90 protein-coding genes and 1 pseudogene are annotated in these 115,343 nt (G+C 48.8%); 14 read left to right on the top strand and 77 right to left on the bottom strand.

The window, feature by feature from the left end; genetic code table 11:
* Positions 1 to 42: 42 nt before the first annotated feature.
* Both DRJ53_RS15900 and DRJ53_RS15895 read right to left on the bottom strand, forming a co-directional pair.
* Positions 43 to 744, bottom strand: coding sequence for a VIT1/CCC1 transporter family protein (locus DRJ53_RS15900; RefSeq protein ID WP_114236681.1), 702 nt, complete (start codon positions 742 to 744; stop codon positions 43 to 45).
* A gap of 76 nt (positions 745 to 820) precedes the next feature.
* Positions 821 to 1,372 (bottom strand): DUF2231 domain-containing protein, encoded by a 552-nt coding sequence (locus tag DRJ53_RS15895; protein WP_241558582.1) that lies wholly within the window; start codon positions 1,370 to 1,372, stop codon positions 821 to 823.
* Positions 1,373 to 1,589: 217 nt separating this feature from the next.
* Here DRJ53_RS15895 and DRJ53_RS15890 point away from each other — a divergent pair, with 217 nt between their 5' ends.
* Positions 1,590 to 2,288: a GNAT family N-acetyltransferase gene (locus tag DRJ53_RS15890; protein ID WP_114236642.1), complete on the top strand. Its 699-nt coding sequence runs from the start codon at positions 1,590 to 1,592 to the stop codon at positions 2,286 to 2,288.
* Between the two features lie 490 nt (positions 2,289 to 2,778).
* The gene (locus DRJ53_RS15880) at positions 2,779 to 3,021 is read left to right on the top strand and encodes a hypothetical protein (RefSeq protein ID WP_114236640.1); all 243 of its coding nucleotides are present in this window, start codon (positions 2,779 to 2,781) and stop codon (positions 3,019 to 3,021) included.
* A 118-nt stretch (positions 3,022 to 3,139) separates the two neighbouring features.
* Here DRJ53_RS15880 and DRJ53_RS15875 read toward each other — a convergent pair whose 3' ends face one another.
* From DRJ53_RS15875 to DRJ53_RS15865, 3 genes are all read right to left on the bottom strand, one after another.
* Positions 3,140 to 4,024 carry an N-acetylmuramoyl-L-alanine amidase gene (locus tag DRJ53_RS15875; protein WP_114236639.1) on the bottom strand — a complete coding sequence of 295 codons (885 nt, stop codon included), beginning with the start codon at positions 4,022 to 4,024 and terminating at the stop codon, positions 3,140 to 3,142.
* Positions 4,025 to 4,111: 87 nt separating this feature from the next.
* Positions 4,112 to 4,324, bottom strand: a complete 213-nt coding sequence (locus DRJ53_RS15870) for a helix-turn-helix domain-containing protein (RefSeq protein WP_114236638.1) — start codon at positions 4,322 to 4,324, stop codon at positions 4,112 to 4,114.
* 3 nt (positions 4,325 to 4,327) lie between these two features.
* Complete coding sequence (locus tag DRJ53_RS15865; protein ID WP_162303899.1) at positions 4,328 to 4,852, bottom strand: DUF2975 domain-containing protein; 525 nt, start codon at positions 4,850 to 4,852, stop codon at positions 4,328 to 4,330.
* A gap of 792 nt (positions 4,853 to 5,644) precedes the next feature.
* Here DRJ53_RS15865 and DRJ53_RS15860 point away from each other — a divergent pair.
* On the top strand, positions 5,645 to 6,082 hold the full coding sequence (locus tag DRJ53_RS15860; RefSeq protein WP_123893622.1) for a hypothetical protein: 438 nt from the start codon (positions 5,645 to 5,647) through the stop codon (positions 6,080 to 6,082).
* A 122-nt stretch (positions 6,083 to 6,204) separates the two neighbouring features.
* Here the strand turns inward: DRJ53_RS15860 and DRJ53_RS15855 are convergent, their stop codons facing one another.
* The 6 genes from DRJ53_RS15855 to DRJ53_RS15830 form a co-directional block, all read right to left on the bottom strand.
* Positions 6,205 to 6,654: a hypothetical protein gene (locus DRJ53_RS15855; RefSeq protein WP_114236635.1), complete on the bottom strand. Its 450-nt coding sequence runs from the start codon at positions 6,652 to 6,654 to the stop codon at positions 6,205 to 6,207.
* Positions 6,655 to 6,982: 328 nt separating this feature from the next.
* Positions 6,983 to 8,518: an alpha-L-fucosidase gene (locus DRJ53_RS15850; protein WP_114236634.1), complete on the bottom strand. Its 1,536-nt coding sequence runs from the start codon at positions 8,516 to 8,518 to the stop codon at positions 6,983 to 6,985.
* Between the two features lie 54 nt (positions 8,519 to 8,572).
* A complete protein-coding gene (locus DRJ53_RS15845; RefSeq protein ID WP_162303898.1) occupies positions 8,573 to 10,870 on the bottom strand; it encodes a glycoside hydrolase family 20 protein in 2,298 nt (765 codons plus the stop codon).
* 77 nt (positions 10,871 to 10,947) lie between these two features.
* Complete coding sequence (locus tag DRJ53_RS15840; RefSeq protein WP_114236632.1) at positions 10,948 to 12,294, bottom strand: alpha-L-fucosidase; 1,347 nt, start codon at positions 12,292 to 12,294, stop codon at positions 10,948 to 10,950.
* A 25-nt stretch (positions 12,295 to 12,319) separates the two neighbouring features.
* Entirely contained in the window at positions 12,320 to 14,245 is a 1,926-nt protein-coding gene (locus DRJ53_RS15835; RefSeq protein WP_114236631.1) for a peptide-N-glycosidase F-related protein, read from the bottom strand.
* A 313-nt stretch (positions 14,246 to 14,558) separates the two neighbouring features.
* A complete protein-coding gene (locus DRJ53_RS15830; RefSeq protein WP_114236630.1) occupies positions 14,559 to 15,986 on the bottom strand; it encodes a Gfo/Idh/MocA family protein in 1,428 nt (475 codons plus the stop codon).
* Between the two features lie 458 nt (positions 15,987 to 16,444).
* Here DRJ53_RS15830 and nagB point away from each other — a divergent pair, with 458 nt between their 5' ends.
* The 4 genes from nagB (at position 16,445) to DRJ53_RS15805 (ending at position 21,514) form a co-directional block, all read left to right on the top strand.
* Positions 16,445 to 18,367 carry a glucosamine-6-phosphate deaminase gene (gene nagB, locus DRJ53_RS15820; protein WP_114236680.1) on the top strand — a complete coding sequence of 641 codons (1,923 nt, stop codon included), beginning with the start codon at positions 16,445 to 16,447 and terminating at the stop codon, positions 18,365 to 18,367.
* 66 nt (positions 18,368 to 18,433) lie between these two features.
* Positions 18,434 to 19,075: a carbohydrate-binding family 9-like protein gene (locus DRJ53_RS15815; RefSeq protein ID WP_114236628.1), complete on the top strand. Its 642-nt coding sequence runs from the start codon at positions 18,434 to 18,436 to the stop codon at positions 19,073 to 19,075.
* A 29-nt stretch (positions 19,076 to 19,104) separates the two neighbouring features.
* Entirely contained in the window at positions 19,105 to 20,142 is a 1,038-nt protein-coding gene (locus DRJ53_RS15810; RefSeq protein WP_114236627.1) for a LacI family DNA-binding transcriptional regulator, read from the top strand.
* Positions 20,143 to 20,458: 316 nt separating this feature from the next.
* Positions 20,459 to 21,514 carry a phosphotransferase enzyme family protein gene (locus DRJ53_RS15805; protein ID WP_114236626.1) on the top strand — a complete coding sequence of 352 codons (1,056 nt, stop codon included), beginning with the start codon at positions 20,459 to 20,461 and terminating at the stop codon, positions 21,512 to 21,514.
* 169 nt (positions 21,515 to 21,683) lie between these two features.
* Here DRJ53_RS15805 and DRJ53_RS15800 read toward each other — a convergent pair whose 3' ends face one another.
* The 11 genes from DRJ53_RS15800 to DRJ53_RS15750 all read right to left on the bottom strand — a co-directional run bounded on the left by DRJ53_RS15800 (position 21,684) and on the right by DRJ53_RS15750 (position 40,495).
* Entirely contained in the window at positions 21,684 to 23,105 is a 1,422-nt protein-coding gene (locus tag DRJ53_RS15800; protein ID WP_206609804.1) for an arylsulfatase, read from the bottom strand.
* A gap of 276 nt (positions 23,106 to 23,381) precedes the next feature.
* Positions 23,382 to 25,955 (bottom strand): family 20 glycosylhydrolase, encoded by a 2,574-nt coding sequence (locus DRJ53_RS15795; RefSeq protein ID WP_114236625.1) that lies wholly within the window; start codon positions 25,953 to 25,955, stop codon positions 23,382 to 23,384.
* 51 nt (positions 25,956 to 26,006) lie between these two features.
* On the bottom strand, positions 26,007 to 26,921 hold the full coding sequence (locus tag DRJ53_RS15790) for a DMT family transporter (protein ID WP_114236624.1): 915 nt from the start codon (positions 26,919 to 26,921) through the stop codon (positions 26,007 to 26,009).
* Between the two features lie 177 nt (positions 26,922 to 27,098).
* Positions 27,099 to 28,286, bottom strand: a complete 1,188-nt coding sequence (locus DRJ53_RS15785) for an AGE family epimerase/isomerase (RefSeq protein ID WP_114236623.1) — start codon at positions 28,284 to 28,286, stop codon at positions 27,099 to 27,101.
* Between the two features lie 4 nt (positions 28,287 to 28,290).
* Positions 28,291 to 30,336, bottom strand: coding sequence for a GDSL-type esterase/lipase family protein (locus DRJ53_RS15780; RefSeq protein WP_241558581.1), 2,046 nt, complete (start codon positions 30,334 to 30,336; stop codon positions 28,291 to 28,293).
* Positions 30,337 to 30,392: 56 nt separating this feature from the next.
* The gene (locus DRJ53_RS15775; RefSeq protein WP_114236621.1) at positions 30,393 to 31,961 is read right to left on the bottom strand and encodes a sialidase family protein; all 1,569 of its coding nucleotides are present in this window, start codon (positions 31,959 to 31,961) and stop codon (positions 30,393 to 30,395) included.
* 23 nt (positions 31,962 to 31,984) lie between these two features.
* Positions 31,985 to 33,226 (bottom strand): MFS transporter, encoded by a 1,242-nt coding sequence (locus DRJ53_RS15770; protein ID WP_114236620.1) that lies wholly within the window; start codon positions 33,224 to 33,226, stop codon positions 31,985 to 31,987.
* Positions 33,227 to 33,343: 117 nt separating this feature from the next.
* On the bottom strand, positions 33,344 to 34,489 hold the full coding sequence (locus DRJ53_RS15765) for a hypothetical protein (protein WP_123893620.1): 1,146 nt from the start codon (positions 34,487 to 34,489) through the stop codon (positions 33,344 to 33,346).
* Positions 34,490 to 34,621: 132 nt separating this feature from the next.
* On the bottom strand, positions 34,622 to 35,563 hold the full coding sequence (locus DRJ53_RS15760; protein WP_114236618.1) for a dihydrodipicolinate synthase family protein: 942 nt from the start codon (positions 35,561 to 35,563) through the stop codon (positions 34,622 to 34,624).
* Positions 35,564 to 35,649: 86 nt separating this feature from the next.
* Complete coding sequence (gene nanU, locus DRJ53_RS15755; RefSeq protein ID WP_114236617.1) at positions 35,650 to 37,182, bottom strand: SusD family outer membrane lipoprotein NanU; 1,533 nt, start codon at positions 37,180 to 37,182, stop codon at positions 35,650 to 35,652.
* 19 nt (positions 37,183 to 37,201) lie between these two features.
* Positions 37,202 to 40,495: a SusC/RagA family TonB-linked outer membrane protein gene (locus tag DRJ53_RS15750; RefSeq protein ID WP_114236616.1), complete on the bottom strand. Its 3,294-nt coding sequence runs from the start codon at positions 40,493 to 40,495 to the stop codon at positions 37,202 to 37,204.
* A 289-nt stretch (positions 40,496 to 40,784) separates the two neighbouring features.
* On the opposite strand from DRJ53_RS15750, the gene DRJ53_RS15745 reads away from it, so the two are divergent.
* Positions 40,785 to 41,492: a FadR/GntR family transcriptional regulator gene (locus DRJ53_RS15745; protein WP_114236615.1), complete on the top strand. Its 708-nt coding sequence runs from the start codon at positions 40,785 to 40,787 to the stop codon at positions 41,490 to 41,492.
* Between the two features lie 202 nt (positions 41,493 to 41,694).
* On the opposite strand, the gene DRJ53_RS15740 is transcribed toward DRJ53_RS15745, so the two are convergent.
* The 23 genes from DRJ53_RS15740 to DRJ53_RS15625 form a co-directional block, all read right to left on the bottom strand.
* Entirely contained in the window at positions 41,695 to 42,768 is a 1,074-nt protein-coding gene (locus DRJ53_RS15740; RefSeq protein WP_114236678.1) for a formylglycine-generating enzyme family protein, read from the bottom strand.
* Positions 42,769 to 42,848: 80 nt separating this feature from the next.
* Positions 42,849 to 44,396, bottom strand: coding sequence for a sulfatase family protein (locus tag DRJ53_RS15735; RefSeq protein ID WP_114236677.1), 1,548 nt, complete (start codon positions 44,394 to 44,396; stop codon positions 42,849 to 42,851).
* A gap of 461 nt (positions 44,397 to 44,857) precedes the next feature.
* Positions 44,858 to 47,167, bottom strand: a complete 2,310-nt coding sequence (locus DRJ53_RS15730; protein WP_114236614.1) for a GH92 family glycosyl hydrolase — start codon at positions 47,165 to 47,167, stop codon at positions 44,858 to 44,860.
* A gap of 33 nt (positions 47,168 to 47,200) precedes the next feature.
* The gene (locus tag DRJ53_RS15725) at positions 47,201 to 48,328 is read right to left on the bottom strand and encodes a family 20 glycosylhydrolase (RefSeq protein ID WP_114236676.1); all 1,128 of its coding nucleotides are present in this window, start codon (positions 48,326 to 48,328) and stop codon (positions 47,201 to 47,203) included.
* Between the two features lie 13 nt (positions 48,329 to 48,341).
* Positions 48,342 to 49,763: a glycoside hydrolase family 125 protein gene (locus DRJ53_RS15720; RefSeq protein WP_114236613.1), complete on the bottom strand. Its 1,422-nt coding sequence runs from the start codon at positions 49,761 to 49,763 to the stop codon at positions 48,342 to 48,344.
* Between the two features lie 39 nt (positions 49,764 to 49,802).
* Positions 49,803 to 50,546, bottom strand: a complete 744-nt coding sequence (locus DRJ53_RS15715; protein ID WP_114236612.1) for a copper homeostasis protein CutC — start codon at positions 50,544 to 50,546, stop codon at positions 49,803 to 49,805.
* A 17-nt stretch (positions 50,547 to 50,563) separates the two neighbouring features.
* A complete protein-coding gene (locus tag DRJ53_RS15710; protein ID WP_114236611.1) occupies positions 50,564 to 51,577 on the bottom strand; it encodes an isoaspartyl peptidase/L-asparaginase family protein in 1,014 nt (337 codons plus the stop codon).
* Positions 51,578 to 51,610: 33 nt separating this feature from the next.
* On the bottom strand, positions 51,611 to 53,890 hold the full coding sequence (locus DRJ53_RS15705) for a GH92 family glycosyl hydrolase (RefSeq protein WP_114236610.1): 2,280 nt from the start codon (positions 53,888 to 53,890) through the stop codon (positions 51,611 to 51,613).
* 227 nt (positions 53,891 to 54,117) lie between these two features.
* Positions 54,118 to 55,215: a family 10 glycosylhydrolase gene (locus DRJ53_RS15700; RefSeq protein WP_114236609.1), complete on the bottom strand. Its 1,098-nt coding sequence runs from the start codon at positions 55,213 to 55,215 to the stop codon at positions 54,118 to 54,120.
* Positions 55,212 to 56,342: a carbohydrate-binding family 9-like protein gene (locus tag DRJ53_RS15695; RefSeq protein WP_162303897.1), complete on the bottom strand. Its 1,131-nt coding sequence runs from the start codon at positions 56,340 to 56,342 to the stop codon at positions 55,212 to 55,214. The genes DRJ53_RS15700 and DRJ53_RS15695 overlap by 4 nt, the downstream gene beginning before the upstream one ends.
* 16 nt (positions 56,343 to 56,358) lie before the next feature.
* A complete protein-coding gene (locus DRJ53_RS15690) occupies positions 56,359 to 57,828 on the bottom strand; it encodes an alpha-L-fucosidase (protein WP_114236674.1) in 1,470 nt (489 codons plus the stop codon).
* Between the two features lie 23 nt (positions 57,829 to 57,851).
* A complete protein-coding gene (locus DRJ53_RS15685; RefSeq protein WP_114236608.1) occupies positions 57,852 to 59,318 on the bottom strand; it encodes an alpha-L-fucosidase in 1,467 nt (488 codons plus the stop codon).
* 97 nt (positions 59,319 to 59,415) lie between these two features.
* Positions 59,416 to 60,741, bottom strand: a complete 1,326-nt coding sequence (locus tag DRJ53_RS15680; protein WP_114236607.1) for a vanadium-dependent haloperoxidase — start codon at positions 60,739 to 60,741, stop codon at positions 59,416 to 59,418.
* Complete coding sequence (locus tag DRJ53_RS15675) at positions 60,738 to 64,103, bottom strand: VCBS repeat-containing protein (RefSeq protein WP_206609802.1); 3,366 nt, start codon at positions 64,101 to 64,103, stop codon at positions 60,738 to 60,740. Before DRJ53_RS15675 ends, DRJ53_RS15680 begins: the two co-directional genes overlap by 4 nt.
* An 8-nt stretch (positions 64,104 to 64,111) precedes the next feature.
* Complete coding sequence (locus DRJ53_RS15670; RefSeq protein ID WP_241558579.1) at positions 64,112 to 65,395, bottom strand: cytochrome c; 1,284 nt, start codon at positions 65,393 to 65,395, stop codon at positions 64,112 to 64,114.
* A 43-nt stretch (positions 65,396 to 65,438) separates the two neighbouring features.
* Entirely contained in the window at positions 65,439 to 66,038 is a 600-nt protein-coding gene (locus DRJ53_RS15665) for a redoxin domain-containing protein (protein ID WP_114236605.1), read from the bottom strand.
* Between the two features lie 97 nt (positions 66,039 to 66,135).
* On the bottom strand, positions 66,136 to 67,797 hold the full coding sequence (locus DRJ53_RS15660) for a SusD/RagB family nutrient-binding outer membrane lipoprotein (protein ID WP_114236604.1): 1,662 nt from the start codon (positions 67,795 to 67,797) through the stop codon (positions 66,136 to 66,138).
* Positions 67,798 to 67,821: 24 nt separating this feature from the next.
* Positions 67,822 to 71,154, bottom strand: a complete 3,333-nt coding sequence (locus tag DRJ53_RS15655) for a SusC/RagA family TonB-linked outer membrane protein (protein WP_114236603.1) — start codon at positions 71,152 to 71,154, stop codon at positions 67,822 to 67,824.
* A 136-nt stretch (positions 71,155 to 71,290) separates the two neighbouring features.
* The gene (locus tag DRJ53_RS15650) at positions 71,291 to 72,514 is read right to left on the bottom strand and encodes an ROK family transcriptional regulator (RefSeq protein ID WP_114236602.1); all 1,224 of its coding nucleotides are present in this window, start codon (positions 72,512 to 72,514) and stop codon (positions 71,291 to 71,293) included.
* A gap of 292 nt (positions 72,515 to 72,806) precedes the next feature.
* On the bottom strand, positions 72,807 to 73,892 hold the full coding sequence (locus DRJ53_RS15645) for a BON domain-containing protein (protein ID WP_114236601.1): 1,086 nt from the start codon (positions 73,890 to 73,892) through the stop codon (positions 72,807 to 72,809).
* A 514-nt stretch (positions 73,893 to 74,406) separates the two neighbouring features.
* Positions 74,407 to 74,673: a short-chain dehydrogenase gene (locus tag DRJ53_RS15635; RefSeq protein ID WP_240040755.1), complete on the bottom strand. Its 267-nt coding sequence runs from the start codon at positions 74,671 to 74,673 to the stop codon at positions 74,407 to 74,409.
* Positions 74,674 to 74,705: 32 nt separating this feature from the next.
* Positions 74,706 to 74,957, bottom strand: coding sequence for a hypothetical protein (locus DRJ53_RS15630; RefSeq protein ID WP_114236599.1), 252 nt, complete (start codon positions 74,955 to 74,957; stop codon positions 74,706 to 74,708).
* 24 nt (positions 74,958 to 74,981) lie between these two features.
* A complete protein-coding gene (locus tag DRJ53_RS15625; protein ID WP_114236598.1) occupies positions 74,982 to 76,262 on the bottom strand; it encodes a DEAD/DEAH box helicase in 1,281 nt (426 codons plus the stop codon).
* An 897-nt stretch (positions 76,263 to 77,159) separates the two neighbouring features.
* Here DRJ53_RS15625 and DRJ53_RS15620 point away from each other — a divergent pair.
* The gene (locus DRJ53_RS15620) at positions 77,160 to 78,146 is read left to right on the top strand and encodes an ATP-binding protein (RefSeq protein ID WP_114236597.1); all 987 of its coding nucleotides are present in this window, start codon (positions 77,160 to 77,162) and stop codon (positions 78,144 to 78,146) included.
* Positions 78,147 to 78,318: 172 nt separating this feature from the next.
* Here DRJ53_RS15620 and DRJ53_RS15615 read toward each other — a convergent pair whose 3' ends face one another.
* Complete coding sequence (locus tag DRJ53_RS15615; protein ID WP_114236596.1) at positions 78,319 to 79,407, bottom strand: AI-2E family transporter; 1,089 nt, start codon at positions 79,405 to 79,407, stop codon at positions 78,319 to 78,321.
* Positions 79,408 to 79,593: 186 nt separating this feature from the next.
* Between DRJ53_RS15615 and trxA the strand changes: the two genes are divergently transcribed.
* On the top strand, positions 79,594 to 79,890 hold the full coding sequence (gene trxA / locus DRJ53_RS15610; RefSeq protein ID WP_114236595.1) for a thioredoxin: 297 nt from the start codon (positions 79,594 to 79,596) through the stop codon (positions 79,888 to 79,890).
* An 82-nt stretch (positions 79,891 to 79,972) separates the two neighbouring features.
* Here the strand turns inward: trxA and DRJ53_RS15605 are convergent, their stop codons facing one another.
* The 10 genes from DRJ53_RS15605 to DRJ53_RS15560 all read right to left on the bottom strand — a co-directional run bounded on the left by DRJ53_RS15605 (position 79,973) and on the right by DRJ53_RS15560 (position 89,298).
* The gene (locus DRJ53_RS15605) at positions 79,973 to 81,109 is read right to left on the bottom strand and encodes a lycopene cyclase family protein (RefSeq protein WP_277749278.1); all 1,137 of its coding nucleotides are present in this window, start codon (positions 81,107 to 81,109) and stop codon (positions 79,973 to 79,975) included.
* Positions 81,110 to 81,296: 187 nt separating this feature from the next.
* The gene (locus DRJ53_RS15600; RefSeq protein WP_114236593.1) at positions 81,297 to 81,803 is read right to left on the bottom strand and encodes a sterol desaturase family protein; all 507 of its coding nucleotides are present in this window, start codon (positions 81,801 to 81,803) and stop codon (positions 81,297 to 81,299) included.
* Positions 81,804 to 81,887: 84 nt separating this feature from the next.
* Positions 81,888 to 82,469, bottom strand: a complete 582-nt coding sequence (gene idi / locus DRJ53_RS15595) for an isopentenyl-diphosphate Delta-isomerase (RefSeq protein WP_241558577.1) — start codon at positions 82,467 to 82,469, stop codon at positions 81,888 to 81,890.
* A 120-nt stretch (positions 82,470 to 82,589) separates the two neighbouring features.
* Entirely contained in the window at positions 82,590 to 83,429 is an 840-nt protein-coding gene (locus tag DRJ53_RS15590) for a phytoene/squalene synthase family protein (protein WP_114236670.1), read from the bottom strand.
* A 138-nt stretch (positions 83,430 to 83,567) separates the two neighbouring features.
* The gene (locus tag DRJ53_RS15585) at positions 83,568 to 85,040 is read right to left on the bottom strand and encodes a phytoene desaturase family protein (protein ID WP_114236592.1); all 1,473 of its coding nucleotides are present in this window, start codon (positions 85,038 to 85,040) and stop codon (positions 83,568 to 83,570) included.
* Complete coding sequence (locus DRJ53_RS15580; RefSeq protein ID WP_114236591.1) at positions 85,037 to 85,516, bottom strand: RNA polymerase sigma factor; 480 nt, start codon at positions 85,514 to 85,516, stop codon at positions 85,037 to 85,039. Before DRJ53_RS15580 ends, DRJ53_RS15585 begins: the two co-directional genes overlap by 4 nt.
* Before the next feature lie 405 nt (positions 85,517 to 85,921).
* On the bottom strand, positions 85,922 to 86,788 hold the full coding sequence (locus tag DRJ53_RS15575) for a MerR family transcriptional regulator (protein WP_114236590.1): 867 nt from the start codon (positions 86,786 to 86,788) through the stop codon (positions 85,922 to 85,924).
* 127 nt (positions 86,789 to 86,915) lie between these two features.
* Positions 86,916 to 87,269, bottom strand: coding sequence for a four helix bundle protein (locus DRJ53_RS15570; protein WP_114236589.1), 354 nt, complete (start codon positions 87,267 to 87,269; stop codon positions 86,916 to 86,918).
* A gap of 98 nt (positions 87,270 to 87,367) precedes the next feature.
* Positions 87,368 to 88,102, bottom strand: a complete 735-nt coding sequence (locus DRJ53_RS15565; protein WP_114236588.1) for a tyrosine-protein phosphatase — start codon at positions 88,100 to 88,102, stop codon at positions 87,368 to 87,370.
* Entirely contained in the window at positions 88,060 to 89,298 is a 1,239-nt protein-coding gene (locus tag DRJ53_RS15560; RefSeq protein WP_114236587.1) for a glycosyltransferase, read from the bottom strand. Before DRJ53_RS15560 ends, DRJ53_RS15565 begins: the two co-directional genes overlap by 43 nt.
* A 453-nt stretch (positions 89,299 to 89,751) precedes the next feature.
* On the opposite strand from DRJ53_RS15560, the gene DRJ53_RS15555 reads away from it, so the two are divergent.
* Positions 89,752 to 90,507 (top strand): hypothetical protein, encoded by a 756-nt coding sequence (locus tag DRJ53_RS15555; RefSeq protein ID WP_114236669.1) that lies wholly within the window; start codon positions 89,752 to 89,754, stop codon positions 90,505 to 90,507.
* A gap of 153 nt (positions 90,508 to 90,660) precedes the next feature.
* A complete protein-coding gene (locus tag DRJ53_RS15550; protein ID WP_123893618.1) occupies positions 90,661 to 90,864 on the top strand; it encodes a hypothetical protein in 204 nt (67 codons plus the stop codon).
* Between the two features lie 181 nt (positions 90,865 to 91,045).
* On the opposite strand, the gene DRJ53_RS15545 is transcribed toward DRJ53_RS15550, so the two are convergent.
* Complete coding sequence (locus tag DRJ53_RS15545; protein ID WP_114236585.1) at positions 91,046 to 91,249, bottom strand: hypothetical protein; 204 nt, start codon at positions 91,247 to 91,249, stop codon at positions 91,046 to 91,048.
* A gap of 247 nt (positions 91,250 to 91,496) precedes the next feature.
* Between DRJ53_RS15545 and DRJ53_RS15540 the strand changes: the two genes are divergently transcribed.
* Both DRJ53_RS15540 and DRJ53_RS15535 read left to right on the top strand, forming a co-directional pair.
* Positions 91,497 to 92,156 carry a response regulator transcription factor gene (locus tag DRJ53_RS15540; RefSeq protein ID WP_114236584.1) on the top strand — a complete coding sequence of 220 codons (660 nt, stop codon included), beginning with the start codon at positions 91,497 to 91,499 and terminating at the stop codon, positions 92,154 to 92,156.
* A gap of 172 nt (positions 92,157 to 92,328) precedes the next feature.
* Positions 92,329 to 93,699 (top strand): hypothetical protein, encoded by a 1,371-nt coding sequence (locus DRJ53_RS15535; protein ID WP_114236583.1) that lies wholly within the window; start codon positions 92,329 to 92,331, stop codon positions 93,697 to 93,699.
* Here DRJ53_RS15535 and DRJ53_RS15530 read toward each other — a convergent pair.
* The 20 genes and pseudogenes from DRJ53_RS15530 to DRJ53_RS15435 form a co-directional block, all read right to left on the bottom strand.
* Positions 93,653 to 94,747, bottom strand: coding sequence for a glycosyltransferase (locus tag DRJ53_RS15530; RefSeq protein WP_162303896.1), 1,095 nt, complete (start codon positions 94,745 to 94,747; stop codon positions 93,653 to 93,655). The two genes, DRJ53_RS15535 and DRJ53_RS15530, sit on opposite strands and share 47 nt — an antisense overlap.
* On the bottom strand, positions 94,740 to 95,981 hold the full coding sequence (locus DRJ53_RS15525; RefSeq protein WP_114236581.1) for a glycosyltransferase: 1,242 nt from the start codon (positions 95,979 to 95,981) through the stop codon (positions 94,740 to 94,742). Before DRJ53_RS15525 ends, DRJ53_RS15530 begins: the two co-directional genes overlap by 8 nt.
* Positions 95,971 to 98,349: a DUF4838 domain-containing protein gene (locus DRJ53_RS15520; RefSeq protein ID WP_162303895.1), complete on the bottom strand. Its 2,379-nt coding sequence runs from the start codon at positions 98,347 to 98,349 to the stop codon at positions 95,971 to 95,973. The genes DRJ53_RS15525 and DRJ53_RS15520 overlap by 11 nt, the downstream gene beginning before the upstream one ends.
* On the bottom strand, positions 98,327 to 99,490 hold the full coding sequence (locus DRJ53_RS15515) for a glycosyltransferase family 4 protein (protein WP_162303894.1): 1,164 nt from the start codon (positions 99,488 to 99,490) through the stop codon (positions 98,327 to 98,329). The genes DRJ53_RS15520 and DRJ53_RS15515 overlap by 23 nt, the downstream gene beginning before the upstream one ends.
* Before the next feature lie 87 nt (positions 99,491 to 99,577).
* On the bottom strand, positions 99,578 to 100,507 hold the full coding sequence (locus tag DRJ53_RS15510) for a hypothetical protein (protein WP_114236578.1): 930 nt from the start codon (positions 100,505 to 100,507) through the stop codon (positions 99,578 to 99,580).
* Complete coding sequence (locus tag DRJ53_RS15505) at positions 100,507 to 101,412, bottom strand: GNAT family N-acetyltransferase (protein WP_123893616.1); 906 nt, start codon at positions 101,410 to 101,412, stop codon at positions 100,507 to 100,509. Before DRJ53_RS15505 ends, DRJ53_RS15510 begins: the two co-directional genes overlap by 1 nt.
* 362 nt (positions 101,413 to 101,774) lie before the next feature.
* On the bottom strand, positions 101,775 to 102,701 hold the full coding sequence (locus DRJ53_RS15500; protein WP_114236576.1) for a glycosyltransferase family 2 protein: 927 nt from the start codon (positions 102,699 to 102,701) through the stop codon (positions 101,775 to 101,777).
* Between the two features lie 50 nt (positions 102,702 to 102,751).
* Positions 102,752 to 103,762, bottom strand: coding sequence for a hypothetical protein (locus tag DRJ53_RS15495; RefSeq protein WP_114236575.1), 1,011 nt, complete (start codon positions 103,760 to 103,762; stop codon positions 102,752 to 102,754).
* Positions 103,763 to 103,842: 80 nt separating this feature from the next.
* The gene (locus DRJ53_RS15490; RefSeq protein ID WP_123893614.1) at positions 103,843 to 104,886 is read right to left on the bottom strand and encodes a polysialyltransferase family glycosyltransferase; all 1,044 of its coding nucleotides are present in this window, start codon (positions 104,884 to 104,886) and stop codon (positions 103,843 to 103,845) included.
* Between the two features lie 51 nt (positions 104,887 to 104,937).
* The gene (locus DRJ53_RS15485) at positions 104,938 to 106,377 is read right to left on the bottom strand and encodes a lipopolysaccharide biosynthesis protein (RefSeq protein WP_114236573.1); all 1,440 of its coding nucleotides are present in this window, start codon (positions 106,375 to 106,377) and stop codon (positions 104,938 to 104,940) included.
* Between the two features lie 38 nt (positions 106,378 to 106,415).
* Positions 106,416 to 107,102, bottom strand: a complete 687-nt coding sequence (locus DRJ53_RS15480) for an acylneuraminate cytidylyltransferase family protein (RefSeq protein WP_114236572.1) — start codon at positions 107,100 to 107,102, stop codon at positions 106,416 to 106,418.
* Between the two features lies 1 nt (position 107,103).
* Positions 107,104 to 108,156: a nucleotidyltransferase family protein gene (locus tag DRJ53_RS15475; RefSeq protein WP_114236571.1), complete on the bottom strand. Its 1,053-nt coding sequence runs from the start codon at positions 108,154 to 108,156 to the stop codon at positions 107,104 to 107,106.
* Complete coding sequence (gene neuC, locus DRJ53_RS15470) at positions 108,153 to 109,319, bottom strand: UDP-N-acetylglucosamine 2-epimerase (protein ID WP_114236570.1); 1,167 nt, start codon at positions 109,317 to 109,319, stop codon at positions 108,153 to 108,155. The genes DRJ53_RS15475 and neuC overlap by 4 nt, the downstream gene beginning before the upstream one ends.
* Positions 109,316 to 110,326 carry an N-acetylneuraminate synthase gene (gene neuB / locus DRJ53_RS15465; RefSeq protein WP_114236569.1) on the bottom strand — a complete coding sequence of 337 codons (1,011 nt, stop codon included), beginning with the start codon at positions 110,324 to 110,326 and terminating at the stop codon, positions 109,316 to 109,318. Before neuB ends, neuC begins: the two co-directional genes overlap by 4 nt.
* Positions 110,327 to 110,962 (bottom strand): acetyltransferase, encoded by a 636-nt coding sequence (locus DRJ53_RS15460; protein WP_114236568.1) that lies wholly within the window; start codon positions 110,960 to 110,962, stop codon positions 110,327 to 110,329.
* Positions 110,959 to 112,122 carry a LegC family aminotransferase gene (locus DRJ53_RS15455; protein WP_114236567.1) on the bottom strand — a complete coding sequence of 388 codons (1,164 nt, stop codon included), beginning with the start codon at positions 112,120 to 112,122 and terminating at the stop codon, positions 110,959 to 110,961. Before DRJ53_RS15455 ends, DRJ53_RS15460 begins: the two co-directional genes overlap by 4 nt.
* Positions 112,122 to 113,120, bottom strand: a complete 999-nt coding sequence (locus tag DRJ53_RS15450) for an NAD-dependent 4,6-dehydratase LegB (RefSeq protein WP_114236566.1) — start codon at positions 113,118 to 113,120, stop codon at positions 112,122 to 112,124. Before DRJ53_RS15450 ends, DRJ53_RS15455 begins: the two co-directional genes overlap by 1 nt.
* 59 nt (positions 113,121 to 113,179) lie before the next feature.
* On the bottom strand, positions 113,180 to 114,127 hold the full coding sequence (gene fcl / locus DRJ53_RS15445; protein ID WP_114236565.1) for a GDP-L-fucose synthase: 948 nt from the start codon (positions 114,125 to 114,127) through the stop codon (positions 113,180 to 113,182).
* 77 nt (positions 114,128 to 114,204) lie between these two features.
* Complete coding sequence (locus DRJ53_RS15440) at positions 114,205 to 114,576, bottom strand: GxxExxY protein (protein WP_114236564.1); 372 nt, start codon at positions 114,574 to 114,576, stop codon at positions 114,205 to 114,207.
* A gap of 90 nt (positions 114,577 to 114,666) precedes the next feature.
* Positions 114,667 to 115,191 (bottom strand): annotated as a pseudogene (locus tag DRJ53_RS15435) (GDP-mannose 4,6-dehydratase); the annotation flags it as partial.
* Positions 115,192 to 115,343: the final 152 nt, after the last annotated feature.

Genomic DNA, 115,343 nt, shown 5'->3' with positions numbered 1-115,343 from the left:
TTATCCATTATTGCAATTGTCCGTAAGTACGCCTAAGCAAGACTATACATTAACCCCAAAGATATACCCCACCAATGCCGAAAGGCCCATGGCCAGTGTACCCCAAACGGTAATGCGTACAACGGCTTTTCCAATATTAGCGCCGCCTGTCTTTGCTGAAATTGCCCCTAAAACAATCAGAAAAATTATGGTAAAACCATACAGGCTCAACTCCATATACTTTACCGGCGCAAAAAGCACCACCAACAGCGGCAACACACCGCCAGCAATAAAAGATGCGCCTGATGCAACGGCTGCTTGTATTGGGTTGGCCTGGCTGATTTCATTGATTCCCAATTCATCCCTGATATGTGCAGCCAAAGCATCCTTCTCCGTTAGTTCTATTGCCACTTGCAGCGCAGTTTCCTTTTTTAGTCCCCGCCTTTCATAAATCTGGGCCAGTATATTTAATTCTTCTTCCGGCATTTCTGCGAGCTCCTGTTTTTCTCTTTCGATGTCGGCTTTCTCCGTGTCGGTTTGAGAACTTACGGAAACATATTCGCCGGCGGCCATCGACAAAGCACCTGCAACCAAACCAGCAACCGTTGCCAGTGCAATCGGATCTCTTGAAGCACTGGCTGCGGCCACGCCAATGGCAAGACTGGATATGGAAATGATGCCATCATTGGCACCTAAAACGGCTGCCCTCAACCAGTTACTTCGGTGAATGTAATGGCTGTCCAGATAATTATCGATGGTTACCACGCTCAATTTTTTACTTTATAAAAACGCTCCATTTTGCTCGATGCCTGCCATTCATGCATCACACATCAATCGAATATCAGTGATGCTCCTCGTTTTCGCCACCCTGCAGCGATGCGGCTGAATTTGCATGAACTTCTGTATGCCGTATTTGCCCGCCTAAATACCCGGTTCTTGCAACCAAGCCGAAACTAATAATTGAAATAAACAAAACGGCCACTGCTGTGGCGCCGGTCCATTTTGATTTTCGAACAGTCAGCAAAAGACCAACAAGCGCCGCAACACCAAGCACGATCAATGATATTAAAGCAAATACTGCAAATTCTTCGTGTTGTTCTATTAAATGATCAGAAACGCCGGCAATCCGCTCCACTGTTTCCTCGGCAGCTTCGCCTGTTGCATAGGCAATGCCAGCACCCACCGAAGCAATGATAAATAGAATGTATGCAGCCAGCTTTGTTTGATCACTTTTTGCCCATAGTCCGTAAGCCAACACAATGCCACCCAAAATTGAACCGAAAATGGGAAGATGGGTGATGAGTAAATGGAGGTGTGTCTGGTTCATAAAGCATGCTTTCTTAAATGTCTTCTTTTTTTGGTCAAAAAAGCAATGACTGCGGTCAAATACCAACGAGGGCTGGGGCTACGTAAGGCAGGATTAGAACTACAGATAAATGCACAGCCAATGTACCGGCGTTAGCATGTTAATGGACCGTGATGCAAGAATGTTTTGCGTTTAAAGTCAAAAGGCTGCTGCTTTTTGATTGAATACCGGCTTGTGAGAAAACCCGGTAAGTAAAGACAACCCTTTCTTACGCCAACACTACCTTTGCATCCCAAATTTCTTTATGTCCCACGCAAAGCCACATATACTGGACAATCCCATCTGGAATGCTTTACAAACCGGCAACCGCCCGTTTGCTTTTGGCAATAAAAACGCAGCATTTATCCGCCGCGATATGGGCGCTTTTGCAGGTATGCCCCGCTATGAGCCGGAAACATGGAGCGCACTGTATGCGGGCATTGAAATGGGTGAAATTGTCGTACTGTTTACGCCTGCCACCCTGCCCGTTCCCGCCGGCTGGCAGGTGCAGTTGGAAAAGAACCTGCTGCAAATGGTGCACACCAATACCGGCGCTGCCGCAAGCCGCAGCAACAGCATTGTGCCACTTACCGAAGCCGATATTCCGCACATGCTGGCGCTAACCCAACTGACTAAGCCCGGCCCGTTCTTGCCACGCACCATCGACTTTGGCAACTATGAAGGCGTCTTCGAAAACGGGCAGCTCGTTTCCATGGCTGGCCAACGGCTGCAACCCGATCCCTACACCGAGTTGAGTGCCGTTTGCACCCACCCCGATGCTTTGGGCAAAGGCTATGCGGGTATGCTCATTCAAAGCCAGGTAGAACAAATCTGCGCTGCGGGTCGCATCCCGTTTTTGCATGTGTACCCCGAAAATGAACGGGCAGTGTCCCTATACCGCAAACTGGGGTTTGTTGTACGCCGGCAACTGGTGGTGTATGTATTGGAAAAAACAGAGCTATAAGTGGTGCTAAAAGGCCGGCAGTGGCTGCTTTTGGCCGCTTAGGTTAATAAATGTTAACAATACACTTAATTTGCCCGCCGTGCCATCGTTTACTGAAAGCATAGCCATACCTTCGGCTTTAGCATAACAATCATTTAGTTGACACCGAGGCTGGATTTCTATTCGGCCTCTTTTTTTGCCCTTGCGCAAACGCATCCGCATCAAATAGCTTCCTTTAAATCTACGGAATATCGTGCATCAAAAAATTTGTGCAATCGCCGCTTTTGCTCCAACTTCTTTAGCGGTGATTTTTCTACTGAAACAAAAAAGCCGTACGGCACCTTTGCAGAGGCCATCAACCCAGTCACTTATTCCGGCACATTTTTACAGGCAAGGTAATAGCCCGCTTGTGCAAAACGGGCAAGCAGCATAGCTGAAAACTTCTTTGTCTACCAGTTGTGCTGCGTTTGAAATAGATACTTTATATCACCAACAATATTGCCGTTAAGATATGATGCTGTATGCTACTACCTTAATGATCGACGACTTTGCTGTGCCTTACCAGGTTTATAAAGAAGGAAACCGCCTGTTTTTTAAACCCATGGCCCTTGTACAAAACGGCGCCGCACCGCTGTTTTGGGTAGCCGAAATCGGTGGTCTTTGGGAACCCATGAACATACAGGACGAACAATTTAAAGCACAGATCAAAGACAATATTGCACAGCACCAGGCCGAGGTGCGTGCCGGCCGGTAAAAGCCTGTTTGATTTTTAGTAGTAAAAAGAAACGCCGGAATCGTACAGCGGCTACAGCGCCAACAACCAAATACGATTGAGTGATTGTCCCTTTCTACTGCCTCAATAAATTGAACCTTTATTTTAAATCGAGCAGCGATGAGTGAATCCACCCAATACTTTTAATACAGCGGCCGTCCTGCAACAGTTCTTTTTTATCGTTAGCCAGGTACACTTTACTCCAGGCGCCAAAGGTTTCAATCAGGCCTACCTGATAGCCTTTGGACAGGCTTTTAATAACCGGCGAATTGGTTGAATGATCGACCCGGAAATTGGTGCCTGCCGTATTCACCAGAAACAAATCACCCACATGATCGGGGCGGCCCAGCACATTGGTCTTGAATTCTCGCCAGGGGAAACAAGGTCCAGGATCGGGTTTGCGCAGCGGCGAAATATCGTCGTGGCCCAGCACCGTAACCATCTGGTAATGGTTCACCAGGGTTTTGCTCAATTCGTACAGGGCGGTGAGTTGCGCCTTTGGAAATTTAAACCAATGCTTGTTGTCGTTGGCCGTCCAAAATTTATGCTTGTGCCTTGTTTCCAAAATATCTTTTGCCCTGCCTGCAGGGTAGCTTTGGTGCTTGGTTGCAGTAACCTTGCGTTTGTAGCTGCCATCGGTCAGCTTTTCGCAAAAACCGGGATTGACCAGTTCAATGCCCACCGAGTGAAAATTAAAGTTTTCAGCGCCATCCCATACGCTGCTGCCTGCATGGTTGGCCCTCCGGTTGAAGGGTACCAATTGGGTAATGGTGCCATCAAGATCGAGCACAATATGCGCGGCAATTTTATCGGGATTGTTGGCCGTGTTCATAAACCAGTCGATGGCCGCACGGACCGTGTCCCCGGCCGTGTAGTGTATGATCAGGTAATCTGGGTCAATAATGCCCCGTGCATTGGGCGATGGCGATTGTACAATCTTTTCGTGTGCATGTTCGGCTTTCAGCAAATGATTTTCAATGAACATAAACAGGGCTTTGGTGAATAAAACTGTTATTGCACCAGTTAAGATAATACCCTGTTGTAAAGTTTAAAAGCACCCTTTAGAAAAACCCTACGCTTTGTCTGGCACATACTCCAATATGTCGCCCGGCTGGCATTGCAGCACGTTGCAAATAGCTTCCAGCGTGCTGAAGCGAACGGCTTTAGCCTTGCCTGTTTTTAATATGGAAAGATTGGCCAGCGTAAGGCCCACTTTTTCGGACAGCTCGTTGAGCGACATTTTACGCCGGGCCATCATTACATCGAGGTTCACAATAATGGGCATGAGTTATACAGTTAGTTCCTGTTCGGTTTGGAGATCGACACCCTTTTTAAATACCTGCGAAAGAATAAACACCACACCCGCCAGGAAAATAAATTCAACCGACACCAGTTCCCCTTCAAAGCCATCCACTCGTTTCCACAGCCACTTGGTATGTGCATTCGACAACACTGCCACCACCCATGTTGCCAGCGTTATATTACCAATGCGCTCCAGCAGCAACGATACTTCCATTTTAAACGGATGTTCCAGCTTTATTTTACCCAACACTTTAATGACCAAAAACGCAATAAAGGCCTGCAACAGCACCATGGCTACGATAAAAGAAACGCTGCCGGAATAGTGCCAGAAACTATACTGCCGCAACGCCAAAAGGTTGAGCCCCTGGTACAGATCCTGCGATGCCTGCGGATTGAACAGGCTTACGCCGTATGCCACGAGTATGGCGCCGCCCTTGATGAGTAAACCAATAAATGCCACCCAGCACAGCACGTGCATGACGGCCAGGATTTGATTGTTTCTATTTTTCATATGCTTTTTTAAAATCGAAATATTGCCCAATGCTAATAAATATTTATCGAAAAACAATAATTTTTTATCAAATAATTTTAAACATATGATAGCTACTATGAGCGCTAATGAACTAGCATAAAACGGAAAGAGAAAGAAAGTGTCGCCAAAGATTCGCCGCATCTTCGACGAATTGTATTGATTGAATAAGTCATTTTAATTCAACCATACCTTGCTTTCAATCAAAGCCGATTGTACAAACAAAGCAATCATTAATATACATTAACCTGTACTTTTATAACAGTGCACCATAAACGAAAAATTTCGAGCTGTTCTTATATCTATAAAATGTGTGTGCAGGAAAAATATGCTCTACACTGCCCTAATGATGAATAGTGATCTACAGCACTTCACCACAGTAGTACCACAGCTTCATCAAGGCGTTATCCCGGAATCAGGCTGTCATTTGATTCCGGGCCTGCTTTTTTGTTACTTTTTTGCAGGAGCAAAAAAGTAAATGCATTGCTAGCAATGCTGTACCATGTGGAACTTTTTGATACAACAACCCATTGCCCCTATAATAAAACAACGCAAAAACGGATAGAACTTCCTAACGAATGCACCAAACAACGCTTTCCACTCCCTCAATTAAAACTCACAAAGAAATCCCCCACCACTCGTCCCGCTGTTAATCCTTTTAACAGCGCCTGCCACCCTTCACAATTTGCTTGCTGCCGGCTGTAACCCCCGGTAGTTTTGTTCCGTCATACATGCACAACAAACAACAATCAAAAACATCAATACCAAACGATCATGAAACCTTTATTCATCCTCCTGACTGTACTTTCTTCATTTTTTGCAGGCGCCACCGGTACTCCTGAAAAGGTTGCCCCTGCTGCAATCCGTGCATTTGAAACCACTTTTTCGCAGGCACAATCTGTTAGCTGGGCCATTGCCGACGACCTGTATAAAGTAAGCTTCCAGGTAGCTGGCCGCTATGCCTATGCCTACTACGATGAAGCAGGCAATATGATTGCCGTTACCCGCCACCTCAGCCCAACCGAACTGCCAATGGTGCTGCTGGCAAAAGTAAAACAAACCTATAGCCAGTACTGGGTTTCCGAACTGGTGGAAGTGTCCAACGAAGCCGGAACCCACTACTATATCACCCTGGAAGATGCCGCAACCAAAATGATTTTGAAATCGAACGGCGCCACTGCCTGGTCGCGTTACCAAAAAAGCGACAAGTAATGCCTTTCGATGGATCGCAACCATTGAGCTAACCTGGCCAAACACCCAACAAAAAGCTCCGGATACGCATGCATCCGGAGCTTTTATTTTTGATTAGGATCTACTTGTTTTAAAGCAGCTTTTTATACCAGCACTTCCGCACCGGTTTCGTACAACAACCGGTCGGGCAGCATTTCAAAATGCAGTTCTTCGCCGGTTAGTAATTGATATAGGTTTTGCAACTGGTGCACGTACTTTATGGGATGCGCAGCATTGTTGTAGAAAAAGTAACCGCAGCGCTCCGACCATTCCAGCACCATCAGGTGATCGCGGGTAAAAGCATTGTAACCCTGCACATATTGCTGCAACGGCCCCAAGTTTTTGTGCGCAAAACCGGCCTGCTCCAATATTTCACCGGTTATGGGAATAGGCAGGCAATCACGCAGGTATTCCCCTTCATCGTGTTCTTTAAAAAACAACACAAAGCCGGCATCATCAAAATATTCCATAGTGCGGATGGTGAGCACCCTGCCTTCGTGGAGGCCGGTACCCGAAACTTTATTTCCAATCCTTAAGTCTTTAATGTGTAACATACATCCAGCGGTGTTTTTACTTCCGTTTCCGTACAGCAATGTTATCGAAGGATGGCGGCTTTTAGCGTATGCAGGGCGTTGATTTACATCAGCAGTAGTACTGATAAATGGCCGGTTAATGGTTACCCATTAATCAGTTTCGTTATTTTAAAAAATTGGCAACGGCAAGGCACAAACCCGTTATAGAATTTTGAAAGTATGTTCCTATGCAACGACACATTTGTCAACATAAACACATGTGTGATCCAAATAAATTACCCCGTTAACCAACAAACATAACAAAGCCAACAAGCATGGCTTGTTGGCTTAACCTCAATACCAAAATATTTTACTGCGCCGCCTGCTTGTACAATCCAAACGCCGCCAGTGTGGGCTGCAGCCGCGATGCGGTAATGCGCAGCCGCACTTTGTTGGCAGTAACGGCATCAAAACGCAGTAGCCTCTTATAGCCCACTGTACTACCTTCTGTTGCCTTCATCCACTGCCCACCTGATTGGTATTCCAGCACAAATGATTCGATGCGCTGCCCCACGGAAATTTGCTCCTGCAACATCAGCACATCAAAGGTCTTGGTCCCTTTCAGGTCCAGCTCAATCACTGCAGTAGTGTCGCTGCCTTTGGTAGTCCAATAAGTTGCATAATTGTCATCAAGCAGCGCTGCCGGCCGCACACCATTGACCGATGTAATGGCTGCACCTTTTGCCAGGTTGTTGTTAAAAGTAGCATCCCGCAATGCTTTCCATCCCTGCATTGCCGCTACATCCGCTTCGTGTACCAGGCCGCGGCCATCGGGCGGAATATTCAGTAGCAACACACCATTGCGGCCCACGGAACTGTAATAAATATCGAGCAGCTTTTGCGGGGTTTTTACCAGGCTGTCTTCTTTTGTATGATAAAACCAACCCGGCCTGATCGACACGTCGGTTTCGGCTGGGTACCACACCAAACCCTTTGCATTGTTGATCTTTTGCCGGCTGCCTAAATCATCGCCGCGCATATCGCCTTGCGGCTTAAACGCCACGCCTTGCTGCGACGAGGCCGCCACTGCATCCTGGTCCAGGTTATCGGCGGGCACCACGCTCCATTCTGTTTCCCGGCCATATCCTGTTTCGGTGCCCACCCAGCGCACATCCGGGCCCATAATGGCAATCACAGCTTCGGGTTGCAGCTTGCGGATATGCGCATACCAGCGGCCAAAATCATACACCTGTTTTTTACCATTGGGGCCTTCACCATTGGCGCCGTCAAACCACACTTCATCCACACGGCCGTATTGGGTAAGCAGCTCCGTTAGTTGTTCCATAAAAAAATCATTGTATGCATCCGTGCCATATACCGGTGCATTCATATCCCACGGCGATAGGTAAATGCCAAAACCAATATTGTACTTTTTGCAGGCTGCGGCCACCTCTTTTACCACGTCGCCTTTGCCCTCTTTCCATGGGCTGCTGGCCACCGAATGTTTGGTGGTGGCAGTGGGCCACAGGCAAAAACCATCGTGGTGCTTTGCAGTCAAAATCACCTGCCTGATTCCTGCTTCTTTAGCTACGCGTACCCACTGATCTGCATCCAGTGCAGTGGGGTTAAAAGTTTGCGGGTCTTCTTTGCCCGTGCCCCATTCCTTTCCCGTAAATGTGTTCACGCCAAAATGAAAGAATGCTGTAAGCTCCAGTTGCTGCCAGCGCAATTGCCGCGGCGTGGGCACAATATTGGCCGCCTTGCGTAAAATTTCTGCGCTGCTTTCGCCTGCTTTAATGTGCACAAAATTTGCTTTTTCCTGCGCCCCCTTTTGCGCCTGCAACACCAGTGTGCTGGCACAAATGGCAGCCAGTAAAAAGGTTTTTTTTACAACAAGCTGTTTCATCGAACTAAATATTTTGATGGTTGAAAAGTGAATGACTAAAAATGATGCATTGCGTTATTCAATGATCATTTCATCGGCAAACAACCAGGCATCCCTGCCGGCACCCGAATGCCCTTCGGGTATGATGCCATACGGTGTTGCCACAATGCGCACAAACTTTGCAGCCACCGGCGGCCAGGTAAGTTGCACCGCCACCGAGCCTTCGGTTGCCGGCGGCGTTACCTCTTTTTGGGCAACGGTGGTAAAGTTGACGCCATCATCGGATACCTGCACCGTTAATTTGTTTGCCACCCAGATCCATGAGGAAGGCTTATGAAAAAAGCGGGTATTGAGCGACGTAATTTTTTGCGCAGCGCCTAATTGCACGGTGCCCTCAAATGCTTTTCCATTAAAGCCCAGCCACTCGTCGTCGTTAAAACGTTCATCGCTGCCGCGGATGCCGTTGTGCCATGCACCTGCACCGCCTTTGCTGTATTGCCTGCTTGGCGCATGAGTCAACGTTGCCTTTTTACCGGCGCCTTTATGCACGATGAACTGGCGTTGCAACTGTGCCACCGTAATGCCTTCCAATATTACTGCAGCACGCAGCAGCGAATGTGTTTTGATTGCCAATGGTTGTGTAAATACCGCCGATTGCAATGTAGGTGCAGTGCCATCCAACGTGTAGTAAATAGGCGCTCCATTTTCGGCACCGCTTACCGTTACCGAAATGTTGCCCGCTTCATCAGTTGTATTTTGCAGCTTCAGATCAAACAGGTGCCGCGAGTAAGCCACACCTTGTGCATCGAGGCGTTTGAGGTAAGGCACCAGCCTGCGGCTAAAATCGCTGTAGCCCATTTGTTGTGGCGCCGCCCAGCCCACTTCTGCTAGTGCAATGGCGCGGGGAAACATCATGTATTCGGCCTTTGCAGCAGTGGGTATAAATTCAGTCCACAAGTTTCCCTGCACGCCTTTGATCAAACTGGCAGCAGTGCTGTTCAATGTAATGGGCACCGGATCGTAGCTGTATACTTTTGCCAGCGTGGTAAGCCCGCCCCATGCAATGGGTTCGCCATGTGCGTCCGACTGGTAATGGTCGAAATAACAGTACTCGCCGGGTGTCATGATCACTTCATGCCCCATCTGCGCTGCTTTGATACCAGGTTCGGTGCCGGTCCAACTCATTACAGTGGCCCCGGGTGCCAGCCCGCCCTGCATGATCTCGTCCCATCCAATTGCTTTGCGGCCCCTGCCCTGCACAAAAGCGGTGATGCGTTTTACAAAATAGCTTTGCAATTCCTCTACACTATTCAGCCCTTCCTCTTTCATGCGTTGCTGGTCGTGCCGGCAGGTTTTCCATGCGGTTTTTGCGGCTTCGTCGCCGGCAATATGCAGGTACTGCGATGGGAAAATATCCATTACCTCGGACAGTATGCTTTTTAAAAAAGTAAAGGTTGCTTCCTTGGTGCAATACTCGTCCTGTATTTGCTGCGGGTAAGGAAAAGGCTTGCCGTTGCTATTGAGACAGGCCAGCTCGGGATAAGCCGCCAGTGCTGCACGGGAGTGTGCCGGCATTTCAATTTCGGGCACCACGGTTACAAAACGTTCGGCAGCATATTGCACCACTTCGCGCATTTGTTGTTGGGTGTAAAAGCCGCCGTACAGCGTATCATTCGGACGACTGTTGTAATCATACGTCGTATTGAGCGGCGTGCCTTTGCGAAATGCACTGATAGTAGTGAGCTTCGGGTATTTTTTACTTTGAAAACGCCATCCCTGGCTGTCGGTGAGGTGCCAGTGAAAACGGTTCATCTTTTGCCGCGCCAACAGGTCAATAAATCTTTTTACCGAATCAACACTCATATAGTGCCGCGCCACATCCAGCATCAGGCCGCGGTGTTCGAGGCGGGGCGCATCTTCAATAGTTACTGCTGGCACCTGCCACACGGTGTTGGCTACCCGAACTTTTGATTCAACAGCAACCGGCAGCAATTGCAGCAGGCTATGCACTGCGTAAAAAATGCCAGCCGGTTGTTGTGCACGGATCACAACCGAATCCTGCTGCACCGATAAATGATATCCTTCGCTGCCTCTAATTGTTGCATCCAACCGCACTACCACCAGCCGCGGCTTAGCACAACCGGGCCGCAGCAAATCCACGCCAGCAGCCTGCTGCAGCTTTTTTACCAACGGCGCCACGGCCCATTGCAGTTCTTTGTTCTTTCTATCAAACTGCAAGCCGGTGCAGGCGCTAATTGTAAAGCTGCCCTTACCCCACCCAACGCTTTGTGGCTGTGGAATAATCGGGCTTTGCTGTGCCGCCAGCCGCATCCCACAAAACACCAGTAACAAAAAAACAAAAACACGATTCATGCTTCGAAAACTCATTTAAATTATTCACCCACTATCAACTACTAACTACCAATTCCCCACCATCATCCATCATCTCCCTACTGCAATCCGCCCATGCCCTGGTACAAACTCACCGGCCCATCCAGCTTTAGCTCCAGCACCGACATATAATCATCCTGCACCGTAGGGGGCACTTGTATGTATACCAAACCCGGCACCGGGCTCCACGAAATTTTACCCACCACTTTATGCGATAGGCTTTGGCCGGTGCCCACTACTTTAATGCTGGCTATCTTATTCTTCAATCCCTTCAGCACCACATCGCCTGTAACTTTTCCCGGCAAAAACAGGTATACAGTAGCAGAGTCTTTCGACAATGTAGAAGGGCCGTAAAAATGACCTTGCGGCAAACCGCCCAGCGTTCCGAAAATGGCCGCTTCGTGTTTTTTATTCCACTTGCCCAACTCCTTCAACACATGTACCTGCTGCGGCGGAATAGTGCCATCCTGCATGGGCCCGATGTCGAGCAAGAGGTTGCCGCCGTTGCTTACCGCATCTGCAAAAATGGTGATGACTTCGTATGGTGTTTTCCATGCCGTATCCTGCGGTTGGTATCCCCAGTTGTTGTTGATGGTCATGCACAGCTCCCACCAGTTAAACCTCGGCCGCGTTACCGGAAAATTTTGTTCCGGAGTTACATAATCGCCATAGCCCTGCAGCCTGCCGTTGATGATGGCAGCCGGCTTTGCATCGAGTATATTTTTGCGGATGCGTTCCGAATTCCATTCTTCGGCACTGTGCTCCCAATCGCCGTCAAACCACCACAGGTCGGGTTTGAACAACGTGGCCACTTCCTGCATTTGCGCTTCATTAAATTGTTGAAACCGCTGCCAGCGTTTTGGGTCGTCCTTTATGGCGTACCGGTTGCTGTCTTTGGTAAATGCGGGATAGTCTTTATGGCTCCAATCGAGCAGCGAATAATAAGCGCCGCGTTTGATGTTGCGCTTGTCAAGCGCCGCAAAAAACGGCGTCAGCAAATCTCTTTTTGCAGGTGTGTTTTTTACCACGCTGTAATGCGCCTGCTTGGTGGGCCACAGTGCCACACCATCGTGGTGCTTGGTGGTGATCACTGCATACCGGGCACCGCTTTCCGCAATGAGGTCGGCCCATGCTTCGGGGTTGTAGCCCGAAGCAGTAAAACCGCTCATCTGCTTCATGTAATCAGCATGGCTGATCTTTTTGTTGTAAAAACTCCAGCTTTCGTCCACGCCGTTTACGGCGTAAATACCCCAGTGAACAAAGATGCCCAGTTTGGCATCGGCAAACCATTGCATTTTCTCACGGATATCATCAGCCGCAATTTTTGTTTGGGCCTGTGCAGGCAACGTTGCCGAAAAGAGCAAAGCCGCACCGGCCAATGTTTTCGTCAGTTGTTGTGGTAACATGTTGTTACTATTTTATGGAAAAAAATTATTCTTTGTGCCGGATGCGCTTCCTGAATTGCTCTTTGCCACCGATGGTTACTACAAGGTAAAACCGACCCTTTGGATAGCGGCTCAAGTCGTAGGTAAACAGGCCTTCTTTTAGCTGCGTATAGTGGTGTGATTCCACAACCTGCTCACCGGGATCGGTTACCAGTTGCACCACCACATCCTGCGGGTTGTTGGCATAAAAGTCAAAAGTTGTTTTGTCCTGTGTGCGGGTGGGGTACAGGCCAAACGACATTTCATTTTTAACCGCATCGGGAGTTGGTCCCACTTCAAAATCGTATTGCACCGACGACCCAAAATCTGATTCAAAATCTTTGAGCATGGCGCCGGTTCCGTTCAGCAAACGCAGCTTGCCCCTGCCGCCACGGGCATTGGCCCAAAACTCCAATCCATTATCGGCGGTGTCCAAAAAAACAAAGCGGTACATACCTTGCGCCAGCCGCACTGTGTCGGGGTACAATTGATTCGCGGCTAGTGAGCCCAGTGCACGTTTTGCCACCGTATCGCCCTTACTGTTGGTAAGCGAATAACTGTTGTGCGCCGGTTGGTTGTTGGTAAGTAGGTACACCACCAGCAGGCTGTCGTGGCGCGGTGCTGCAGTAAAGAAATTTGTTAAAAGGTTGTCGCTTTGATTTCCATCCTGCTTTCCATTGGGTTTAAGCAATTCCACTTCATATGTATTTGTGCCGGCATGGCTCCGGATGATACCAGGCAGCGTAACGGTTTGCGTAGCGGCCGGAAGCAGCGTGCCTCGCCATGTATAGGTTTGTGGCGCAAAGCCTTTGGTGCCGTATTTTACCTGCACTGTCCGCATTGTTTCCGAGCCCATATTTTGCACTACCACGGTGGGTTGCATGGTTGCGGGATTGTGCCGCCGGTGCGCATCTTTGCCCGAAGGCGCAACAATATCATTGATGCGTACATCGTGTGCAACCGCTGCCTTTTTATACTGCACCAGGTAAGCCGTAATCACTTCACCGGCACTTGGGTTTACAGCGTTGTATACCTGCATGTTGATGTCGATGGTGTGCTGCTTACCCGGCTGCACCGGCAGTTCGTAGAGGTCGGGTTGCACCAGGTCGCCGGGGCACCATGCCGCACGGTCGTAGATCCAGGTGCCGGCCTGCGGGTACAGCGGGTTGTCGCCGCATTTTTTCCAAATGGCCCGCCGGTCCAGCATTTTGCCATCAAACCAAACCTCGCGGTATTTGTTGCAAAACTCACCGCAACCATCGGGGCGGTCCATGCCATGGCCCGTTTGCACCACCCGCAACCGCGCCATGCTTGCGCCATTTGCAGCTGCAAACGAAACAGGCTTCAGGCTGTTTTCAATACTGTTGGCACTGTCGCCGTAGCGAAACGAACCATCATATATTTTTTGAATGGCAATGGGCTCCCATGCAGCTTTTCCGCGAATGATCTCAAATTCGAGGGAAAGGCTCCAGCCGCGGTCTTCCGATGGTTCGTAGCCGGTGTGGTTGTATTCAATTTCCACCGAGTCGCGCAGCAGCATGCTAAAATCGGTCACATCCACTTCCCAATTAAACTGCCAGCCCCTACCAAAAGCGCCGCCATAAGGTGTAAGCATGCGGCCAATTTCATAGTCTTGCGAGGTGCCGCCAACACCGCCGGTGCGCCTGATGGTGATGTGGTCTTTATAATCCCAGTCGGCGCAGCGAAACTCGTTGGGACAAGCCAGCTTCAGCTTTAGTTTAATTTGGCGGATGGGTTCTGTTGCAGCCGGGAATTCACCCCATGCTTTATACAATTTAAAACCCTGTGCCGGATCGGTAACAATGGTGGCCGCTTTATGCGTTACCACCCGTACCGTATCAGCACTTTGTGCATTGGGCGCACATGCCAGCATCAAGAACAAAAAGTATACAAAATGAATAGTGGTCTTCATTACGCAATTGCGGTTTGATATGCCAGTGGCACGCAGGCAAAAGCAGGCAACGCATTTTCAAACAAAGAAGACCAATATAAACATATTGGCCTTCGTGAACATGAGATTGCTTCTGCTAACATGAAAGAATAAACATAATAATGTTTGGACAGATTTAGTTGCGCAAACGTTTGCAGTGTTTTATGATGCCCGGCGCAGCGGCAGTCTGTCCACCCAGCCAACAACTTAATACAAGTGCAGGATGGTGCGATACATGCAATAGCGCACAAGTCGTTTTATTAAATGAATCTTTTGTGCTAACCAGAAGCGTTTATTACAATGCTTTTTTACGCACCGCAGTATTACCACCGCCGTCCAGCGTCAGGTTTACCACCTTGTTTGTTTTCCATGCACCGCGGGTAAAATCGGGCACATCAACCGTACGAGATTTTTTTGCAACCGAACGTTCGCTCAGCGGGCCAACAGCACTCCACAACACACCATCATACACATCCTGGTCCAGCGGCAAGCCGTTGCGCAGGCAATCGATCAGGCGCCAGTCCATGATGAAGTCCATACCGCCATGACCACCAATTTGCTTGGCTATTTCGCCAACATGCTTGATGATGGGCGGCGTGTATTTGGCATACAGCTCTTTCAGTTCTTCGCTTTTTACCCAGCTGTGGCCAAATGCAATGCGCTCCGGCGCCGGGTATTTTTGTGCTGCACCTTTGGTGCCGCTGATCATGTGGATGCGGGAGTATGGCCTTGGCGATGTAACATCGTGCTGGATCATGATGGTTTTACCCTTGTCGGTATGCATTAGCGTGGTGTTCATATTACCGCGGTAAGTTTTACCAGCAAAAGGTGCATAAAACGGGTCTTGCGCTGCTTTTTCCCTGGCCATTGCACCCATCATAAAATCGCCGCTCGACATCGAAACAAGATGGCTCAATTTATCGCCCCGGTTGATGTTGAGGCATTGCGCCACCGGGCCTAATCCATGCGTAGGATACAAGCTGCCGTTGCGGAAATTTTCTTTCAGACGCCACATATCTGCGTAGCCAGTTTTGCTAAAATTCAGGTCGCGCAGGTCGTGGATATAAGCGCCTTCCGCATGCACCAGTTCGCCAAACATACCGTTGCGGGCCATGTTCAGGGTGAGCATTTCGAAAAAATCATAGCAGCAGTTTTCCAGCATCATGCAATGCTTGCGGGTCTTTTCCGATGTTTCCACCAGGTGCCAGCATTCGTCCAAGGTTACGGCAATGGGCACTTCGCAGGCAACATGTTTTCCATGTTCCATTGCATACACCGACATGGGCGTGTGCAGGTGCCATGGCGTGCAGATGTACACCAGGTCCAGCTCCTCGTTGTTGATCATGTCTTTCCACCCGTTTTCACCGCTGTATTCCTTTGCTTTGGGCAGGCCTTTTTTGGTTAAATAAGCCTGTGCATCACTGGCACGTTTGGGGTCTTTATCGCACAGCGCTTTTATTTCCACGCCTTCAATATGCGAAATGCGATCAACGGCGCCGGGGCCACGCATGCCCAGCCCAATAAAGCCAATCCGCACTTTGTCGATTTTTGGCGCAGCATAACCGCTCATGTTGAAACGCTGGCCCCTTGCCGCCCAGTCGTAGGTGCGTTGCAAGGCTTCGTCTTTTGCTGCATCTGTAGCGGCCCATGCGGGCAGGCCAACGGCCAGTGCGCCGGAGCCTAAAGTAATATTGCGAAGAAAGCTTCTGCGGTTTGTGCTCATAATGGAAGCGTCGTGTGTTTTAGTGGGTGAAAGAAATGGTGCTGTGCCGAACATTGCAATGCCGTATGCAACAACCCGGTGCCTGTTACAACAGGAGTGACGCCGGTTTGCCAAAGGTAAAATTTTCTTTGCCGGACCACAGCACAGCAGGCAAAATGAACAAACGTTTGCACAATGCACCAGTAACGCAATACGCTGAGGGCTGCGACCATTTTTACCTAAAAAAACAGCTTTACATACTGTAGCGGGTGTGCTTTTTAGACAACTGAAACCCCTGTCAATAATTAAATACAGCTATACTAAATGCACAGTAGCGCACAGAGCTGAGCCTGGACAAAAGCAAACAACAATTTGTGTTGCCGGCAACATTGATGATGCAAGCTTTGACTTGATCAAACGATTGCGCCAACATGCGGGCACTATATTGAATAAGTTTGGCGCAGCAAATCATTCCATTCATGATCACCGAGACAATAGTGCCGCACCAGTTGTATGCCTACGAAAAAATTGCCACCAAAATATATGCATCGGCAGTGGATGCCTCCGGCGCCGTAGCGCAGGAAATAGCAGACATCATACGCCAGCGTGCAGGCGAGGGAAAATGGGCCGTGCTGGGACTGGCAACGGGCTCAACGCCCAAAAGAGTGTACACCGAACTGATCCGCATGCACCGGGAAGAAGGACTGAGTTTTAAAAACGTAGTTACATTCAACCTCGATGAATACTTTGGATTGACTGCTGATAACCTGCAGAGTTACCGGCATTTTATGCAGGAAAATTTGTTTGCGCATGTCGACATTGACGGGATCAATTGCTTTATCCCCGACGGCACTACGCCACAGGACAGCGTAGCCCGCCATTGCGATGATTACGAACAAAAAATCGAAGGATATGGCGGCATCGATTTTCAACTATTGGGCATCGGCCGCAACGGGCATATTGGGTTCAACGAACCGGGCTCTCATGAAGCATCACGTACCCGCCTCATCACACTTGATCATGTTACGCGGTCGGATGCAGCGCCTGAATTTGGCGGCATGGCCCGTGTGCCGCGCAAAGCCATCACCATGGGTGTGGGCACCATTTTAAAAGCCAAACGTGTTGTATTGCTTGCCTGGGGCGAACGCAAATCGGGCATTTTAAAACAAGCCATTGAAGGCCCCGTAACCGAGTTTGTGCCCGCATCTTATTTGCAGGGCCACCACAATGTTGCGTTTATTTTAGACGAAGCCGCAGCGGCCGATTTGACCCGCAGAAAAGCACCTTGGCTCACCGACGAAGTGGTGTGGGATACTGCGCTGATCAAAAAAGCAGTAACGCAACTGGCACTTACATTGGGCAAGCCCATTTTAAAACTCACCAACAACGACTACAACGAAAACGGCCTGAGCAGCCTGCTGGCGCTGCACGGGCAGGCATACGATATCAACATCGAAGTCTTTAACCACTTGCAGCACACCATTACCGGCTGGCCCGGCGGCAAGCCCAATGCCGACGACTCAAACCGGCCGGAACGGGCGAAGCCAGCAAGGAAAAGCGTGCTTATTTTCAGCCCGCACCCCGATGATGACATCATCTCGATGGGCGGCACTTTTCAACGCCTGGTAGACCAGGGCCACGAAGTGCATGTGGCCTATCAAACATCGGGAAATATTGCAGTGGCCGATGATGAAGCATTCCGCTTTATCGAGTTTGTAAGGGACTACAACAGTAAGTTCAATGTGCAGTGTGCGGCATCGGAAAAAATTTACGAGGATGCGCACTATTTTTTGCAAAACAAACGCAATGGCGAACGGGATATTGATGCACTCAAATTTGTAAAAGGCATCATCCGCCAGGGCGAAGCAAAAGCAACCTGTAGGTTTGTAGGCATTCCGGAAGAGCAGGTGCATTTTCTGAACCTGCCTTTTTATGAAACTGGCACTATTGAAAAAAAGCCGATTGGCGAAGCGGATTACGCGATCATTACCAACATCATTGCACAAGTAAAGCCGCACCAGATATACGCCGCCGGCGACCTGGCCGATCCGCACGGCACCCACCGCGTTTGCCTCGAAGGCGTGTTTGAAGCAGTGCGCAGGCTGAAAGGCGAACCGTTCATGGCCGACTGTTGGATATGGCTGTACAAAGGTGCCTGGGCCGAATGGGATATTGACCAAATTGAAATGGCAGTGCCCATGAGCCCCGACCAGGTTTTAAAGAAAAGGCACGGTATATTTAAACACCAGTCGCAGAAAGATGGTGTAGTGTTCCAGGGCAGCGACCAGCGGGAGTTTTGGCAGCGTGCCGAAGACCGCAACAAAGCCACCGCCGACCAGTATAACAGGCTGGGGCTTGCCGAGTACGAGGCGATGGAAGCTTTTGTACGCTGGCGGTTTTAACGAATTCAAAAAACAAAACTTTATATAGCAGCCACCACCTAACTGGTGGCTTGCTTTTAGCGCAACATGCAGCAACTCTCTATTCCATATTTACCGGGCATAACACCACACACAGCACCTGATGCATTAACAACAAGAATGCAGGCACTGGCGCAACATACACTTGCACACCAGCCGTGGCCGCAATTTGCAACCGATGCAACAATAAGCTTTCGCATTGCTTATACCGATGACAGAATTGTACTGCTATATGAAGTGCAGGAAAGGCAAATAAGGGCGGAAAACAAAACAATCAACAGCCCGGTGTACGAAGACAGTTGCGTAGAATTTTTTATTGCAACGGCCGAAGAAGGGTATTACAATTTTGAATTCAATTGCATTGGCACTGCGTTGGGTGCATACGGTAACAGCAAAGAGCAACGTGAATTTTTACCAGATACTTTGGTGAAGGCAATTACCACACACAGCCAGGTGGCGCTAATAGCAAACGGAATGTACCACTGGCAGTTGCTGGTGCAAATTCCGTTTGTCGTATTACAAAATCACCATCCTGGAAAATGGCCCGGCCTGCAATGCAGGGGCAATTTTTATAAATGCGGCGACAAGTTAGCCGCACAGCATTTTTTGTCTTGGACGCCCATTGATGCCCCGCAACCCAATTTTCATTTACCGCAGTATTTTGGGTATTTGCAGTTTGAAAGGCAGTAGCTTACCAACAACATTGAACCTTGCAGCATATGGACAACAAACTTCCCACCATTAAAGAAATTGCCCGTCGCCTGAACGTGTCGGTTTCCACTGTTTCAAGGGCCTTGAGCGATCATCCACGTATTGGCCTGCGCACCAAAACGCGGGTGCAGCAACTGGCTGCCGAACTGGGTTATGAGCCCAATGCACAAGCCATTTTTTTCAAGCAAAAAAGAACATTTGTTATTGGTGTGATCCTGCCCTTTATCCGGGAAGAATTTTTTTCGCAGGCCATCAGCGGCATTGAAACCGCAGCGATGGAACACGAATACACCATACTGTTTGGCCAAAGCTACGATGACCCCGAGCGGGAAAAGAAAGTGGTGGAGGCAATGAAAAAGCAACGCATCGACGGGCTCATTATTTCCTTATCGAAACACACACAGAACTATAGCCACCTGCTGGCGCTGGATAAATACAATATCCCTATTGTATACTTCGACCGGGTGCCACCCAAGGAAGCGCACAAAGTATATTGCAACCTGTATAAAGGCACCGTTGAAATGGCGGGCTGGCTCATTAGCCGCGGGTATAAACGCATAGGATTGATCAACGGACCTGCAAAGTTGGAAGCATCGAAAGAACGATTGAATGGATACATTGAAGGCATCTCGAAAAAAAAGCTGAAAGTAGACATGCAACTAGTGGAGGAATCGGACTTTTCAAAGGAGGGAACATTTGCCGCCATGAAAAAATTGTTGTCGATGAAAAACCCGCCCAATGCGCTCATCTCGTTCAACGATTACATACATATGGATGCCGTGCAGTATGCCCAAATGCACAACATACAGGTAAATAAAGACATTGTTTTTGTGAGCTACGCCAACCTGCCCATTACAGGCTACACCGCGCATCCGCCGCTTATTTCAATTGAACAGTATCCGTATGGACAAGGCGAGAAAGCAATGGAAATGATGATCCGCATCCTAAATGAAAAAAGTGAATCGGAAGCTGCGGACAGCAATTATTATGTTGAAGAATTAGCGCCAACACTGGTGGCTTATCAGCAACCACCGATCATTATGTAATACATAGGACAGCGTACTAATATTGCATCCAAACCCTTGTCCATACCGGCCTGAAGCGGCATTGCACCAACTTCATTTTGTGCCATCGTTTGCGCAGGGCCGGTCAGGCTTTTTGCTGTTTTTGTGTAGTACTTTGCTCTTGTTATCAACTGCAATGGTTCCTGTCCATGTATTGTTTCTTTAATACAAACAAATAAACCGGCACCGTTGCATTGCGATCACCTTTGTTTCCCTTGCAATGCTACTGATCCCGGCAAAGCAAGCAACGGCATTATTTTTTGTGGCTTAAATCAACCCTGTAACGCGCCTATTATTCATGACGTCACATTCCATCTTACCCTCTTATGGGCTGCAAGAACAGCCGTTGCAGGTAGAAGCCTTTGGCTCTGGCTTGATCAATAGTACCTGGAAAGTTACTACTGCAGGCCGGGAATATATTTTGCAAAAAGTAAACGACGCGATCTTTACCCGCCCCGAAAAAATTGCACACAACGTACGGATGATTGCAGGCTATTTGCAACAGCATCATCCCGACTATCTTTTTATTGCACCCATCGCTGCAAACGATGGCGCAGAAATGATTTACCGCAAAGGCGAAGGGTTTTTCCGGCTGTTTCCGTTTGTGCCACACTCCCATTCTTTTGATGTAGTAGAAACGCCCGGACAGGCATTTGAAGCGGCTGCGCAATTTGGCAGGTTTACTCGTATGCTTACCGGCATGGATACAAGCGGGCTGGAAATAACCCTACCCGAATTTCACAACCTCAATTTGCGTTACCAGCAGTTCAGGGAAGCACAGGAAAAGGGCAACAGCCAGCGTATTACAGCATGTCGTTGGATGATTGAGGAACTGGAAGGCCATGCAGGCATTGTTGAACGTTTTGAGCAAATTAAAAACAATCCCGAATTCAAGCTGCGGGTTACCCACCACGACACCAAGATCAGCAATGTGCTGTTTGATGCGCAGGGAAAAGGCATTTGCGTGATTGACCTGGATACGGCTATGCCGGGTTATTTTATTTCGGACGTGGGCGATATGATGCGTACCTATCTTTCACCGGTGAGTGAAGAGGAGGCAGACTACAGCAAAATTGAAGTGCGGGATGATTTTTATAAAGCCATTGTAGCCGGCTATTATGGCGAAATGAAGGATGAACTGACCGCTACGGAGCAAGGCCATTTCTTTTACGCGGGGCTGTTTATGATCTACATGCAGGCACTGCGTTTTTTAACCGACTACCTCAATAACGACCAATATTACGGCGCCCGCTACCCCGACCAAAACAAGGTGCGGGCCGGCAACCAGTTGTGCCTGCTGCAGCGTTTGCTGGAGAAGAGGGAGTTGTATGAAGGTGACGCGTTTTGTGGGTAGTAATAATTAGCACAGCATTCCAACCAACTATGCGCTTGGCTTTTAAAATACCATAGTTCAAATGAAGCCTACAATCCTATTCTATTTGCTGGCACTACTTTTATGCTAACAACTTGTATTTAATCATAGTTAGCATACAATAACGGTTGTGCGACCTTGACCAAACATTCTATTGAGCCACTTGCGATCCGGCAATGAGCGGAAAAGCCTTGTGCTCAATATGCGCCTCTTTCATAATAGCGTTAATCTTTTGCACGATGGCTGCATTGTTTTTGCTAACATCGGTCGTTTCCTGCGGATCCTTTTCCAGGTCAAACAATTGAATGGGTCCATTCGGATTTGTTTTTACCCTTTCCCGCACACCTTTCCATTTACCCATGCGCACTGCCTGCCGGCCGCCATCTTCGTGAAACTCCCAATACAAATAAGGCCGCTGTTGCTGCCTGCCTTTGCCTGTCAATACCGGCAGCAACGAAACACCATCCAAGCCCTTCGGAACAGGCTGCTTTGTTAGCGCTGCGAACGTTGGCATCAGGTCCCAAAAAGCGCCTGTATAATGGGACACGCTACCGCTCCTGATCTTTGATGGCCAGTACGCAATCATGGGCACCCTTATGCCGCCTTCGTACAGATCTCTTTTGATGCCGCGCAACCCGCCGCTCGACTTAAAATATTCGGGTTGGTTGCCGCCTTCGCGGTGCGGGCCGTTGTCGCTGGTAAATACCACGATGGTGTTCTGCTCCAGGTTCAGTGCTTTTAATTTGGCCATCACTTCACCCACATAGTGATCGAGTTTGGTAACCATTGCAGCATAGGCCGATTTGGGATAAGCCTGCGGTTGGTAGCCTGTTCCGGTCCAGGTTGCTGCTACTTGCTGCGGCGCTTCGTTAAAACTTTTTTTATACGCTTCAAAAGGGGAATCACCTGCGGGCAGTTGCAAACCGGCATGCGGCAACGTGTAAGTAAGCAGGAGGAAAAACGGCTGCTCTTTATGTTTTTCTAGAAATGATAATGCCTGTTCCTGTATCAGGTCCGGCGCATATTGCTGCTGGTTCGTTAACGTATTGGCTAGTGCCACACGTTGATTGTTTTGCCACAGGTGCGGCGGAAAAAAGTTGTGCGACTGGCGCTGGCAATTGTACCCAAAAAACTGGCTGAAGCCTTGCTTGTTGGGCACGCCTTCCGAACCGGGAAAACCTAATCCCCATTTACCAAACACACCGGTGGCATAACCTGCGCCCTGCAGCATTTCGGCCATGGTAAACGAAGCCGCAGGCAGCGGTGCCTGGCCCTCGGGTTGTATTTCAAAATTGCCGCGAATGGGTGTATGGCCTGTGTGCAAACCAGTCATTAGGGAAGCCCTTGATGGTGCACACACCGAAGTACCTGCGTAAAAATTAGTGAAACGCATACCGCCTGCAGCGAGTTTATCGAGGTGCGGTGTTCCGATCTTTTGTTGCCCATACACACCAAGGTCGCCGTAGCCAAGATCATCGGCCACAATGAGCACGATATTGGGCCGCTGTGCCTGCATGCCCATGCACAACATCAGTAGACAAAGCAGTATTTTAAAACCTTTCCGCATCAACATGTGCAAAGCATTTTGGTAAATAGTACATAGCAGCAGGCAACAGCACTTATTTACATGCTGTTGCTTCAATTATGTTCATTGAAATTAAGCTTACTGATCCCACAGGCACGGGGCAAACGGTTGCGCAAAATGCAATACCTCCGTGCAAAGCATTGATACAAAAGCAGTCATCCTGATGCCGTATTGCTACGATTTATCGGATTGCTTACAATAAGTCCGCCGTTCGATTGTAGACAATGGATCATCAGCAGTTGCACGCAATGCAGCCATCAATGTCTATTCACCAACAGGTATAAAGGTAAACATCCACTTTACCGGGTTTTGCCAGTCCTTTCCCTTAAAACTTGCAATGGGCAGTTTCACCAGCACATCGTTCCAGCCTTTTTTCAACGCCACTTTTGTCGGCTCGCGGTATTCATACCCTTCATCCACCAGCGGCACTTCGGGGTGGCCTTTGTGGCCGCCGCGTTTCCACCGTGGTGGTGCTATCAAATCACCATTTACCCACACACGGCTTTCCAGGTTGCTCCATGTTCCGGGCAGCGGCGAGTCGGTTGCAGGGGACCGGGAAATATTGTTGAACCCGATCCAGAAATCACCAATGCGGTCATCATCGCTCCAGATCCTGGTTGTAGCATACCAGGTGGTGTTTTCTTTTGCATCAGCAACGGCACCTTCAATAAGCGGCGCCCACCAATGCCTGATCACTACGGTGCCACCCACCACTTCATGTGATGGCTTTACTTTGCTTGCATCAAAACCTGCTTCTTCCGGTGCAAAGGCCTGCAGCAAGTTGCCCCCATTTTGGTATGGCCCAAACAATTTCCATATTGTGTTCGTTTGCCGCACATAAGGGAAAGGCAATCCTTGAAAATAGTTGCGCTTATGATCGAGCAGGCGGCCTTCAAATGCTGCAAATGCTTTAGTTCGTGCATCGCCCGGCGCACCCACATTGGCCACCCAACCTTCCCTGCCGCCACCGCGCCAACTGCGCTCTGCAAAGGCCAGCATCGCTGGGTAAGCAGCACTCATTTTTAGCGCATCTTCTTCATGCTCCACCCGCCTGTCGGGCCACAGGCAGATGATGCCGCCAAGTGCCGTTTTACTGCCCACTTCATTGCCACCAATGCGGCGGTTGAAAATGGTTACCACGCTTTCCAACGGGTCCATGTGGTTCAGGTACAGGTGCCTCGAATCAACATACTGAATGGCAGTGTCGCGTGATATTTTGCCGCCATCATCCATCCACAATTGCCGGATGGTATTGGCAGTAAAATTGCCACCGGGCTCCCATCCCATCACTTTTTTACCCATGCCTTGCAAAAAAGCAGTGACCTCGGGCACAAAGGCTTTGTTGGTGATCTTTACTTCATCTGCACCAATATGCACCAGCGGCACATCATAAGTTTCGACAAGTTCTTTTACAATATTTTTTACAATGATCAACCCGCTATCGCTTTGCATGTCCCATTTCATGGCGCGGGTAAATGCAGCGCTGTGGCCCGGCATATCAATCTCGGGAATAAGGGTAATATAGCGGTCTTTGCAATAAGCAATCAGCTCCTTCATATCAGCCTCCGAATAAAATTGTCCCTCATTGCGGATCATATTTTCGGGTGCCGTTAGTTGTGGATATTGCTTGATGGCTAGTCGCCAGGCAATGTCTTCGGTGAGGTGAAAATGAAAAACATTGAGCTTATACTTCGCCATCACATCAATTTGCTGCTTCAGCAATTGCATCGATTGGTAGTTGCGCCCCACATCTACCATATAACCGCGCCATGAAAATGCCGGTTTGTCGGTAATGTTGCAGGCATCAATGGTGGAGCTGTTGCGCATCAGTTGCAGCAGCGTTTGCACCCCGTAGAAAATCCCCTGCGGTGCATTGGCAGTGATCGTTATTTTTTGTGGCGTTACCTCCAGTTGGTATGCTGCGTCCTTTTCAATGGTTGCCGGGATATTGCCCAAACGCAACTCAATATGCGGCCCCTTTGCCGGTGCCGTTTTTTGCACCGTTGCCGATATTTCTTTTTCGGTCAACAGTTCCTGCAGCCGTGCAGCTTCACGCTGCAGTGCCGCATTTGTTGCAACAATAACCTGCGTACCGGTCATGGTATAAAAGCCTTCTTTCCATTGCAATTGTTGCGGCAGTGGAATCAAAGCTGGCTTTTCCGTAGCATCAAAAACATAAGGATACAACAGGTGTTTCCAAAACAGGTACGCTTCGCCATTGAGGTGCAGGCCATCGTTGGTAAATGACGCCTTTAATTTACCGGCCGCATCGCTGAACGGTGTATGCAGGTCGATATAGGTGTATTGCAATGATGCTGCGTTTTGCGCCAGCGCCGCGTTTACTCTTTTAATAACCGCGCCATTGCCTGTGTGCCCGCCAAACTTGCGATACACATCATTTACCGGTAAAATGCTTTGCACATATACCTGCGTTGCAGGCGATTGTTGGCGCAGTTGGCGCACCGCGCTAAAAATATTTTGCTGCAGGCTGTCGGTAGGCACTTTGCGGGCCAGGTCATTGGTGCCGATCATTAAAAAAACCATGGCGGGTTTGCGTGCCGCCACTTCATCAATGCGGTGCAAAATGCCTGCCGACACGTCGCCGCTGATGCCCCGGTTTTTAATCCGCAGGTCGCCGAACAATTCGTTCCACTCCGCACCGTCGTTGATGCTGTTGCCCAGGAAAATAATATCACCTCTTGTTTGCGGCAGGCTTTTAAAATGACTGACCCGCTGGTGGTAATAAGTGGAAAACAAACTGTCGTGCAGCCTCGTTTGTGCCAGCAGCAATTGCGGAAAACAAATGAAAAAATTCAGGACAAAAATCAGGGACTTCATATGCAAGGGAATAAACAATTCAACTAAGGAAACAAAACGCAAATGGCTGTATCAATCGCCTCGTTGCGCCACTGCCAGGCCCAGAATTACCAGCAACACGCCAACAGCAGTATAGCCGCTCAACCGGTCGTGCACCAGCCAGCGGGCAATGGCAAAACCAAAGGGTGGACAAAGAAATAGCCACATGCCTGCACGGGTAGCACTGGTACGCAGCAGCCACAGCCACAACTGCACTGCCACGATGGAAACAGGCAGCGCCAGCCACAACACCGAACCCCAAAAAGTAGCGTCAAACCGGTTTCTGTTTTCGTTATAAAAAACCATAGCAAACGGCAGCAGCAAAGCGCCACCGATTGCAGTTTGCCAACCATTGATGGCCAGCAGGTGCAAGCCGTTCCAGTGTTGTTTTGAAAAATAAAGTGCCGCCGCAGAATAAGCCAGCATGCCCACAAACAGTATGGCCAGGCCAGTTGCAGTAACAGTTGCTTCGCCAAACAACGGCCATGCTGCGCATAGCACACCCGCCATGCACATACACATAGCCACTGCAAACAACGTCGATAATTTTTGCTTGAAAAAAAACACGGACATGAATGAAATGAACAGCGGGTTGGTGGCCACCGCCAGTGCACCAATGCCTGCAGTAACGGTTTGCATGGCCATTACATAACAACCGAGGTAAATGGTTACGTTGAGCACGCCGTAAATGGCCAATTGTTTCCATTCCTTTCCGGCCGGCAGCCGCTGGCGCAAAACCAGGTGCCCCAACACCAACATACATAGGGCTGCCACGCCAAACCGCACCACGGCAATCACCAATGGCTGCGCCACGGCCAGCCCAATTTTAGTGGCCGTTGAGGCCGACGCCCACAACACTGCGAACAGGATGCCTGCAGCAACCCACAAGTATTTTTTCCTACCATCTTTCTCCAACGGTACAGTTCCAGTTTGCAATTGCCGGGTCATTGGTGCGCTATTTTAAAATCTATAAACCTGCTTACTGCAAATAAAGTATGAATATCGGTGCACTTGGATTGCGCTAAACATTTCAACAAACGAGCAAAAGCACACACAAGCATAAATAACATACAATTTACCTGTGCCACTCCCTGCCCTCTGTGTCTCCGTGTTTTAAGTTGGTGCTTATTTCATCTCTAAATGCTGCGCCAATACCTGCCTGCAATACCACTCCTGCCTTGGCAGGTGAAAAGGTCCTTTGAACAAGTTGCCCTTCGCTGTTTGCGCTACCGTGCCATCGCGGTGCAGGTAGCCGTACCACTCACCACGCTCCTTATCCCAAAAATGCGCATAGGCATAATCGTGAACCTGCTGGTGCCAGCGGGCATACTTTTCGTTGCCGGTCACCAGGTAGGCCAGCAGCGTGGCAATGATGGTTTCGTTTTGCGGCCACCAAAACTTCATATCCTGCCAGTACTCCTGCACCGGCTTACCATACACATCGCGGAAATAAAGAATGCCGCCGTGCTCTTTATCCCAACCGCGTTCCCACATATAATCGAGCATGCGGCAGCCGAGTGCCACCAGGTGCGGATCGTTGCCTCGATGGCGTGCTTCTTCCAAAATAAACCACGCCCCTTCAATGGCATGACCGGGGTTGAGCGTACGGCCGTCGATATGATCAATGATGCTGCCATCAGGTGCCACCTGCTCCATCACGCATTGAATATCGTCCTTCACAAAATCCTGCTCTATTTCGGCAATCCATTTGGCAATCCAGCCATCGCAACGATCATCGCCAATGGTAGCCCGCAGTTGCTGCGCCGTGTTGATCATGATCATCGGCACGCCAATGCCTTTGGAAGGACGGGTGGTCGTATACTTCGGCTGCAACGCCTTTTCACCGGTAGCGTAAGCAATACAATCACCAAAAATTTTTCTTGCTTTATCGGCAGCTTCGCTGCTGCCACTTGCTTTTGCATACGCCGCAAATGCAATCACCGCAAAGGTTTCGGAAAAGAAATACCTGCGTTTGCGGATCGGTTGCCCATCGCGGGTTACATGAAAATACATTTGCCCATCGCTATCAAAACAATGCCTATTCAAAAAATCGTAACCGAGTTTCGCGCCTTCCAGCCACTCCCTTTTTTGCTCCACCGTATTGTACAGTGTAGCCAGCAACCAGGTGGCGCGGCCCTGTATCCACACCGCTTTATCATCGTCAATCAAGGAACCATCGGCATCACGCATCAGCAAAAAGCCACCATGCTCCACATCGAATGAACGGGGAAACCAAAAGGGTACCGTATCCTGCAGTAACTGTTTATTATAAAACGCGTATAGCCGCGACAAATCTGCCGTTGTATAACTCATACTTTTATTGTTGTACGTCCATTTGAAAAGTGGATGCTGGCAAGCCTGAAGCGTTGATTAAATTGGCATCGGTAAATGGTTGCCACCCGTATTGCACGGTCTTCATTTGTTCACCAACCGGCGCCTGTAATAAAATTCGATTTTCCTGAATAGTAGCAATGGGTTTTATAGTAATGCCCTTTGTATTGATCAATGTAAAGCCACGCAAGATTTTCCCTTCACTTGTGGACAATTGTTTTCCTGCATAGTTGAAATGCACTTCAATACCTTTTGCTGTATGCACTGCTTTTAACGGCATGGGACCGTAAGGCACCACTCCCCTTTTACCATAGGTAAAATGCAACGCAAGCCGGGCCAGGCGTTCGCCAACCTCTTGCTTCCTTCGCGGGTGCACATCCAGCGAATCGCCCACATCGGAAGTAACGGCCATGCCCGAGTGGGGAATGGTTTGCAACAACTGCAGTTGACTGGCCCGGAACGCCGGCCACGAAGGCCGGTTGAGCGACGACAACTGCACATAATAAAACGGAAACGTATACCCCCATTTATTGCGCCAGCTGCGCACCAGTTGTGGCAACAATTGTTCGTGCAATTCAATGTTGTGTGCATTGCTTTCGCCCTGGTACCAAATGGCGCCCTTTATGGGAAAATGCACCAGGTCGGCAATGCCTGCTTCGTAGTTATAAGCAGGGTCGTAAGGGTGGCGTTGTTTGGGATTGGTGCTACCCTTCAGGTTGGTATCGGCACGCTGCCGCACCCAGGGTTGAAAAAAATCGGAACTGCGCCAGTTGGTTAAGCTATTAACTAAAAGCGGGTGATGTTCCAGCGAATACCGGTCGATCCACGACTCAGTTGTGGAGCCACCTACCGCCACTTGTATCAGCCCAATTGGCACATCTACCTGTTGGCGCAAGGCCTGTGCAAAATAATAAGCCACCGCCGAAAACTTCTTAGCCGCAACCGAATCGCATTGCTGCCAGGTGCTGGTAAAATATTGCAGGCCGTTTACCTTTTCTAAAGTAGTGCTATCCCATGCCCGGTTATCGGTTTCAGCAATCGGCTCGCGGTTCAACAAGCGGATGGTGCTACTGCGCTGTGCACGCTGCATTTCATCGGCTTTGTTAATGGCGGCCTGTAATGGGAAATCCATGTTCGACTGTCCCGAACATAACCACACATCGCCAACCAATACATCTTCCAGCACAATGGATGTTACGCCGGATGCAATCACTGCTTTATACGGGCCACCTGCTTTCATGGATGGAAAAGTTGATTTCCAATTGCCTTGCCCATCCGCTTTTGCAATTAGCGTTTTCCCGTTAAAACCTACTTTGATGGATTCGCCGCGATTGGCTTTTCCCCAAAAAACAATGGGTTGCTCCCTTTGAAGCACCATATGTGATGCAAAAACCGGCGACAATTGCAACCCGCCCCAGTTGCCGCTTACATGGCTATACACTGTTTTTGCCAGGATAGCCGCACCCTGTTCATTAGGGTGCAATGCATCGGGGAAAAGATCGGGACGTGCATGCAATGACGTATGAAAATCTATTAGTTCCACACCATTGGCTGCGGCTATTTGTGGGATGCTATTTTGTATTTGCCAAAACCAATCGCGGGTGCCCGACAAGAACCTTTTGTGATCGGGGAAAATTGGCGTGAGCCGGCAAATAACGATGCGCATGGAGCCATTTGCTTTGCGTAAGGTATCGATCAAGGCGGTGTAATCGGCAGCAAACTCGCCGCCGTAGTTAGGCCAGTTTCGCGGGTCGGTATCATTCAACCCTAAATGAATGATGGCAATGTCCGGAGCCAAAGCCAATGCATCGGCAAAGGCTTTGGTTTTGTGGTACGGGTTGTGCCCCTTGCGCAGCAACGTGGCGCCGCTGTGCCCAAAATTCTGCACCTCGTACCCTTTACCCAACAGTTGCTGCAACTGCACCGGGTAGGCCGTTGCCGCCGGGTCTTTATGTCCCAAACCAGCCGTCACCGAGTTGCCGATACAGGCAACCTTGAGCGTCTTTGGCTGCGCCGTGCCGGCCAAGGACATTAATAACATCCATGCACAACCGAAAACGTAAAGAAGCTGCCGAATCAACGTCATGCCTATTTAATGATTTCGCTAACCGGTACGCGAATAAAATACAGGTCCCGTTCGCCTTCGTACAGCAGTCCCATGGTATTTTCATCAATCGGGGTAAGGGCCGAATAGCCAAATGACCGGCGCTCATCCACGAGTAGTTTATTACGTGCAGGCCAAGTTTCGCCCATATCCAGGCTTGCTTTGATGCTCATGTCTTCCCGCGCCGTTTGCGATGCCACATTGCTGAAGAACAGCACATCCTGCAGCTTTCCGCCCACCCGCACTTTGGCCCTGATAAAACTGGCCATGCATACTGGGTCGATCAATGCGCTGTAAGAAGTGCGGTGCTCCGTCCAGGTTTTACCCATATCAGCAGTGGTGGCTACGCTGCGGTAGCGGCCGCGGTTGTCGCGCATATTGATCATGATGGTGCCGGGGGCCGTTTCTACCAATTGTGCTTCGGTGGTGTTGCTTTTAGCACCTATACCGCTTTTCCAGGTAGCGCCATGGTCATCGCTGTACACCAATGTGGAGTGCGGCATGTGTGCACCATCCCAGTACTGCGCCGGAAAAACAAGGCGTCCGTTTTGCATGGCAATGCCATTGCCGGGCCCGGGAAAAAATAATTTCCACGCCGGATTCTTTACCTGCGGTGTAATGCTGTGCGGCGCCGTCCACGACAGACCATCGTCGCTGCTGCTTACCAGCACAAACTGGCCGGTTTCATCGGGCGACAAGCCAGGCTGCGAGCCAGCAATGGAGCGGTTGCCCTTACTCCACAAGGCACTTACCCAGATTTTTTTTGTTACCGGGTCAAACAAAATCGAAGGATCACCCACGCCATTGCTTTCATGTGGTGCACCCATGTCCATGATGATCTTCATCGGCTCCCAGGTGCGACCACCATCAGTGCTGCGGCTCATACCTACATCCACATTGGCGGGCAAATCGCCGGAGTGCTTGTAGCGAATATCGTACACCGCAATTAAGGTTCCTTTATCGGTGGTAATGATTCCGGGAATGCGATAAGTGTGCACGCTGTCATCCCATGCTTTTCTAGCAGCAATGGCTATGCGCTTTGGTGTCACATCCGATGCGTTTGCCAAGCTATAATTATTGCCGTTGTTATCAGTAACTGCCGTGGCTTGCAACAGCACGGTGCCGTCCATATTGGCTTTAGGTTTTAAGGTGGCACTCACCCACAGGTAGTTCAGGCCCGGTTGCACATCCACCGACAACGGGATAGTTGCCTGCTCCTGGATTGGTGTATGTGTAGCCAACGGTGTTTTGTTATTAAAACCTGCCTCTGTGCCTGTATGGTACACCTGCAACTGTTCAATGGCTGCCACTGCGCTGCTATTGAGCGACAACTTTAGTCCACTAAGGCGCATGGGGGCACTACCTGCAGGCACATGCACCCTGATGCGCAGTGTTGGGTTGTGGGCCAAACCAATAATTAGCGGCGCCTTTGGCGAATACACCGAAGCTGTGATGTCATTAGCAGCTATCGGTGCCATCTTTGGACTGCATCCTACAAAGCACAATGCAATAAGCACACAAAGCAATACCTGTTTTACAAATGTCTGTTGCATGGAGGGTTCATTTTTACCCGGCGCTACACCGGCATTTCTTTAAAATCGGCTGCTTTTGGGCGCAGCCCGTACAATTGTATGATGAGTGCTACCAGCACAACGCCGGCGAGCATTGCAAAGTCTTTTCCCAGGTTGCCTGCATCGGTAGATTTGCCCAGCAGGTCGGTGATGAATGCACCGGCAAATACGCCAGTCATATTCATTAAACCATAAGCCGTGGCGCGGTACCGGGCCGCTACAAACTGGCAGAGTATGGGCATGTTGTTGGCATCGAACATACCGTAGCCAAAACCAAAACAAAACGCGGCACCCACCACATGCAGCATGGTGCTGCCAAAGCCCACCAGCAAAAGAGCGGGAATGGTAAGGCTCAAACCAATGGCGCTGGTATAAATGCGTCCCCGCAGGTTGCGCTGCACCCACCTATCGGAAAGGATGCCGCCAAAGATGACACCCAAAAACGACGACGCGGCAATGGTGATGGTAGACAGCGGCCCGGCGGTAGCCATATCAATATCGAGGTTTTGTGCAAACAGCGTGGGCAGCCAGTTTTTAACGCCCCAACCTGGCAGGCTGGGTATGGCAAAATAAAACAGCAGGATCCAAAACGAAATGTTGGCAAACAAGATACCGAGCCCTTTGAACAAGCCGTTGCCCGATGGCGTCGTGATGCTGTCGGTAGCAACTGTTGCGGTCTTTTGTTCTCGAAGCAGAAACACTAACACCAATGCATAAACGATTCCCACTAATCCAAAAGTTTGAAAGGCGGTGGTCCACGAATATTCATCGGCAATAGTGGCGCCAAAGCCACCCAGTGCCTGGCCCATGTACAGGCCGGTCATATGGATGCCTACGGCCAGCGACCTTGTTTTTGCCGAATGAAAATCGGCAATGAGGGACAGGCCCGCAGGAATATACAACGCTTCGCTTACCCCCATGATGGCCCGCAGCACATACAACTCGTTGAAGGTGTTGGCAAAACCCATAGCGTAGGTTACCGCCGACCAAACAAAAAGGCTTATTACAATCAGCCACTTGCGGTTGAAGCGGTCGGCAACCATACCGGCAACCGGGCTGGTAAAACCATAGATCCACAGAAACACCGCCATCAGCCTACCAAAATTGGTTGCCGATTCCAGCTCCGAAATATCCACCTGCATGGATGGCTTCATAGTGGAAAGCATCTGCCGGTCCATGTAATTGAGCAGGGCCACCACCCACAGCAGCGCCACTACAACCCAGGGATAATATTTTTTATGTTGCATCGGTTTGTGTTAGTTGTTTGAGCGGGTGAATGGTCAATGGTGAGTCGTGAATCGTCAATCGAGAATCATTTTATTTCATTTCAATCGTCAATCCCAAATCGCACATCGTAAATCGCATTATTCCAGTTTCGCTGCCAAAATATTCGGCGTACGAACACCGGCCTTAATTTCGCCGCTTACAATCAGTACCTGCTTGTTCCAGCGCACGGCAGTGGTAGTAACCGGTACGGCAAAAGGTATGGTGTCTTTTTCGCTCCAAGCATCTTTTGCAATATCGTAGTGCAGCATGCGGTTGCTAAAACCCGGATGGCCTGCCTGCACGGCAATTTTTTGTTGGTTCAATGCTTCCCTTTTTACTGCATCCTGCTCCTGTGCAATAGCAGCAATCAGCGTTTCGGCACGGTGAAACGTTTCGCCTTTATCGCCACCTATTAGCCAAATAGATTGACTTGAAGTGGTAATACCCGTTCCCGCAGAAAGTGCAAAAGGCAATTCCTTTTTTTGTTGCCAGACGTTTTTAGCTACATCGAAAGCAAATGCGGAAGCATAGAGGCTGCTGATGCCGGAAGTATTTTTTTTGCGGCCACCCAATAGAAAAACCTGCTGGCTATTTTGATGCGGCACTACGGCCAACACCCCATGCGAAACAGGTTGAGGCAAAGCGGGCAACGTTTGCCAACCGGAAGCAGTATCCTGCAGGTCGAGGCACAAAAAAAGATCCAATGCTTTAGTGGCCGTTTCGCCGCCGGCGAGGTACACATTTCTTCCATCGCTAGCTATTGCGGCGTTGGTCAAAGCCATTGGCAGCAGGGGCAACCGGTCAACGGATGCTTTTTTTGCCGCGGCATCCCAACGCAACAAGAGCACATCTCGGCTCAGTGCCGACCCCGTTTCGCCACCAACTGCTACTACGCCTTTGGGCGTGGTACAATTGGCGCTATAAGCCAGCGAATGGGGCAATTTTTCTGTAGCAATTAATTGCAATGCACCGTTGCTATTTTGCTCGTACACAAACAAATCATCGTGGTACTTTTTGGCACCACCCATCCAAGGCGTAGCATCGGGAAAATTGGCACCGCCGCCCACCAGCAGCACGCCATTGTGCACACCTGCTACCGCACCGGCAAGGCCCAAGTGCGGCGCACCGTTTGCGCCCTGCGGCAATGTGCCGGCAATATGCCATTGTTTGGGCGCCGCTTCTGTTTGCTGCGCCGTTGCGTAAGTCAACATGGTCAGGAATAATATTAAAAAATGTCCCTTCATTATTGCAATTTGCTGTTGCTATACAAGCCCACCTTGTTTGCAAAAACGCTTCAAGTTATTCGTGCAAGCATAGATGATTTTTGATGTTTTGGGCGTTTGATTTGTTTAAATCATTGCACCAGAACAATGCATTTATAATGCTGCTTCGACGGGCATACTGGAGCAATAAGATTGAAACAGCAAGCCGTCCACTTCTTTTGAAAAAAGCTCGAACTGCGCATCACTCATGTTGCGCACCGGCAAACGGAAAGCGCCGCAATCGAGGCCCAGCTTACGCATATAAGCCTTGCCAGTAGCAATGCCGCCATATTTGCCCAGCAACTCGATCATGTGTATGGATTGCAATTGAAATTGCCGCGCCGCTTCCATATCTCCCGCTTCATAAGCTTCGATCATGCGGCTGTATAACGGTGCCGCATAGTTGTAAGTGCTGCCTACCGCACCCTTCGCACCCAGCGCCAGCGCTGCCAGCATATTTTCATCGCGGCCCCATAGCATGTCGTAGCGGCCCCCTTCAAAATGCATGCACGATAGGAAATCCATGAAATCTTCGTGGGTGTATTTGATGCCGGCAAAATTAGGAATGCGGCCATGCACCGCCTGCAGCAGGCCTTTCATGCTATAGCCCACGCCGGTAAGCACCGGAATGTGATAATAGTAGAACGGAAGATGGGGCGCAGCCGCAGCTACCTGTGCGCAGGTTTCGGCCAGGACATCTACGCTGGCGGGCTTGAAATAAAATGGTGCGGTATATGCCACGCCATACAGTCCGCAATCGGCTGCATGCCGCGCCAGCTCGCAGCTTTCGGCAACGCTGGTACCGCCCACCAGGGTCATTACTTTAAAATCGGCATCTGGGCTCACTGCAGCAGCCCAGGCTTCGGCAACGGCTTTTTTTTCTGCTACCGAAAGCGAAACGCCTTCGCCGGTAGATCCGCAGATAAATGCACCGGTTACGCCATTTTCTTTGAGCAGCGTATAGTATTTTGGAATGATGGACAGGTTGAGCGTTCCATCGGGATGCATGGGTGTAAATGGTGCGGCAATTAAACCGCTTAAATGTTGCAACTGCATGGTTGGTGTTTTAATAATGTTGTAAAAAGTGCCGGGAACAAGACTATTCCCGGCTACAGATAGTCTGCTATGTGAAACGAATTTTTCTAAAATACAGGATAACCAGGGTTTTGCTGCAACGCCCTGTTGTTGGTAAGCGACGAACGGTCGATGGGCCAGAGCAATTTGTAGGCATCAGCAGGCGTGATGGTGGTGTACTTGAACACATACGCATCGCCCATGCGGCGCAGATCGTACCAGCGTTTGCCTTCGAAAATAAACTCAAAGAAACGCTCCTGCAAAATGGCTTCTTTTGGATCAGCGTCGACTGCCCCATTAGGAAAACCATGCACCGCAGCATTGTAGTTGGCGCCAAATGCCCGCTGCCGTACCCTGTTGATCTCGGTTTCGGGGCTTTCGCCCAGCGCTACTTTTGCTTCTGCTAAAAGCAACAACAGATCTGCATAACGATAAATAGGAAAATCGTTGGTGTACTGCCTGATCCCTGCCTGTTGCTGGCCCTCATATTTTTTTACAAATGCACCGGCAATTTGGTACTGGCCTCCCACCAGGTTGTAAGCAGGCTGTATCGTTGCCCATTTGCGGGTGTCCTGGTTGCTGAACTTGCGGAACGTTGCCACCGTGATGGGGGCACGCAACAGGCCGCCCCAGTTGTCTTGCGTTACATTGAACTTACGTGCCGCCGCCGAATCGTGGAAGTTGGCAATGAGGCCGGTTTGCGGTGCAAATGAACCGGCAAACGGCAGCCCTGATTCATCGAGCCGGTTGCGGATGGCAAAAATGATCTCCGTATTGCCTTTGTTGTTGGCTTCAAATACGCTGACAAAATTGGGCAGCAGCGTGAGGCCGGGCACGTTGGTTTGGATATCGGTCAGAGCGGTTTTAGCAACTGTTGCATCGCCGGTGCCGCCACCGCGGTAGCTGTTCCACAGGTACACTTCAGCTTTCAGCATCAGCGTGGCCGATTTCGACCAAAAACCTTTCTGGTTGCGGAACGAATAATCGTTGCCAAATGCAGCGGCCGATTTTTCAATATCATCCTTGATCAACGCCATTACTTCGGCTTCGGTTGATGCAGGCTTGGCCAGTGCAGCAATATCGATGGAAGTGGTAGGCTCGGTTTGAATTATAACCTTACCCCAGGTGCGGTACATGTGGAAATAATAGTAAGCCCGCATGCCGTGGGCGATGCCCAAATAATAAGCACGATTGGCATCGGTAACCGAGTTGATGGTGCCCAGTTTTGAGATGAGCAAATTGAGCTGGTTGATGTTGCTGTAAAAGCCGCCAAAGTTACCCACGCCGGCGTTGTCCATATCCAGCGTATTGCCCCAAAGGCGTTCAAAACCCTGTGTAGCCTCGCCGGTAAAGACAGAGCTGGAACCGGGATCGGTGCCAAATATATCGGCACGCATTTCACCCAGTGTTTGAAAGGCAGAAGTATGCGACCGCAAACGCGCATGCACACCAGTTACAAAAGCATCTACCTGGTCGGAGGTTTGCCAGAAGTTGGCATCGGAAATGGAACTCACCGGCGCCAGGTCCAGCCTTTTGCTGCAGGCCGATGCTACCAGCACCAGGCCCAAAGCAGCGATATACAATGATTTATTTTGTTTCATATAGATCGGCAATTTTTAATTAAAAAGAAACCTGTACTCCCAGCACATAGGTTTTTGGTGTGGGATAAGTACCTGCATACACACCAGTGGTTACACCACCCGAAACGGGGGGCTCGGGCGACGGGCCGCTGAACTTGGTGAGGTAAAACAGGTTGTTGGCACTAACGTACACACGAGACTGCGACAGCACGCCGGTTTTGGCCAGCACCGAGCGGGGAAACTCGTAGGAAAGCGTCAACTCACGCAGCGCCAGGTAATCGCCTTTTTCGTAAAACCGCGAGTTGTTGCTGTTGAGCACACCGTTGGCGTTGTTGCTACGGGTATAGTTCTTTTTACCCAGCGGCGCTGCCACCTGGTCGGCGTAGTACACCTTGGGCACATCGGTGCGGGTGTTGGTGGGCGACCAGGCTTCTTTTTGCAAATCAAAATAGTTGAACGTGCCCTGGTAGTTGCCCAGTGTGCGGGCCACCAGGTCGTTGTAAATGGTGTGGCCGGTGGCAAACTCGAAACGGGTATAGAGCGACAGGCCTTTGTATCCCAGGTTGGCCGAAAAACCGCCGGTCCATTTAGGATAAATATTGCCCATGTACACCTGGTCGCGGCTGTCGATGGTATCGTTGCGGTCTACATCCAGCCAGTTTACATCGCCGGGTGCTATTTTGCCCGAACCATAATTCACGCCGGGTCCGCCAATTTGTGCAATAAGGTCGCGGCGGGTGTTGGCTTCTTTTACAATTTCTTCCTGGTTTGCAAAAATGGACACCTGCTGGAACGCATAGATATCGCCCATGGAACGGCCTTCCTGCAAACCGCCTACCCATACCACGCGGCCCTGCCTGGGATCGTACACCTGCAGCCCACCCTGGCGGTTGGCATCGTTGCCGTTAAAAGGCAGTTCCAGGATTTTATTTTTGACAAACGATGCGTTGCCACCCAGGTTCAGGCTAAAGCCATTGGGCTGGTTGAGCACGGCTGCATTTACCGATACCTCGATGCCTTTATTCTGGAACGTACCCAGGTTGGTGCGGAACGATCCAAAGCCGGTGTAGCTGGGCAGGGAAAGGTTGGTGAGCAGGTCGCTGGTTTTGCGGTTGTAATAATCAAAGATCACCGTGATCTTATTGCGCAGGAAAGCAAGGTCGAGGCCTACGTCAACGGTCTTGCTGTTTTCCCAACGCAGGTTGCTGTTGATCATCGACGTGTTGAGGAACGTAGCAGCGCCGTTGTACAGGCCCTGTCCGCCATATCCGCCCTGCACTTCGTAGCGGCCCAGGCCGGCTACGTTTCCGTTTTCGCCGTAGCTAACGCGGGGCTTAAACGTGGAGATGTATTTATCAAGACCGAGGTTTTGGTAAAACGCTTCGTTGTGCAGGTTCCAGCCGGCCGACATGCCGGGGAAAAAGCCCCAGCGGTTGCCCGAAGCAAGGCTGGAAACGCCGTCCCTGCGAAACACGCCGGTAAGCAGAAAGCGGTTGTCGTAATCGTAAGTAAGGCGGCCAAATGAAGACAGGATGCGGTACTCCGATTCATTTGTATAGTTGTTTCCCGCCACAAACGTGGTGGAGGCATTTACCGTTGGAATATCATCAGTAGGCGCATTTGTGCCCAGCACCTGCATGTCAAACGCTTTGGTGCCAAAATATTCCGCACCCAGCATGGCGCCTACGGTGTGCCTGTCGGCAAATGTTTTGGTGTAATTGATCACCGCGTTATACTGCTGCTGAAAGCTGCGCTGCCACAGTGCATACGACTGGCGGCTGGTGCTGGCGTATGATTGCGGGGTAGTGAAAATGTTGGTGTAGTTCTGCGTGGCTTTTTGAAACGACTGGTCCAGCTGCTCAAACAGGTAGGCATTACCGGTAGCCCGAACATAGAGGCCCGGCAGGATGTCCCATTTAACCGCGGCATTGGCCGTGATGCGGTTTACTTCGTTTTTGCGCTGCAGGCGGCTCAGCCAGTACAGCGGGTTGCCATCAGCCGAACCGTTGCCCGGGTTGGGTTGCGTCTTAGCCGAATCGAGCCAGGGGTTAAACGTGGGCCAGATGGCCATGCTGCGGTACAGCGTATTGATTTCGCCGCCAATGGTGCCGTAGTTGGAAGCCGTTGACATGTTGACGCCGGTGCTTACTTCCACGTTGGGCCGCACTTTATACGAGCCGTTGATGTTGCCGGAGTAACGCTTGTATTTGGAGCCGACAATGATGCCGTCTTCGCTGTAATAATCAAATGAGGCAAAATATTTACCCTTGTCGTTGCCGCCGGTCACGTTCACGTAGTGGTCCTGCGTGTAGGTATTGCGAAACACGAGGTCTTCCACTTCGCCACCGTGGTCTTTAAAAATGATGGTGCCGCCATATGGGTCGCCAACCGTATCCCAACCCATGTTGAGCAGGTGGGCATTGGTGCCGTCGAACTTTCGGATATCAAACGAAGCCGAATCGGCACGGCTGGCAGGGATGCCATAACCGCGGGATGAATTTACCTGCGATAAAGTGCGGCCGGAGTTGAAGTTGCCGAGGCGGTTGTAATAAATAAAATCCTTTGCGTCGAAGTAATTATAGATATCGCGGCGTTGGTTGTACCCGCCAACAAACTTGTACGAAATTTCGGCTTTACCGCTGCGGCCCTGCTTGGTGGTGATCAGGATCACACCGTTGTTGGCACGGGCACCATAAATAGCAGTTGATGCGGCATCTTTCAACAACTCGATCGAAGCAATGTCTTCCGACGGGATATCGTTGAACGAACGTATCACGCCATCTACCACCACCAGCGGTGCGCCGGGGTTGTTGATGGAGGCGCCACCACGCAGCAGGATCTGGGGCGCAGCACCGGGCTGGCCCGTACCGTTTACCACTTGCAGGCCCGGAACGGAGCCTTGCAGGGCGCCGCCAATATTGCCGCGTGGCGCACTGGCCAGCACTTCCTTATCGAGCTTGGCAATGGAGGTGGTTACGCTGCGGCGGCTTTGGGTGCCGTAGCCCACTACCACCACTTCGTCCATTTTTCGTTCTTCGCGGGTCAGTAAAATGTTGAGTGAACTTTCATTGGCTAGGGTTACCGACTGCAGGGCAAAACCCACCGAGCTGAACTGGATGCGGGCACCCGGCGCTGCCTGTAGGGTAAAACTGCCGTCGGGGCCTGTTTGTACGCTTTGGCCGCCCTGCACCGAAACGGAAACGCCCTGGAGCGCTTCACCATCGGGGCCGGTAACCTTTCCGGAAATGGTTTTGGTTTGGGCAAATGTTGCAAGCTGCAACAAGAGGGCTGCCAGTAACACCCAAAAGCGTTGAATAGCAAGTGTTTTCTTCATAAAATGGCAAATTCGTTTTTATGTATGACATAATAAACATAAAATGGATTTGTCAAATAGCCAAAGGTTTTCTTAGCTGCTTCAAACTTTTAGTGGCTAAAAAAGATCAACCGCACAGGTTTGCTGTAATCAAAATTGCTTTATCGTTTTAATAATCAATTAATTAGTTTTTACATAAATTTTTTCAATTGATGGGGTTGGAGCAAAACTTTTTTTCTTTGTCACATCTATTTCGTTCGATTGGGGTTAATTTTATTGAGTGCTTTTTTAAGTCATACATATAAACTGCATGAACGAAGCTGTTTTTAAAGAGAGTTTAAGCGAACTGGACACCAGTTCGCTGGTGGATAAGGTGGAAGCCAAACTGGTGGAACTGCTGCAGCAGCGCAAGTTGCATGTGGGCGACGCCATTCCTAAGGAAATTGAACTGGCCTCGTTGCTGGGCGTAAGCCGCACCGTGATCCGCGAAGCCCTGTTGCGCCTGCGGGTGATGGGCCTCATTGAATCGAAAAAGAAAAAAGGCGCGGTCATTACCTCACCCGATGTGTTTGGCATCCTCAGCAAAAGCATGAACCCGCACATCCTGAACCAGGATACGCTGCGGGAAATGTTCGAGATCCGGCTGGTGCTGGAAATAGGCATGGCCGATTTTATTTTTCAGCGCATTACACCGGAAGATGTGGTGAAGCTCAAAGAAATTGTAAGCCAGGAGCCGCCGGCCACCGAGCAGCACCTGTTCAACATTGAACACGAAATTCTTTTTCACGGTAAGCTGTACGAGATCACGGGCAATGCCACGTTGAAAAAATTCCAGGGCATGCTGCTGCCCATCTTTGATTATGTGCACAACAGCGGGCTGCTGAAAAAGCAATTGCAGCCTAAAAGATATGTGTCGCACAAAGGGCTGGTCGATATCATTGAAAACGGCTCACCGGAAATGTTCCGCAATGCCATGCGCAATCATTTGGAAAATCATTTTGCACGGTTGTTTGATTGAGGGATGTTGGTTTTGCACCACGAAGACGCGAAGGAACGAAGGGGCACGAAGGAAGTGAACGAAATGAAAGATTAATTTTTGAAAAAGGTAAGTGTCTGTCTATCGGTGATGCGTAACCGATTTTTATAGAAGGCAATTACTTATAAAATTGGTGTCGCATTTACCTACATAATAAGACTGCAACTATTTATATAATTCCCCTTTACCGCACATCTTTCACACAACGAAAACCGGTGTGTTCCAGGCCAGTGTCGGGACTGCTTTTCATGCGGCGGGCCACCCGGTAACCGCTGCAATAATCGTCGTTGCATAAAAAGCTGCCGCCCCGCAATACCCGCTTGGGTGTGTATGCTTCCTGCGGATCGAAGCTCCTTTCGGGCCCGTTGGGATTGTAGGCTGTGCTGCTTCCAAGCTGCTGGTAATACCCGGCATGATACCAGTCGGCGCACCACTCCCACACATTGCCCGCCATATCGTACAAGCCAAATGCATTGGGCACAAACGACCGCACCGGCGCCATTTTTACATAGCCATCGGTTTGGTTGTTCAGGTATGGAAAATGACCTTCCCAGCTATTGGTTTTTGGTGTGCCCTTATTTACATGCTCGTTGCCCCACGGGTATACAGCGCCTTCGGCACCGCCCCTTGCGGCCCACTCCCACTCGGCCTCGGTGGGCAGCCGCTTACCGGCCCATTTGCAATACGCCACGGCATCAAACCAGCTTACATGCACCACGGGCAGTTGGTCTTTGCCTTCAATGCTGCTGCCCGGCCCTTCGGGCTGGCGCCAGTTGGCACCACTTACCCAGCGCCACCACTGGCTATAATCTTCGTACGGTACCGGGCCTTGTGTGGGTGTAAATACCAGCGAAGCCGCCACCAGCAGGCTATCGTGTGGCCGGGGCGTGTCCGGTGGCAAGGATTGTTTCAGCTCTTCCCAATCGGGCTTTTTCTCGGCGGTGGTAATATAGCCGGTAGCCTCCACAAACTGCCGGAACTGCGCATTGGTTACCTCGGTGGCATCCATCCAAAACGAATCCACCACCACTTTGTGTTTGGGCAATTCATCAGGGGCAGATTGCACGTTATCGCCGCCCATCATAAAAGAGCCGCCGGGCACCAGCACCATACCGTCTTTGGTTACCACGCCGGCACGCTGTATAGAATCACTGCTGCCGAAACGCTGCGGCACCGCTACGCAGGCGTATGAAGCAACAGTATCAACAGCGTCTGTTTTAGTTTTTGACTGCTGCCCGCAAGAAGCCATAGCTGCCATTGCAAACAGCCCAAATAATAACCTCACTTGTTCCGGTACACCTTGGTGCATCAATGCGTTTTATTATACTAAAAAATCAATCAGGGTTTTGCGGCGGGCCCCTTCACTGCCACAGTTTTCGGTGCCGCATTCATGATCCGGCGAGCATCTTCATCTTCATATTCGTCCACCAGTTGGCGCAACTCGCCTTGCAGTTGTTGCGTTAACTTTTCGTATCCCCGCTTGCCCCAAAGGTTGTTCATTTCACCGGGATCTTTTTGCAGGTCATACAGTTCCCAGCCTTCCACTCTTTTGTAAAACCGGATCAATTTATAGCGATCAGTGCGGATGCCAAAATGCGGTGAAACGGAATGCTCACCATTTTCGTAATAATGATAGAACATAGCCTGCCTACCCTTGCCCCTTCCTTTCAACTGCGGTAAAAACGAACGGCCTTGCATATCTGCCGGTGGCTTTATGCCAGCCACATCCAGAACCGTGGGTGCAATATCGAGGTTCATCACAAAATTATCGTTCACCGAGCCGGGTTGTATCACGCCGGGAAAGCGGGCCACCATTGGTGTCCTGAACGATTCTTCATACATAAACCGCTTGTCGAACCAGCCATGTTCGCCCATGTAAAATCCCTGGTCGGAAACATAGATCACCAGCGTGTTTTTTGCCAGGTCTTTTTGATCCAGGTAGTTCAGCATGCGACCAATGTTGCGATCCATCGATGCGGCCGTAGCCAGGTAATCACGCATGTAGCGCTGGTATTTCCATTCGGTAAGTGCATTGCCTTTAGGTTTGCGGGCTTCCAGGTCTTTTTGAATGCCACCGTAATATGCATCGAATTTGGCCCGCTGCGCCCTATTCATCCGGGTGATATTGCCATCTTTTACTTCGCCTTCAAACATCTTCAGGTCGTAATCCATGCGCATCGTTTTACTGATGGTCATATCCTGCACCCGTGCCGCTTCGCGGCCGCCGTAGCGATCGTAAAAATTGGGCGGCAGCGGAAATGATTTTGCATCAAACATCCCCATATCCGTGGTGTCGGGTATCCAGATGCGGTGCGTGGCTTTATGGCCTACTACCAGGCAAAAAGGTTTGGATGCATCCCGCCCGTTGAGCCAGCCTTCGGCCCGATCCTGCACCACGTTCGACACGTAGCCTTCGCGGCGCAATTTGCTGCTGTCCATTTGTATAAAATCGGGGTTGTAATAATGTCCCTGCCCCGGCAGCACTTCCCAGTAATCAAATCCCTGTGGCTTTGTTTCGAGGTGCCATTTACCGATCCATGCCGTTTGATACCCAGCCTTTCCCAGCTCTTTGATGAACGTATTTTGTGCGCCGTTGAAGTGCGAATTTTCGTTGTCTTTAAATCCATTCTTATGGCTGTATTTTCCGGTCAGCATCACAGCGCGGCTGGGGCCGCAAATGGAGTTGGTAACATAGGCTTTGGTAAACAACACGCCTTCCCTTGCAATGCGGTCGATGGCTGGTGTTTGCATCAGTTTGCCACCATATGCCGAAATGGCCTGGTAGGCATGATCGTCGGAAATAATAATGAGTATGTTGGGACGCTGTTGTGCCGCCACCTGCAGGGCAATAACAAAGGCGCAGCAATACAATAAAAACCTTTTCATGTTTTCGTTGGATAGCCTGCACGGCGCAGTATTTTTATTACCGCTATGCAACGTGCAGGCATGTGTAAGGAAAGGTATTTTATTTACGCCGTACAAACCCCATCATTGCCTGAGCAAACGATTGCATTGATTGTGGAGGAAATTAAAGTAGTCGGGCTTAAAAGAAAAGTAAATACGTTTTCCGATGATCGGGGTGAATAGCATTACCTCGGATTCTGTCATGCCGAACTTGTTTCGGCATCTCCTGCGCATTGAATGGTTTTGAAATAAAGACCGGCAATACTGCATTTATCATTAAATGTCTTCAACTCGAAGTAGATGCCGAAACAAGTTCGGCATGACAATTACGACAGATAAGAGTTTACTCCGTCTGCATGGGTTTTAAAGCATTTAATTAAAAAAGCAACGCCGTTGCTGGCGTTGCTTTTTCCCAGTAGGCAACTAAACATCACAAAATCCCATCAAAACGCCTTTTCATCTTTTGAAAACGAATACGGCGCATCTGACTCTTTCGTGCCGCGGGCTTTGTTGGGTGTGCTGCCCATGGCAAAGTTGAGCGTTCCACCTTTCAGCAATTCCGAATGGCCCACCCAGTTTTTGCCATGTGCCTTACCATTCCACTGCAGGCTTTGTATGTACATATTTTTGGCACTGGTTGCTGGTGCAATTAACTCCAACTTTTTACCGTTTTCCAAACTAACTGTTATCTTTTGAAACAGTGGCGTGCCCAGCACGTACTGGTCCACACCGGGACAAACCGGATAAAAGCCCATGGCCGAAAACACGTACCAGGCCGAGGTTTGGCCGTTGTCTTCATCACCGCAATAACCATCCGGCGTGGGTTTGTACAATTGCTCCATTACCCGCCGTATCCAGTACTGTGCTTTCCACGGCTGGCCCGCATAATTGTACAGGTAAATCATGTGCTGGATGGGTTGGTTGCCATGCGCATACTGGCCCATGTTCATGATCTGCATTTCGCGGATCTCATGGATCACCGAACCGTAATAACTTTCGTCATAAACCGGCGGCATGGTAAACACCGAATCCAGCATGCGTACAAACATATCGTTGCCGCCCATTAATTGTTTAAGCGATGCAATATCATGAAACACGCTCCAGCTGTAATGCCAGCTATTGCCTTCGGTAAATGCATCGCCCCACTTGAATGGATTGAACGGCGACTGGAAAGAACCATCTTTGTTTTTTCCGCGCATCAATTTTGTTTCGGGATCAAAAAGATTGCGGAAATTCTGGCTGCGTTTTGCATATAATGCAATTTCCTCTTTGGGCCGGTTCAGTGCCTTTGCCAGTTGGTAAATGGTAAAATCATCATAGGCATATTCCAATGTACGGGCCGCATTCTCATTGATCTTAACATCGTACGGCACATAACCCAACGTATTGTAATATTCTACGCCTTTGCGACCAACAGCAGTGAGCGGTCCTTCGTTGTTGGCGCCATGCACCAAGGCTTCATACAGCTTGTTGATGTCGTAACCACGCAGCCCTTTGATGTATGCATCGGCCACTACCGATGCCGAGTTGTTGCCGATCATTACGTTGCGGAAACCGGGGCTCGACCACTCGGGCAAAAACCCGCCTTCTTTATACGCATTGATCAAACCTTCCTGCATTTCCTTATTGATGGAAGGATACACCAGGTTCAGGAATGGATAAAGTGCACGGAACGTATCCCAAAAACCGGTGCCGGCAAACAGGTAGCCCGCTTCCACTTTTCCATTGTATGGACTGTAATGCACCATCTTACCAGCCGCATCAAACTCATAGTGCTTTTGCGGAAACTGCAGCGTACGGTACAGGCAGGAATAAAATGTTTTTACCTGCTCCTCGGTGCCGCCCGAAACCAGCAGTTTGCCCAATTGTTTGTTCCATTCGGCCTTTGCTTTACCCTTTGTTGTTTCAAAATTGTCCGCAGCCAGTTCGCGTTTCAGGTTCAATTCGGCCTGCTCCAAACTAATGAAAGAAGAAGCAACTTTTAACACCACCTGCTCGCCTCGCCTTGTGGCAAAATGCACGACCGCACCTGCATGGTTGCCTGTTGCCTCGGCAACGCCTTGCTGCAGCACACTGTCCTTCCAGGTGCCTGCATTGGCAAAAGCCTTATCGCTGTAAATAACAAAGTAATTTTTAAACGCAGGCCCTACGCCACCACTGTTGCGGGTGGTATATCCAACAATCTTTTTTTCGGCAGGCAATACTTTTACATAAGAGCCTTTATCAAATGCATCGATCACAATAAACGAACTATCACGCTGCGGAAAAGTAAAGCGGAACTGCGCCGCTCTTTCCGTTGGTGTAAGCTCGGTGGTCACATCATGATCGGCGAGGTACACGCTGTAGTAATAAGGCTTTACCACTTCGGCTTTGTGCGAAAACCAACTGGCACGATCAGCCTGCTTAAACTTCAACGACCCGGTTACGGGCATGATGGAAAACTGTCCATAGTCGTTCATCCACGGCGAGGGCTGGTGCGTTTGTTTAAAACCCCTGATCTTATCGGCGCTATACTGGTATTGCCAGCCATCGCCCATAGCGCCGGTTTGCGGCGTCCAGAAGTTCATGCCCCAGGGCACGGCAATGGCGGGGTAGGTGTTACCGTTAGACAGACTGTATTTCGAATCCGTGCCCATCAGGGGGTTCACCCATTCCACGGGGTCGCTTACTTTTTGTACCAACTGCCCGCTTGCTGCAACACAAAGAGCCAGTGATGAAATGAGTACTACTGCTTGTTTAAAATTGATTGCCATGATAAAATAAGATCGGTGCTGATTGATGAATTGCTATTTCTTTTTTGCACGAACTTTTTTGTTGTCGTACATGGCCCGGAATGTAGCCCAGGGTGTGTTGCCGGCATCGACTGCATCGCCATTGCTTGCAGGATTTGTTTTGCCATAAAAACCATCGAGAAAAGCGCCGGCAGAAGACCAAACTGTTTCCACCACACCCAGATAACGGTCCTTTTGATCTTTTGGCGCATCGCGCCGGAACTGGTGCATGTCTGCCACTTGTTGCACCGCCACCTCTGGTTTGCGCCACGGGCAGGTAACAACTTTAAAACCTTTCATAGCAAAATACACAGCGGTTTTATCGGGCCGCTCATAATGCCAGTCACAGATCACTACATCCTTCGGGATCATATCAATGGCCCGGTGCGTGTTGTTGAAACTTCCTTCCCACATACCGATGCCTGTTGTTTTACCATCAATAAGTCGGTCGCCCCAAATCCAGAGCTCCCGGCCTTTTGCCGAAAGGTGGTCACGAATTTTGCGCACCTCGCCGGCAAACAATTCTGCTTTGTCGCGGCCGCCGCAGCGTGGGCACTTTTCTTCGCCTATATAAAACACTTCGTCCATGCCCGCATGAAAAGCATCTGATTCAAATGCCGCACATATTTCATCCACCAGTGCAAACACTACTTGGTGCACATCGGGATGCAGCGGGCAATAACTTTTGCAATACAAACCGTCCGCATTAGGCCATTCGTATTTCTCGGGCATTTTTACCCATGGCGTTTCGTCAAACTGCGGGTACACCTGTAGCAGTTTGCCGGTTGTAGAAGCCCACGACTGGTGCCCCAATAAATTGATCTGCGGAATAACACGAATGCCATTACGCCTGCAGGCAGCTACCAGCTTTTTCACATCGCCATTGGATAGTGCGCCATTGCCCACTAATTCGGGATGAGAGGTGAACTGGTAACCAAAATCGACCCGCAGAATCAGCGTGTTGATCTTGCGGGGCCCCAGTTCTTTATCTATAAAAAGAACAAACGAATCGAGGTTGCGGGCCGATGGTGCAGCAATGGCCACTCCCCGAACGGGCAGGCTATCGGCAATAGACTGACTCCTTGCATTCGCCTGCAATATCAATACAAGAATGAAGATTAAAAATGGGTGCAGTGGTTTCATATCGCTTCCCGTTTTAGGCCAGCAGCTGCGGTTTTTCTCGGAAGGTTTTCCAAAGAAATTCGCCAAACAGTGTGTTGGCCCATGCAAACCATTTGCGGGTAAAATTCTTTGGATCGTCTTTATGAAACGATTCGTGCATAAAACCGGTGCCGCCATGTGTTTGGCGCAGCAGCTCCACGCATTTTTTAATCTCCGCATCGCTGTTGCTGGTAAGGCCCTGCATGGTAAGGCTGATGGGCCAGATCATATCCAAACCGGTGTGCGGGCTGCCAATGCCGGCGCCGCTTTTACCTTTAAAATAAAACGGGTTGTTCTCCGAAAGCAGCAGCTTGCGGGTGTTGATATAAACCGGATCATTTGCCTTTACGGCACCGAGGTAAGGCAACGAAAGCAGGCTGGGCACATTGGCATCATCCATCAGGTTGAAGGAGCCAAAACCATTCACTTCATACGCATACACTTTGCCCACTTGCGGCAGGGTTACCGTGGCGTATTGCGCCAAGGCTTTTTCCACTTCAGTAGCCAGTGCTTTTAGCTCATTCGCCAGCGTTGCATTTTTGCGAATGCCATTCAACATTTCAGCAGCCTGCTTCAGGCTTACCACGGCAAAAAAGTTGGCGGGAATCAGGAACGGGAAAATAGTGGCATCATCACTGGGCCGAAACATCGAACAAATAAGGCCAACAGGTTTTACCGGGTAACCATAACCAGCCAGCGGCACACCATCAGTGGCCCATGCCGTTTTGCGTTGAAATGAATAAGGTCCTTTTCCTTCCTTGCGCTGTTGTTCGCGGAATGTTTTTAGGATAGTGGCAATGGATTGTTCCCACGTTGCTTCAAAAGGTGCGGTATCGCCGGTAGCTTTCCAGTACAGGTACGCCAGCCGTATGGGATAACACAGCGAGTCGATCTCCCATTTTCGTTCATGGATGCCCGGTAGCATTTTGGTGATGTCGGTTTCCTTCCATTCACTCACTTTGTTTTCATCCTTGAAAAATGCATTGGCATAAGGATCTTTCAACACGCAGGCCGTTTGCCGGTTTATCACACCGGCAATCAGCCGCTTCAGGTCGGCATCTTCCCGCACAAACTGCAGGTACGGCGACACCTGCGCGGTGCTGTCGCGCAGCCACATGGCATCAATGTCGCCGGTAATCACGTAAGTATCCGGCTTGCCATCGTTTACTTCAAAATCAATGGTTGTATCGAGTGTGTTGGGGAAACAGTTTTCAAACAACCAGCCCAGCTCTTTATTCGCAACTTTCGACTGAAACGTTTTAATGGCTGCCTCAACGCTGTTGCTGCGGAAATGTCTTTTATCCAGCGGCGTACGCACCACCGGGAATTCATCAGCTATGGCGGCAAACGAAAATTTTTGAACGGCCATGCCTGCAGTGAGCATACCCATATTCCTGATAAACGCACTTCTATCCATGATGTATTGCTGCTTTTATTTTTATTTCAAACCGTTTTGCTAAGCTATGGAAACTGCCGCCAATGCTGTTTTTAAAGCGGCCACTTCATTTTCCTGTATTGCGGGCACCACAAAATCATCTGCTGTTGGCACAAACGATGGATGCTGGAATTGCATGCTGCTTTTTACCGTGCTGCGCAATGAAGAATGAAACTCGACGGCACCGGTTTGTTCCGCCAGGCTTTTAATATTCTCCTTGCGTACACCGCTGCCCGGCAGGATGATGATGCGGCCATCGGCGGCCTCCACCAACCGGCGAATCAGTTCGGCACCATCCGGCGCCACCAACTCTTGCCCTGATGTAAGAATGCGCTGGCAACCGGCATCAATAATATCTTCCAGTGCTTTAAACGGATCCACACAACGATCGAATGCGCGGTGAAACGTAACCTCCATCGGGTAAGCGGCAGCCACTGCTTTTTCCAGCCGCACCGTATCTACCGAACCGTCTTCCAACAGGAAGCCGATCACCACACCTTCACAACCCAGGTCTTTGCACAGGAGCACATCATCGAGCATGATACGGAACTCTTCTTCGGTGTATAAAAAATCGCCGCTGCGTGGCCTGATGATCGGAAAAATGGGCACGCTAAAATCCTGCTTGCACTTTTTGATCAATCCAAACGATGGCGTAAGTCCACCTTCGGATAGTGCACTGCACAACTCAATGCGATCGGCACCGCCACTTACTGCTGCTGCAACAGTGGTGTAATCGTTTGTCGCAATTTCGATGGTATATTTCACGTGGGTGTATTCAATGGTTAAAACAAATGTTTGCCGTTAACGATAAAGTTCTTGTCATCGGCATGGCACACCGCGAAGGTGAAGCCTTTTTGCAAACAATAACCGCCATATTGCCCTTGTTTGTTGATGGCAATAAAGCCTACCTGGTTGGCTTTGGCGCGGGCTGCATCTTTTTTTACAATCCGCTCCACAGCTTTTTTACAGGCCGCCTCCGGCGACAGGCCCTGCCGCATAAACTCCACCACCAGGTGGGTGCCGCAAATGCGGATCACTTCCTCGCCCATGCCCGTAGCGGTGGCTGCGCCCACTTCATTGTCTACATACAGGCCCGCACCAATGATGGGCGAATCACCCAAACGTCCGCGCATTTTAAAACCCATACCGCTGGTGGTGCAGGAGCCACTCAGGTTGCCCTGCGCATCCATTGCAATCATACCAATGGTATCATGGTTCCATTCACCGTTGTCAAAGCGGGTTGGCGCAAATGGTCCGTGTCCACTATTCTCAATGTTGATCAACGGTTTGTACTCCGATTTTTTCAGCCATTCTTTGTATGCCTTCTCTGCATCCGGCGAAAGCTGTTGCGGCTCCAATGGAAATCCTTCGGCCACTGCAAATTTTTGCGCACCATCGCCCACCAGCATTACATGCGGTGTTTTTTCCATTACCCTGCGGGCCACCGAAATAGGATGTTTGATGCGCTCCAGTGCACCCACACTGCCGCAGTTACCCCGTTCGTCCATGATGCAGGCATCAAGGGTTACAATGCCATCGCGGTCGGGGTTGGCGCCCAAGCCCACACAGCAGTTTTGCGATGCTTCGGTAACCATCACGCCGGCTTCCACTGCATCCAGGGCACGGCCACCGGTGCGCAAAATTTCCCATGCACGCCTATTGGCATTGATGCCTTCGTTCCAGGTGGAAATAACAATGGGCCGCACGGGTTTTGCATTTGCGGCAAATAATTTATTCGAAAAAATAGTGGCTGCACCCAGCGAGCCCAGTTGCAAAAAGTTTCTTCTGTTCAGCATTGTCTTGCTTATAAAAATGGAATGAATCAGGGTTTAACGGATCTCTGAATAGGGCCGGTCTTTTGGTGCAACGCCCCATGTTTTGGATGGCTGGCTGCCCATTTCCAGTTGTAGCACGCCGCCCGCCATGATGTCTTTGTAAGTAAGGTACGATTTCGTGTACGGCTTGCCGTTAAGTGTTGCTTTTTGAATGTACTTGTTGTTGGCGGCGCTGTTGTTGCGTGCCTGCACCCGGAAGGTCTTTCCGCCGTCCAGTTGCAAAGTAGCATCGTTGAACAGCGGGCTACCGAATACAAATTGTCCATTAGCCGGATTGGCCGGGTAAAAACCCAGCGACGACAAAATATACCACGCCGACATCTGGCCCACATCTTCATTACCGATCAGGCCATCGGGCTTGTCGGTATAAAAACTGTCTAAAATATAGCGCACCTTTTCGGCGGTTTTCCAGGGCTGCCCGGCATATGCATATAGATAAGTAATGTGGTGGCTAGGTTCGTTGCCATGCGCATATTGGCCAATCAAACCAGTGATATCATTCGATGCTTCTTCGCCCATATCGCCGTGCACAAAAAACAGGGAGTCGAGTTTGGCAACAAACTTTTGTTCGCCGCCCATGAGCTGCATCAAACCTTCCACATCCTGCGGTGCCAGCCAAGTATATTGCCATGCGTTGCCTTCAGAAAAATCATCTTTGCGGTGTTGCGACAGGAACGGGCTGAACGGTGTACGCCATTCCTTTTCATTTAATCTGCCCCGCACAAAATTGGTGCTCTTATCAAAGTATTGCTGGTAGCCCTTTCCACGCTTGCTGTAATAGGCATAGTCTTCCGCTTTGCCCATGCGTTTGGCCATTTGCGCAATGCTCCAATCGGAGATGGCGTATTCCTGCCCCATCGCTACCGATTCCACCATACTATCGGCAGGTATATAACCCAATTGCTTGATATAAGCCAACCCGCGGGTATCGCCCATGGCTGTAGCTTTCACAGCTTCATATGCAAGTGCCGTATCAAATCCTTTGATGCCTTTAAGGTATGCATCGGCCACCACCTGCACACCGCTATGGCCGGGCATGGTGTTGGTTTCGTTGCCCATGAGGTGCCACACCGGTAGGCTGCCTTGCTGCTGGTAAATGGCCAGCATCGAAGCAATCATATCACCGGTTCGTTTGGGTTGTAAAATGGTAAACAGCGGATGTGCACCACGGTAAGTATCCCACAAGGAAAAAGTAGTGTAGTTGGTAAACGGCGCATTGCGGTACACCTTTTTATCCGTGCCCATATAATCGCCATTCGCATCGTTGAACAGCGATGGCGCAATCATGGTATGATACAAGGCGGTGTAAAAGGTACGCAGCCTGCTTTCGTTGCTGCTCGCCACTTTCACTTTGCCCAACTCTTTGTCCCATGCAGCATCGGCAGCTTTTGCAACCGCTGCAAAATTCCAATGCGGAATTTCGGTTTTCAAATTGAGCGCTGCATTTTCAATACTTACCGGCGAAATGGCCACTTTTACCTGCAGCTTTTCGCCGCTGCGCAAATCGAAATGCGCAATGCCTTTTACAAACTTGCCGGTGTAAGTTTTACCCGATTGCTGCACCGTATCTTCAAACAGTGCAAAGGCTTTGATCTTTTTGGAAAAAACAGCGGTAAAAAACAGGCGCTGATCTTCGGCCCAACCTTTTGAATGCCGGTAGCCGGCAACGGTAGTATCGTTTATCCATTGCAGCGATGTATTGGTTGCCAGGTCCCAGCCAATGCCTTCGCGCAGATCAATGACCATATGCGGGTTTTCGGCCGAAGCGAATGTGTATTGGTGAAAGCCCACCCGCTCCGATGCAGTAAGTTCTGCACGGATGCCGCTGCGCTGCAATGTAACGGCATAATACCCGGCTTTGGCAATTTCATCTTTGTGGTCAAAACGGCTGTAGTAGCCGCTCTGCGGATCGCCGGCTTTGCCTTTGCGCAGCATTACTGGTCCGTTAGCGGGCATCATCAAAACATCGCCCAGATCGCCAATACCGGTACCACTGAGATGGGTATGCGAAAATCCAATGATGGTAGAATCGGAGTAATGATAGCCCGAGCACCAGTCCCAGCCCTGCGACATATTTACCGGGCCCAGCTGCACCGCACCAAAGGGCACGTTGGCACCCATGAATACATGGCCGTGAAAAGAAGTGCCGATGAACGGATCGACATATTTTGTTAGCGAAGCGGCACTGGTATTGCCCGCCTTTTGCTGCGCAAAAATATTGGACGCTGCAAGGAAGCAACAACCGGTTAGGAATATGGAACGGGAAATGGTCATAATGAATTTTATATAGTTACAAATACTGCTTTTCATGCATGGTTCCTGTTCGCATTTACTTTTTTGCTCCTGCAAAAAAGTAACAAAAAAGCAGGCCCGAGATCAATGACAGCCTGATCTCGGGTGGGCACCCTGATTAAGCTTTTGTGCTACTGTGGTGAAGAACAGCATATCAATGTTCAGCAAAACAGCCATCACATTTTCAGTTTTCTTGCACATAGCATTTTTTATAAATACTGCATTGTTGCTGCCGATGCCTTTTTCAATGCATCTAATACATCATCAGTTACAGAGCCAAAAATGGAAATGCCGGCAGCGCCCTTTTGCAACGCATAGGTCATGCCCTGTTCTACTTCTGTTGTGTTTTTAAAATCGGGTAAATACAGCCCGGCATACAACGGAAATTTCTGGTGCAGAGCCTGTACGCCTTCAGTTACTGCATCGCCAATCCAGGCAACGGGTTCTTTATAAAAGCCGTGATAGATCATGGGGCAAATGCCATCCAGATTCCAGGCCACCCAATCCTGGCGCACATTGCGGCGGGCCACTTCCGGTGTGGGAAAAACAGCAGCAGTGATCGGCTTCTTTTTGCTTTTGGCCACAACCGCCAGCCTGTTTACAATATTGGTGATGGCATTGTATCGATACAATCGCCACGACAAATTTTCTTCCGGAAACTGCACTTCATTGAGGTTGGTACCGCGCCAAGCTTCGAACTTTTGCTGGCATACTTCGCAATAGCAATAATCGTATTCCGGCAACTCTTTTGTTTGGTCAACTTTGTAATTGTCCCAAAGATTTACGGGCAGCACTACATCGCAATAGCGTACATAATCGAGGTGAATGCCATCGATATAATCTTTCGACAAAATATTACGGACATCTTCCTCAAGATATTGCGCCACTTCTTCACGCGATGGACAAAGCCAGCGATAATAACCTACATACGGCGGCTTATCGGCACAAGACTCGCCTTTGCGGTTCTGTGCATACCACTCGGGGTGCGACTGCAGCAACGATTGTTCGCCACGGTTCATCGTCCACATCCAGCGGTGCGCTTCCAGCTTTTCGGCTTTTGCCGCACGGTAATGCATTTCTCCATCAGCTTCAAAGAAAATACCGCGGATGCCGGCATCGTAATATTTTTTATACAGCTTGCGCAGGTCAGCTTCATTATCTTTTGCGTTGGGCCGAGTCCATACCCAGTGCTTCCATGCTTTCTTTTTATCTGCAGCAATATCACTTGTAGTTGCGGCCGCTGTCAGTACCGAGGGTGCAAGACCGGCCAGCATTCCTGTTTTTAAAAAATTCCTGCGGTTCGTCATAATGGCTTTGCGGTTTGTTGCACCAACCCATCATTGTTCAGCGTGATGGTGCTGTGTTGATCTGTAATAGAAGCAATAAACTGGCGGCTGGTTGCTTCGATGGATAATTTATTCGGCTGCCCGTTTACCACCACATCAGGTGTGGCGATGTTGAGGGCCTGCAGGCTGTTGGCATATTTTCCGTGCTTTTGGTAAAAGGCTTTTTGCCGGTAATACACCAGCCACAGGTGCGGCCTGCGCTGCTCATTGTAAGGCATTGTAAAAGTTGCCGCAGCTTTACGGCTAAACTGCAAATATCCCCAGCGTTCGGGGTAGTGCATATCAATCAAACCTTGCGGCGACCACACCCAGTTGTATTCGGGCAGCAGTTTTCCCTTGCTGTCCTTTTTCCTTACATAACGGCCGTTTACAATATCGGTTTGCCAATGCACCCTTGAAAAGTTGATGCGCCATATGGCGCCTTCAGCGGGTGTACGCCATGTGTTGCCCACAACAATGCTGCGAAAAGGAATGGCCATTTCCACCGTCCAGCCTTCGTCTTTATCGGCGCTGTTGTTCAAGGCTCCGTGCACCTGCACAGCCGACTTCAAGTCGCACATATCATAACCAATCATGGCACTGGCACCATTGCGATAAGGCTTCGGCATCATCAGGTCCAAAACGGTGTTGAATGCATTAACCTCCACTTCGTAATACTGGTGACCGTTGTTCGATGGACTAACGAATACTTCAAAATCATTGTCGTGGTAAATGATCGTATCGTGTTTTTTTAGCGTGGCCCAAACATGCGGCTCTTCGAGGTAAGCGGCCACAAACAAAAACGAATCGTTGTAGGTCATCTTTACCCTTGTGGCATGGAGCGGCTTTGGCTTTTTGGCCCCTTCAATGTCTACAAACAAATCGGTCCATGAGGCAACTTTCCATGCTGCTTCGTCCAGCTTACCATCAATGACAATCGGTGCATCGGTGTAAGCCGCCACATACGATTTGGGTTCGGTAAATAGTGCTTCGTATGGTGTAAAAGAAGCCTGTGCGCCAGCATAGTTTCCGGCACACAGCAGTAGCATTAGTGTACTCCAGCGATTGCGTTGTACCGGCCATTTAAACAGGTTGTATAAAGCCTTCAAATCAGAAAAAGTTTGGTTAGTAAATAGCCAGGTTCGATAACAGCGGGCAGGCTTTACTGTCGGTGATATTAATACGCAGTTTGTCGGTTTGCACGCCATTCAGTTTTAAAATGCGCTTGTAGCCAATAGTGGTGGCGCTTGCCAGTTGCTGCCATTGCCCATTGATCATTGCCGAAACGGTAAACGCTTTTACACGCTGCCCAAGGGCGATCGGTTCCTGCAGCATCATGTACTGCACCGGCTGCACACTGGTTAACTGTAGCTCCACCGATGCAGATCGCACCGCATCATCAGTGGCCCAGTAAGTATCATCATTGTTGTCGGTTAACTGAGCTGCAGCAAATTGACTGCTGTTGCCACGTGTGTTGGATGCAGTAACCTTTGCACCTTTTGCCAGGTTTGTTTTAAAAGATGAATCCAGCATTTTTTTAAAGCCCTGCAACGATGCTACATCTGCGGGATGAAAACGCCCTTCTTTATTGGGTGGCACATTGAGCAACAAATTGGATCCGCGGCCAACGGAAGTGAGGTAAATATCAAACAAGCGTTGCGGCGATTTTACCAAACTATCTTCTTCGGCGTGATAAAACCAGCCCTTGCGGATGGACACATCCACTTCCGCGGGAATCCAATGCGTACCATCCTCAGAGCCTGTATTGAGCAAGCCCTCAATACCGGCTTTTCCGGCATACAACGTATCGGGGTTGATGATGCTCCAGTTGGTTTCGCCGGCCACGCCCCGTTCGTTGCCCACCCAACGAATATCCGGTCCTGCATCGCTAAAAAACACCACGTTGGGCTGCAGGCCACGCACCATATTCAGCGTTGTGGGCCAATCGTAATAAGTAGCGCCATTGATGCGGCGGCGTTCGTTGGCACCGCCATAATAACCATCACCACCATTGGCTCCATCAAACCACATTTCGAAGATGGGTCCGTACGATGTGAACAATTCCTTCAACTGGTTGCGGTAATACTCCACGTACGATGCCTGCCCATAATCCCCCCGGTTGCGGTCCCACGGCGAAAGATAGACACCGAACTTTAGCCCTTCCGCCTTACAAGCTTCTGCAAGTTCTTTTACCACATCGCCCTTGCCCCCTTTCCACGGGCTGTTCTTCACAGAATGCTCGGTGTATTTGCTGGGCCAAAGGCAAAAACCATCATGGTGTTTGGCTGTAAGAATAACGCCTTTGAAACCGGCCTCCTTCAATGTTTGTACCCATTGCGCAGCATCTACCTGCGCCGGATTAAAAACAGATGGCTGCTCATTGCCATACCCCCACTCCAACCCGGTAAAGGTGTTGGTGGTAAAATGGATGAATGCAGTGAGCTCCATGCGGTGCCAGTCGAGCTGCTTTTGTGAAGGCAGGGGCAGTAAAGGTGCAGGCGCTGCAACGCCGGCATTTGTAGCTGTTGTTTGCGACGCTGGTTTGCATGCCGCAAACAGCAAAACGGGCAACAGCAGTGTATATAAATTCCTCATGGCCATTGTTGTTAAATAAAGAATCAAGATGCGGGTGTAAAAGCAATTGCAAGTGCAGGCAGCGCTTCGCCTCCGGCTACAATCGATTTAGGCAATTGCACTTTTACTTTACCTCCATCCAAGGTCCACTTCAGGTTTTCGCCGGTTTGCAGCAACTTAATTTTTGAGCCCTTCTTTGGCACATGGCTTTCCCATGTTACCGACTGCGGTGCCGCTTTGCCTTCGGGCAGGCACACCAACGCATAACGTGTGTTACCGTCTTTGCTTTGGGTAAAATAAGTTTGTCCCTCTGCATATTTTTCAGTGATGCGGGTGTTGTAAATAGCAGCACCGTTTCTTCCCATCCACTTGCCAATTTCCTGCAGGCGTGCAACAGCGTCTTCGGGCAATGTGCCATCGGCCTTTGGCCCAACACCTAAGAGCAGCGATCCACCTTTTGCAACAATCTCAATCAAGGTGTGCACCACTTTGGTAGCCGATTTAAACTGGTCGCCGGGCACATAGCCCCAGGCGCCGCCCAGCGTCATACAGCTTTCCCAAGGATGTTGTATTTGCTTGTCGGGAACACGCTGCTCCGGCGTTTGGTAATTTTCATACGGACCATGCACGGTGCGGTCCACAATCAGCAGCCCGGGCTGCGCCTGGCGGGCCATGGCAGCAAGCCTGGGCATATCAATATCCTGGCTCCATTCGGGGATGCGTGCACCCCATGAAAGCACTTCTTCGTTCACGGTTTCCAGCGGACGAACCCAGCCGCCGTCGAGCCACAGTATGTCCATTTTACCGTAGTTGTGCATCAACTCACGTATCTGGTTATGCGTAAATTGTTTGTATTGATTCCAGCGCCACGGATGCTTGCGGATGTCGTAGTTGTTGTTGCGATCGGCAGTGGCGTATTTGGGCCACCAGTAATACTCACTGTGCCAGTCGGGTTTTGAAAAATAAGCCCCGATCATAAAGCCTTCGTTGCGAAAAGCATTGAACACATGTTTGGCAACATCGGCTTTTGGATTGTTCTTAAACGGGCCCGCAGAAATTTTAAAGTCCGTTTCCTTTGTATCAAACATATTGAAGCCATCGTGGTGCTTGGTGGTAAACACCAGGTAGCGCATGCCTGCATCCTTACCAGCTTTGGCCCATGCTTCGGGGTTAAAGTTTACCGGATTAAAATCTTTGTGCAAACCCCAATACCATTTCTTGAAATCATCGTACGAAACAGTACTGTCGCGTTCAATCCAGTCTTCCGAACAGAGCGCCCATGATTCGATCATGCCGGGCACCGCATACAGGCCCCAGTGAATGATCATTCCAAATTTCTGATCCTGCCATTGATCCAATTTTTGCCGCACCTGCGGATCGGTGGGCCATTCGTATGCAGCCGATTGCGGATGTACATTTTGCTGCGCATTGGCGGTTGCGGTCATCAAAAAAAAGGAACAACAAGCTCCCATCTTTTTGATGGCTTGTAAGTTGAAAAAGGGTTTGCTCATGCCTGGTTGTATAGATTCAAGTATTGTTTTGCTATCCAATATTGTGTTGCAATTGCGATCATAGCATTTGCTTCACAAACTATTCTATTCGATGCCCCTAATGATGTGCAGCAAGCTTTGCCGGTCCGTCCAGCTTTATCTTCTGCAACACTTTCTCACCAATTTTCTGCCCCTGTGCCTGCCCGTTTTCAACAGCGGCCCGGTAGTGTATCCCGCCATACAGCCGGCTGATGGCTGCTTCTTTTGCTGCTGCATCAAATGAACTAAATGAACGCATGGGCAGGCCATAACCGGTTTCGGTGTCATCATCAAACTGGAAATCAGCGCCAAAAAAATGGGTGAGCACCACTGCCGCTGCATTTGAGATCACGCTGTGCCCGCTGGTATATTCGGGAAATGGCGGCGTTTGCAACAGGGGTCGCCATTGTTCATCGATGTATGCGTTGATATAAGTTTCTGGCCGAATCAGGTTGCTGCGGTATTTTTCTTCCCAGCAGGAAATAAAGCCATCATACAGCGCAACGGCAGTAAGCACATAAGCAGCAGCCGATGTTGCAAGGTCCGCACCTTTCTTACGGGCAGCAATAGCCGCAATGGACATCCAATGCCCGCCGGGCGATAATTTTTTGGTGGCAAAATTCAGGTGCCCCTGCACGTTCAAAAAAAACGGGTTGCAATCCCAAAACAACGCAACGGCTTTTTGTTCGGCCGTCATTGTTTTATGCACCTCATATACTTCTAAAGCCTGCTTGTAAAATAGGCTGGATTGCAATGCGGAAAATGCGGGTGGCGGAAGGGGTTTGCACTCGCTGGCTGAGTCCAGCGCCACGGTACGCATCTTGCTCCAATGTGGCTCCACGGCCGCCATATAGCCCGGTGCAGTGGGCAGCCACTTACCGGAATCCTTCATCAAATTATAGCGCCGCAACTTGCGGGTAGCTTTGTATCCATCACCATCCGACCAGGCAATAACAGAGTCTGCAACCCGTTGCCCATATGCAAGCGAAGCTTCCATTGCAGGCTTGCCGATGGATGCGTATTTGTGCAACAGCACCTGCAGCGAATCATCCAATACAGCTTCGGAAAAAACAAAGCGGCGGGCTGTTTTCATAAACGCATACACCGATGCCAATTCGTAGTTGACAGGTGTCTTTGTTACGGGCTGTGGAATGACGGGAAAAGAATGTAATGAAGCCGATAAGGAAACGTATTGCTTCTGTGCGGGCAGTGCAGCTTCATAAGCGGCCATGCTGGCGTAGAGGTAAATGCGGCTGGCAACTGGCGGCGAAAAAATATCGTGCACAATTACTTTGGTCAATGCGCTTTGGGCACGATGCAGCATGGCGGCATTGCCACTTTTTTGCTGCGCAAAACAAAGCATGGGCAACAAAACCAACAGCGATATGTAACCTAGTTTCTTCATGGGTTGATCTGCACTACCTGCAGTGCATCGTTGTTTTTTGCAATGATCAGCAGCGTGGCGCCATTGCTGCTTTTTACCGAAACAACATTGCGTACATCACCGTCTATAAACAAGCCTGCAGCTTCATTGGCTGTTACTGTAAATCCGCCTTTACCATTGCCTTTCAAGAGCACACCCAGGCCCGCATCATTGCGGCCTAATTGTACCCGGTAGGGAAAGAAATTGCCTGCAAGTAGTAGATCGCTATTGCCATCTTTATCAATATCTGCTGCATGCACACCAAATATTTTTGAAAACTGCGCCTCCAGCGGCAGTGGTGTGCAGCTAAACTGCATAGCCTCGTTATTGATCAATATGCAGGAAGCCAGTTGCGTTACCGAAAACTTTTGTGCAGTGGCCAGTTTTGCTTTGGTAAAAATTCTTTCCAGCGATGCAGTAGCATAGTCTTTATACTTCACAAACTTTTTCCGCAGCGGCACAATCTGGTCCAGCAATTCATCACGCGAAGCCATGGGATAAGGTTTGCCCTGTATGTAGTAAGACGTGATGGCATCGATGCTTCCGTTGTCGTCGAAATCCGCAGCATGAATGGTCATAGGTTCTACTACCGATGCTTTAAACTGGTTGTTCAACCCACTGTTGCCTGCAATAAAATCCATATCGCCATCGCCATCCACGTCGGCCGGCACCAGCACCGACCACAAGCCTTCGGTGTTGGCCAAGCCAGCTTTTGCACTGATGTTTTCTAAGCTGCCTTTTTTATTGTGAAATAGCTGGAGCGGCATCCACTCGCCACCGATCATCAACTCGGGCAGGCGGTCGCCATCCAGGTCCTGCCAAATGGCGGCGGTAACAATCCCGGGTTGCAGCAGTTGTTTGTTCCATGCTACCGTTACATCGGTAAATAAAAGGTTGCCCTCTTTCGAATCATTGCGCAACAGGTAACTGCGTGCAGCCAATGGAAAAGAACCAGGCAGTGATGCACCGCCCACAAAAAGATCAAGGTCGCCATCGCCATCGATATCGGCAGCAGCTACAGAAGCTTTGCTGCTCAACATTTGCGGCAACACATTTGCAGCTTTTGCAAAAACGCCCTTGCCATTATTCAAATACAAACGGTCAGCATACTCCGGCGAACCATCACCATATTCATTGCCGCCGCTCACTACATACAAGTCTGCATCGCCGTCGCCATCCGCATCAAAAAACAGGGCCTGCACATCTTCGCTGGCAGCATCGGCCTGCCAGGGCTGGGTTGTGCTTTCTGTAAAAACTCCGTTTGCACCTTGTATAAACAATTTACCCGACTGCTCAATGGCACCGCCCACAAAAACATCTTCCAGTCCATCGCCGTTCACATCGCCTTTTGCCAATGCAGGACCGCTTTTAGAAAGCTGATACGGCAGCAGCACTTCGTCTTTGAAATCAATGAAATCATTTTCGCGGTGAATAAAATTAATACCTGACACCCCGGTAACATCGCGAAATAATGGCTTGATTGTGCTCACCTGTTGCGTTGCCATTAAAGCTCCTTGCGGTGTGCAGGTATAGGTTTTACCGGCAGCCAGTTGCAGCATTCTTGATTGTTTTCCATCAGGCCATTGAATGATAATGGAATCAACCATTGCAGCGCCGCCCAACCCAAATAACAACACCGGCGATACCGATGATTGGTAGCCGCGAACAGGATATTGTTCTGCAAACTGCATGTTACCGCCTGCATACACCCAAACCTTTGCACCTAATGCAGTGGTGTTGTTTGCGCCGCCTTTTAACTGCAATTGCACAAAGTTGTTTTGCCCACTCATCTCCGCATTGTTGCGGTACAACATTACCGGCTCGTTGTTGTTGCCAATGAGCAGATCAAGATCGCCATCGTTGTCGAAATCGGCATAAACGGCGGCATTGGAAACAGCGGTTTGGGTTAGTCCCCAAGTCTTGCTTTGATCCGAAAAAGTCAGGTTACCGTTGTTTTTAAAAACATAATTCGCCAACTTGTTCGACGGCATTTTCCGCACCAGGTCGTAGGTTTTAAAATCAAGTTTGCCGTTTGCCACCGATGCCATCTGCGCATCAGCCACAGTATATTTTAAAAAATCCAAATCAGTAAAATCTCGGAGGTAACCATTGGTCACCAGCAGGTCTTTCCAGCCATCGTTGTCGAGGTCGGCCAGCAGTGCCGCCCAGCTCCAGTCAGTGTTGGATACACCGGCCAGTTGGCCTATTTCACTAAAGCGCACATTGCCTGCTGCATCCACACCGCGGTTCAGGTGCAGCATGTTGCGCATTTGCTGGTGGTAGTACCCGCTATCCAGCAGCAGGTGATAGGCATCGTATTCGTCGGGACCTTTCAATAATTTTTGCCGGTAGTTGTCTTGCGGCAACATGTCGAGGGTGATCACATCAGGGCGGGCATCGTTGTTGAAATCGGCAATGTCGGCACCCATCGAATATTTGGACACATGCGTAAACGAGTGCTGCAGCGATTGGGAAAAGGTGCCGTTTTTATTGTTTACATAATAGCAATCCTGCTCGGTGTAATCGGAAGTGGTGTATAGGTCGGGCCAGCCGTCGCCGTTGATGTCACTAACGGTTACGCTCAGGCCAAAATTGAGCCCATTGTTGATGATGCCCGACTGCGCCGTTACATCGGTAAACTTTGCGGCCCCAGCCGCCACACCATCGTTGCGGAAGAGGCGATTACCAAAGCCGGCGTGTGGCGTGGCTCTTATTTTACGGGTATTTAAATATGGATTGTACGTGTGATTGGAATGATTCAGTAAAAACATATCCAGGTCGCCATCCCGGTCGTAATCAAAAAATGCGGCCTGCGTGGATTGCGTGCCGGGTGCATCCAGCCCGTAGGCTTTTGCGCTTTCTTCAAAGTGGGGCACACCGGCCTGCAAACCCTTGTTGATAAAAAGTTCATTGGACAACTGCGCATCGCTGTACTTACCCGAATGACACACATAAATATCCGCAAGGCCATCACCGTTCACATCGGCAATGCTTACGCCGGTGCTCCAGGTGCCGTTGCCCGCAACACCAGCGGCTTTGGTAATGTCCCTGAATTTTAGCCCGCCTTCGTTAACGAATAATTTATTGGGCACCCGGTTGCCGGAAATAAATACATCCTGCAAACCATCGCCATTAAAATCGGCCACACCAATGCCATGCCCATTGTACAGGTACTCGTATTTGAATACATGCAACGAATCATCTTCCTTAATGGTGTTGGTAAACTGCAGGCCGGTTTGCCTCGCATCCATCAGGGAAAATAAGGGCCCTTTTACCTGCGCCTGTGCGGAAGTAGCGGCAGCAAGTATGCCCATCAGCCATATAAAACATTGCCGGTTCAGCATGCGTTATTTTACTCCAGTGAAAGTTGTTCGTCGCCTTCGCGGTAGGGCAAAAACACCATCATCAGCGTCAGCATTTCGTCGTTCGACCGCATATCGCCGGATGACATCACAAAACGTGGCGGATTGCTTGGATTGAACGGGTTCGATGCAGTGTTGTCGTAGGTGCCTTCAATAACCAGGCGGGTGCCGCGTGGTATGTGCACTAGTTTTTTAAACTTATATATTTCCTGCCAGCGAAAATCCCATTGCGGAATATGTGTGAGCCGAATGGTATCGCCGGAAGGTGCAATGCCATATGCACGAAAACTTTTACCCAGCAAGTGCATGTGCGGCCATACATACATCACCGAAAAATCTTCGCCGGGGTTGGTGATCTTAAGCGAGAATGTTTTTACCGTATTCGGCATCAGCATCAGCGGCGGAAAGATCTGTTTTTCGCCAATGCCGCCCGAACCAAATGAGATGACTTTTACGCGGCGCTCCACCGGTGTTTTGGTAAAAAATAAATTGACGCCGGAAATGCTTTGCTCTTCTTTTGCCGAAGGCGCATAATGGACCGTCATTAAAATAACACCGCGTTTGGGCAGCACCCAACCAAAGCCTTTGGGATATTTTTCGCCGGAAGAACCAGGTATCCAGCCACCATAATAAGTGATCGTTTTTTTAAAGGGTTGGTAGGCGTCGTATTGCGACCGGTCGCCTTCCGACAGGTTGATCATCTCGGGGCCACCGTTGATGTCGATGCCTTCCGGTACTTCGTGAATGCTGTAGTTGACGTGGTGGACAATTTTTTTGTTGTTGGAAGCAAACTCAATAGCTTCCACGTTGGCTGAGTCGGGCAGATCAAACGGAATTCGGTATACAATAAACCGCTCCATGTTGTCGCCGGGCAGCGTAAATGATTTTGGTGTACGCAGGTTGAGATCGGGCTTGCGACCCATTGCTGTATTGGTTTCCAGCAATGCTTTGTATTGCTCTTCGGGCTCTTTGCCTTCACCTCTTGGCGCTTTGTTATCAATCCATTTCAGGATGATGCCTTTTTCTTTTTCGCTTAAAGATCGGTTGTTGCTGTAGGCAACGTAATGATCATCGGCTTTCCAGGGCGGCATAAAACCGGAGGAAATCACTTCACGGATAAACTTGGTTCTTTTGGCTACATCCTCGTAGGTAATGAGGGAAAAAGGAGCCGCATCGTTGGGGCGGTGACAGGGTGTGCATTTAGCATGAATGATGGGCGCCACATCTTTGATGAAGGTAGGTTGCTGTGCACCTATTGGTTGCAGCAATGCCATCAGCAACAAGCTCAAAAAAAATAGACCGCACCTTTTCATAAAGCTAGAATTCATTGATCAAACACCCTTTGGCGATTGTGGACCGAATGGCAACCGGTTGGCCATCCAGGTATTGGTTGATGGCATCGGCAAGGTAATGTTGCTGTGCCACCTGCTTTTTTTTACCCAGGCCAATTACCCAGTCGTCGATGGCGCCGCGGTACACAATAGCACCGGTGCTGTCGGCCAAAACCACTTCGGGTGTAACGGTGGCTTGCATGTATTGCGACAGCCGCATATCGGCGTCTATCAACAAGGGAAAATTGATTTGGTACTCTTTTGCAAACTGTTGCAAGGTATCGCCTGTATATGCTTTGCCCGGAACAATACCCAGCACCTGAACCTGTGCGCCGTATTCCTGATTCAGATTATTCAGCACCAGGCTGTAATTCTTGCACAGCGGGCATTCCGGCGACATCAGCACAAGGAGCAGCAGCTTTTTTTCTGCGCCGTTGATGTGCGCCTTACCGCCCGAAGTATTCCAAAGATCCATGCGGCCAATGGTGGCAAAAGATAGGCTTTCTTTGGTCCATTGCTGTGCCCCTGAAGGCAGCGCCGCCAACAGCAAGACCAAGGCAAAGATCACCGTTTTTATTACCCGCATCACCGCTTCAATTTACACGCTTCGGTTGGTAAAAAAAATGAGAAAAGCAAAACCCCGGACGGAAGATTCTGCCCGGAGTTTTACTTATAAAAAGAGATTAGCGTTTATCCCACCAAACGCGGCCAAACACATCGTTCGGGCCTTGTCCAAACTCGGGATCTTTTGCCATTTCATCCAATGCCGCTTTGCGGGTAGCATAGTTGGGATCGGTAGAAAGTGGCGGTGCAATAGATGCACGGCGTGGAATATCACGCACCACGGCATCAATTACAATGTCCTCGTTTTTCAGCGCCGTGTTTTTGTTCGGCATGCCAGTGCGCTTGTACAGCGCCCATGCTTCGTTGGGCTGCTTATAGTAGTTGAGATAGCTTTGAATAGCAATCTGCTCCAGCGCTTTTGCTGCATTGAATTTTACATCCGGCGCATTCAGGTATGCAGCTATTTCTGCATCAGTAACCGGTGTGTGTTCGGTTACTTGTGCATTGGTAGCTGCGGTGCTGTAAAAACGAATGGAAGCTTCAACACCTTTGTTGTACCATTCTTCCGCATTGCCGCTAACATAGTTGCGGGCAATGGCCTCTGCACGCATCAGCGCATAGTCGGCATAGGTAATGATGGGGAAGAAATTTTTACCGGTACCGTTGTTGGATGCAGGCATCCACATGCGGTATTGCAGGTAAGAAATGGTATCCAACGTCAGCGAAGAGTTTACCATTTTAGTGGTAAACCAGGTGCGGTACTGTCCCAGCGCCGAGTCGGGGCTGATGTGTGCACCTACGTACTGGCGTGGGTTCCAGGTGGTGCTGGCAGGGTAAGTGCCTGCAGCTTTTGCCGTATTCAGGTTTTCCTGGGTATAGTTGTTTTTCTGGTAAAACATACGAATCCGGGGATCCGAATTGTTCCACATAAAATCAACAGTAGGCTTGGGTGCACGGAAGCCGGTAGGGTCCCAGTTGCCGCCGTTGTTGAACGACACGTCGGCATACATCACCCAGCTATCATTATTGTTTTCCATTTGTGCGGCATCGGCCAACACTTCGGTAATGATGGCTTTTGCTTTTGCCTCATCGCGTTTCATCAGGCGGAACGCCATTTTCATACGCAATGCGTTGGCAGCTTTTACCCATTTGCTTGCATCGCCTTTATAATACAGGTCGTTGTTGCCCAATGATACCTGTGTTACTGAAGGTGTGGTTTTTAAAATACCGATCACCTCTTTCAGCTTTGCATCCCAGATGTTAAACAACTCCGGCTGGCTTTGGAAAGCCGGCGTCAGGTTGCCGCCATAGCGGGCCATGAACGCATCGGAGTAAGGAATGCTGCCGTTGATGTCGGACACGTAAAAAGCATAGTACACTTTCAGGATATCGGGGATGGCCCGCATGTGCACCCGCTTTGCTTTTTCCTCGGCCGGCATGTTGTCGATGATCACCTGCACATCGGTCAGTATCGAACCCAGTTGGGGGTAAAATACATTGTAGCGCTGGTTGAAATTGCCTACGTCGTTGAGGAAGTTTTTTGAGTTGCCCTGCTGGAAAACGGCTTGTTGCATCCAGGGCATGATGCGGCGGTAAAAGTCGTAGTAGGCTTCAAAATCGCTGTTGTGCGCTCTGATGCCGGCATTGAGAAACTGCTCCTCGGGCTTGATGCCTGCGAGGATGGTTTCATCGGTGTTGGCCTCTACAAAGCTTTCCTTTTTACATCCGGAAAGCGTGGCCGCAACCAATGCTGATATATAAATGATGTTGTTCAATCGCATAAGAAAGAAGTTGCTTTTATTGAATTAGAATGCTGCGTTCACACTTACACCAATGCTGCGTACGTAAGGCACACCACCATACTCGGCAAATGCACCGGCACGGCTACTAAACACAGATTCCGGATGAATATTGTCTTTTGATGTGTTGTACAGGTATGCCAGGTTACGGCCTACAGCACTTACCCGCAGGTTGTTCATGCGCAGTCTGGAAGAAAAGCGCTGGGGCAGGTTGTAGCCCAGTGATACTTCGCGCAGTGCTACCCATGAATTTTCAAATACAGAGTATTCGCGGATGCCGGTTCCCCAGCTGCCAATGCCTTCGTAATACTGCCATGCGGGCATTGGTTTGATCAGGCCTTGCTTCACAGCTTCGCCATAAGTCATACCGCCTACATCTACGCCAGCCAGTTTGATGCCTTCGGCAAATACGCCTTCAGGAATAATACCGTCGTTGCGTTTTACGCCATTGGCGTCGTTGTATTCAACACCACCATGCGAAGCGTCGCGGCCGGCCAGGGTGCTTTCGAAGCTACCGTAGTTAACACCGTACTGGTGTGTGGCAGATGCCATCAGGCCACCAAACTTGGAGTCAACCTGTACGTTCAGGCTGAAGTTTTTAAACCGCACCTCGTTGGTGTTGCTCAGCAGGAATTTCTCCATCATAGAGCCCAGTTCTTTTTCGCCCTGGCCTGCTTCGCTGGAACGCATGTACACACCATTTTGCTTCAGGATCTTTTGACCGTTAGCAGGGTGGTTGATCGGGTTGCCCGATGCATCCATTTTCTGATAAGTAGCAAATGCATAACCGGTGATGAGGGTACCATACTCTTTACCTACACGGGCAACAGATTTAACGTCGGCACCAAAAGCCAGGTCAAGCTCCAGCGAGTTTACGCCATTGGCTTCGTCGATGTCGATCACCTTGTTACGGTTGCGGGAGAAGTTCAAAGTGGTGGTCCACTGCACGTCGCGGCTGCGTACCGGTGTACCGCTCAACACGATCTCAATACCCTGGTTCTGGATATTACCGGCATTGATCAGGCGGCTGCTCACACCACTTTCGGGCGGTGCTGCCAGGCGAACGATCTGGTTGAAGGTGTTCTTTTTATACCAGGCAAAGTCAACACCCAGGCGGCTGTCAAAAAAGCGCAGGTCGGCACCCACTTCATATTCGCGGGAACGTTCCGGTTTCAGGTTCAGGTTAGGCAGGTCGTACGAGCCAAAGCCGTAACGAGGAATGGTATTGTCTACACCAATGAATGTACCCAACAGGTTGTAACCGGTACCGCGGCTGGTTTCGTAAATGTTGGTACCTGCACCCGAGTAGCCCAGGCTTGCACGCAGTTTACCAAAAGAAAGGAAATCAAATCCGGAGTTGTTCTTCAGCGATTCGGAGAAGACATAAGCCAGGCCCACCGAAGGATAGAAATATCCATAATCGCCGCTGCCATTAGGATAGGTCAGCGTAGAGTTCCAGTCGTTACGGGCACTGAAGTTCAGGGTCAGCAACTCTTTCCAGGTAATATCGCCGTAAGCGTATACCGCATCGAGGCGGCTTTGCGGAAATACGCGGCCGCTGGCGTTGATGGTGTTCACCGAGTTAGACAGCGCATAGATGTCGGCAATCTTGAATCCACCGTTGGTCGAGTTGTTGCTTTCGTATCCGCTGATGCCGCGGTTGGTTTCACCACCTACAGTCAGGCTACCTTCAAAGTTGGTACCCAGTGCGCTGTTGGCAGTGAGCAAACCTTGCAGGCGTCCGTACTTGTTGCTGCTTTGGTACAGGGCATAATAGCCGCCCAAGAATCCAGGCAGTTCGCCACGTTCTTTGTTTTCGCGGCTGATGGCGGTGCTGTTGATGTTACCACGCAGCAATGCATGCAACCAGGGGAGCACATCGATGTTGATATCGAGGTTAGCCCGCAGGTTGTCTTCTTTCTGCATGATGTTTTTCTGGTAAAAATTCCAGAACACCGATGACATGGAACCACGATCGTAAGGGTTGCTGGTAGGGTTACCGGCTGCGCCAGTGCGGCCACCTCTTACGGTGTCGATGTAGCGATCCTTATAATAGTCGATGTCGTAGTGACGCGAGTTGGAATAGCCCAAACGGAAGATGGGGTTAGAGTTACCACCCTGCAACAACGGGTTTTTAGAATTGGATGTTGCATAGGTCACCATCGCATCCATGTTGATGGCTTTGTTCAGCTTTTGCGTAGCACGCAGGGTAAATACATTACGGCCAAAATCGTTGTTGGGCATAATGCTGCTGTTCTTGGTATTGGTGTAGGAAAAACGCACCGTTGTTTTTTCGCTACCACCTTCCAGCGATACGTTGGTATTGTAGTATTGGCCGGTTTTAAAGAGGTCCAAAATGTTGTTGGCTCTCCATGGAATCATGCGGCCGTCCACGTCGCGTACCATCTGGCCATCGAACTTAGGTCCGAAGCTGTAGTATGGCCCGAGCGTTGGCTCTACCTGGTTTACACCATCGGCACCTTTGATAAATGTGGGGTCAACACCGCCGCCATATTCGTTCTGGAAATCAGGCAGGCGATAAGCTCTTTCAAACGTAGAAGTATGCGATACGTTTACACCCAAACCTTTGCGTTCGCGGCCTTTTTTAGTGGTGATGAGTACCACGCCAAAAAGGGCGTCGGAGCCATACAAAGCAGTTGCAGCCGAGCCTTTCAGCACGGTTACGCTTTCGTAGTCGTCGGGGTTCAGGTTTTTCAGTTCGTTACCAAAGTCGCGGGCATCACCCCACGAGTCGGCACCCGATGTACCGGGCTTAATGAGCACACCATCCACTACAAACAAGGGCTGTGTGTTGCTCCGCGAAATAGAGGCGTTACCCCTGATGCGGATCCGCGAAGAAGATGAAGGACCACCAGCACCCTGGTTGATCATTACACCAGCTACCTTTCCCTGCAGGGCGTTCACCAGGTTGGGCGTGTTGGCCCTGGCCAGTTCTTCGCCTTTTACTTCCTGCACGGCGTAGGAAAGTTTTTTGGTCTGCTTGCGTACACCAAAGCCGGTAACCACCACTTCATTGAGGGTGTTGCCGCTCGATTGCAAGCTGATTTCGAGGGAGCCACTGGCTGGTGCCGCTACTTCCTGCGCGGTAAAGCCCGCAAAGGAAATAACCAGTGTGGCGTTGGGTGCTACGGAAATGGTAAATGAACCATTGTCGTTGGACATAACATTGTTGACGGTGCCTTTTTCATTGACGGTGGCACCCGCAAGAGCTGCTCCATTGGCATCTCTTACTACACCGGTGATGGTTCTCTTTGCCTGCGCTTGTGCAGCTAGGTTTATGCACAGGAAAGACAACACCAATAGCAGAAAATTGCGCATACGCATGGATGTTGTTTTTGGTGATTGAAGCAATTATTGTTTAAGCCTGATTAAAAAAACGTTTTCAATTTTCTTAGGGATGGGGGTAGCTGTACGGGCTTTGCCCGCAGCAGTTAACTACAGTATGGATCAATGATTAATTTCTCATGGCTAGCCCTGCCTGCGGCACCGGCTCCTTAGCCCCTTTTCCTTCTTTATCAAAATTTTCCATCACCAAACTGGCCGCGCCAATCAATTCTGCTTCGTATCCCAACCTGGAGATCTGAATGGATGTATTTGCCGATAACCTTGGAATGCAGTGTTCGTTTACCGCCTGTTGTATGGGCGCTTCCCACACTTTGCCTGCAGCCGATCCACGTCCACTCAATACAATCATTGCCGGGTTGAGGATATGGATTAAAATAGCCACGCCCTTGCCGATGTTGTACCCTGCTTCCGAAAACAATTCCACGGTAAAAGGATCGCCTTTTGATGCCGCGGCTACCAATGCTTCCACTGCTTCCTCGTAATGTTCCAGCGCTTCCAATTTCAACGACGACAACCGCCCGGCCCGCAGGCCTTCTTTTGCCTTTTCAATTACCACCAGCAACGAGGTCTCGGTTTCGAGGCAACCCCGTTTGCCGCAACTGCACAATTTGTTGTTTTGAAAAATTGGAATATGGCTAAACTCGCCTGCAAACCCGTTATCGCCGCGAAACAATTCGTTATTCAAAATAAGCCCCAGTCCTACCCCCCAACTAATATTGACCACCATTACATTGCTTTTGCTGCGTGGCGAGCCAAACCGCAACTCGGCCAGCGCAATCAGGCTGGAGTCGTTGTCGATAAAAACAGGCAAGCCCACCGCTTCGCTGATCTGCGTGGTGATGCGTTTATTGTTGGAAGGAAGAAAAGAATAATTGATGCCTTTGGTTACATCTACAAAACCCGGCATGCCAATGCCTATGCCCACAATCCGCTCTTTGGCAATACCCGAATGGCGGATAAAATCGTTGATGGTTTCGATCAGCACGGGCAGCGCCTCTTCATTGTCGTGCAGCGGCAGTTCCACCTGTTGGGTAGCCACCACAAACTGGTTGTGCATGTCCATAATGGCCAGCCGGGTTACAAACTGGTCCATGGCTACCGACACGATGTACATCACATCGGCACGAATGGAATAGGTAACCGGGCGGCGCCCGCCTTTGGATGGCGCAAAACCATTTTCCAGCACAAACCCCTCCGCCACCAGTTCATTCAGGATCTTGGTGGTGACCGGAATGCTGATGTTGATCTTGTCGCTCAAATCTGCACAGGAAAATATACCTCCAAAGTACAGTTGCTTTAAAATCCTTTTTTTATAGTTGGCTTTCTTACTCAAAACAGGAGGCAATCGGGTTTGATGGCTCAAACATAATAAATTCTTAACCCACTTTATAAAAAAATTAAAAAGTTCTTAAAGTTTTTTCGCTGAGGAATTGATGAGCGGAATTATGTGAGGGTATGATCGTGGGCATTGCAGGGTTTAGCGGTTAAGGGGCAAAAAGTGCATTTACGGCAGGGCAATTTTTAGTGGGTAAAATTTCAAATGGCAGGTCACATTTTTACTCATAAAAAAAAGCGCCCTGCCAGTGGCAAAGCGCTTTTTTTATTGCGCAATCGTTGTTGGCTACCTACTTGTTGGTATCGAGGTTGCCCGAGTTGCGGATGATCTCGTTGGTCGTACCCGACTCGTTGCCGATACCGGTGCCGTCGCCACTATTGCCAGTGTATGAGCGGCTATCGGTGTTGCTGCCCGAGTTGTAAGTACGGCTCGAATCGCTATAACGGCTGCTGTCTTCGTAGCGGCTGCCCGAATCGCGCCAGCTGTTTTCGTTGTTTACGCGGATGCGGTTTTCCACATGTCGCACCCCCATGATGTTTTCCACCAGGTCTTCGGCGCGGCGCTTTTCCTCGCGGCTGCGTACCGAACCTGAAAGCACCACTTCGTTGCCTTCCACTTTTACATCAATTTCCGATGCATCTACACGGCCATCCTGGTACAGGCGGTCGCACACATCTTCGCGGATGCGTTCGTCGGAGCGCTGGTAACCTTTAGGGCCTTTGCCGCGGTGCTCACCATAATTGCGGGAGCTGCCGGCCATGCCGCTGGCATACTGCTGGCTGCCCTGGCGGTAATCGCCACGGTAGTTGCGGCGGTCATCGTCATCATCGTCGCTAAACCAGGAAGATACTTTTTCCTTTGTGCGTTCCCACCAGCTGTTATCATCGTCATCGTGGCGGCGTTCGCGGCCATAATTGCTATTGCCATATTGTTGGCCACCCGATGTGCGCTGTGCGTAGCCACTGTTGTAGCCTGATGAGCCGCTGCGTTGGTTGTAGCGATTTTCGTACGACTGGGAGTTGCCGCCCATATCCTGGCTGCCCGATCCGTAGCTGTCCCAGGCGCCATGTCCGCCACCGGTATAGCCCACCTGTCCGTATCCGCCCACGTTCCAGTTTTGGCGGTTGCCGTGGTACTGGTCATGCTGCATGTTGCCATAGTTGCGGCCACGGGCCCGGTTGGTTTCTTCCTCACGCTGTTTTACGTTGCCGTGATACACCTCGCCATAGCCGGGGTTGGGCGAATCGTTTCTGTTTACATACGAGTCGCTTTCATAATCCGGCCGGTCGCGCCATTGATCCCGTCGCTGGTTTTGCTGGTTCCAGCCGGCCTGATAGCCCTGATCGTAACGATCCTGGTTGTGCCTGTTGTCCATAATATATAGTATTTAAGGGTGAATAAATTTTAATTCGGGCTGTATTGCACTGTACCTGTAAAACGTATTTGGGACAGCAAACAACAGCCATTGCGCAGCAAATAAATGCTTATGGCACAGCTTGTTAACAGCCCCGCTTGTTTTTGGTCAATGCAAAACAGCCTAATATCACTAATAAAAACTATGCCTGTAAAAAAGGGGAACAGGTGGTTTGGGCAAGCGAACGGTGGGGGAAGAAGAAAGGTGGAGGAGAAATTATTTACGTCAAAATGGTACCCGGTTGTGTTCCTAACTGTGAGGGATGTCGTGCCGAACTTGTTTCGGCATCTCCTTTAATCTTGCGGAGTTTACAGAAGCAGCAGGAGATGCCGAAACAAGTTCGGCATGACACCTCCATTAAACAAGAATTCTACTTCATTTGCAGTTATTTTTTACCTACCACAAACAAAAAACTCCTGCACGGCCCGGCGATGCTGGTGTGCAGGAGTGATCCAAAAAGTTATGGGTTAACTGATCAGGAAACGGCTTCCTTCACAGTAAGCTTGGCAAAGTCGGAGCCGCTGAAAATTTTAGCCAGCGCTATGTTCTTTGACTTTTGATAATCAGCCAGGTGGGTGGCCGTTACGATGCGCCAAAAGTTTTTGGCTTTCAACTCGGCATAATCGGTGCCTTTGATAAACAGCCCATAAATGGGGTCGCGCTTTTTAAAAGCGATCTTAACTTGCTGTCCCTGCTTCATTGACTGGCGGTCCAGAAACTGTTCTATTTCTTCGATATTCATAATCTTATCGGGTTAAGGTAAATATGCGGTGGTTATGCAGATAAGTGTTCTTCAATGGAAGAGCCCAAGTCGCCTTCAACACCATACACCCACTCGGGCAAATCGGTACCGGTGGTTTTCCATTGGCCGCCGGCGTCTTTTATCAGGTTAAAAATCAAACGGTTGCCCTTATCGTCATTCACATCCACATGGTAGCGGGCTTCGGGCCCTGCAGACAAGCGGCGAAAATTGAACTCTCTTTGCCGCTGCCCTGCTTTGATTATTTTAGAAAAATAGGTGCTCATAAATTATGTAAGTAACGATTAAGGTTAAGCTTTTGCAGGTCCTTGTTGTCCATGGCGCTGGCCGCTGCGGTTGCGCCGGGGCTTTTGTCCGCCACCGTTGCGCGGGCCGCGTGGCCCATTGAACTGCCGCTCCTGACCAGGTGCCGGTGCAGGGTGTGCCGGCCGGCTGCGCATGGGAAAAGGATGCTCCTCCACCACCGGAATGGTCAGCCCGGTGAGTTTTTGAATGTCCTTAAGATAAGCACGCTCCTCCGCATCACAAAAAGAAAATGCCATGCCTTCGGCGCCTGCGCGGCCGGTGCGGCCAATGCGGTGCACGTAGGTTTCGGGCACGTTGGGCAGGTCGTAGTTGATGACATGCGAAAGATTGTCCACATCAATACCGCGGGCTGCAATATCGGTAGCTACCAACACTTGCAACCTTCCGTTCTTGAAGTTTTGCAGGGCACGCTGGCGGGCCTCCTGCGATTTATCGCCGTGCAATGCATCGGCTTTGATGTTTGCTTTTTTCAGTTCGCGGGCTATGCGGTCGGCGCCGTGCTTGGTGCGGGTAAACACCAGCGATCTGTCCAGCTTTTTGTCGTGCACCAGGTGCACCAGCAGCTTTTGCTTGTCGCCTTTGTGTACCATGTAAATAGCCTGCTCAATTTTTTCGGCCGTACTCGATACCGGTGCCACAGCTACTTCCACGGGGTTGTACAGCAGGCTGGCAGCCAGCTTGGCAATGGGCGGCGGCATGGTAGCCGAAAAAAACAGGGTCTGGCGCTGGCTGGGCAACTCGCGGATCACTTTTTTAATATCGCCAATAAAGCCCATGTCCAGCATGCGGTCGGCTTCATCCAGCACAAATACTTCCAGGTGATCGAGGTAAATATAGCCTTGCTGCATCAGGTCGAGCAGGCGGCCCGGGGTGGCAATCAGCACGTCCGTGCCGTTGCGCAGTGCTAAAGTTTGAGAATGCTGGGGTACCCCGCCAAAAATCACGTCGTGTTTCAGGCCCAGGTATTTACCGTAAGACTCAAAACTGTCATCGATCTGTACGGCCAATTCGCGTGTAGGCGTAAGTATGAGTGTGCGGATATGCTTGTAGCCATTACCACCAGAGCCGGTTTCGTACAGGCGCTGTAAAATAGGCAAGGCAAAAGCCGCCGTTTTTCCGGTTCCGGTTTGGGCGCAGCCCAGTAAGTCTTTGCCCTGGAGCACTACAGGTATGGATTGCTGTTGTATGGGGGTAGGGTTTTCGTATCCTTCTTTTTTGAGCGCCTTTAAAATGGGCTCAATAAGGTGAAGCTGTTCGAACGTCAAAATATGTCGATTAGATGTAATAAATAGGAGCTTGAATATATGGTATTATGCAACAATAAAAGCGATCCTTGTAAAAATCTTCCTTGAGGCCGGGCGGCCCTAGATGTTTGAGGTGGGCCTTCAGATACTCCTTACGGAGATCGGATATTCCTTTCGGAAAGGGCCAAAGGTAGGCTCTTTCGTGCTAATAGTTTGTAAAATAAGTGTAAAGCGGGAAATGGAGATGGTCATTTTGCCCAAAACCGGCTGCTGAACCTGTGGGCATAAAGAAGCCCCCGGGATTTTGCGGGGGCTGTTATTTAAGGCGTTTGTTTCATTTGCATGTCTTCTTTTTCATTGGACAAGGACGCCTGGCTTTTCATGGACCGGATTCTTTTCAAAGGATCTTTGGATTGGATTGGTTTTTCTTTTGAATGATTGGATTTAGCTTAAACTATAAAACTTACGGTATGAAAAAACGATTTTAAAAGAAGTTGATTGATACGGATTTCATTTGCTTTTCATGGGATCTGGATAATTCGGTTTTTTGGACGGTTTGGTCTTTCGGATTGGATGGTTTTTTTGCTCAATAGGATTTTGGACTTTTTTGATTGTGTGACCAATCAACTTCGAGCACAAAGATAGCTCTGCAATAAAGCGGCGGCAAGGGCATTTCTGCTCTTTTTTACCCCTTCATTTTATACGGCAAACATTTTTGTTTCAGGTACTCTTTACGAATAACCGTATCGTATATTTACGTGTATTTTTTACGCACAGACCCTTTTTTACCCCTCGGTTTACCGAGGCCTATCGGCAAGATATCCACTTGAAAGCCATTGCCTTTGCTGGGCTACTACTACCCTGTTTGAACTGTTTGCTGCCATAGCTGTTTCTTACAAACATTGACAAAAAGCCAACGTGGATCTACAAACCGAGCAGGAACCTGTTTTTATAAACCTCGATCCTCAACTAACCATTACCGGCATCAACAAAGCCGGGTGTGCCCTATTGGGCTGCACGCCAGCCGATGTAATTGGCCGCGATTGGTTTGAAACTTTCTTACCCCAACAACAACCAGGCGGCCCGTTAAGCAGCGATAAGAGTCATAACAGCCTGTTCGAACACACCGTGCAAACAGCAACCGGCATGTTGCAACCCATTCGCTGGCACACCAGCATCATACACAATGGTCATGGCGAGGTAGCCGGATCTATAGCCATGGGCACGCTGATTGGCCAGGAACACAACAAAGCCATCTCCGCCGAAGAGGGCCGGGAAAGCCGCAAGGCGGTGCTATCGGCAGCGCTGGAAGCACAGGAAAAAGAACGGCAACTGCTGGCCGAGGAGCTGCACGAAAGCGTAACGCAGATCCTTACCACCTGCAAACTGATTTTGGAGCACAACGAAGGCTGCAACGGGGACCCGGCTACGCAACAAGCTATTGTTTACCTGCAAAAAGTAATCAACCGGGTTCGCGGCATTAGTCACTGGCTCAATCCAAAGCAACTGTCGGAAATTGGGCTGGTAGCAGCCATCGGGGAAATGATCAAGGATATTGCACCGCAGGGCAAACCGCATATTTTGCTCCACGCTTCCGAACCTAAAACGTTGGCTAGGTTGGATGCAGGAGTCCAGCTATCCTTGTTCCGCATTATACAGGAGCAGTGCAGCAACATTGTGCGCTACGCCCAGGCCACCCGCGCCGATATTTACCTGCAGCTCAGTTTTGATGCGGTTGAATTAAAAATTGCCGACAACGGCATTGGCTTTAACCGCGATGCAGTGCAGTTTGGGCTGGGGCTGCGCAATATTAAAAGCCGGGCCGAAAACCACGAAGGCAGCATGCACCTCGATTCGGCGCCGGGTGCCGGTTGCAGGCTGCAGGTGCGCCTGCCGCTGAAATAAAAAAGCGTGGCACAGGTGGCCACGCTTTTTTAAGGCAATAAATGACAAGCAAACATTAGTACACCCTTTGCATCGGTGCGGCAACTAAGTTAAAGAAATCCTAATAAACGCAAAATAAATTTTTAGCCCCGCGTTTTCGGTTAGGCATCGGTGTGGGCTGTGGGTAAATGGGCTACTCCGCTGCTGCATTTACCCGCGATTTGCGGCGCAACAGGTTTTTGCGTTTTTTCTTGGGCGGGCTGCCCAGCAGATAACCAACAGGCTTCCATTCGTCCACATTGTCGCAGATGATTTTTACAATACCCAACAGCGGTATGGCCAGCACCATGCCCGGTATGCCCCACACCAGTTCGCCAATAACCAGACCGGCAATGGTAGCCAGCGGGTTAATGCTTACTTCGGCGCCCACCACGAGGGGTTCCAGCAAATAAGTTTGCACAAACTGTATGACGGCGTAAGTAGCCAGCACGCCGATGACCATGCCCCCGCTGCCGCCCTGCGCAAAAACCGTAATGACCGTAAACAGCGTACCGGTAAGGTTGCCGATAAACGGAACAATTTCGAGCAGGCCGCACAGCACGGCAAAGAAGATGGCATTTTTTACCCCCACAATGGAAAAGCCAATGCCATACAAAACCCATAGGCAGGCAATCATCAGTGCCATACCGGAAAGATATTTTTGCGCCACTTTCCGCGATTCCAGAAGGGTTTTTTCGGCTTGCTGTTGTTTATTCTGCGGCACCAGCATCAGCACAAAGCGGTGCAGCCGGGTTCGGTAATACAGTAGCAAAAACAGGTACACCAGCACCAGGATCAGATCGGTGAGAAAACCGCCAAAGCCCGCCAAAAAGCCCGTGACCATTGTTTGCAGGCGCCCCGACGGCTGGCCGCCTTTGATCAATTCTTTTTGCTGCTGCCGCGAAATGCCGAAGGTGCGGTCAATGTAGCGGCGCAATTCGGTGATCTTTCGCGACAGGTTTTGTTCTATTTCATCGGCATTTGCTGCCAGGTCGGACAGTTGCCACGACAGCAAGGCCACCACACCGGCCACTACCACGATCATGCACAGCAGACAAATAATAATGGCCAGGGCCCGCGGCATGTGTTGCTCCATGCGCTGACACCAAGGCAAAAACAACATGGCCAGCAGCGCCGCCATGGTAAAGGGCACAAAAAAAGGCTTTGCATAAACAGCCGCTACAAACAGCAAAATAAAAAACAGCAATATCTGCATGGGTTTATGCAGGGATGGAATGGTCATAAATGCAGTGCTTTAAATTTTATACCAAGCAGGGAATTTGGGATTTCGGATTTTTAGAAATGTACGAAAGAGCACACCTTTTGCCTTAATTGACTTTTGCGGGCAAGATAATCGTCCATCCAAAATCGTAAATCGTACATCATAAATTACATCTGGTATAATCTGTGCGCAAACCAATGTAAAAACATGAAGCCGTTTAATGAACTGATACAATCCGACAAGCCCGTGCTGGTTGATTTTTTTGCAGAATGGTGCGGCCCCTGCAAAACGATGGCGCCCATTTTAAAGCAAGCCAAAGATGCATTGGGCGATGCCGTAACCGTGATTAAAGTTGATGTGGACCGCAACCCCGATGCAGCAAGACAATACAATGTACAAGGAGTGCCCACCTTGGTGCTGTTTCAGGCTGGACAGGTGCGCTGGCGCCAATCGGGTGTGGTGCCGGCACAAACCCTGGTGCAGGCAGTGCGGCAAGTAAGTTGATGCGCAAGTAAAAATTCAAAAGTAAAAAGGCAAAAGAGTGAAGAGCATTGAACAGCTTTTTTAGCTTTTGAATTTTTACTTTTTACTTAAACCCTTTCAGATAGAGGTATTTGGCCGCGGCTGCGGTAAACGGTACAATGGGCAGCGTGGGGAGCAGTTGCACTTCCTGGGCAAGCGAGGTTTCATTGTCTAAAAACTGCAACACCCGGGAGCCTTTATTTTTTTGAAACAACTGCCGGAAAATATCGGCGCCCAGCAGCTTTCCTTCGGAAAGGATTTGCAGCAGCACACTATCGTAAAAATGAAAACGAGGTGATTCCTTGTTTAGGTCGAATGGGTGGCCGTGCTGCAACAGGCTCGCCACAATCCTATCTGATTTTTTTTGCACCGCCCGGAAGGTATAACCACTCGAACCTTTCGTGTTGCCGCCTGCCGTTCCAAGATTTAAAATATTGCCACTCCGTTGCGGAAAAGAAACATTGGTCATGGGAATGATGCCAAATTCTTCTTCGGTGATGGTGTACCGGTCAATACTTAAAAAGCGATGCAGGTAGTCTTTTAAAGCCGCATCATATGCTTCTTGCGGCAACAATTTTCCTGAAAACAGCGTGTACTCCACCAGGGCCCTGCGCCGCGAAACGGGCAGCACATACACAAAGGTGGTGCCCTGCTCCTGCCCTACGCGAAAGTCCATCATCGTAGCTTCAGCCGGGTTGAAACAGTCCGTTTCGGTTTCGATGGTCCATCCTTTGAAATGCTGCAGCAGCCAGTATTCGTGCGGCTTTAGCTGCGGCTGTTTTGGCGGTATGCTGTTGAACAAAATCGGCGCCACATATACTTCGCCGCCGGCTTGCACCTGCACTTCATTTCCCTCTTGCTCAATGGAATCTACTGTTGCCTGTACGCGATGAATATTCGGAAACTGGTCTAAGTACTCGAAACAATGGCGGTAAAAATCAATACCGCGAATGAGCTTATACCGGTAAGGCGCTATATCCAGCTTTTTGGAAAAGCCCTGCGCATGTACATACAAAGTGTTCCACTGGTGGTGCACAATGTTTTCAAAAAGACCTGCCTCTTTTTCCCAAAAACACCAGGTGCGGTCGTTCCTGTTTTTTGCATCGGCATCGAGCAGCAATACTTTTTTACCCGACAATGCAGGCTGCTGCACCATGCGCATCAGCAGGCTAAGCGCAGCCAATCCCGAACCGGTGAAAATGTAGTCGAAGGTTTTGATAACAAAGAGGAGATAATGGATGAAAGTTGGTGGATTATAGTCAAGAGTTGGGAGTTGACACTTGGCAGTTACTCGTCAAAATTGGACGTGCAGATTTTTCTTCCGACTTCTGACTGCGGACTTCGGACTTTTCCATCTTTACTGTCTTTGCGGTCTTTCCTGTCTCCCCCTACCCCTGCTCTGGTGCGTAGCCCACTCTTTTAGCAGCCATCAGCTTTTTATCGCGGCGCACTTTATCCCAGTATTTTTTGTGCACGTACAACATGCCAAAGCTTTCGCCATCTTCTTTATTCAGGTGCTTATGGTGCATTTTGTGTGCCCACCTGATGGCCCGCACATAAGTATTGCGGCTGCGGCTAAACCATTTAAAGCGCTGGTGAATGATCACATCGTGCACCAGAAAATAAGCAGCACCATAGGCCATAATGCCAAAACCAATGGCCTGCATCCACCACACCTGGTTGTATACACCAAAGCCAATCAGCAACATACTGGGCACCGCAAAAATGACAAAGAACAGATCGTTCTTTTCAAAAAAACCAGGCTCCACCTGGTGATGATCGCGGTGCAGGTACCACAAAAATCCGTGCATTACATAACGGTGCGTTAACCACGTAACGCCTTCCATAATGATGAACGTTGCAAGCAGTACCAAAGTAAAATACAACGGGGTCATATTGTAGTAAGCAATTAAAATTCAAAAGTTGAGAGAAGAAAGTTTAAGGTTTAAGGTTGGCTACCGCAGCAACAACTTTAAACTTTAAACTTTTTCCGCCATTTTCCGCACAGTAGCGTTGCCAAACTGCTGCTGCCACCAGGCCTGCACCATTGGAAACGCGATGCGGAACCAGGATGTAAACGCTGCTGGCTCGGCAATAATCCAGTCTTCAATGGCTTCCATTTCCATGTAGCGGCTGTCGGCCACTTCTTCCGCATTAAGCTCCATCGGCCCATCATACTGGCCCGCAAACACATGATCGTATTCGTGCTCCACCAGGCCATTTTCCACATCGGCGCGGTAGGTAAAAGCAAATATTTTTTCCAGCGGCGTTTCAAAACCCATTTCCTCCTGAAGCCTGCGCCGGGCGGCCGTTTCAACCGCTTCATCGGGGTAAGGATGGCTGCAGCAGGTGTTGGTCCACAAGCCACCGCCATGATATTTTTGCGCAGCCCGCTGTTGCAGCAACATGCGGCCGGCACCATCAAACACGAAAACCGAAAAAGCACGGTGCAGCAAGCCCTGTTCGTGGGCCGCCATTTTTTCCATCGTACCCAATGGTTCATCCTGTTCGTTTACCAGCAATACTTCCTGCACACTCATGGTCATTTCAAATTTATTCATCCGGATATTGTTGTTACCAACTGCAACCCCCCGTTCAGCACCTGTTGCGTCGCACTCTTGTACTTTCTAAACGCTATTCATCATTCCATCAACTACCAACTATCAACTATCAACTACTTCTCAAATCATCCGCAACTGGTTCTTCACGCCAGCTTTCAGCACAATATAAGCCTTGTGATAATTGGGTATGCGAATGCGTTTGTTAAGAATATGTCCCGGGTGGGTCGACTTAATTTTACCAAACAGGGAATAATAATATTTGTAGGCAACATATACGCCAAACTTCGACTTCATGGGCAACTCCAGGATGCCGGTGTATGCATGCTCAAAATCCTGTTCAATGTCGGCTTCAATCCGGGCCTTATCGCTTTCTGTAAACTGGTGAAAATCGCAGCCCGGAAAATACATCCTTGACAGGTCGTTGAAGTCTGCTTTAATGTCGCGCAAAAAGTTCACCTTCTGGAATGCTGCACCCAGCGACCTTGCTGAATCTTCCAGCTTGCGGTACAAGGTTTCGTTGCCTTCACAAAAAACATACAAACACATCAGGCCCACCACTTCGGCCGAACCATAAATGTATTCTTCATAGCCCTGCCGGTCGTACACGTTTTGCGTCAGGTCCGATTCCATGCTTTTGAAAAACGCATGAATCAGGTGGTGATCAATGCCGTATTCGTTTACCGTGTCCTGGAATGCATTAAGAATCGGATTGAGCGAAATGCGCCGCTCAATGGCTTCAAAGGTTTCCGCTTTAAATTGTTGGAGCAGGGCCTCCTTATCATGTTCGTGAAATGTGTCCACGATCTCGTCGGCAAAACGCACAAACCCATAGATGTTGAAAATGGGCCGCCGCATTTCGGGGTGCAACAATTTAATGGCCGAAGAAAAAGACGTGCTGTAGCGCACCGTTACTTCCTTGCTGCATGCTTCACAAACCTGATCGAAAAATGCTTTCGTCATAAAGTTTTCGTTTCGTATGGTAATGTGCATCGGCCGATTGCTTTGCTGCTTTCTATTTTGCAACAGCCACAGCACCTGCATCAGCCCCACACCATTTTGTCTTACAATCGTCTTTCGCTCCCCTTCCCTTGCCCTCTTCTATCCTATTTGGCGCACCACCTGCGCCGACACCACTTCGCCACTGATCAGGCTGGGCGGCACTCCGGGCCCGGGCACCGTAAACTGCCCGGTGTAATACAGGTTGGGCACTTTTTTACTGCGGCACGACGGCTTGAAAATGGCCGTTTGCATCAGCGTATTGGCCAGCCCGTAAGCATTGCCTTTAAATGAATGGTACTCCCGCTCAAAATCGGAAACGGAAAACGACTTTTTATACAGTATGTGTTCTTTTATGGATTGGCCCAGCCGCTGCTCTAACCTGCTGATGGCATCATTAAAATATCGTTCCCGCACAGCTTCGGTGTCTTCCTTTAAGCCTGCCGCCACCGGTATCAGCAAAAACAGGTTTTCGCAACCTTCCGGTGCGCCGGATGGATCTGTTTTGGTAGTGGCCGACAGGTAAAACATCGGGTCGGTGGGCCATTGCGGCCGCTGGTAAATTTCATCGGCATGCTGCTGAAACTCCGTGTCGAAAAACAGCGAATGATGCAGCAGGTTGTCGATTTTTTTACCAACACCAATATAATACAACAGGCAGGATGGCGCCAGCACCCGTCCCTGCCAATAAGTTTCGGTATAGCTGCGATGCTCAGGCGCCAGCAAATGCTGCTCGGTAAAATGATAATCGCCGCCACTGATGATGGCATCGGCAGTGTACGTGCCTTTATTAGTTACCAGTTTCCTTGCCTTGCCCTGCTCAATAACAATTTCGGTTGCTTCTTCATCAAAGCGAAACGCCACGCCCAATTCCTCGGCCAGGCTGTGCATGGCTTTAACAATTGAAAACATGCCGCCCTGCGGAAACCAGGTACCGCCGCGCATATCGGCATAGTTCATCAGGCTGTACAGCGCCGGCGTATCGGCGGGCAATGCGCCCAAAAACAACACAGGGAACTCCATCAACTGCTGCAGTTTGGGACTTTTAAAATGCCGCGCCACATGCTTTTTAATGGAAGTAAACAGGTCGAGCCGAAACATGTTGCCCAGCACCTGGCGGTCTACAAACTCGGTAAGCGATTGCCCCGGTTTGTACACCAGGCTTTGCATGCCAATGCGGTATTTATCGCCGGCCTCTTTCAGGTAACTATCCAGTTGGCGGGCACTGCCCGGCTCAATGGATTCGAAGAGTTGGCGCAGCGCCTCGTAGTCGGCCGGTATGTCGGTATGCCCTTCGGGCCAGTACACCCGGTACGATGGATCGAGGCGGGTAAGGCTGTAGTAGTCCGAAACCTTTTTACCGAATTGTGCAAAAAAGCGTTCAAACACATCCGGCATCCAGTACCAGCTTGGTCCCATGTCAAAGGTGAAACCCTCGGCCTGCAACTGACGTGCACGGCCACCCGCGGTGCTGTTTTTTTCCACCACCTGCACCTTCCAGCCTGCGCGGGCCATAAAAGAAGCTGCCGAAAGGCCGGCAAAACCGGCGCCTATAATGATTACAGATTTACTCAACGTTGAACTTGTTTTTGCAGCAGCTTTTTAGCAAAATGAATACGACTCTTAATCGTTCCAAGGGGTTCGTTTAGCGCTTCGGCTATTTCCTGATATTTATAGCCCTGCAGGTAGAGCAAACACGCTGCTTTAAAGATAGCGGGTAATCCATAAATAGCGCCATTAATTTCATTCAGCAACAGCTTCTTATCGGAAGACGGCGCCGAATGCGGCTCGAAATACCTAACGGTATCCATCACCAGTTTTTTACGTCCATTGCGCCGGTAGTCGTTGATAAAAATGTTGCGCATGATGGTAAATAACCAGGCCTTTACATTGGTGCCGGGCTGATACTTATCACGATAGGCAAAAGCTTTGTACAATGTTTCCTGGCACAGGTCCTTTGCCGATTCGTGATCGTGCGTCAGGGTAATGGCAAAAGGCCGGAGCCCTTCTGCGTTGTTGATGATCAGTGCGTTGAATTCTTGTGTACTCACGTTGTTTAACTTTTACAGAGTAAATTTAAACGGAATATTCTGTTTAAACATCACACTGTATCTCTTAAACAAATTAGAAAATCAATGTTACAACACAAATTGTTGATTGTTAAGGGTTCATAGCCATAAAAAAGTTGAAAAAAATTTTTAACTGCCGCGCTTAGTTTAACTACTGCACAGTTTAAAAGAGATTAATGGGGCGCATTTTCTAAGAGAAAAGAGTTATGAAAATGTTTGAGGTTTCTGACAACTGCTTATTGCAATGCACATCGAAATAGAAACGGTTGCCGCTATTCATCAACAAACTGAATAAAAACAAAAATGCGCTGGCTTAAATGCCAACGCATTAGGTAAGCAAGCCACATAACGCAGCTGTGCAACCGAAAAGGGATTATTAAAAATGTGCTACAGTGTTTCGATCGTTTGCACTACTTCAGGCAGCGATTGTAAAAACCGGACGTTGGGAATGGGCGAATAGGCACGGGAAGCCACAAAGCCAGAGATCAGCGATTGTGCGTTGTATTGTCCTAACTGCTGCAACAGCCGCTCAAAGCGAGTGTTAGAAGGTGCGGTGGTTAAGTGCAGGTAAATGAATTGCGGCTGTTTTATTTCCACCACGTAACCCAGGTCTTTCAGGGGCACGTTGGCGCCCAGGTACACCACCGGCAGGCCGCGCTTTTTAAGTAGGTAATAAACAAACAGCAGCCCCATTTCGTGAAATTCGCCTTCGGGCAAAAACAGCAGAAACTCAGGGCCGGTGCGGAACGGCATGGGCAGGTACTCGATGCCGCAAATAATTTTCTGCCGGATGATGTTGGACACAATGTGCTCCTGCGCCGGGTTGATGCGGTCGGTTTGCCACAGGATGCCCACTTTTTCCAAAAACTGGAAGATCAGCGAAGTGATTGTTTTCTCTAGGCCATGCTCCCGGATATGGCTGTTGAGGATCAGTTCAAAATCCAGCGAACGCAGGTCCACCATACAGCCGATCAACTCGTTCACCAAAAATTCGCCTGCCGCCTCGGGACTGTTGATGCCCATGATGGCTTCCCTGCGCTTTTCGGGCGGCATCTCGTCGATGCGGGAAATTTTGTAGCCATAGCGGTTGAGCAGGGCTACGGTGAGCAACGTTTTCAGTTCGTCGTTCGAGTAGGTACGGATGTTAGTGGCGGTACGCGACGGTTTCAGGAAGTGGTAGCGCTGCTCCCAAATCCTGATCGTGTGGGCCTTGATGCCCGAAATCGTTTCCAGTTCTTTTATTGAAAACCCCATCGCTATTCACTACAAACAAGGTAAAGAAAAGGTTGAGAAATTTCGGAATGCGGATTTCGGATTTCGGAACCCTTGACTGCAATAAGTTGCTGCTTCAACATGTAGAAGCAGGTTGTGGGCGAAGTGATTATCTATGCTTTTTAGCGGTGATAATGGATGCAACTGTGATGGCAAGTAATTCATCGCCTTCCTTCCATAAATGGGCAACTTTAGGCCTGAGTGCTTCAGACAAGCCAACAGTGAACTCCAGCCAAAACATCGTTTCGTCCAGCTCTTCTTCAACAATATGCATTTTATGGATGTAGTCGGCTACTGATTTAGCCCGGCAGGCAGCACGGTAATTGGCCGCAGCAGAAGGAGCCGAGCGGATTATTTGATTTACTACAGTGTTAAACCCAGAGTTGGCAGGTAATCCCTCGGAAAAATGAACAATGTCAATAGCATATTTTTTCAGCCTTTCTTGTATTTCTTTTTTATTCATAGAAAAAGGGGCCGATTAGCCTAGCCAATCTTAGGCGAACCTTAAAAGAACAAAAGAAACGCTAACAAGTCAAGGGTTCCGAAATCCGCATTCCGAAATCAAAGCAGGTTCTTGTTCAGAAGGGGATAATCGCGAAAGGCGTGTAATGTTGGGGAAGTGGCCAGCTTTTGCAGCAGGGCCAGGTGGCGGGGGTGGTGCAGGTCGGTGCCCAAGAAATTATAGTATCCTTTTTCCAAAAGATACTCAGCCAGTTCTTTTACAGAGCGGCCGTAGTGGCCAGTGAGCGACAACATATTGAGTTGAAACAGGCAGCCTGCATCCTTAACGGTATCAAATATTTCGCGGCGGCGGTCGAGGTAAATATAGCGTTCGGGGTGGGCCAGCACGGGCTGGTAGTCCTGGATCTGCATTTCAAAAAATACTTGCTGCAGCTCATAAGGTGCCGTCACCATCGAAAACTCCACTAGCACATAATTATCCTTTAGTGTCAGCAACGGTGCTTTTTCGCGCAGCAGGTCTTCAAAATGATCGTCGATAAAATATTCAGCGGCGGCATCAAGCGCAACGTTGATTCCGGCATCCTGTAAAGCAATGCGAACTTCGGCCAGTTTGCCGCGTATAATGTCGGGGGTGTTTGGATAAATGTCGCCCAGGATATGAGGCGTGGCAATGAGTTTTTGGTAGCCCAGTGCGGCCAGGCCGCGGATCATTTCAACAGAAGTTTCGATATCCGGAGCACCATCGTCGATGCCCGGCAGCAGGTGTGCATGCATGTCGGCAGCCAGCCAACTCAGATCAGGGATTTCTGCACTCTTTTTTCTCCAGAAAAACATGCGCTCCTTTTTTTATCCAGCAGTTTATGATATAGCCCGGACATTTCGTGCATCAGCCGCTGGTATCCAAAGCGTTCCCGCACAAAATCTGCGCCTTCGTAGCCCAAGCGCTGGCGCAAGTTATCATTATTCACCAAACTCAGCAGGTTATTATAAAAAGAGGGATCGTCGTTGATGTCGGAAAGCAGGGCGGTTTTCCCTTCCAGCACGATATCGCCAATTCCGCCTACCCGGGTAGACACGATGGGTTTGCTGGCCGCCTGCGCCTCGATGAGGCTTACCGGCGTACCCTCGTTGAACGAGGTGAGGGTGACAATGTCGAGGCCAGCCATGATGGCGTCCACATCCTTACGCCAGGACGTAAACACTAGGGGATGCGGGTGGGAACTGTCGGTATGCTGGGAAAAAAGGATGCCCCGCTCTGTGGCCAGGCTTTCCAACCGGCTGCGGGTTTCGCCGTCGCCAATAATGAAGGCTTTCACTTTCCGGCCGGTATTGCCCAACACATGTGCCAGCGCATTGATGAACAGGTCGTGGTTTTTGATGGGCACCAGCCGGCCAATGATGCCGATGGCTATTTCATCGTCGGCCACGCCAAACTCACTGCGGAATTTGCGGCGTTTTTCCTCCTGCCCTACTTCAAACCTTTCGAGGTCGAGCCCCAGGCGGATGAGGTGAAATTTATTGGCCGGTGCAATGGCGAAGTCCTCCACCAGTTCGCGTTTCTGCTGATCGGAAATGGTAATGATGGCGTCGGTACGACGCGCCAAGTACCGCTCCGTATTGATGTAAAAATTGGTCTTCAGCGAGTTGAAATACGAATGAAACACATGGCCGTGAAAAGTGTGTACAATCACCGGCACATTTAACGCTGATGCTGCCAGTCGCCCCAAAGCGCCAGGCTTTGCCGCATGGGTGTGTACAATATCGGGTTTAAAGTCCCTGATCAGCTTTTTTAACTGGCGGTACGCGCCAAAATCCGATGTTGGACTAATGGACCGCCCCATGCCCGGAATGGTATGGTAGCCAATGCCCAGTTTTTCGGTGAGGTATTCTGCGCTTTGCTCGTGGTTTTCCCGCTCACCTACCACCAGCAGGGTTTCGAACTCGGGTGCCAGGTACCTGGTGAGGTAGGTAGCGTTCAAAACCGGTCCGCCAACAGCAAGGCGATTCAGTATGCGCAGGACTCGGGGCATGTATGGGTTAAAAGTTTAATCCGGAAAATTGGGTGCAAAGATAAGGAAGAAGAGATGATGGATGACAGATGGTAGATGATAGATGGGAGTTGAGAGTTGGGAGTTGAGAGTTGGGAGATGATGGGGAGGCGTGATCTACTATGTATTTAGTATCTATTTGCCATCCATATGGCAGGTATGATCTAATGAAACGGTGCGTACAGTGCGGTGGCAAAAGCGGCACCTATAAGCTATAACGGTATCGATCATTTACCTAACCACAAAAGTGGCATACCCGCCTGGAAAACAGCCTTTAGCGGCAGAACCGGATGGCTCCGTTTGCGCCGCCAACCGCAAATATTATTCTTGTATTACCGGCAATCAATACAGTGCATCCACGGTAATACAGAAGGCGCCATTTACCCATTGCACTTTTTGTTGCCCTATTACTTAACACTTTTTAAAACAAATTTTATGGCAAAGCAAAAAGGCATTTTTAAAGTAGAAGGCACGCTTGGCGATGTGACCTTTTATAAATCGAAAGACGGTTATATGATCCGGGAGAAGGGCGGCATCTCTGCCGAACGGATGGCCAGCGACCCCGCATTTGAACGCACCCGGGAGAACCAGGCCGAATTTGGCCGGGCGGGCAAAGCAGGCAAGCTGCTGCGCACCGCATTCCGGCCCTTGCTGCAACATGCTGCAGACAGCAGGATGGTGAGCCGGATGCTGCAAACCATGATGCGGGTGGTAAAAGCCGATGCCACCAGCCCCCGGGGCCAGCGCAATGTGCTGGATGGCGAACTGGAACTGCTGGAAAACTTTGAGTTCAATGAAGCCGGTAAGCTGGGGCAGACTTTTTTTGCGCCCTTTACTGGAACGATCAACCGGCCTACCGGGGCGCTGGCCATTGCCATTCCCCCTTTTGTGCCGATGGAGCAGATCGCGGCACCGGCGGAGGCCACGCATTTCCGGATCCTTGCCGGGGGCGGTTCGCTGGATTTTGAACACGAGCAATTCAGCACCGATACAGATGCATCGGCCCTGCTGCCGCTGAGCGGCACGCCTACCACCGCAATTTCCCTGCAGTTTAGCGTGGCGGCCAACAGTACCCACCCGCTGATGCTGGTGCTGGGCATTTCTTTTTTCCAGCAAGTGAACGGCAATTCCTACTCCTTGAAGAACGGTGCCTTTAATGCGCTGGCGATTGTGCGGGTAAGCGGAGTGTGAGGGAGGTGGCAGTTGATAGTTGGCAGTTGGGAGCAGGGGGAGTTAGTTGGATGATAGATTGAAGGGTGTATATGAGATTCGGCCGGCCCCTCTTTTCCAATTTATCTATCGAAATTGTTCCGCTCTATTTTTTACCTTAAAAAAACAACAATCATGGACCTTTCTGTAATACCTGGAAATACAAGGGCAGGCACGGCCGGAGGCACCCTGCTGGTGTTGCTGCTGCAACTGAGCAGCGGCGAGTTGATCAAAACCGCTGTTCTTGCGGGTGTGGGTGCTGCGGTGAGTTTTGCCGTTTCGTTTGCGCTGCAGCGGCTGGTGCGCCGATTGTGTAAAAATGCATCCGACAAGGTATAGCCGTTCAATGATGCCGGTTCATGCTGTGTTAGCCGGCGGACACTAAAAAGAGGCCAGTAATGGCCTCTTTTGCATTTATGCACCCAATCCACAGCCCTGCTTTTTAGGGTTTATGTTCCTGGCTGTTGCCCATGGCAGGTGACCAACAAATTGGCAGCTACAGCAAAAGTGCTCCCCTTGTTTAGTATTGCAGGAATGGCCGGACCGCTTCTTCGCGGATGCCGGTAAAGGCGCAAAACTCTTCAACCGTTACGAAGGCGTGGGGCGGTTTGCCGTTGGCTTTGCGGATCAGTGCCAGTAGCTTGCGGCCGGTGCGTTCGCTGCGGCCGGTGATGTTGGTGACGTCTTTCACGTAAATGGTGACGCGGGTAGGCAGGGTAACCATATTTTTCTCATTTAGCAGTTAGACAATGGGTTAGCTATTTTTCAACCCATCTGTTCCTTAAAATTGCCAAGACCGGCGCATTTTGTCAATCCTTATTATTGATCTTTGCCACCCGTAAAAATACCCCAGCCCGGTCCGGGCATTTCCTATTGCGCTCCTGCCCCCTTTTGCGTAGCTTATATCCACCAAATCCCGTTTACACGGTTTCCGCTTATCGTGCCCTTTCTCTAATCCTAACTGCTGCCCTATGCATCCCTTACATGTTGTTGTTATTTCAGGGACTTCGCCCATTCTTACGCAGGCCTTATCCATGCTGTTAGCACAGCAACCCGATATACAAGTAGCCGGCACTGCCCCAACCGGGAGCAGCCTGCATCTTTTGCTTGAACAGTATGCGCCTCATGTGGTCCTGACCGTGCCGCTGTTGGATTATCCAGATTATGCTTCCCTGACCCATACCATCAAAGCGGCCCATCCCCAAACAGGCGTGGTGCTTTTTGGTGCGCACCAGCCCGAACAAATCATTCTTTCTGCGATTGCAGCCGGGGCCGAGGGATTTGTGCCCCTCTGTGCGCCACTGCCCGAGCTGCTGCACACCATCAGGGTGGTATGCGCCGGCGGCCATTGTTATTGCCCGGAGATCAACCTGGCCTTATCCCGCGCTTTGCGGACCGCACGGAAACAGCAGGAACAGGCCCCTGCCCTTTCCCCCGTGTTCACACCGAAAGAACAACAGGTACTGGCACTTATTTGCCAAGGATTTACCACTAAAGACATCTGTAGTGCACTGAAGCTGACACCTGGCACGGTGAACACCCACCGAAAAAGCCTGCTGGCAAAAACGGGGGCCAGGAATGCAGCCGGGTTGGTGTTGTATGCCGTTCAAAACGGCTTTGTACCAGTATAGCCCTATCGCAGTACGCTTGAGCAGCTAGACGAGGTATCTTTAAGCATTACCTGTCGTACCATCATCTCCAACTTTCTTGAACACACACGCTTGTTGTTTCCCCCATTAATTGGCCCCATTTAAAAGGTGTCCGCCTACTATCCTTTAACCGCGTAATTTTGTGCCCCTAGTCATGAATAATTATCTAACCGGGGTTGATTTTATACTTATACTGCTTTACCTGTTGCTCCTTATAGCAATAGGATATCGCTTTTCGCGCAAACTGCCCCTTGCTATACAGGGATATTTTGTAAAGGGCCTTTTACTAAAGCTGGCATGCGGGTTGGGTTTTGCGTGGGTGTATGTGTATTATTACGGAGGCGGTGATACCCAAATGTATTTCAGGGGGGCTTCTGCTTTTTATAAGGCCTTCTTCTCAGAAGGACGCCGATTTGTTGCTTTATGGGATAACTATCTTTTACTTGGAGGCTCGGAAGCCACCCTCTTTACCAAGCGTTTCACGGCTGTTATCAACCTTTTTTCATTTAATTCTTTCTGGGCCTGTACGTTACTATTTGCCGCTCTGTCTTTTATTGGGCTGTGGTTGCTTTTTTTGTCATTCTACCGCCTTTACCCAAAATTGCACAAGCCATTAGCTATTGTTACCCTATTTATTCCTGGGGTGGTGTTTTGGAGTTCGGGTATCATGAAAGACAGCCTGTGTATGTTGTTTGTTGGCATCATCGTTTACGCCGTTCAAAATGTCTTTCTTATCAACAAACAGAAAATATTATCCATCGTACTGCTCCTTTCAGGATTTTATGTGCTGGTATATTTAAAAGCTTATATCGCTATTGCTATGCTCCTAGCCATTGCGTTTTATGCCTTGCTGAGCCTTAAAGCCAACCTGAAAAGCACGACTGCCAAAGTATTGGTGATGCCGGTTGCCACAGTAATTATGGGAGGAATTGCGGTTCTAATGATGAACCAGATCGGAGCGGCCTTTGAACGATACTCCTTAGAAAACCTGGCGGAAACCGCACAGACTTACCAAGGATACCATGAACGGATTTCTGTTGCAGGTAGAGGGGGAGCGAACCGGACCGGCTCGGGTTATACGTTGGGCGATATGGACTACAGCAGCCCAAGCGCTATACTTGCGAAAGCGCCATTGGCTATTAATGTCACTTTTTTCCGGCCTTATGTTTGGGAAGTGTCCAACCCGGTCATGTTATTATCGGCCTTGGAGAGCCTTGCCATCCTGCTGTTTACCATACAGGTTATCCGCAAGAGTGGATTCACTAACTTTTTTAAGAACGTTTTTGCTATAAAAGAAGTTCTCTTTTGTTTTTCGTTTGCTCTGGTCTTTGGCTTTGCGGTAGGGTTCACATCCTATAATTTTGGGGCCCTGGTGCGTTACAAAGCGCCCTGTGTTCCTTTCTACCTGATTGGACTGGTACTTATTCATTCAATAGCAGTACCCAAAACTCAAAATCTTGCCCGGAAAAACCGCCTAGTCAGACGGCCGCCAATGCAGACACCCACTCGGATCCAGCCTTCTTAAGTGAATAATTTTGCACCATTTTTTCCCTAGCGGCCGCTCCCATACTTTTCGCTGTTTCGGGATGGTTCAATAAGTAGCTGAGCGCTTTAAACCAGTCTTCATGGCTGGCACATAAAAAACCGTTGACGCCATCATCAATAATTTCTGCGTTCACCCCAACCGAAGAAGCCACCGCGGGCTTTCCGACGGCCATATACTGAATTGCTTTAAATCCACATTTACCTTTGGTCCATTCATCATCAGGCAAAGGCATAATACCTATATCTATTCTTTGCAACTGGGCGACTTCTGCTTCTTCTGTCCAAGGAATGAACTGACAGGGCAGTTTTTTAAAATTTGGCGGCTTATTGGCCATGACCATTAATGAGAATTGGTTTGTGTTAGCCAATTGTTCTAATACCGGCTCTAAAGATTCAAGGTAAGGCAATGTTGTATGGGAGCCAGTCCACCCAATAACGATTGGTGAATTGTCGACACAATCCGCTTCATCTTTTGCTGGTATAAACATATGCTCGGTATCAACAACCGTTGGAATCAGCACCACCCGCTTATTGAATTGTGCGGCATACGCTGCCAGGTAACTATTGCCTACTACTACCGTATGGGCCCATTTACAGATCAGCGCCACTTTGTAGTGCGCTTTTACAAAACGCTTTAAGATGGAATTGTAGCCTTCCGGCTGCCGCCAAATAGCATCGTCAAAGTCATAAATAATAGGCTTTCGCAAGATATACCTGATCACCCATTCAAATATAGGCGGACCGAATGGAGCAGCCCCCCGTTGAATGAGGATACAGTCATATTTAGCCAGTGTAAACATATGTGCACAACGCCTTAAGAAACACCAAACCAAGCGCAACGCAAGTATCAGTTTCCCATTGGCCTGATACAACTTTTTAAATGTATCCTCATCATAAAAACAGCTTGTGGAGCAATTAAATTGATTCCGTCTCAATATTGGAAGAAACTGCTCAAACCTGAACCGCTGGCTAGGAGCTGTGCCTTTCGGGTATATTAGTAAAAAATGAATCCGCCGGATTTTAGTCATGCAGGATTTTTTGGTACACCGAAGCATAGGAGTTTACACCATGCTCCAACGAATATTCTTGCCGAGCGCCCAGAATAATCTGGTGTTTATTAAATTGGTTTTCTTTTAATTGAGCTACCGCATGGGCGTACGCATGGGGCGTAAAAGAATCCAGTACGACTCCTGCTTTGTAAGCTTCAATTATTTCCCCGGTATCGCCTACCGAATCATTGCAAACAATCGGTATACCCATTGCCATTAACTCACCCTGCTTTACCGGAGATGAGGCTTTTTTAGAAAAAGCAGGCTTTATAAAAAAAATGCTCAGGGTGCTCAATGATATATAGATGGGCATTTCAGCCCGTGGTACTTTTTTGATCCTGATTCGCTGTATATCCACACCATTTTGTTGGGCAGCATCGTGTACCATTTGCTCCGGCTCACCTGTCAGGATCATAAAATAAGCGCCGGGGAAAGCATCAAAGTATTGTTTTACAAATGCCATCATTTCGGGGAGCATATACCAGGTACCTAATGAGCCTACATAAGATATGACGTTCGCCCCCTGTGGAATACCTAGTGCATGTCGCGCCTGTGCCTGCATACCCGCCGAAACATTTTGAGGGTTGAACAGGGCCATGTCCACACAACAGGGAATTACCGTGATCGGTAGAGGTGCAGTCGCTAATGTCCAGGACCAGATCACATCACGGGCATTTCGTGTAAGGCTAACAATATGATTAGCATTCAACAAAAACTGTTTCTCTTTCTTTTTAAAATACTGGTATATGATCCTGTACAGCGGATTGGACAGGCGCCAGATATTTCCGTCTAGGCGCTCATCGGCCCAAAACCCCCGCATGTCAAACAAAAACGGGATACCGAACTTTTTCTTCAGGTACAGGCCGGTGAGTGAAGGTATATAACTGCGGCAGTGAACTAGGGAAAAGGAGTGCCGGGCCATCAATTCTACCGACTTCCGCCGCATCCGAATCACATCACGAAACGTAGAGACAACGGGCGGCTTAACGGTGTAGGTTAATGGATGCCATTCAATACCGGCTTGCGCACACAGGCCTTCGATCGTGGCCCTGAGCCGCTGGTAGGCTTCCGGTTTTTCAAAGCTTACAATAACAAAGCGGTAGCTTCCCTGCTTACCTAAAGCAGCCAGGTAAGCAAGTACTTGCGACTGCCCCAACGGGTCGGTCATACCCGTATAGGATAAATAGAGCACGGTCTTCAAATCACTCTTCATGTCGTATAATGAAATCTTTGTCGGCAGCAATTAAAGGAAGCACGCCCTGTAATGAAAACTTGCCACTTTGTTTTAAAAGTTGCCATAGGCCTTGCTCGCCTGGTCCAACGGAGATACTGACTTTACCTTTTTGCTGCTGCAGGTCAATGATCCTGCCCGTAGGGCTTTTGAGCGTCACGGCACCTTCGTTCTGAATGGAAAAGGAAGTAATGTCCTTAACCTCGAAAACCAGTGTATTTCGCCCGAAAGTCCACGCTTTGCGGGGAGCGCCGGCTACAATGCCATATGCAACTCCTCCGGCGAATGATAGTTTAAAACCATCCCTGGCATCGTCAATATGTAGTAGGTAGGTTCCTGTTGGAAGCGAAGCCAACGATACAGTTGTTTGCGTACCCGGAAGTATTTTTTGTTCGATCAGCGGCCTGCTGCCGGTAATACTAAGATCAGATTGGAAGGGGTAGACTTTAAGCTGGAGTGTTTTGTATTCCTTCACTTTGATCAAACCTTGTGTCAATTGTAGCGATGCTGTCCGGTCAAATACCTGCACCACAACCAGGTGTCCGCCGCGTAATTTTACAGGCAGCGAATTGCCGGCAAAAACTGCGGCGTTCATCTTATTGGCCGGGATACGTTTGAGGGCATTGGGCAAAAGTGTATTGACGGTTACGGCACTACGATCAAGATCCCTGAGCATGTTGGCATAAAGCTGCTCGGTTTCGGAAATGCTCAATGCACCCGTCGGTTGTTTCCACGTAGCATTCGGGTTACTGAACCGCAAATGTGGCTTGCCGGCAACGGCCCCGGAAGCCAGTCGCCGAAACAGCGGGTAGCTTGCGATGTTCCCCTGGTCCTGGACCCGGTACGCATAATTGAGCAGCCGAACCAGATTTGCCTCCGAATCCTCCTTTCTCCATTTGGAGAAAAGATGAACGTAAACCAGGTATTGCTGCACCTGCCGGATGCGTTCCTGCACTAATGCGTCTTTATCTTCTCCGGCCGCCTGCTGAACCAGGCGGCTCCATTGGTACAGGTCTCCCTCTTTTGGCACCGCCTCGCTGTAGTGCTGCCAGGAATTGAAAACCGATGCCATCGTAGCAGCAGCTTTCCCGAACATGTTCCGGTAAAATTCTCTGATGATCGTAGCGGTGTCTACATTGATATCCCACAACAGCGATGCAGCAACATAATGACCAAGCCCGCGGCTGACCCAACCGATATTTGTTTCCGCAGAAAAAATTCGGATGCCTTCCCCGTGGTATTTACGCAACTGGCTTACATAGTTCATTTTGCCGCCTGCGGGCTTGCCTGGCATGTCCCAATCCCACGCCATCACGCCGTAATAATCCCGTATACCCACCTTTACCCCTTTCTTACGCCAAAGCTGGATAAGCTCGTCTGTACGGTAAGCAGATTGATTCATCGCCGTTGCCACGAGCACGATAATATTGGGCTCCACCGGAAACGCCGGGGGGGCCGCATGTTGGTTATAAGCATACAGGCCAACCTGCACACCCGGATAGCGTTGGCCAACAGCTCTTGCAACACGGTTGGCCAAATAATAAGTTTGCGCTGAGGGACCTCCGATTTTCAACGCGGCTTCACTTGTCGCAAAGCCTCCGCCATCTGAAGGATCCATTGATATGGATACTGGAAGACTGCCTGTTCTGACTTGGTATGCTGACACCTGTTCAAGCGCATCTTTTATGACCAGCTGTACCAGTTGCTCGTTGCTTACATCGAACTTCGGGTTTTTGGGTATTGCACCCTTTTCAACCTTCTGGGCAAAAAACTCGGGGTGGCTTAAAAAAACCCCTTTGTTACGCGAAACGATAGCCTCGTAGGAATGTCCGGCATTCACCACCGCCCCCCCCAGCAGGTTGGCGGCTTCCCAAAATTTAAAATCGGCATCAGCCAGCTTTGATCCCGTACCATAGGCATACCAGATCCGCCTGCTTTCAAACGATGGTGTTCCGGTATGCTGCACTTCCCTGTAACCCGACTGCAGCTTCGGGATATAATGCCAGGCCGCCCCGGGGAAATAATAGCGGAAGCCCAGGCGGTTCAGGTACCAGTAAATACCCGCTTGGATACCCGCCTCCGATTTACTCCAGACGGAAATTGTTTGTTGTGTGGCGGAGAGATGAAATGCATCAGCAGTTGCGGCTGCAAGTCCAAAGTCGCTCTTTTCGCCCTTCCTGATCAAATGAAATTTAATGGACGCAGGGGGAACTGAAACACCTGCCTTGCCGAGCTCCTTTTGCAATACCGTTTTAAAGCGTGCAAGATTGCGGTCATCCTGGGCTTTTGCGCGGAGTTGCAGCGTTATTAAAATCAGCCCGAGGATACTAAGGCGCGTGATGATGTTCATATTTGTTGTTGAGCAGCTCGGTGAACGACCGGATATAAGCTTCAAATGAAAAGCGGCGCTCATAGTCATTGCGCAGCAGGTCCGGATCGAGCAAACTGCCCGGGAACTGGGAGAGTATTTTCGTCATTTGGTTTAAGCAGTTGGTAGGGTCGCCGGCAGAAAATAGGTATCCGTTAACACCGTCCCTGACAACCTCGCCCAAGCCGCCTGCATCGGAGGCCACCACGGTTTTACCCAGCATCAGCGCTTCAATTGCTACAATCCCCAAACCTTCAGACAAAGACGGAACTACAATGAAATCGGCCCTACAGATCCGGTCAAGCATTTGGTTGTTGGTCAGGTTGCCGGTAATGGTAACTATTTCGCTTAGTTGGTGCTGCGCAACAAACAAGCGCAACTCGCTTTCCAAGTTGCCACCTCCCGCTATCTCCAGTGTCAAACGAAATGCAAATCTGCCAACCAGCTGTTCGAAAATCTTTAAAAAAAACAGGTGCCCCTTTGCCGGGTGCAACCTGCCTGGTATCAGTAAGTGAATGCCCTGTGAATCAGCAGCAGGTCCTGATGTGTCCGATGCGGCAATTTTGTTGAAGGTAACCGCATTGTACAGAACAACAGGGCTCTTTACAACAAAGTTTTCCCTGATATTCGCTTCAACGGCTTCCGAAACACAAACGGTAAGATCATCTGCGCGGGTAGCCAGCGCCTTTTGCAGCAAATTGAAAAGCTTCTTGGGATAAGAGTTCAGTGGACTGGCCTGATACTGCATGGAATGATGGTACACCAGCAATTTGATACCAGGATTGCGAAGCTTCACCAACCGGCCATAAAAATGAGCCAGCGGTAAATGAGCCACTATACTTTCGGCTGAATGTTTCCGGGCAAATGAAGAAATCCTGTGGTGCTGCTGCAACCCAAACGACAGGGCTTTGAAGTTGAGCACAGAATGGGTTCCTCCCAATACAAGCAAATGGTCTGCCGGTAACGGCAACTGGTTCATCAATCCTGCGTCGTTGCTAGCAGACAGTATCGCCAGGCTAACATGCCATCCGTTCTTGTGTAGCCAGTTTATTTGTTGCAACAACAAAATTTCCGCGCCACCATAATTTAAACTGGGTATGAGGAAAAGAACAGAAGGGGTCATCATCTTAATTAAATCTCCTCTAAGGATTTGGATATTCTGTCGCCTTGCAGTAATCCGCGCTGATAAGCGTCAGGATTAACATCACTTTCAGCGGACGGACGCCAACATATCGTTTTGCAACCTGTGCACCGGCAAAACAGTTGGCCTGAAATCAATATTTAAACGACCGTCCAACAGGTCCGCGGCATCAAAAAATGAAACCTGCGGCAGCTGCTTAAGAGTAGTGAAAAAATTCAGGGCATTTGCCGGGTGAAGGTCGTAATCATGTGAATTGAACATACCAACCACCTTGGGATGCGCTGGATGTATGATCCGCTTTAGATTACGCACATAATCCTCAAAAAACGCAGAAGATGATGAACCGATCAGGTTTTGCACTTCCCTGATCTTACCGATCGTTTCCACCTCAATTTCGAAGCACTCCCCCGTCTTAATCTCATGCTCGATCATAAAATCGAGTGAGAATTGATTCAAAAAAAACCGGTGCTTAGAAAAGCTAAAATCGTACTTAAATCCAGCCTTGATCAACAACGACAATAAGTGCTGATTCATGAACCACCAACCACCGGCGTAAAGATCATTATGGTTTAACTCGTGTTTTTTAAACCACTCCAGATCATTACTGAATTGCTCGGTCAATTGAACAATTGAGAAATTATTACTCCTGATTTCGGCTTCGTGTCGCTGGTGCAAATCGGCATTAAAGTAAAAATGCCCATGATATCCGATGGTGGCTACACTACTTAGTTGATGGTAGAGATCGGCCAATTTTTGTTCGGAACAGTTAAACAATCGCATACCTGCTCTTACTTTTGGGCTTATCCCCGACATCACGGTGCAGATGGCTTGCTTGCCGGTAATGGCAGTATAACCCTTGCAGAAATCAAAAAGTCTTCTAAAAATATCGTCATTATACACTTCCTCTGTATGGAAAACATATCCCGTCGTTAAAACAAGGTTTCGAGGAAGCCGCTGGGGCCGAACAGTGTACAATAACCTTTTAAGGTCCTGCTTCATTAGAAATGATCTTTGATTCCTGGCATAAAATTGAATATGGGTTCTGATGGCAGACTAATTTCGACCTCATCAACGACTAGCGGCTCAGAATGAATGGCAAGAACCGGCCGTTTGAATAGCTTTTTGAACATTGAAGTGTGGTGAAACAAAAACTGTACAACCAGGACTTTATGTTGTTTACAAAGCTTTTTAACTGTGCTTTTGAAAAAATACGGCTTGTTCACAATCATCCCGCCTACGCTGAAGTAATTGAAGGACATACCTCCTTTCTTTTTGCGCCGCAACTTACCCCAGATAAGATTACCAAGATCTTCAAACACGATGATATTGCTTCCCGGTGATTTTTGTTTTGCATCGATCAGTTGGTAATCATTCTGAAAAAAAGCCGTGTCGGAAAAAAGGGTATCATCGGCGTGCCATTCGCGAAAGGCGGAGCTAAATAAGATCGGTGTATTGATGACATTAACCTTCGAAAAATAACCCAGATTTTTATAATTCAGCTTTTTAAAAACTGGCCCGGAAAACTGGTTCGGAACACCATAAACAAAACCAATCTTACCCATCGCCTTCAGGTGTGATTTTCCAAAAGCTAGCAAAGACGGGAATACACCTTTGCCCCGCATTGAACTTGCAGTGGCCACAAAGCAATGGTGAAAACAATTAATGACGACACCATTCACTAAAAAATCGTGCGACTTGAACGCCACGAATCCAACCAGCTCCGAACCCTTAAATGCTCCAACATAAAAGCTGGATGGAGAACCGGCAAATGAATTGTCGTAGTATGTGTTTGCTTTAATTGCTTCCCAAGACATACGCAACCCGAAGGTGGTATTCAAAAGTCGGGTTATTTTGCCGTCGATACCTTCACTCTTTAGATCGATGATGCTTACTGTATAGTCCACCTGTCAGATTAGTTTACATTAATAGGTTAAGTCGGATAAAAGAATTATTGGTGCAACAGTGGCTTTAGCATTCGTATCAATGTGCTGCTATAAACATCTGCACCAGCTTGGTTTAGGTGTCCCGGATCAAAAAACATGCTGTCTGGCAACTACAAAATCTTGTTGGAAAATGATACGAGCCACTCTTATCAAAGAATCGGTCTGTTTCGCACTTGTTGGCACATAAACTTAGTTATGATGCAGTCGTTTTTGCCAGGTTCAGCAAAATTCATACTCCTGGATTGAATAAAATAATTTTTCAATCCTAGTATGCAAGTTAATACAGCAAACCTCGCGTTGATTCTTAAGAACAATCCGAGCAACTAAAATTTCTTATGAGGAAAGTACTTACCAAGTGCCATCACCACAGTGCCATAAAGCGCATATCTAACCTTTTTAGGAAGGATGTATTTGTAAACGTTTGCCTTGTCGATTGTCCAAACAAAGAAACTATTGGCAAAAAATTGATACTTTAATTTCTGCTTTGCCGATAGTTCAAATTCCTTGTACCGATGATACTTACCAACTAAATCTGGCTTCAACTCTTTTAACTTTTTTCCATTAGCCACACCCTGACGCTTCCTGTTGATGTACGACCTGCAAGTCACAAAATCCTCATGCCAGCCAATTGCGTTTTTACTATAAAAAATCGGGATGCCCATCTCTGAGGCTCTCATTGCTAGATCATAATCTACGACAGCCTTCAGCCGTGGGTCAAAACCGCCAATTTTATTAAAAGTGGCTTTTGATATGGAGAAATTAGCTGCCGTTATATAGATCTGATCCGGACGCATAGGATTTTCCGTCCGCTCTAAATCCTTTAACCAACCGACCCGCTGATGTGCAATAAACTTTTGAATTTCATTACGGGCTAGTTTGGGGTCTTCCTGTTGTACACCCACTAGGATAGTTCCCGGATGCTGTTGGTGATGCAAATAATGCGCTTCAATACAATATGGATCCAACCGCATATCATCATCAACAGAAACAATTAATTCGGAAGCTACGCGATTGAAACCAGAATTACGTGATCCAGCCCGTCCCATGTTCTCCTGATGTTGCATTGTAATTTTGTACGGATAGCTACTCGTATCAATTGCATCTAACACTTCTTTGGTATTATCTGTTGAACCATCGTTTATTACAACAACTTCAAAATCTTGAAATGTTTGATTTGCAAGACTTTTGAGCGTGGTCAGGATCTTTCCGCCGCGATTGTATGTAGGTATAACAACACTTAGTTTCACCATAGGGCAGATATAAAATAAAATTTACTCAAACGAACCAATAAATTTATGACTCAAGAAATGACACTTTGATGCTTACCTATTTTACTTTCAAGCATCCTGACGCTTATCTGTTCTGCATTCAAATAAATAATATTCTTTTCACCACCACTAAATAAATTTGAAATCACAGCGACTGGATGCAGATAGCCTTTGTAATATTGCAAAACGTTTTTCACTATTGCATCCACATTGGAAGAATTCATAGTTAAACACTCCTCAAGCTTTTCACCAAAATTTTCATTGTTGTAAATAATCGCGTTTTCGTAATCAACTAATTCTGGAGTAAATAACTTTGCATAGCGTTCATGTAAAATTGGTATAGCACCAACAGACATCGCCTCGATCACATTGTGAGACATTGGCATTACTACGCCTGGACAGGCTATAAAAAAAGAATATTCAGAAATCGTCTCCCTTAAGTTTTCAATTGGCACTAAAAAATTCTGAATATCTACAACGACTATCTTCCGCTTGAAATTAGACTTCTTGAGCTGTTCAAAACTTTTAGGAAAAACAACGTTATTATTATTTTTTAAAATTGCTAAAATCTCAATTCTTCCAAGCATTCGAAAAACATTTTCCTTCGAAAAGTTTGAATACGCCTGAGTGTCAAAGTTTCCAGCAAAAAAGACACTCCCATTTTTATTCATAATATATTCCTTATTCCACAAACCTTTGTGGTATATCATTGGATGCATTGCCATTGGAATGTGAAAAGAATTAATATTTTTCGCTTGCTCATCAAACGAGGAAAAATAATCAGCTGATAAAAGAATTGAACCAACCTTACTCTTTCTGTCGGTTATCATCAAAGAACCTGTGGGTGCCTTATTACTAAATATTACAGAGCCTTCTGCGTAAAGGAGTCTCGAATACTTATTAGACAACTTTGAAATAAAATTCAGATTAGGCTTTATATACACTTGATAACCGGCTAACTCAAAGCTTTTTATTAATAGATATAAATAACGCTTAAACTTATTGTCGTCTAAATCAAAAAACACTCGTTTCGTTAAACTCATGTTTGATCCATTCTTCGTTATGCGATATTTTAAATATTGTAAAATGGTTTTTAAAAAATTCATTGTTCTATGTTACCTTTTTAAGATATATTTTTTATCGTATGAATGGGATTACCAATATCCTCTACTTGAATTGTACTCCGCTTCAGAACATCATTCATATCCTTTATCTTATCACTAAATATTTTACTTATAGAACATAAGATATTTGAAAAGCTATAGCATTGATGCCCGAGTGCATTTGCATAAATTGATATTGTACTTACATTGAAATACATCTTAAGATTTTTAGCTACAGATATCATCTCCTCTAATATAGCTTCATCAGGCAGTTTAATAAAATTGATAGTTTTCTTGCTGGCAAAATATTTTTCAAAAACTAGTCTTTCATCTGTTGGCTGGACAGGATGAAATTTGTAGAACACTGTGGCCATATCATTATTGAAAACGTTTGATAAAAATCTTTCTAAGCCTTCTATAAAAGACTCAATATCAATCATTTCTAACGTGACAGCTCCGTCAAAAACTAAAATGTTGGTATTATTATATTTCGAGTACGAAGAATCACCGTTCGATAGTATTTTTTCCAGTACTATTTTGTTTTCGAAGCCAGGAAAGGCTAATGAGGTTACAGCATAAACATTGTCATAATCGGGTCTATAGAAGTATCTTTTTCTGATCCTATTCTTATATCCAACTCTATCCCAAATGGACGGCGACCTGTTACTATACTTTTTTTTAAAAAAATCAGCTGAATTATATGCGGCAGCTCCTTCTTCCATGATAGAAAACCCATTACATAATGGATGATTAATCATTAACTCTGTATTTCGAGCCATGTTGTGATTCACATAACAGTAAAACTCCTTTCCTTCAGTAATTTTTGCAATGAAAATATCAAACTCCTTTAAAACTTTCCGCGCTTTTAATACGTTACGCGTTTGCGGTATTGGATTTACGATATGTGGGTAGATAAAATCAACATGCTTAAATCTTGTGTCTTTAAGTTTAGCTCCCCTCATTGTCAGAATTACAACTTCATCGATTTGCAACTTTCTTAGTTCAATAATCGATAAAGCGCATAAGGCTGTGATATGGCTATTTATTACGAACAAATGTTTCATGTTTGAAAACATCACTTACTGATAATTTCAAAAAAGCTTATGAGTAATGGTCTAAGCTGACTCAAGAGCAATTTTTTGGGTCTTAGACTTCTTTTGATATTTGCTAAAACCAAGAAAACCAGTAATCAAAAGAGTTATAAAAAATAATTGAATCAACATTTTTGTCAGCAGATTTGAACTGACAAAGAATAAGGCTACACCTAAAAAGAAGATTACGAAAAGTAGCCATGGCATAGGGTAAAGTCGTGCCTTGTTATATGCCTTAAAATGATTGAACGAAAAACCCGCAAATGCCATGTATGCCAGAGAAACAAAAGTATTGACGGCTGCAGCTGTTATACCAAATATCGGAATAAAAATGAGGTTCAGAACAACGTTGGCGATGCCTGCTATAAACGTGATACGCCACAATACACTGGTCTTTTCGAAATAAAACACGACCTGATTACATCCTATATAGATAGGTTTGAAGCTATAACTCATAATAATAATAGCCAGCAAATAATTTATTTGAAGCAATTCCTTGTTCCGGACAAGAAATGGCAACCACTGAGGTATCCATAAGGCAAGGGTGAAACAAATAAATACAACGAATGTTTGGAAACCAAAGATTAGCTTTTCATATTCCTTCCACCTTCCTTTCTTAATAAGTTCGATCAGGTTTGGCCCTATTGCCTGATTCATAGCATTGGCAATAGTATTTATATAAGCCCCAAAATTGTATGCAAGGCTATACAAGCCAATACTCTGCGTACTGACATTCAACCTTTCCATAACAGCACGGTCCGAGCTGTTTAACAAATAGCTGCCGTAAGAATGAGGGACTACAGGCAGTGACACCTTTAATGCCTTTTTGATCAGTCGTCTTTTAAAATTGAAAATGGGTATGATCTTCCATTGGAAAAGTACGGGAAACAAAAAAAGAAGTCCATTAAACATTGAAGTAATAAACTCGGACCAGATCCAGCCCATATAGCCGAGGCGCAAATGAGCAATAAAATAGTAACTCAGGGCGACGCCAGCAAAGCCAGCAAGCAGCGACCTAGATGCTATTGGCCAAGCATTATGATTAAGGCGGTAGTAGGTGCCTGCCAGCATATCGGAAGCGCCAAACAACAGAAGCGGGATTGTTTTTGCAGCAATTATCACCCATCTGTAGGGACGGGCTTCATTTGGGAGTGTATAATAAATGATCAATCCAAGGAGTGCAATAAATACGACTGACCAGAGCATTAAAAACCCGTACGTTTGTCGCCAATACCATTTATACTGTTTCGGATAATGGTAGAAAGCGTTTGTCACTACCACGTTAAATCCCAACAAATGAAATATGCTGAATGCTCCAATATAAGCAGATAAAACTCCAATAATACCATAATCCTGTCCGGTAAGAAATGGTGTAGTAAGTGGTAAAACAAAAAAAGAGGCTATTTTGGAAAGCTGGGGCAGCAATCCATATATTGCTGAGTTCTTTAAAATCCTTTTATACATGAGACAGTAGGAATGCAGGTCGCAAGATTCTCCCCGCTTTATTGTCCTTTTTTATTGAGTAAAAATTCAGCAAATTCCCAATCAAGCTTCGAATCAATATCCACGGATGTGTAATCATCCATTACATACTTCTTTATTTTGTCGAATGCGTGCATAGATTTATTTCGCAGACTTTGTACGTCCATTACATAAATGGCACCATTATATTCGTAAATAATAGGACAATCCTGCCTTCGAACAAAAGAAGATGGTTTGGAACGCTCCAGAAAGCCGTTTTTGTTTTCTTCTGTCAATGTATAATATGGATTCGCACTGGAAATTTTTACACTCACAATCATCTCGATGCCCGGCTTCCAAGTAGCGATGGCCTCTCTAACCTGAGCTGCTGTCCGGAATGGAGAAGTAGGTTGGAGTAGCACAAGAAGGTCGTATACCTCGCCTTGTTGTTCATAATAATCAAGGACATGTATTAACACCTCGTAAGTTCCCGATTGATCGGTAGCCAATTCGGAGGGCCTTAGAAACGGCACAAAAAGTCCGGTTTGCTCAACCACTTCCTTTATTGCAACATCATCGGTACTTACACAAATATCTCGATCTGCTGCTAGGGATCTTGCTACTTCAACTGTATAGTTGATAAGCGGTGTACCCCCAAGCTTTTTAATATTTTTTCCCGGTATGCCTTTCGACCCTCCTCTTGCAGGAATTACATACAGAATGCGCATGTTATAATTTCAAATACTTGACATCTTCTTGTGCCTTCACATAGTCATTCATCTTTCCTATATCCAACCAATACCCATGAATTGGATAACTTACCACTTTATACCCTTTCGCGATTAGCGTATCGATCAGGTCGGTCATATTATAACAACAATCTTCTGGTATAAATTGAAGCAGTTCCCGTTTTACCAAATAGATACCCGCATTGGAATAGTAAGTATATGTGGGCTTTTCCGTAAGTGACTTTACTTCACTATCGCCATTGGTCTCCAGAACGGCATAGGGCACATTAACCTTATACGGAACTGTTGCAATGGCCATATCGGCATCCCCTGAAATATAGGTATCGAAAAAGTCGGCATAATCGATATCGGTCAATAGGTCGGAGTTCATGACCAATATATGGTCGGCGCTCCATAGCTTTACCTGTGCTACTGCCCCAACAGTACCCAACGGTTTATCTTCCCGGATGTAGTTGATATCCGCATTTTTTGCAGCACCATCCGCAAAATAATCCTGAAGCATATGCCCCAGGTAATTGATGGAAATATGGATGTTCTGAATACCGAATTTCAGCAGCCGGTCGATGTTGTGCTCGATAATGGGTTTGTTGCCAATTGGCAACAGAGGCTTGGGCAGCTTTTCAGTAAGGGGGCGCAGTCGCTGACCCTCGCCACCGGCCATCAACACTGCGTGTACCGGCACGGCTCCCAAAACCAAATCGATATCAATTACCTGCACAATCCTTCGATCGGCTGAAAGGAGGGGAAGGAAACGAATTGCTTTTTTTTTACAATTCTGAACCGCTTCCTTGCTGGGCCAAGCACCTGTATGGGCAATGCAGGCAGGGTTCATTGCCACGGTGGCTGCATCCTGCATTTCTGCTCCCTTGATCAGCGCCCTCCTGATATCACCATCGGAAAGCGAGCCCAATAATTCACCGGAACCATCCACAACAAAGATGTCGGCATTTACAATGGCCAATTCGTTTAACCGAACCATCGCTTCGCGTATAGTAAAAGAGTCAGGAACAAGGTGTTGCTTCCAATTATTCATATCCTATCTACAAATTCTTTTTTTAGGTTTACTGAGGACAATTGACGATGCAACACTTCCATGATCTTTTCTGTTGCACCACCAGTTCCATAAGGGTTGTCAACATTGACGCAAAGCGCCTTGAATTCAGGGCTCAATGCCTGCCGGATCGCGGCAACTATGGAAGCTTTATCGGTTTGGCAATGAATAACTGAGTCAGCCGCCATTCTTCCTTTTTGCCGGTCGCCGATGTTTACGGTGGGCACCCGAAAAGAAGGCGCCTCAATAATACCGCTGGAGGAATTGCCCACAACAACAGCGCTTTGCTGCATCAGTGATAAATATCGCAATTGACCCAGGCTGGTAAAAGCAGTAGCGTTGGTGCCAGCCTGCTGCACGTAGTCTTGTATCATGCGGATCAACACCCGTCCATCAGCGTCCGCATTAGGTAGTGTAAAAATAATTTGTGCTTCCGCCATTTCGGGAAGGGCTTCCAAGAGCGCCTGCATTTGTGTTTCGCTGCTGCTGTGTTCCAGAGTCACCGGATGGTAGGTAACCAATAAAACTGGTTTGGACAGGGAGATACCTAAGCTATGCTCCAGGTCCGGTCGGTTCAACAATGTCAGCTGCTGTATATTATCCAACCCGATTGCGCCGACATTATACACCTGGCTTTCTGGCTCACCCAGCTGCAACACCCGCTTACGATAAACTTCCGTGGCAGTAAAATGAAGCGTGGACATTTTAGTGATAGAATGGCGCAATCCTTCGTCGGTTGCACCAGCAGTTACCTCGCCTCCGTGTAGGTGAATAATAGGTATTTTTTTAAGGTATGCTGTTGCCGCCGCTGCAAAAGCCTCAAAGCGATCGCCCAATAAAACAATCCAATCAGGCCTCAACCGGTTCAATGCATCGGCATAACCAATCATGCCCAGCCCTGCACTTTTCACAATCGCCGTATCGCTGTCGGCCGAAAGCAGCATTTCGACCTTTTCATCGATTCGAAAGCCCGCCGCTTCAATTTGTTGATAGGTATTGCCAAACTCGGGCGACAAGTGCATCCCGGTCGCCAATACCTGCAGCTTGTAAGTAGGATCCGCCTGGAGTGCTTTCATCAGGGGCGTGAGCAGCCCAAATTCTGCGCGGGTGCCGGTAACTACACAAACTTTTACCCGACTGCTCATAGGGTAATCAGTTCATCGGCTTCAAAATCACGTTTTGCGGCAGTTCCGCATACTTCATACCAACGCATCGGGCTAATGCCGGAGCCAGGTCTTTTTACCGTAATATTTTCGGGTGTAAGTATTTCACCTTTCGCGATTGTCCGGGCAGCCACAATACTTTTCCGGGCGATGGCCATATTTTTCTTTTCCGATTCCGAAGGAATCTTTATTCCGGGGCCAGAAAGTGCACTTTCGATGTTGCGGATAGCCTTTACCATAGCCACCAGTTCTGCAGGCTCCAAGGAGGCACGATGGTCGGGACCTTCCATATTGCGGTCCAATGTAAAATGTTTCTCTATGACCGTAGCGCCCATAGCAACAGCGGCAATAGGTACCTCAATTCCTAAAGTATGATCAGAGTATCCTACCTCCACTCCCAACTCCTGGCGCAGGTGTTCCATCGCTTTCAGGTTTACATCCTGCATGGGCGTTGGGTACTCGGTATTACAATGCAACACGGTTATGTTTTCCTGTGCAACACCATTGGTTTTTAATACTGCCATTGCATCCTGTACATCCTGCATTGTTGCCATTCCCGTGCTCAGTATCAGGTGGCGGAATGCTTTAGCCATTGCTTCCAAATAAGGAAGATTGGTTATTTCTCCGGATGGTATTTTTCCTATGGTGATGCCTTTTTCGCGGAGCATGACAATGCTTTCCAGATCAAATGGCGTAGACAGGAAGGCAATGCCTTTTTCCTTACAGTAGGCAAGCAGCTTATCATGTGCCGCCTCGTCCAACTCCAACTTTTGCAGCATGGAAAGCTGCGAATCGTTGGCGCCGGTTGTTTGCTTTTGGTAGTCGGCTTTTGCCGCTACATTACTAGCTATTTTTGAGGCTTTAAAGGTTTGAAACTTTACAATATCCACACCAGCGCCAGCAGCCACATCAATCAATTGTTTTGCAAGGTCCAGGCTACCATTGTGGTTTACGCCAGCTTCAGCAATGATTAAAGTCTTTTTTTTCATTTATGAGATTCTTTTAGCGGGATTTCCTACAAAAGTTCCCGCCTCTGTAATATTCCGGATGACCACGGATGCCGCACCAATAACGGTACAGGGAGCAACCCGGCAAGCTTGACTCACTACGGCATTACTCCCTATAAAAGAAGCGTTGCCTATAGCAGCACCGCCGTTTACTACGGCATGTGTTGACAGGTGAACGTGATCCCCTACAATAGCATCATGCTCCACCAGGGAGCCTGTATTTAAGATAGTATTCACTCCTACTTTAGCACCGGCGTTTACCTGTCCACCATGCATCACAATGGTGCCCACTCCTATTTTTGCATGACGCGAAACCCTGGCACTGGAGGCAACTACGGTAGCAAGTGTGCTACCGCACAGTCGCAAGGAATCAAATATTTTTATTCTTGCTGCAGCTGATTTGATATGCCCGACAGTTATGAGAAAGGTGTAACCTTTTGCGGTCAGGCCGGGAACCAGGCTGTCATTTCCAAGCACTTTGTACCCTAAAACTTCTGAACCAGGTGCTGCCGCTTCGTCCAAAATACCTTCAATACTAAAGGTATCCGTACTTTCTATTACGTCGATACAAGACCGGCAATGACCGCCACCGCCAATAAGGATCAGGGGTGTTTTCATTGTATGTTTGGCCGGTAGCTACTGGGAATGTTCACAACCCGCTCTTCCAGCCAGCGGGCATTGCTTAAATCTCCTTTCATGCAGGAAGCATACATCGGCAGGTCGTTCATAAGCCGCCAAATGGGACGGGTCATGACTTTTTGCGCATTGGTGTATTCCAAAAATTGATCGCGGGCTGCTCTATCTTTTAAGATGATCGTATTCAACCAGTAATTGGCTGTAGTTCCTTCGGCTTCCCTAATGAACTGCTCCTCACGATCGGTAAAAAAGTCTTTGTAGTCATGTGACAACTCCCGTTTGTTTGCCAAGATTTTATCCAATTGCTCTAACTGGGCACAGGCCAATGCTGCATTCAGGTTGGGTAGCCTGTAATTATATGCTACCTCATCGTGGTAAAATTCCCAGGCATGCGGTTGCTTGGCAGTAGTAGATAGGTGCTTAGCCTTTTGTGCCAGGGCTTCATCATCAGTTATAAGGGCACCACCCCCACCACAGGTTACGGTCTTGTTGCCATTAAAACTAAAGGTACCCAGCTTTCCAAAACGGCCGGTGTGCTGTCTACCCACATAACTGCCCAGGCTTTCGGCAGCATCTTCTACCAGGATTATTCCGTAGCGTTGGCAGATTTTATCTATTGCTTCAATGCGAAGCGGAAATCCAAACGTGTGCATGGGCAGACATGCTGCTATGCGCCTGCCTGATTGTTTATTGATACACTGTCCACTTTCATTGATCACCACATTTTCTTCCAGAAATGCTTCCAATGCTGCCGGTGATAACCCCATGGTATCTGGGTCCACGTCTACAAAAACCGGCTGTGCACCGGCGTGCCGGACGGCATTGGCTGTGGCTACAAAAGTGAGCGGCTGGGTGATTACCTCGTCGCCCCATTGTACCCCGGCCACCAGCAAAGCAAGGTGCAGGGCTGTGGTTCCGTTTGTAGTAGCCACCGCAAAGCGGGCCCCGGTTATTTCCTGCATCATTTCCTCGAAGCGGGTTACATAAGCGCCTACCGAGGAAACAAATGTTGATTCTATGGTGTCCAGCACATATTTCTTTTCATTACCGCCAAAATGGGGCGCATGCAAAGGAATAAATGCTTCCGGCTGGTGGAACAGCTCCCGGATCTTTTGAACGACAGGTTCGTATTGGCTGGGCATCAGATGTTGTAAATATCAGCTTTGTATTGTTTCAGGTTTTCCGGGTTACGGAACCATGCAATTGTTTCAGCTAAGCCTTCCTGTAGGCTATACTGCTGCTTCCATGCGGTATTCTCGGAAATCTTTTGCTTGGATCCGTACAACCTAAACACTTCGCTTTTTTCAGGACGCATCCGCTCATCATCAGTGATTATTTGCGCGGCAGGATTGATCTGGTTGATTAATTCCTGTGCCAGGTCGCGAACACTGATTTCTGATTGTGTGGCTATGTTGCAGTCTTCTCCGATCAGACTTTCAGATTTTGCGATCTGCACAAATCCTTCAGCGGTATCTTTTACAAACAGGAGATCGCGGGTAGGACGCAAATCACCTAAACGGATTTCTTCCTTGCCGTTCAGTAATTGTGTAATGATGGTGGGAATGACGGCACGGGCCGATTGCCTCGGACCATAAGTATTGAAGGGCCGAACAATGGTCAGCGGCAGGTTGAAGCTGCGGTAAAACGATTCAGCGATGCAATCCGCACCGATTTTAGAAGCAGAATAAGGCGACTGTGGCTGACGTGGATGTTTTTCGTCGATGGGAATATATTGGGCGGTACCATACACCTCTGATGTAGAGGTAACCAATACCCGCTCCACCCCCAGGTCTTTTGCTGCCTGTACGATATTCAACGTGCCTTTGACGTTTGTGTCGATATAAGAATCGGGAGAATGGTAGCTAAACGGTATGGCAATTAGGGCAGCCAAGTGGAATACCACATCTATACCCTGCATAGCGGTACGTACCCCATTTGGATCACGGACGTCACCGGTAAACACCTCAATCTGGGCCAGCTTTTCTTTTTCAATGGTATCAAGCCACCCCCAGCTATTAAATGAGTTGTAGTAACAAAATGCTTTCACCTTGCAACCTTCAGCTAGTAACCTTTCAACCAGGTGACTACCTATAAAACCGTCGGCGCCAGTAATCAGCACCTTTTTACCTTTCAAATCCATCTTTTAAATTCGATCTACCACTTCGATAAGTGGGATTATTTCAATATTAATTAAATCAGCTACGACGCAACATTCAGCAGACCATCAGTATGAAACTGTTGTTTGTAAACTTTGGTTACTCCTTCTTTCAAGTCGGTCTTTGCCTTCCAGCCTTTTGCATGAAGCTTGCTTACATCCATTAGCTTGCGTGGGGTGCCATCCGGCTTCGATGTGTCAAACACTAAGCTGCCTTCAAAGCCTACGACCTCTTTTACCATTTGTGCCAGTTCACCAATAGAGATGTCATCGCCCACGCCAATGTTTACCAGCCCGGGCTCATTGTAATTTTCCATCAGGTAGTAACAGGCATCGGCTAAATCATCAGCATGCAGAAACTCGCGGCGCGGTGTACCGGTGCCCCACACTACTACTTCAGCATCTCCCCGCTCTTTTGCTTCGTGCATTTTGCGGATCAGCGCAGGCAACACGTGGCTATTGTTCAGGTCGTAATTATCATTTGGACCATACAGGTTGGTGGGCATTACTGATATAAAATTGCATCCGTATTGGCTACGATAGGCATCACACATTTTAATACCAGCAATCTTGGCAATAGCATAAGGCTCATTGGTTTCTTCTAGCTGGCCGGTCAGCAAGTATTCTTCCTTTAGTGGCTGCGGCGCCAGTTTTGGGTATATACATGAAGATCCCAAAAACATCAGCTTTTTTACACCGTGAACATAAGCCTGGTGGATCACGTTGTTCTGGATCATCAGGTTATCATAGAGGAATTCGGCGCGGTAGGTATTGTTGGCTACAATGCCGCCGACTTTGGCTGCAGCCAGGAATACATAATCGGGCTTTTCGGCGGCAAAGAAGTCGGCAACCGCTTGTTGGTTGCGCAGGTCCAGTTCTTTTGATGTCCGCAGAACAAAATTGGTGTAGCCTTCATTTTGCAACCTGCGGTGGATGGCGGAGCCCACCATGCCGCGGTGGCCGGCTATGTATATTTTAGCGTCTTTTTCCATTTGGAAGTGATGAACCACTGCGAACACGGCGTGCACGGCGTGGTATTGACTTGGTATTTTATTACAGTTAATGTACGCTATAAGACCAACCTGCGGATGCCATCACGTAGTAGTTTTACGTTGAAATTGATCAGGTAGGCGAGGTGTACATTGGTTAATTTCAAATAAGTAAGTACCTGCGCTACGTGTATGTCGGTCAATGCTTCAACGGCTTTTACTTCTACAATTACCTTTCGCTCAATCCAGAGGTCGAGGCGGTAACCGCAGTCCAGTTGTACTCCCTTATACACCAGCGGTAGCCCGACCTGAGTTTGTACGTTTAAACCAGTCTGCAGTAATTCGTACGCCATGCAACGTTCGTAGGCACTTTCCAGTAAACCGGGACCTAAGGCTTTATGAACACTAAAGGCTGCATCCAGGACTTTGGTGCCGAGTGCATTTTCATGCATGGGAGGAAGGTTTGGTTGTAGGCGGAAGGTAAACCACAGCGAACACGGCGGGCACAGCGCTGTGTTCGCTGTGTTCGCCGTGGTTTCATATTATTCGAACTGTCGGGCAACGCTGAAGCCGGAGTCCATCAGGGTTTTTTCCCTGCGGAAGGTTTCCAGGTCGGCTGCTACCATTTCCACGATCATGTCTTTAAGTGAATATTTTGGCTTCCAGCCCAGCTTTTCCTGCGCTTTGGTAGGGTCACCAATCAGGAGGTCCACTTCGGTCGGTCGGAAATAGCGAGGATCGATCTTTACCAACACTTTTCCATTTTCAATACCATACTCCCCGTTGGATGATACCACATAACCTTCTTCGTCCACGCCTTCACCGCGGAAACCCAATTCCACACCTACTTCCTCAAATGCCAGGCGAATGAACTCCCGAACCGGCGTGGTGATACCGGTGGCAATCACATAGTCTTCCGGCGTATCCTGCTGCAAAATGCGCCACATGGCTTCCACGTAGTCTTTTGCATGACCCCAGTCCCTTTGTGCATCAATATTACCCATGTGCAGGCAGCTCTCCATACCCAAGGCAATTTGGGCGACGGCACGGGTGATCTTGCGGGTAACAAAGGTGGCTGTGGCACAACGTAGGTAAACGAATGAAAAACTGACCGAAGGATTGCTTTGGAAAAGCGGTCCTTTTTATTTCAGCCGCAAAGCAGGCTTTTGCTGTATGATGCCCTATACCGTATCCCAGCAGCAAAGAGCCTTAAAACAGC

Origin of the sequence: Paracnuella aquatica (genome assembly GCF_003332885.2) — a bacterium.
Lineage (GTDB): Bacteria > Bacteroidota > Bacteroidia > Chitinophagales > Chitinophagaceae > Flavisolibacter > Flavisolibacter aquaticus.
This window is presented reverse-complemented; position numbering and strand designations above follow the sequence as displayed.

What these genes read in the sequence shown, in the direction of transcription:
- DRJ53_RS15890 (WP_114236642.1), top strand. Translation starts at nt 1,590, where the DNA reads ATGTCCCACGCAAAGCCACATATACTGGACAATCCCATCTGGAATGCT.
- DRJ53_RS15880 (WP_114236640.1), top strand. Translation starts at nt 2,779, where the DNA reads ATGATGCTGTATGCTACTACCTTAATGATCGACGACTTTGCTGTGCCT.
- DRJ53_RS15875 (WP_114236639.1), bottom strand. Translation starts at nt 4,024, where the DNA reads ATGTTCATTGAAAATCATTTGCTGAAAGCCGAACATGCACACGAAAAG.
- DRJ53_RS15870 (WP_114236638.1), bottom strand. Translation starts at nt 4,324, where the DNA reads ATGCCCATTATTGTGAACCTCGATGTAATGATGGCCCGGCGTAAAATG.
- DRJ53_RS15865 (WP_162303899.1), bottom strand. Translation starts at nt 4,852, where the DNA reads ATGAAAAATAGAAACAATCAAATCCTGGCCGTCATGCACGTGCTGTGC.
- DRJ53_RS15860 (WP_123893622.1), top strand. Translation starts at nt 5,645, where the DNA reads ATGAAACCTTTATTCATCCTCCTGACTGTACTTTCTTCATTTTTTGCA.
- DRJ53_RS15855 (WP_114236635.1), bottom strand. Translation starts at nt 6,654, where the DNA reads ATGTTACACATTAAAGACTTAAGGATTGGAAATAAAGTTTCGGGTACC.
- DRJ53_RS15850 (WP_114236634.1), bottom strand. Translation starts at nt 8,518, where the DNA reads ATGAAACAGCTTGTTGTAAAAAAAACCTTTTTACTGGCTGCCATTTGT.
- DRJ53_RS15845 (WP_162303898.1), bottom strand. Translation starts at nt 10,870, where the DNA reads ATGAATCGTGTTTTTGTTTTTTTGTTACTGGTGTTTTGTGGGATGCGG.
- DRJ53_RS15840 (WP_114236632.1), bottom strand. Translation starts at nt 12,294, where the DNA reads ATGTTACCACAACAACTGACGAAAACATTGGCCGGTGCGGCTTTGCTC.
- DRJ53_RS15835 (WP_114236631.1), bottom strand. Translation starts at nt 14,245, where the DNA reads ATGAAGACCACTATTCATTTTGTATACTTTTTGTTCTTGATGCTGGCA.
- DRJ53_RS15830 (WP_114236630.1), bottom strand. Translation starts at nt 15,986, where the DNA reads ATGAGCACAAACCGCAGAAGCTTTCTTCGCAATATTACTTTAGGCTCC.
- nagB (WP_114236680.1), top strand. Translation starts at nt 16,445, where the DNA reads ATGATCACCGAGACAATAGTGCCGCACCAGTTGTATGCCTACGAAAAA.
- DRJ53_RS15815 (WP_114236628.1), top strand. Translation starts at nt 18,434, where the DNA reads ATGCAGCAACTCTCTATTCCATATTTACCGGGCATAACACCACACACA.
- DRJ53_RS15810 (WP_114236627.1), top strand. Translation starts at nt 19,105, where the DNA reads ATGGACAACAAACTTCCCACCATTAAAGAAATTGCCCGTCGCCTGAAC.
- DRJ53_RS15805 (WP_114236626.1), top strand. Translation starts at nt 20,459, where the DNA reads ATGACGTCACATTCCATCTTACCCTCTTATGGGCTGCAAGAACAGCCG.
- DRJ53_RS15800 (WP_206609804.1), bottom strand. Translation starts at nt 23,105, where the DNA reads ATGTTGATGCGGAAAGGTTTTAAAATACTGCTTTGTCTACTGATGTTG.
- DRJ53_RS15795 (WP_114236625.1), bottom strand. Translation starts at nt 25,955, where the DNA reads ATGAAGTCCCTGATTTTTGTCCTGAATTTTTTCATTTGTTTTCCGCAA.
- DRJ53_RS15790 (WP_114236624.1), bottom strand. Translation starts at nt 26,921, where the DNA reads ATGACCCGGCAATTGCAAACTGGAACTGTACCGTTGGAGAAAGATGGT.
- DRJ53_RS15785 (WP_114236623.1), bottom strand. Translation starts at nt 28,286, where the DNA reads ATGAGTTATACAACGGCAGATTTGTCGCGGCTATACGCGTTTTATAAT.
- DRJ53_RS15780 (WP_241558581.1), bottom strand. Translation starts at nt 30,336, where the DNA reads ATGTCCTTGGCCGGCACGGCGCAGCCAAAGACGCTCAAGGTTGCCTGT.
- DRJ53_RS15775 (WP_114236621.1), bottom strand. Translation starts at nt 31,961, where the DNA reads ATGCAACAGACATTTGTAAAACAGGTATTGCTTTGTGTGCTTATTGCA.
- DRJ53_RS15770 (WP_114236620.1), bottom strand. Translation starts at nt 33,226, where the DNA reads ATGCAACATAAAAAATATTATCCCTGGGTTGTAGTGGCGCTGCTGTGG.
- DRJ53_RS15765 (WP_123893620.1), bottom strand. Translation starts at nt 34,489, where the DNA reads ATGAAGGGACATTTTTTAATATTATTCCTGACCATGTTGACTTACGCA.
- DRJ53_RS15760 (WP_114236618.1), bottom strand. Translation starts at nt 35,563, where the DNA reads ATGCAGTTGCAACATTTAAGCGGTTTAATTGCCGCACCATTTACACCC.
- nanU (WP_114236617.1), bottom strand. Translation starts at nt 37,182, where the DNA reads ATGAAACAAAATAAATCATTGTATATCGCTGCTTTGGGCCTGGTGCTG.
- DRJ53_RS15750 (WP_114236616.1), bottom strand. Translation starts at nt 40,495, where the DNA reads ATGAAGAAAACACTTGCTATTCAACGCTTTTGGGTGTTACTGGCAGCC.
- DRJ53_RS15745 (WP_114236615.1), top strand. Translation starts at nt 40,785, where the DNA reads ATGAACGAAGCTGTTTTTAAAGAGAGTTTAAGCGAACTGGACACCAGT.
- DRJ53_RS15740 (WP_114236678.1), bottom strand. Translation starts at nt 42,768, where the DNA reads ATGGCAGCTATGGCTTCTTGCGGGCAGCAGTCAAAAACTAAAACAGAC.
- DRJ53_RS15735 (WP_114236677.1), bottom strand. Translation starts at nt 44,396, where the DNA reads ATGAAAAGGTTTTTATTGTATTGCTGCGCCTTTGTTATTGCCCTGCAG.
- DRJ53_RS15730 (WP_114236614.1), bottom strand. Translation starts at nt 47,167, where the DNA reads ATGGCAATCAATTTTAAACAAGCAGTAGTACTCATTTCATCACTGGCT.
- DRJ53_RS15725 (WP_114236676.1), bottom strand. Translation starts at nt 48,328, where the DNA reads ATGAAACCACTGCACCCATTTTTAATCTTCATTCTTGTATTGATATTG.
- DRJ53_RS15720 (WP_114236613.1), bottom strand. Translation starts at nt 49,763, where the DNA reads ATGGATAGAAGTGCGTTTATCAGGAATATGGGTATGCTCACTGCAGGC.
- DRJ53_RS15710 (WP_114236611.1), bottom strand. Translation starts at nt 51,577, where the DNA reads ATGCTGAACAGAAGAAACTTTTTGCAACTGGGCTCGCTGGGTGCAGCC.
- DRJ53_RS15705 (WP_114236610.1), bottom strand. Translation starts at nt 53,890, where the DNA reads ATGACCATTTCCCGTTCCATATTCCTAACCGGTTGTTGCTTCCTTGCA.
- DRJ53_RS15700 (WP_114236609.1), bottom strand. Translation starts at nt 55,215, where the DNA reads ATGACGAACCGCAGGAATTTTTTAAAAACAGGAATGCTGGCCGGTCTT.
- DRJ53_RS15690 (WP_114236674.1), bottom strand. Translation starts at nt 57,828, where the DNA reads ATGAGGAATTTATATACACTGCTGTTGCCCGTTTTGCTGTTTGCGGCA.
- DRJ53_RS15685 (WP_114236608.1), bottom strand. Translation starts at nt 59,318, where the DNA reads ATGAGCAAACCCTTTTTCAACTTACAAGCCATCAAAAAGATGGGAGCT.
- DRJ53_RS15680 (WP_114236607.1), bottom strand. Translation starts at nt 60,741, where the DNA reads ATGAAGAAACTAGGTTACATATCGCTGTTGGTTTTGTTGCCCATGCTT.
- DRJ53_RS15675 (WP_206609802.1), bottom strand. Translation starts at nt 64,103, where the DNA reads ATGCTGAACCGGCAATGTTTTATATGGCTGATGGGCATACTTGCTGCC.
- DRJ53_RS15670 (WP_241558579.1), bottom strand. Translation starts at nt 65,395, where the DNA reads ATGGCATTGCTGCAACCAATAGGTGCACAGCAACCTACCTTCATCAAA.
- DRJ53_RS15665 (WP_114236605.1), bottom strand. Translation starts at nt 66,038, where the DNA reads ATGCGGGTAATAAAAACGGTGATCTTTGCCTTGGTCTTGCTGTTGGCG.
- DRJ53_RS15660 (WP_114236604.1), bottom strand. Translation starts at nt 67,797, where the DNA reads ATGCGATTGAACAACATCATTTATATATCAGCATTGGTTGCGGCCACG.
- DRJ53_RS15655 (WP_114236603.1), bottom strand. Translation starts at nt 71,154, where the DNA reads ATGCGCAATTTTCTGCTATTGGTGTTGTCTTTCCTGTGCATAAACCTA.
- DRJ53_RS15645 (WP_114236601.1), bottom strand. Translation starts at nt 73,892, where the DNA reads ATGGACAACAGGCACAACCAGGATCGTTACGATCAGGGCTATCAGGCC.
- DRJ53_RS15635 (WP_240040755.1), bottom strand. Translation starts at nt 74,673, where the DNA reads ATGAATATCGAAGAAATAGAACAGTTTCTGGACCGCCAGTCAATGAAG.
- DRJ53_RS15630 (WP_114236599.1), bottom strand. Translation starts at nt 74,957, where the DNA reads ATGAGCACCTATTTTTCTAAAATAATCAAAGCAGGGCAGCGGCAAAGA.
- DRJ53_RS15615 (WP_114236596.1), bottom strand. Translation starts at nt 79,407, where the DNA reads ATGACCATTCCATCCCTGCATAAACCCATGCAGATATTGCTGTTTTTT.
- trxA (WP_114236595.1), top strand. Translation starts at nt 79,594, where the DNA reads ATGAAGCCGTTTAATGAACTGATACAATCCGACAAGCCCGTGCTGGTT.
- DRJ53_RS15600 (WP_114236593.1), bottom strand. Translation starts at nt 81,803, where the DNA reads ATGACCCCGTTGTATTTTACTTTGGTACTGCTTGCAACGTTCATCATT.
- idi (WP_241558577.1), bottom strand. Translation starts at nt 82,469, where the DNA reads ATGAATAAATTTGAAATGACCATGAGTGTGCAGGAAGTATTGCTGGTA.
- DRJ53_RS15590 (WP_114236670.1), bottom strand. Translation starts at nt 83,429, where the DNA reads ATGACGAAAGCATTTTTCGATCAGGTTTGTGAAGCATGCAGCAAGGAA.
- DRJ53_RS15575 (WP_114236590.1), bottom strand. Translation starts at nt 86,788, where the DNA reads ATGGGGTTTTCAATAAAAGAACTGGAAACGATTTCGGGCATCAAGGCC.
- DRJ53_RS15570 (WP_114236589.1), bottom strand. Translation starts at nt 87,269, where the DNA reads ATGAATAAAAAAGAAATACAAGAAAGGCTGAAAAAATATGCTATTGAC.
- DRJ53_RS15565 (WP_114236588.1), bottom strand. Translation starts at nt 88,102, where the DNA reads ATGTTTTTCTGGAGAAAAAAGAGTGCAGAAATCCCTGATCTGAGTTGG.
- DRJ53_RS15560 (WP_114236587.1), bottom strand. Translation starts at nt 89,298, where the DNA reads ATGCCCCGAGTCCTGCGCATACTGAATCGCCTTGCTGTTGGCGGACCG.
- DRJ53_RS15555 (WP_114236669.1), top strand. Translation starts at nt 89,752, where the DNA reads ATGGCAAAGCAAAAAGGCATTTTTAAAGTAGAAGGCACGCTTGGCGAT.
- DRJ53_RS15550 (WP_123893618.1), top strand. Translation starts at nt 90,661, where the DNA reads ATGGACCTTTCTGTAATACCTGGAAATACAAGGGCAGGCACGGCCGGA.
- DRJ53_RS15545 (WP_114236585.1), bottom strand. Translation starts at nt 91,249, where the DNA reads ATGGTTACCCTGCCTACCCGCGTCACCATTTACGTGAAAGACGTCACC.
- DRJ53_RS15540 (WP_114236584.1), top strand. Translation starts at nt 91,497, where the DNA reads ATGCATCCCTTACATGTTGTTGTTATTTCAGGGACTTCGCCCATTCTT.
- DRJ53_RS15535 (WP_114236583.1), top strand. Translation starts at nt 92,329, where the DNA reads ATGAATAATTATCTAACCGGGGTTGATTTTATACTTATACTGCTTTAC.
- DRJ53_RS15530 (WP_162303896.1), bottom strand. Translation starts at nt 94,747, where the DNA reads ATGACTAAAATCCGGCGGATTCATTTTTTACTAATATACCCGAAAGGC.
- DRJ53_RS15525 (WP_114236581.1), bottom strand. Translation starts at nt 95,981, where the DNA reads ATGAAGAGTGATTTGAAGACCGTGCTCTATTTATCCTATACGGGTATG.
- DRJ53_RS15520 (WP_162303895.1), bottom strand. Translation starts at nt 98,349, where the DNA reads ATGAACATCATCACGCGCCTTAGTATCCTCGGGCTGATTTTAATAACG.
- DRJ53_RS15515 (WP_162303894.1), bottom strand. Translation starts at nt 99,490, where the DNA reads ATGACCCCTTCTGTTCTTTTCCTCATACCCAGTTTAAATTATGGTGGC.
- DRJ53_RS15510 (WP_114236578.1), bottom strand. Translation starts at nt 100,507, where the DNA reads ATGAAGCAGGACCTTAAAAGGTTATTGTACACTGTTCGGCCCCAGCGG.
- DRJ53_RS15500 (WP_114236576.1), bottom strand. Translation starts at nt 102,701, where the DNA reads ATGGTGAAACTAAGTGTTGTTATACCTACATACAATCGCGGCGGAAAG.
- DRJ53_RS15495 (WP_114236575.1), bottom strand. Translation starts at nt 103,762, where the DNA reads ATGAGTTTAACGAAACGAGTGTTTTTTGATTTAGACGACAATAAGTTT.
- DRJ53_RS15490 (WP_123893614.1), bottom strand. Translation starts at nt 104,886, where the DNA reads ATGAAACATTTGTTCGTAATAAATAGCCATATCACAGCCTTATGCGCT.
- DRJ53_RS15485 (WP_114236573.1), bottom strand. Translation starts at nt 106,377, where the DNA reads ATGTATAAAAGGATTTTAAAGAACTCAGCAATATATGGATTGCTGCCC.
- DRJ53_RS15480 (WP_114236572.1), bottom strand. Translation starts at nt 107,102, where the DNA reads ATGCGCATTCTGTATGTAATTCCTGCAAGAGGAGGGTCGAAAGGCATA.
- DRJ53_RS15475 (WP_114236571.1), bottom strand. Translation starts at nt 108,156, where the DNA reads ATGAATAATTGGAAGCAACACCTTGTTCCTGACTCTTTTACTATACGC.
- neuC (WP_114236570.1), bottom strand. Translation starts at nt 109,319, where the DNA reads ATGAGCAGTCGGGTAAAAGTTTGTGTAGTTACCGGCACCCGCGCAGAA.
- neuB (WP_114236569.1), bottom strand. Translation starts at nt 110,326, where the DNA reads ATGAAAAAAAAGACTTTAATCATTGCTGAAGCTGGCGTAAACCACAAT.
- DRJ53_RS15460 (WP_114236568.1), bottom strand. Translation starts at nt 110,962, where the DNA reads ATGAAAACACCCCTGATCCTTATTGGCGGTGGCGGTCATTGCCGGTCT.
- DRJ53_RS15455 (WP_114236567.1), bottom strand. Translation starts at nt 112,122, where the DNA reads ATGCCCAGCCAATACGAACCTGTCGTTCAAAAGATCCGGGAGCTGTTC.
- DRJ53_RS15450 (WP_114236566.1), bottom strand. Translation starts at nt 113,120, where the DNA reads ATGGATTTGAAAGGTAAAAAGGTGCTGATTACTGGCGCCGACGGTTTT.
- fcl (WP_114236565.1), bottom strand. Translation starts at nt 114,127, where the DNA reads ATGGAAAAAGACGCTAAAATATACATAGCCGGCCACCGCGGCATGGTG.
- DRJ53_RS15440 (WP_114236564.1), bottom strand. Translation starts at nt 114,576, where the DNA reads ATGCATGAAAATGCACTCGGCACCAAAGTCCTGGATGCAGCCTTTAGT.